Annotated in this window: 88 protein-coding genes and 6 pseudogenes (2 of these 94 cut by a window edge); 36 read left to right on the forward strand and 58 right to left on the reverse strand. The window is 36.8% G+C overall.

The genetic code is table 11. The features are described 5' to 3' along the window. The 8 genes from nuoH to M2306_RS13900 form a co-directional block, all read left to right on the forward strand. Window positions 1–166, forward strand: partial view of an NADH-quinone oxidoreductase subunit NuoH gene (gene nuoH, locus M2306_RS13865; protein WP_002989011.1) — the final stretch only. Its footprint begins 866 nt before the window's first position; only the last 166 of its 1,032 coding nucleotides appear in the window; its start codon lies beyond the left edge, outside the window; its stop codon occupies window positions 164–166. A gap of 6 nt (window positions 167–172) precedes the next feature. Beyond that, window positions 173–721: a NuoI/complex I 23 kDa subunit family protein gene (locus M2306_RS13870; RefSeq protein ID WP_002989009.1), complete on the forward strand. Its 549-nt coding sequence runs from the start codon at window positions 173–175 to the stop codon at window positions 719–721. A 2-nt stretch (window positions 722–723) separates the two neighbouring features. Further along, window positions 724–1,239, forward strand: coding sequence for an NADH-quinone oxidoreductase subunit J family protein (locus M2306_RS13875; RefSeq protein ID WP_002989007.1), 516 nt, complete (start codon window positions 724–726; stop codon window positions 1,237–1,239). 2 nt (window positions 1,240–1,241) lie between these two features. Next, window positions 1,242–1,562 (forward strand): NADH-quinone oxidoreductase subunit NuoK, encoded by a 321-nt coding sequence (gene nuoK, locus M2306_RS13880; protein ID WP_002989006.1) that lies wholly within the window; start codon window positions 1,242–1,244, stop codon window positions 1,560–1,562. A 6-nt stretch (window positions 1,563–1,568) separates the two neighbouring features. Beyond that, on the forward strand, window positions 1,569–3,455 hold the full coding sequence (gene nuoL, locus M2306_RS13885; RefSeq protein WP_115092201.1) for an NADH-quinone oxidoreductase subunit L: 1,887 nt from the start codon (window positions 1,569–1,571) through the stop codon (window positions 3,453–3,455). Between the two features lie 9 nt (window positions 3,456–3,464). Further along, entirely contained in the window at window positions 3,465–4,898 is a 1,434-nt protein-coding gene (locus M2306_RS13890) for a complex I subunit 4 family protein (protein ID WP_115092200.1), read from the forward strand. Window positions 4,899–4,946: 48 nt separating this feature from the next. Further along, on the forward strand, window positions 4,947–6,326 hold the full coding sequence (locus M2306_RS13895; protein WP_115092199.1) for an NADH-quinone oxidoreductase subunit N: 1,380 nt from the start codon (window positions 4,947–4,949) through the stop codon (window positions 6,324–6,326). Between the two features lie 493 nt (window positions 6,327–6,819). Continuing rightward, window positions 6,820–7,065 (forward strand): hypothetical protein, encoded by a 246-nt coding sequence (locus tag M2306_RS13900; protein WP_259187540.1) that lies wholly within the window; start codon window positions 6,820–6,822, stop codon window positions 7,063–7,065. Window positions 7,066–7,170: 105 nt separating this feature from the next. Here the strand turns inward: M2306_RS13900 and M2306_RS13905 are convergent, their stop codons facing one another. The 4 genes and pseudogenes from M2306_RS13905 to M2306_RS13920 all read right to left on the reverse strand — a co-directional run bounded on the left by M2306_RS13905 (window position 7,171) and on the right by M2306_RS13920 (window position 10,575). Further along, complete coding sequence (locus tag M2306_RS13905) at window positions 7,171–7,305, reverse strand: FeoB-associated Cys-rich membrane protein (protein ID WP_002988992.1); 135 nt, start codon at window positions 7,303–7,305, stop codon at window positions 7,171–7,173. A gap of 5 nt (window positions 7,306–7,310) precedes the next feature. Continuing rightward, window positions 7,311–9,419, reverse strand: a complete 2,109-nt coding sequence (gene feoB / locus M2306_RS13910; RefSeq protein ID WP_002988990.1) for a ferrous iron transport protein B — start codon at window positions 9,417–9,419, stop codon at window positions 7,311–7,313. A gap of 18 nt (window positions 9,420–9,437) precedes the next feature. Further along, window positions 9,438–9,678, reverse strand: a pseudogene (locus M2306_RS13915) (FeoA family protein). 189 nt (window positions 9,679–9,867) lie between these two features. Beyond that, window positions 9,868–10,575, reverse strand: a complete 708-nt coding sequence (locus M2306_RS13920; protein ID WP_115092193.1) for an SCO family protein — start codon at window positions 10,573–10,575, stop codon at window positions 9,868–9,870. Window positions 10,576–10,816: 241 nt separating this feature from the next. On the opposite strand from M2306_RS13920, the pseudogene M2306_RS13925 reads away from it, so the two are divergent. Further along, a pseudogene (locus M2306_RS13925) lies at window positions 10,817–12,884 on the forward strand (M13 family metallopeptidase). Window positions 12,885–13,100: 216 nt separating this feature from the next. On the opposite strand, the gene M2306_RS13930 reads toward M2306_RS13925, so the two are convergent. Both M2306_RS13930 and M2306_RS13935 read right to left on the reverse strand, forming a co-directional pair. Continuing rightward, the gene (locus M2306_RS13930; protein ID WP_259187525.1) at window positions 13,101–14,681 is read right to left on the reverse strand and encodes a S41 family peptidase; all 1,581 of its coding nucleotides are present in this window, start codon (window positions 14,679–14,681) and stop codon (window positions 13,101–13,103) included. Between the two features lie 10 nt (window positions 14,682–14,691). Further along, complete coding sequence (locus M2306_RS13935; RefSeq protein ID WP_060874585.1) at window positions 14,692–15,120, reverse strand: deoxycytidylate deaminase; 429 nt, start codon at window positions 15,118–15,120, stop codon at window positions 14,692–14,694. Window positions 15,121–15,375: 255 nt separating this feature from the next. Here M2306_RS13935 and M2306_RS13940 point away from each other — a divergent pair, with 255 nt between their 5' ends. Then, window positions 15,376–15,804, forward strand: coding sequence for a TerB family tellurite resistance protein (locus tag M2306_RS13940; RefSeq protein ID WP_002988976.1), 429 nt, complete (start codon window positions 15,376–15,378; stop codon window positions 15,802–15,804). Between the two features lie 51 nt (window positions 15,805–15,855). Here the strand turns inward: M2306_RS13940 and fbp are convergent, their stop codons facing one another. Beyond that, window positions 15,856–16,866, reverse strand: a complete 1,011-nt coding sequence (fbp, locus tag M2306_RS13945; RefSeq protein ID WP_115092799.1) for a class 1 fructose-bisphosphatase — start codon at window positions 16,864–16,866, stop codon at window positions 15,856–15,858. 94 nt (window positions 16,867–16,960) lie between these two features. Between fbp and M2306_RS13950 the strand changes: the two genes are divergently transcribed. The 5 genes from M2306_RS13950 to M2306_RS13970 all read left to right on the forward strand — a co-directional run bounded on the left by M2306_RS13950 (window position 16,961) and on the right by M2306_RS13970 (window position 23,464). Further along, window positions 16,961–17,431 (forward strand): GNAT family N-acetyltransferase, encoded by a 471-nt coding sequence (locus M2306_RS13950; protein WP_181816769.1) that lies wholly within the window; start codon window positions 16,961–16,963, stop codon window positions 17,429–17,431. A gap of 6 nt (window positions 17,432–17,437) precedes the next feature. Beyond that, window positions 17,438–18,691, forward strand: coding sequence for an aspartate kinase (locus M2306_RS13955; RefSeq protein WP_259187521.1), 1,254 nt, complete (start codon window positions 17,438–17,440; stop codon window positions 18,689–18,691). A 198-nt stretch (window positions 18,692–18,889) separates the two neighbouring features. Further along, entirely contained in the window at window positions 18,890–22,300 is a 3,411-nt protein-coding gene (locus M2306_RS13960) for a DUF8818 domain-containing protein (RefSeq protein ID WP_259187520.1), read from the forward strand. 165 nt (window positions 22,301–22,465) lie between these two features. Next, window positions 22,466–23,029, forward strand: a complete 564-nt coding sequence (locus M2306_RS13965; protein ID WP_259187518.1) for a 2'-5' RNA ligase family protein — start codon at window positions 22,466–22,468, stop codon at window positions 23,027–23,029. Between the two features lie 84 nt (window positions 23,030–23,113). Beyond that, window positions 23,114–23,464, forward strand: a complete 351-nt coding sequence (locus M2306_RS13970; RefSeq protein ID WP_002988966.1) for a tRNA-binding protein — start codon at window positions 23,114–23,116, stop codon at window positions 23,462–23,464. Between the two features lie 36 nt (window positions 23,465–23,500). Here the strand turns inward: M2306_RS13970 and M2306_RS13975 are convergent, their stop codons facing one another. Continuing rightward, window positions 23,501–24,607 (reverse strand): DUF2891 domain-containing protein, encoded by a 1,107-nt coding sequence (locus tag M2306_RS13975; RefSeq protein ID WP_259187514.1) that lies wholly within the window; start codon window positions 24,605–24,607, stop codon window positions 23,501–23,503. 187 nt (window positions 24,608–24,794) lie between these two features. On the opposite strand from M2306_RS13975, the gene M2306_RS13980 reads away from it, so the two are divergent. From M2306_RS13980 to M2306_RS14005, 6 genes are all read left to right on the forward strand, one after another. After that, complete coding sequence (locus M2306_RS13980) at window positions 24,795–25,361, forward strand: hypothetical protein (protein WP_115092185.1); 567 nt, start codon at window positions 24,795–24,797, stop codon at window positions 25,359–25,361. A gap of 3 nt (window positions 25,362–25,364) precedes the next feature. Next, on the forward strand, window positions 25,365–25,823 hold the full coding sequence (locus M2306_RS13985) for a cytochrome d ubiquinol oxidase subunit II (RefSeq protein WP_115092184.1): 459 nt from the start codon (window positions 25,365–25,367) through the stop codon (window positions 25,821–25,823). Between the two features lie 24 nt (window positions 25,824–25,847). Further along, on the forward strand, window positions 25,848–26,096 hold the full coding sequence (locus M2306_RS13990; protein WP_002988959.1) for a hypothetical protein: 249 nt from the start codon (window positions 25,848–25,850) through the stop codon (window positions 26,094–26,096). 71 nt (window positions 26,097–26,167) lie between these two features. After that, window positions 26,168–26,641: a hypothetical protein gene (locus tag M2306_RS13995; RefSeq protein ID WP_259187505.1), complete on the forward strand. Its 474-nt coding sequence runs from the start codon at window positions 26,168–26,170 to the stop codon at window positions 26,639–26,641. A gap of 173 nt (window positions 26,642–26,814) precedes the next feature. Continuing rightward, window positions 26,815–28,875, forward strand: a complete 2,061-nt coding sequence (gene metG, locus M2306_RS14000) for a methionine--tRNA ligase (protein ID WP_115092181.1) — start codon at window positions 26,815–26,817, stop codon at window positions 28,873–28,875. A 222-nt stretch (window positions 28,876–29,097) separates the two neighbouring features. Continuing rightward, complete coding sequence (locus tag M2306_RS14005) at window positions 29,098–30,489, forward strand: hypothetical protein (RefSeq protein WP_259187503.1); 1,392 nt, start codon at window positions 29,098–29,100, stop codon at window positions 30,487–30,489. Between the two features lie 100 nt (window positions 30,490–30,589). Here M2306_RS14005 and M2306_RS14010 read toward each other — a convergent pair whose 3' ends face one another. The 13 genes from M2306_RS14010 to M2306_RS14070 form a co-directional block, all read right to left on the reverse strand. Continuing rightward, window positions 30,590–36,901, reverse strand: coding sequence for an RHS repeat-associated core domain-containing protein (locus M2306_RS14010; RefSeq protein WP_259187502.1), 6,312 nt, complete (start codon window positions 36,899–36,901; stop codon window positions 30,590–30,592). 3 nt (window positions 36,902–36,904) lie between these two features. Next, complete coding sequence (locus M2306_RS14015) at window positions 36,905–37,354, reverse strand: T9SS type A sorting domain-containing protein (protein ID WP_115092179.1); 450 nt, start codon at window positions 37,352–37,354, stop codon at window positions 36,905–36,907. A 256-nt stretch (window positions 37,355–37,610) separates the two neighbouring features. After that, entirely contained in the window at window positions 37,611–38,561 is a 951-nt protein-coding gene (locus tag M2306_RS14020; RefSeq protein WP_115092178.1) for an aldo/keto reductase, read from the reverse strand. Between the two features lie 156 nt (window positions 38,562–38,717). Beyond that, complete coding sequence (locus M2306_RS14025; protein ID WP_115092177.1) at window positions 38,718–41,573, reverse strand: TonB-dependent receptor; 2,856 nt, start codon at window positions 41,571–41,573, stop codon at window positions 38,718–38,720. A 105-nt stretch (window positions 41,574–41,678) separates the two neighbouring features. Next, window positions 41,679–43,301, reverse strand: coding sequence for a glucose-6-phosphate isomerase (gene pgi / locus M2306_RS14030; RefSeq protein ID WP_115092176.1), 1,623 nt, complete (start codon window positions 43,299–43,301; stop codon window positions 41,679–41,681). Window positions 43,302–43,318: 17 nt separating this feature from the next. Continuing rightward, window positions 43,319–44,542 carry a M23 family metallopeptidase gene (locus tag M2306_RS14035; protein ID WP_374759761.1) on the reverse strand — a complete coding sequence of 408 codons (1,224 nt, stop codon included), beginning with the start codon at window positions 44,540–44,542 and terminating at the stop codon, window positions 43,319–43,321. 37 nt (window positions 44,543–44,579) lie between these two features. Continuing rightward, window positions 44,580–45,455, reverse strand: a complete 876-nt coding sequence (locus tag M2306_RS14040) for a tryptophan 2,3-dioxygenase family protein (RefSeq protein WP_236594204.1) — start codon at window positions 45,453–45,455, stop codon at window positions 44,580–44,582. 53 nt (window positions 45,456–45,508) lie between these two features. After that, window positions 45,509–46,288 carry a DUF3108 domain-containing protein gene (locus M2306_RS14045; protein ID WP_115092173.1) on the reverse strand — a complete coding sequence of 260 codons (780 nt, stop codon included), beginning with the start codon at window positions 46,286–46,288 and terminating at the stop codon, window positions 45,509–45,511. A 257-nt stretch (window positions 46,289–46,545) separates the two neighbouring features. After that, window positions 46,546–47,706: a 4-hydroxyphenylpyruvate dioxygenase gene (hppD, locus tag M2306_RS14050; protein WP_115092172.1), complete on the reverse strand. Its 1,161-nt coding sequence runs from the start codon at window positions 47,704–47,706 to the stop codon at window positions 46,546–46,548. A 49-nt stretch (window positions 47,707–47,755) separates the two neighbouring features. Beyond that, window positions 47,756–48,916: a homogentisate 1,2-dioxygenase gene (locus M2306_RS14055; protein ID WP_115092171.1), complete on the reverse strand. Its 1,161-nt coding sequence runs from the start codon at window positions 48,914–48,916 to the stop codon at window positions 47,756–47,758. A gap of 219 nt (window positions 48,917–49,135) precedes the next feature. Continuing rightward, complete coding sequence (locus M2306_RS14060; protein WP_259187494.1) at window positions 49,136–51,364, reverse strand: patatin-like phospholipase family protein; 2,229 nt, start codon at window positions 51,362–51,364, stop codon at window positions 49,136–49,138. Between the two features lie 25 nt (window positions 51,365–51,389). After that, window positions 51,390–53,180 (reverse strand): excinuclease ABC subunit UvrC, encoded by a 1,791-nt coding sequence (gene uvrC / locus M2306_RS14065; protein WP_259187492.1) that lies wholly within the window; start codon window positions 53,178–53,180, stop codon window positions 51,390–51,392. A 587-nt stretch (window positions 53,181–53,767) separates the two neighbouring features. Beyond that, window positions 53,768–54,361: a hypothetical protein gene (locus tag M2306_RS14070; RefSeq protein WP_259187488.1), complete on the reverse strand. Its 594-nt coding sequence runs from the start codon at window positions 54,359–54,361 to the stop codon at window positions 53,768–53,770. Window positions 54,362–54,671: 310 nt separating this feature from the next. Between M2306_RS14070 and M2306_RS14075 the strand changes: the two genes are divergently transcribed. After that, complete coding sequence (locus M2306_RS14075; protein ID WP_259187486.1) at window positions 54,672–56,450, forward strand: helix-turn-helix domain-containing protein; 1,779 nt, start codon at window positions 54,672–54,674, stop codon at window positions 56,448–56,450. A 73-nt stretch (window positions 56,451–56,523) separates the two neighbouring features. On the opposite strand, the gene M2306_RS14080 is transcribed toward M2306_RS14075, so the two are convergent. From M2306_RS14080 to porZ, 7 genes and pseudogenes are all read right to left on the reverse strand, one after another. After that, window positions 56,524–57,087 carry a 5-formyltetrahydrofolate cyclo-ligase gene (locus M2306_RS14080; protein WP_259187483.1) on the reverse strand — a complete coding sequence of 188 codons (564 nt, stop codon included), beginning with the start codon at window positions 57,085–57,087 and terminating at the stop codon, window positions 56,524–56,526. Continuing rightward, window positions 57,080–58,037, reverse strand: a pseudogene (locus tag M2306_RS14085) (succinylglutamate desuccinylase/aspartoacylase family protein). The gene M2306_RS14080 and the pseudogene M2306_RS14085 overlap by 8 nt, the downstream one beginning before the upstream one ends. A 229-nt stretch (window positions 58,038–58,266) precedes the next feature. Then, entirely contained in the window at window positions 58,267–58,860 is a 594-nt protein-coding gene (locus M2306_RS14090) for a lipoprotein signal peptidase (protein WP_115092164.1), read from the reverse strand. An 85-nt stretch (window positions 58,861–58,945) separates the two neighbouring features. After that, window positions 58,946–59,332 (reverse strand): TraR/DksA family transcriptional regulator, encoded by a 387-nt coding sequence (locus M2306_RS14095; protein ID WP_002988912.1) that lies wholly within the window; start codon window positions 59,330–59,332, stop codon window positions 58,946–58,948. Window positions 59,333–59,342: 10 nt separating this feature from the next. Then, entirely contained in the window at window positions 59,343–62,747 is a 3,405-nt protein-coding gene (gene ileS / locus M2306_RS14100) for an isoleucine--tRNA ligase (RefSeq protein ID WP_259187476.1), read from the reverse strand. Window positions 62,748–63,019: 272 nt separating this feature from the next. Then, window positions 63,020–63,733, reverse strand: a complete 714-nt coding sequence (recO, locus tag M2306_RS14105) for a DNA repair protein RecO (protein ID WP_002988910.1) — start codon at window positions 63,731–63,733, stop codon at window positions 63,020–63,022. After that, on the reverse strand, window positions 63,733–66,057 hold the full coding sequence (gene porZ / locus M2306_RS14110) for a type IX secretion system anionic LPS delivery protein PorZ (RefSeq protein WP_259187474.1): 2,325 nt from the start codon (window positions 66,055–66,057) through the stop codon (window positions 63,733–63,735). The genes recO and porZ overlap by 1 nt, the downstream gene beginning before the upstream one ends. A 267-nt stretch (window positions 66,058–66,324) precedes the next feature. Here porZ and M2306_RS14115 point away from each other — a divergent pair, with 267 nt between their 5' ends. The 4 genes from M2306_RS14115 to M2306_RS14130 all read left to right on the forward strand — a co-directional run bounded on the left by M2306_RS14115 (window position 66,325) and on the right by M2306_RS14130 (window position 70,423). Further along, complete coding sequence (locus M2306_RS14115; protein ID WP_115092161.1) at window positions 66,325–67,410, forward strand: PCMD domain-containing protein; 1,086 nt, start codon at window positions 66,325–66,327, stop codon at window positions 67,408–67,410. Next, window positions 67,397–68,218, forward strand: coding sequence for a porin family protein (locus M2306_RS14120; protein WP_115092160.1), 822 nt, complete (start codon window positions 67,397–67,399; stop codon window positions 68,216–68,218). The genes M2306_RS14115 and M2306_RS14120 overlap by 14 nt, the downstream gene beginning before the upstream one ends. 282 nt (window positions 68,219–68,500) lie before the next feature. Further along, the gene (locus tag M2306_RS14125; RefSeq protein WP_259187470.1) at window positions 68,501–69,628 is read left to right on the forward strand and encodes a PCMD domain-containing protein; all 1,128 of its coding nucleotides are present in this window, start codon (window positions 68,501–68,503) and stop codon (window positions 69,626–69,628) included. Between the two features lie 12 nt (window positions 69,629–69,640). After that, window positions 69,641–70,423 (forward strand): outer membrane beta-barrel protein, encoded by a 783-nt coding sequence (locus M2306_RS14130; RefSeq protein WP_259187468.1) that lies wholly within the window; start codon window positions 69,641–69,643, stop codon window positions 70,421–70,423. A gap of 66 nt (window positions 70,424–70,489) precedes the next feature. On the opposite strand, the gene M2306_RS14135 is transcribed toward M2306_RS14130, so the two are convergent. Beyond that, window positions 70,490–71,758 carry an alkaline phosphatase family protein gene (locus tag M2306_RS14135; RefSeq protein WP_259187467.1) on the reverse strand — a complete coding sequence of 423 codons (1,269 nt, stop codon included), beginning with the start codon at window positions 71,756–71,758 and terminating at the stop codon, window positions 70,490–70,492. 94 nt (window positions 71,759–71,852) lie between these two features. Here M2306_RS14135 and M2306_RS14140 point away from each other — a divergent pair, with 94 nt between their 5' ends. Continuing rightward, a complete protein-coding gene (locus M2306_RS14140) occupies window positions 71,853–72,647 on the forward strand; it encodes an NAD(P)H-binding protein (RefSeq protein ID WP_259187465.1) in 795 nt (264 codons plus the stop codon). A 30-nt stretch (window positions 72,648–72,677) separates the two neighbouring features. Here the strand turns inward: M2306_RS14140 and M2306_RS14145 are convergent, their stop codons facing one another. The 5 genes and pseudogenes from M2306_RS14145 to M2306_RS14165 all read right to left on the reverse strand — a co-directional run bounded on the left by M2306_RS14145 (window position 72,678) and on the right by M2306_RS14165 (window position 78,552). Then, complete coding sequence (locus M2306_RS14145; RefSeq protein ID WP_115092155.1) at window positions 72,678–73,334, reverse strand: CoA transferase subunit B; 657 nt, start codon at window positions 73,332–73,334, stop codon at window positions 72,678–72,680. A 25-nt stretch (window positions 73,335–73,359) separates the two neighbouring features. Continuing rightward, window positions 73,360–74,061, reverse strand: a complete 702-nt coding sequence (locus M2306_RS14150; protein WP_002988892.1) for a CoA transferase subunit A — start codon at window positions 74,059–74,061, stop codon at window positions 73,360–73,362. A 67-nt stretch (window positions 74,062–74,128) separates the two neighbouring features. Next, window positions 74,129–76,430 (reverse strand): annotated as a pseudogene (locus M2306_RS14155) (penicillin-binding protein 1A). Between the two features lie 15 nt (window positions 76,431–76,445). Next, window positions 76,446–76,940, reverse strand: coding sequence for a gliding motility lipoprotein GldH (locus M2306_RS14160; protein WP_002988887.1), 495 nt, complete (start codon window positions 76,938–76,940; stop codon window positions 76,446–76,448). Then, a complete protein-coding gene (locus M2306_RS14165) occupies window positions 76,927–78,552 on the reverse strand; it encodes a regulatory iron-sulfur-containing complex subunit RicT (RefSeq protein ID WP_259187455.1) in 1,626 nt (541 codons plus the stop codon). Before M2306_RS14165 ends, M2306_RS14160 begins: the two co-directional genes overlap by 14 nt. A gap of 302 nt (window positions 78,553–78,854) precedes the next feature. Here M2306_RS14165 and M2306_RS14170 point away from each other — a divergent pair, with 302 nt between their 5' ends. After that, window positions 78,855–79,613, forward strand: coding sequence for a 5'-methylthioadenosine/adenosylhomocysteine nucleosidase (locus M2306_RS14170; protein WP_259187453.1), 759 nt, complete (start codon window positions 78,855–78,857; stop codon window positions 79,611–79,613). A 37-nt stretch (window positions 79,614–79,650) separates the two neighbouring features. On the opposite strand, the gene M2306_RS14175 is transcribed toward M2306_RS14170, so the two are convergent. Further along, window positions 79,651–80,631, reverse strand: coding sequence for an endonuclease/exonuclease/phosphatase family protein (locus M2306_RS14175; protein ID WP_374759760.1), 981 nt, complete (start codon window positions 80,629–80,631; stop codon window positions 79,651–79,653). Between the two features lie 205 nt (window positions 80,632–80,836). Here M2306_RS14175 and M2306_RS14180 point away from each other — a divergent pair, with 205 nt between their 5' ends. The 3 genes from M2306_RS14180 (at window position 80,837) to M2306_RS14190 (ending at window position 85,148) form a co-directional block, all read left to right on the forward strand. Beyond that, on the forward strand, window positions 80,837–82,120 hold the full coding sequence (locus M2306_RS14180) for a carboxypeptidase-like regulatory domain-containing protein (protein ID WP_259187450.1): 1,284 nt from the start codon (window positions 80,837–80,839) through the stop codon (window positions 82,118–82,120). 183 nt (window positions 82,121–82,303) lie between these two features. Then, a complete protein-coding gene (locus M2306_RS14185) occupies window positions 82,304–83,656 on the forward strand; it encodes a TonB-dependent receptor (RefSeq protein ID WP_259187448.1) in 1,353 nt (450 codons plus the stop codon). A 10-nt stretch (window positions 83,657–83,666) separates the two neighbouring features. Continuing rightward, window positions 83,667–85,148: a DUF5689 domain-containing protein gene (locus M2306_RS14190; RefSeq protein WP_259187447.1), complete on the forward strand. Its 1,482-nt coding sequence runs from the start codon at window positions 83,667–83,669 to the stop codon at window positions 85,146–85,148. Between the two features lie 60 nt (window positions 85,149–85,208). On the opposite strand, the gene M2306_RS14195 is transcribed toward M2306_RS14190, so the two are convergent. Beyond that, a complete protein-coding gene (locus M2306_RS14195) occupies window positions 85,209–86,276 on the reverse strand; it encodes an endonuclease/exonuclease/phosphatase family protein (RefSeq protein WP_115092147.1) in 1,068 nt (355 codons plus the stop codon). A gap of 124 nt (window positions 86,277–86,400) precedes the next feature. Between M2306_RS14195 and M2306_RS14200 the strand changes: the two are divergent. Both M2306_RS14200 and M2306_RS14205 read left to right on the forward strand, forming a co-directional pair. After that, window positions 86,401–89,239 (forward strand): annotated as a pseudogene (locus M2306_RS14200) (TonB-dependent receptor). A 12-nt stretch (window positions 89,240–89,251) separates the two neighbouring features. Beyond that, the gene (locus M2306_RS14205; protein WP_259187444.1) at window positions 89,252–91,219 is read left to right on the forward strand and encodes a DUF5689 domain-containing protein; all 1,968 of its coding nucleotides are present in this window, start codon (window positions 89,252–89,254) and stop codon (window positions 91,217–91,219) included. Window positions 91,220–91,407: 188 nt separating this feature from the next. On the opposite strand, the gene atpG is transcribed toward M2306_RS14205, so the two are convergent. From atpG to M2306_RS14265, 12 genes are all read right to left on the reverse strand, one after another. Continuing rightward, window positions 91,408–92,271: an ATP synthase F1 subunit gamma gene (gene atpG / locus M2306_RS14210; RefSeq protein WP_115092144.1), complete on the reverse strand. Its 864-nt coding sequence runs from the start codon at window positions 92,269–92,271 to the stop codon at window positions 91,408–91,410. A 67-nt stretch (window positions 92,272–92,338) separates the two neighbouring features. Continuing rightward, complete coding sequence (gene atpA, locus M2306_RS14215; RefSeq protein ID WP_115092143.1) at window positions 92,339–93,913, reverse strand: F0F1 ATP synthase subunit alpha; 1,575 nt, start codon at window positions 93,911–93,913, stop codon at window positions 92,339–92,341. A 43-nt stretch (window positions 93,914–93,956) separates the two neighbouring features. Next, on the reverse strand, window positions 93,957–94,493 hold the full coding sequence (gene atpH / locus M2306_RS14220) for an ATP synthase F1 subunit delta (RefSeq protein ID WP_002988860.1): 537 nt from the start codon (window positions 94,491–94,493) through the stop codon (window positions 93,957–93,959). Window positions 94,494–94,500: 7 nt separating this feature from the next. Beyond that, on the reverse strand, window positions 94,501–95,001 hold the full coding sequence (locus tag M2306_RS14225) for a F0F1 ATP synthase subunit B (RefSeq protein ID WP_002988857.1): 501 nt from the start codon (window positions 94,999–95,001) through the stop codon (window positions 94,501–94,503). A gap of 100 nt (window positions 95,002–95,101) precedes the next feature. After that, window positions 95,102–95,296 (reverse strand): ATP synthase F0 subunit C, encoded by a 195-nt coding sequence (locus tag M2306_RS14230; RefSeq protein WP_060874638.1) that lies wholly within the window; start codon window positions 95,294–95,296, stop codon window positions 95,102–95,104. A 62-nt stretch (window positions 95,297–95,358) separates the two neighbouring features. After that, window positions 95,359–96,537 carry a F0F1 ATP synthase subunit A gene (gene atpB, locus M2306_RS14235; protein ID WP_115092142.1) on the reverse strand — a complete coding sequence of 393 codons (1,179 nt, stop codon included), beginning with the start codon at window positions 96,535–96,537 and terminating at the stop codon, window positions 95,359–95,361. Window positions 96,538–96,626: 89 nt separating this feature from the next. Continuing rightward, a complete protein-coding gene (locus tag M2306_RS14240; protein WP_115092141.1) occupies window positions 96,627–97,040 on the reverse strand; it encodes a DUF6168 family protein in 414 nt (137 codons plus the stop codon). A 4-nt stretch (window positions 97,041–97,044) separates the two neighbouring features. Next, window positions 97,045–97,257: an AtpZ/AtpI family protein gene (locus tag M2306_RS14245; protein WP_060874641.1), complete on the reverse strand. Its 213-nt coding sequence runs from the start codon at window positions 97,255–97,257 to the stop codon at window positions 97,045–97,047. Next, complete coding sequence (locus M2306_RS14250; protein ID WP_002988847.1) at window positions 97,257–97,637, reverse strand: bactofilin family protein; 381 nt, start codon at window positions 97,635–97,637, stop codon at window positions 97,257–97,259. Before M2306_RS14250 ends, M2306_RS14245 begins: the two co-directional genes overlap by 1 nt. A gap of 14 nt (window positions 97,638–97,651) precedes the next feature. Further along, window positions 97,652–100,324, reverse strand: a complete 2,673-nt coding sequence (gene porW / locus M2306_RS14255) for a type IX secretion system periplasmic lipoprotein PorW/SprE (protein WP_445482714.1) — start codon at window positions 100,322–100,324, stop codon at window positions 97,652–97,654. 343 nt (window positions 100,325–100,667) lie between these two features. Then, window positions 100,668–101,369, reverse strand: coding sequence for an ATP-binding cassette domain-containing protein (locus M2306_RS14260; RefSeq protein WP_115092139.1), 702 nt, complete (start codon window positions 101,367–101,369; stop codon window positions 100,668–100,670). An 8-nt stretch (window positions 101,370–101,377) separates the two neighbouring features. Beyond that, window positions 101,378–102,850, reverse strand: coding sequence for a DUF5687 family protein (locus M2306_RS14265; RefSeq protein ID WP_259187423.1), 1,473 nt, complete (start codon window positions 102,848–102,850; stop codon window positions 101,378–101,380). A gap of 236 nt (window positions 102,851–103,086) precedes the next feature. Between M2306_RS14265 and M2306_RS14270 the strand changes: the two genes are divergently transcribed. Both M2306_RS14270 and M2306_RS14275 read left to right on the forward strand, forming a co-directional pair. Further along, the gene (locus M2306_RS14270) at window positions 103,087–103,497 is read left to right on the forward strand and encodes a hypothetical protein (RefSeq protein WP_259187420.1); all 411 of its coding nucleotides are present in this window, start codon (window positions 103,087–103,089) and stop codon (window positions 103,495–103,497) included. An 89-nt stretch (window positions 103,498–103,586) separates the two neighbouring features. Then, window positions 103,587–104,000 carry a c-type cytochrome gene (locus M2306_RS14275; RefSeq protein WP_259187418.1) on the forward strand — a complete coding sequence of 138 codons (414 nt, stop codon included), beginning with the start codon at window positions 103,587–103,589 and terminating at the stop codon, window positions 103,998–104,000. A gap of 63 nt (window positions 104,001–104,063) precedes the next feature. Here M2306_RS14275 and M2306_RS14280 read toward each other — a convergent pair whose 3' ends face one another. The 10 genes and pseudogenes from M2306_RS14280 to M2306_RS14325 form a co-directional block, all read right to left on the reverse strand. Next, window positions 104,064–105,059, reverse strand: a complete 996-nt coding sequence (locus tag M2306_RS14280) for a TerC/Alx family metal homeostasis membrane protein (RefSeq protein ID WP_002988836.1) — start codon at window positions 105,057–105,059, stop codon at window positions 104,064–104,066. A 204-nt stretch (window positions 105,060–105,263) separates the two neighbouring features. Beyond that, entirely contained in the window at window positions 105,264–106,259 is a 996-nt protein-coding gene (locus M2306_RS14285) for an NAD(P)H-dependent glycerol-3-phosphate dehydrogenase (protein WP_115092135.1), read from the reverse strand. Between the two features lie 221 nt (window positions 106,260–106,480). Next, on the reverse strand, window positions 106,481–107,068 hold the full coding sequence (gene nadD, locus M2306_RS14290; RefSeq protein ID WP_259187412.1) for a nicotinate (nicotinamide) nucleotide adenylyltransferase: 588 nt from the start codon (window positions 107,066–107,068) through the stop codon (window positions 106,481–106,483). 6 nt (window positions 107,069–107,074) lie between these two features. After that, window positions 107,075–107,644, reverse strand: a complete 570-nt coding sequence (gene gmk / locus M2306_RS14295; protein ID WP_002988829.1) for a guanylate kinase — start codon at window positions 107,642–107,644, stop codon at window positions 107,075–107,077. 18 nt (window positions 107,645–107,662) lie between these two features. Continuing rightward, window positions 107,663–108,511, reverse strand: coding sequence for a YicC/YloC family endoribonuclease (locus M2306_RS14300; protein WP_115092133.1), 849 nt, complete (start codon window positions 108,509–108,511; stop codon window positions 107,663–107,665). Window positions 108,512–109,385: 874 nt separating this feature from the next. Next, a pseudogene (locus M2306_RS14305) lies at window positions 109,386–109,740 on the reverse strand (arsenate reductase family protein). Window positions 109,741–109,742: 2 nt separating this feature from the next. Continuing rightward, a complete protein-coding gene (locus tag M2306_RS14310) occupies window positions 109,743–109,973 on the reverse strand; it encodes a ferredoxin (protein ID WP_002988821.1) in 231 nt (76 codons plus the stop codon). Continuing rightward, on the reverse strand, window positions 109,970–111,214 hold the full coding sequence (locus tag M2306_RS14315) for a peptidase U32 family protein (RefSeq protein WP_259187409.1): 1,245 nt from the start codon (window positions 111,212–111,214) through the stop codon (window positions 109,970–109,972). Before M2306_RS14315 ends, M2306_RS14310 begins: the two co-directional genes overlap by 4 nt. Window positions 111,215–111,225: 11 nt before the next feature. Then, window positions 111,226–112,584 (reverse strand): oxygen-dependent tRNA uridine(34) hydroxylase TrhO, encoded by a 1,359-nt coding sequence (gene trhO, locus M2306_RS14320; protein ID WP_259187407.1) that lies wholly within the window; start codon window positions 112,582–112,584, stop codon window positions 111,226–111,228. 163 nt (window positions 112,585–112,747) lie between these two features. Continuing rightward, window positions 112,748–114,721 (reverse strand): KUP/HAK/KT family potassium transporter, encoded by a 1,974-nt coding sequence (locus tag M2306_RS14325; protein ID WP_259187406.1) that lies wholly within the window; start codon window positions 114,719–114,721, stop codon window positions 112,748–112,750. Between the two features lie 427 nt (window positions 114,722–115,148). Here M2306_RS14325 and recA point away from each other — a divergent pair, with 427 nt between their 5' ends. After that, window positions 115,149–115,343, forward strand: partial view of a recombinase RecA gene (gene recA, locus M2306_RS14330; RefSeq protein ID WP_002988814.1) — the 5' end (the start) only. Its footprint extends 810 nt past the window's final position; only the first 195 of its 1,005 coding nucleotides appear in the window; the start codon lies at window positions 115,149–115,151; its stop codon lies beyond the right edge, outside the window.

A 115,343-nucleotide genomic window follows, 5' to 3' on the forward strand; every position in this document is an offset into this window, starting at 1 on the left:
CCTATTTATAAAAATCTGTTTCTTCATCTTTGTATACATGTGGGTACGTTGGACTTTACCGCGTTTCCGTTATGACCAATTGATGAACTTAGGATGGAAATCATTAATCCCATTGGCATTATTGAACTTAATCGTTACAGCAGTTGTAATCTTACTATTAAACTAATTAAACATGTCATCAACTAATACATATTCTTTATCAGGAAGAAAGAAGATGGTTTCTAACAAGAAACTAACTTGGAGTGAGCGCATCTATTTGGTTGCGATTTTCAAAGGAATGATGGTTACCTTAAAACACATGTTTAAGAAAAAGGTGACAATCTCTTATCCTGAACAAACCCGTCCATTTAGCCCTGTATACCGTGGTAGACATACGCTAATGCGCGACGACGAAGGAAGAGAGCGCTGTACTGCTTGTGGTTTATGTGCTTTATCTTGTCCTGCAGAAGCAATCACGATGAAAGCTGCAGAACGTAAACCAGAAGAAAAACACTTATACCGCGAGGAAAAGTATGCTGAAATCTATGAGATCAACATGCTTCGTTGTATCTTCTGTGGTTTATGTGAAGAATCTTGTCCTAAACAAGCCATTTACTTGACTAAATCAGGAGAGATTACCAAAGCAGATATCACGCGTGAGAACTTTATCTACGGAAAAGATAAATTGGTTATGCCTTTAGAGGCGGCTATTGCTAATACGAACAAACAGAATCAAGCGTAATTATGATAGAAATTTTATTTTACATCCTTTCGACCATTACACTCGGAAGTGCAGCGTTAACGTTGTTGAGTAAAAACCCTATTCACAGCGCTTTGTGGTTGGTTGTTAGTTTCTTCTCAATAGCAGGTCATTACATCCTATTGAACTCACAGTTTTTAGGAATGATCCATATTATGGTATACTCAGGGGCCATTATGATTTTAATGTTATTTACCATCATGTTAATGAACTTAAATATCAGCCACGAAGTATCTAAACCTTTAGTGTCTAAAGTAGTTGCAACGATTGCCTTCTGTTTAGTAGGTTTATTGTTGTTATCAATCACTTTAAGAGGAAATCAAGCGTACGAATTACAATATGCTAGCCACGGACAAGACTTCCAGTCTGTTCACGTACTAGGAAAAGTATTATTGAATGAATACGTAGTTCCATTTGAAATGATTGCAGTATTATTATTACTAGCAATGATTGGAGCTGTATTGATTTCTAAAAAAGATAAATCTGAAAAAGCAGCATAATTATGGAAAATGTAATTGAAATCATCGGTATTGATAAATACATCTACTTATCGATTCTATTATTCTGCATCGGAGTATTTGGAATATTATATAGACGAAACGCAATTGTAATGTTTATGTGTATTGAGATTATGTTGAACTCAGCTAATATGCTATTAGTTGCTTTTTCAACTTATCACCAAGATGCACAAGGACAAGTTTTTGTTTTCTTTACTATGGCAGTGGCCGCAGCAGAAGTTGCTGTTGGATTAGCTATCCTAGTATCGATTTACAGAAATATTGGCGCAATTGATATTGATAAATTAAAGAACTTAAAAGGATAATTCCTTATGGATACAAACGTAATTTTACTTTTATTATTAGTCCCATTAATTGGGTCTTTGGTCAATGTTTTCTTCGGAAAAAAATTAGGTAATGGTTCAGGAATTATCGCAACTGTAGCAGTTTTAATTTCTTTTATCATTTCACTATTGGCATTCATCCAGGTGAACAGTACCAAACAACCTATTGAGATTGAACTATTCGAATGGATGGCCCTAGCTAACTTCAATGTTACTTTTGGCTTTTTACTGGATCAACTTTCTTTGTTGTGGTTGTTATTTGTTACTGGAATCGGAACATTGATTCACTGGTATTCGACCAACTACATGAAAAATGACGAAAACTACGGTAAGTTTTTCGCTTATTTAAATCTATTCATCTTCTTCATGATTGTGTTAGTTACAGGAAGTAACTTATTAATCACATTCATCGGGTGGGAAGGTGTAGGATTATGTTCTTACTTATTAATCGGATTTTGGCATAAAAACCAGTCGTATAACGATGCCGCTAAAAAAGCATTTATCATGAACCGCATCGGGGATTTAGGCTTTTTAGTTGGGGTATTTATCTTGGCTTTCTTATTCCAATCTTTGGATTATATGACGATCAAAGAAGCATTAATGCACGGAACAAACCACCAAATCAATACGTGGATTGGATGGGCTGCTTTAGCCTTATTCATTGGTGCAGTAGGAAAAAGTGCTCAAATTCCATTGTATACTTGGTTACCCGATGCGATGGCAGGACCAACACCTGTTTCTGCGTTAATTCACGCGGCAACAATGGTTACTGCAGGTATCTTCTTAATCACTAGATTAAACTTTGTTTTTGACTTAGCACCGCATATCCAAAATATCATCGCCATTGTAGGAGCTGTAACTTCTTTGTTTGCTGCTACTATTGGTTTGGTACAAACCGATATCAAAAAAGTATTGGCCTATTCAACCGTATCTCAATTGGGATTAATGTTTATGGCTGTTGGTTTTGGTGCTTATGAAATCGCGGTGTTCCACGTGGTAACACACGCTTTCTTCAAAGCTTGTTTATTCTTAGGATCAGGATCTGTTATCCATGCTATGGGTGGTGAACAAGACATGAGAAATATGGGAGGTTTAAAGAAATTTATGCCTGCAACTTATGCTACGTTCCTTTTAGCAACAATCGCTATTTCAGGATTCCCTCCTTTCTCTGGATTCTTCTCTAAAGACGAAATCTTATTAACAGCTTTCAGTCATAATCCAGTATTATACGTAATCGGATCTATCGCGTCTATCATGACGGCATTCTATATGTTCCGATTGTTATACTTGACTTTCTTCAAAAATTTCAGAGGAACGCAAGAACAAAAGAATCACTTACATGAAAGTCCAGCTGCCATTACCGTTCCTTTATGGATCTTAGGTATTTTATCTGTGGTAGGTGGAGCAATTAGCTTACCTGGAAACAGTTGGTTAAATAGCTATTTAGAGCCTATTATCGTGAACAGTGCTAACGCACATCCACACGTATTAGGTACGACAGAATACATCTTAATGGCTATCGCTGTTATTGGAGCATGTATTGGTTTATTTATTGCGTATAGCAAATACATCAAAAAAGGTGAACTTCCTCCTGCAGATGAACAAATGACAGGATTCCACAAGGTATTATACAACAAATACTATATCGACGAAATCTACATGAAAGTAATTGTAAAACCAATTTACGCGCTTGCAGTATTCTTTAGAGATGTAGTAGAAGTAGTATTGTCTGAAGCCATTTATGGATTAGGAAAAATAGCAGATGGATTATCACTACAAGGAAAAAAAGCACAAAACGGAAATATCGGATTGTACTTATTTGCCTTTGTATTTGGAATCTGTTTGATGTTGTATTATTTATTCATTGCAAGATAATTTAGAGAGATGAACGTAACTATATTATTATTAACGTTATTAGTTGGAGCATTTGCTACGTTTTTAGCAAATAAAACACTTGCCCCTAAAATTGCTTTGCTATTCGGGTTAGTCGCATTTGTAGAAACAATTGCCATCATTTGCCAACACAATTCAGGAGTAAATGCCGGTTTTACGACGCAATGGATTATGAATCCTAATATTCACATTGCCCTAAAAGCGGATGGATTAGCTTTAGCCCTTGTTTTATTAACAACGATGCTAACACCGCTAATCATTTTATCCTCTTTTGGAAATCACATTGAAAAATCAAATCTATTCTACGGGTTAGTGATGTTTATGTCATTCGCTATGACTGGAACATTCTTAGCTGCAGACGGATTTTTATACTATATTTTCTGGGAATTATCTTTAATTCCAATCTACTTCATTGCTTTACTATGGGGGAATGATACTTTCGAAGCGCGTAAAAAAGCTATTTTTAAATTCTTTATTTACACCTTTGCAGGATCTTTGTTCATGTTGGTTGGGTTCATTTACCTTTACCAAAAAGCAGGTAGCTTCTTATTAGCAGATTTATACAACGTAAGCTTAACAAGTCAAGAGCAATACTGGATTTTCCTAGCGTTCTTCTTAGCTTATGCAATTAAAATTCCTATTTTCCCTTTCCATACTTGGCAGGCATCAACCTACGAAAAAGCACCTACTGTTGGAACCATGCTTTTATCTGGGATTATGTTGAAAATGGGATTATACTCGATCATCCGTTGGCAATTACCTATCACTTCATCAGCAGCGAAAGAGTTGATGCCAACTATTTTAGTATTGTGTATCATCGGAGTAGTATATGGATCAATCGTAGCTCTAAAACAAGTGAATATCAAGCGTTTTTTCGCTTATTCTTCACTAGCTCACGTTGGTTTAATTGCAGCAGGTGCTTATACCCTAACATTAGATGGTTTACTAGGAGCAGTTTATCAAATGCTAGCCCACGGTTTTGTAATCGTTGGTTTATTCTACGTAGCTGAAATTATGTACAATCGCTTCGAAACAAGAGCAATTAATGAAATGGGAGGAATTCGCCAACAAGCGCCACAATTCGCTTCTTTATTCATGATCTTGTTATTTGCTTCGATTGGTTTACCAGGAACATTCAGTTTCATTGGTGAATTCAGCTTACTATACGGTCTATCGCAAATCAATATCTGGTACGCGATCATTGGAGGAACAAGTGTCATTTTCGGAGCTTTCTATATGTTGCGTATGTTCCAAAGATCTATGCTAGGGGAAACGAATACCAAAGTATTTAAAGAGGTGTCAGTAAACGAGAAAATTGTATTAGGCGTATTAGTAATCACCGTAATTTTCTTAGGTGTTTACCCTAAACCAATTACCGATTTAATTACACCAAGTTTGGTTGAAATCGTATCCTATATTAAATAACAATTGAGATTCAGCTTATTCTGAAGCCATAATTCCAAAATATAAAAGATGAATACATTAATAGCAGTTGGAGTATTAGCGGTTATCGTTCTACTAGCAGAGATCATTAATTTGAGAAAATTAATCATCCCGCTAACGATTGTAGGACTACTGGGAATTCTGGGTTACACGCTTTGTACAATTGATGTGGTGGAAGCCCATTACAACAATATGATTGTGACTACTAAGTTTTCTAGTGCCTTTACTTCTTTATTTATTGCATTAACTATTTTGTTAGTTGCTTTGAGTAAAGACTTTTATCAAACGCAATTTTCTAAAATATCAGACTATATTTCTTTAAAATTATTCTTGCTGATGGGAGCGATTTCTATGGTGAGTTTTGGAAATATGGCGATGTTTTTCGTGGGATTAGAAATTCTTTCTATCACCCTATACATTCTTTGTGGATCAGATCGTACCAACATCAAGAGTAACGAGTCTGCCATGAAATATTTCTTATTAGGATCTTTTGCTTCTGGGGTAGTTCTATTCGGAATTGCTTTGATTTACGGAGCAACAGGATCTTTTGATTTGGCTCAAATCACACAATTAACCACAAGTAATCCAATGCCTGTTTGGTATGCATTAGGAGTGACGATGGTTATTATCGGTATGCTTTTCAAAATCGCTGCTGTACCTTTCCACTTCTGGGCACCAGACGTATACCAAGGAGCACCAAACTTAACAACGGCGATGATGAGTACGTTGGTAAAAGTAACAGCGGTTGCTACTTTGTATAAAGTATCGATTAACTTGTTACACCAAATGCCTTCACACTACACCACTGCTATTGTTGTCATTGCAATCTTAACGATGACTGTGGGTAACATCATGGCGTTACGTCAAGATAATATGAAGCGTTTATTGGCGTACTCTGGTATTTCACATGCTGGTTTTATGATGATGGCTTTAACAGCATTAGGTAGTGCAACACCAAACCTATTCTACTACGCTACATCATACGCGTTCGCAGGTATTGCCGCTTTTACAGTATTAACCATTGTAACTAAAGGAAAAGATAACGAACACATCAATAACTTCAAAGGATTAGGCAAATCTAACCCCCTTTTAGCGGTTATCTTGTCTGTTGCGTTATTATCTATGGGAGGTATTCCAATCTTCGCTGGTTTCTTCGGAAAATTCTTCTTATTTACAGAAGCAGTGAAAAACGGATTCATCACTTTAGTCATCTTTGGGGTAATTAACTCTTTCATCAGTATTTACTACTACCTGAAAATTATCATCTTGATGTTTACAACACAAGAAGAGGAAGAAGGAACAACAACAATCCAAGTGCCTTTATCTTACAAAATCGTAGGTTTAATCGCTGTTGCTGCTGTTGTAGTATTTGGTTTATTCCCATCATTAGTATTGGGATTATTCAACTAAGAACAAATAAATAACAATTCAATAAATTACCGAAGACCAAGTATTCATCTGGATACTTGGTCTTTTTTTTGTTGACAGTTGACGGTGAACAGGGCCTCACCATTCTCAATTTTATCCAGTTACTTGGCAAATTGCCATTTGCCACTACGGGGTTCTACATCTCATCGCCTCATCTTCTCACCCCCTCATCGCCTCATCGCCTCACCATTCACACCCCCTCACCATTCTTACCTCCTCACCTTTCTCCCCCAAATCAACAATTCAAACAACAACTAAAAATCTCGTTCACAAAACAAATAAAACACAGATTTACAACAACTTAAGTTAATTTTTATAATAAAAAAAATCTATTTTAGTACTCTCAACATTAACTTTTTAACTTACTATAACACCAGTGACCTCTTTGGTACTTGTACACAAACCAACCAGCACAACACATGCATGGTACACAAGTTCCATCATGAGGATACCAGGGTTATTTAAATCACAACTTATGAGTACAAAACCCCAACATCGTGTCATTTCAGCCAATGATTGGCACAATCTTTCTCTTTTGCAACAATTGTATAACCACAATCCCAACTTTGCCTCTTATGCGAAAAGTATCAGGGCTCTATTCTTTTTCTACATGCACAATTGCACACAACAAAGTGATGACTTGGCACTAAACACAGAAGATGTACAAGGCGTGCTAGAGTTAGTCAATGCATTACAAAATCTAAAACACCCCAGAACTTAAGGGTTCAACTAAACTATTTTTCATAATTAAAAAAGCAGTAACAAACTTAGTTTGCTACTGCTTTTCTATTTTTATTTATTTACCTCTATAAGGTACTAAATTGCGTTACGAACATCCACAGTTTCCGCTCCCACAAGAGCCTCCACCTTTTTTGTTACTTTTCTTTCCAAAGCTTTTTTTAATAAAATAACCAATGGCAAAAAGCAATAAACCATAAACGATAATCTCTTGGTAATCCATCTACTTTACTTTAAGAGTTGATAGGCTATAAACGCTGCCACATAAGCGAGAACCGTCATAAAGACCAATTGATAAATGGTCCATTTCCAAGATTTTGTTTCTCTTCGTACAATCGCTACTGTAGCGGTACACTGCATGGCGAAAGCATAGAAAAACATCAAGGATACTCCACTTGCTAGGGTAAATACTTTTTCACCTGTATCTGGCCAAATCTCAGCAGCCATTTTTTGTTTGATTCGTCCATCTTCATCGTTTTCATCTCCCGATCCTACATTGTAGATCGTTCCTAAAACACCGACAAAAATCTCACGTCCTACAAAAGAAGACAATACTGCAATTCCCACTTTCCAATCATACCCCAACGGTTTGATTACAGGTTCAATCGATTTACCTAATATACCAATATACGAGTTTTCTAAGCGGTAACTTGCCACATATTCACTCATTTCCTCTTCTGATACTTCTTTATCTTGGTGCATTTGAGCCATGTGCTCTTCTGCATTTTCAAATTTATCTCCAGGACCATGTGCACCTAAGAACCATATAATGATTGACAATACGAAAATAATCTTTCCAGCTCCCACAACGAAAGCCTTTGTTTTTTCGTACATATTCGCCACTACGTTTTTGATAATAGGCGTACGGTAATTCGGCATTTCAATCACAAAATACGATTTGCGTTCGCTTTTGATGTACTTGCTCAGCGCCCAAGAAGACACAAGTGCTGCTAAGAATCCGATGAAATAGAACAACGTTAAGGTCAATCCTTGCAAGCTCAAGAACCCAAATAAACGCGTTTCTGGGATTACTAAAGCAATGATGATAATATACACCGGAATACGGGCAGAACACGTTGTAAATGGCGTTACTAAGATGGTAATCAATCGCTCTTTAGGATTCTCGATATTACGCGCAGACATAATCGCCGGAATAGCACAAGCATTTCCAGAGATCAAAGGCACTACTGATTTCCCACTCAATCCAAAGGGACGCATTAATTTATCCATCAAGAATACTACACGACTCATATAGCCTGTCTCTTCTAGAATAGAGATAAACATGAATAGGATAGCAATCTGCGGAATAAACGGCATTACTCCCCCAATCCCTGGCACAATACCATCGGCTATTAAATCCGTTAGTTTACCTGGTTCCATTACTTCATGTACCCATGAACCTAAATTAGAGAATTGCTCATCAATCCAATCCATTGGAATACTCGACCATTCAAAAATCGCTTGAAAAACCAACATCATGATTCCGAAGAAAATCAAATACCCATACACTTTATGCGTTAAGATTCGATCTACTTTCGTGCGAAGTCCCGTTGCTTTTGTTGTATCACGTGTATACGTTTCTTTCAGCGTATCATTAATAAACTGATAGCGCTTAATCGTCTTCTTATGTTGTAATTTTTTTATTTCATTATCTGACAAGTGAATGCCTTTAGCCTCGATGTCTTTCTTCCCAATATTTCCAATGGTAATATCTTGCGAATAAATCATCCATAACTTGAATACAGATAAATTCGAGAAAGTCAAGGCTAATTTTCCAAAGAATGCTGGATCAACATCTGTTGCATTCAGACAAGGTTCGATGGAATAATTTTTATAATCTAATACAGCTTGTTTTAATTCTTGAATACCCAATTTCTTCTTGGCACTCATCAAAACAATTTTAGTATTGAGTTTCTTTTCTAAGGCAGCAACTTGAATGCTAATTCCCTTTTCATCCATGTGATCCGCCATATTAATGGCTAAAACCGTAGGGAATCCCAATTCTTTCACTTGGGTAAATAGCAGTAAATTTCGCTTTAAGTTTTCGATTTCAGCAACGACAATCGCTACATCGGGATAGTCTTCATTGGTTGAATCAAACAATAAATCCAACACAATACGCTCATCTTCTGAGCTGGCATTGATACTATAGGTTCCAGGTAAGTCAATGATGGTAGCGGTTACCTCATCATTTAACTTTGTTGTACCTGATTTTTTATCAACGGTAATACCAGGATAGTTCCCGATTTTGTGATTTAAACCTGTTAAGGCATTGAATACAGAGGTTTTACCTACGTTAGGATTACCTATTAGGGCAACTTTAATATCTTTTTTCATCAATTGGTTCTACTAATCTTACTTCAAATCGCCTTCTAGGCTCACTACAATTTCTCTCGCTAATTCCTTGCGAATTGATAGATGTGTATCATTGATACAGAAATAAATTGGATCTCCTAATGGAGCAACTTCCAAAAGCTCAACAGCATTACCTGGTAAACATCCCCATTTCTAATAATTTTAAAGGAACTTTATGCATGTCAAAATCAGCAATTACGCCCTTTTCATTTCTTTTCAATAAGTCTAATGTTGTATTCACCTTATTTAGATTTAATTCACATTGCAAAAATAAGCAATAAAAAAAGAATTCGAACATAATTTAAGGATTAATTAGTCCAAATACTACTAAGTCAACGTCTTGAATCTGCGTTGTAGACTAGGATTTTGGTAAAAACGAAAAAGCCATGCTGTTTTCTCAGCATGGCTTTCTTCTATTCTTGTTATTCGTTTACTTCGTTTCCTTTTCATGTTGGTACAACCATTGGATATCTTCCCATAGTTCTTCCATATTTTTATTTTCAGGATCCTTGGTATTCAAATTCGTTCCGTCATAAAATCCTCGGATACGTCCTTCACTATCAACTAAAACGAAATTCTCCGTATGTACCATGTCGTACATCTCCTCTGGTGAACCTGTTTTTACAGCCAAGTACGAATTTCTGGCGATATAATAGATGTCGCGTTTATCTCCCGTGACTAAATTCCAAATGGAATCATCTACTCCGCGCTTCAAAGCGTATTCCTTCAAAACTGGAACGCTATCAATATCAGGCGTAACGGTATGGGAAAGTAACTTCACCCCCGGTAGTGTTTTGATTTTATCTTGTAACCACTCCATATTATCACCCATGATAGGGCAAATGGTTGGACAAGTAGTAAAGAAGAAATCGGCGATATAAATATGCCCTTCGTAATCTTTATTGGTAATGGTATCTCCATTTTGATTGATAAAAGTAAAAGGAGCAATACGGTGTCTTTGCTTATTCGCCTCGTGTTGAATTAAACTATCTACCATTTCTGGATTAACCATGGAAGGTGTATACACTGGCAAGCTCTTTCTATATTTCAATGCATTGTAAAACAAAACGAGAATTCCACAACTCATCAAAAAGAAAAATAGAAAGAAATATCTATAGCGTTTAAAAAATTGAAACATGATACTTTGAGTTTCCTACAAACTTACAAATTCCAACCTATAAATACGTTAAAGCTAGCTTAAAACCACACTCCTTTCCTCTATGCTTGCCTCCTTACTTTTTTGCATTTTAAAACCATAAATCACGCCAAAAAAGAAGATTTATTCCTAAAAATTCAATTTATAGCCTCAAAAGGAAATTACTCAAAAGATATTTTCTATTTTTGTTTAAACTAGAATTAAAGTAAAAACTTAAATACAAATGAAAAAAAGAGTATTATTAACCTCTGGTCTAGCTCTAGCTTCATTAGTTGCTTGTAAAGATGGCAAGAAAACAGAAGAAGTTGCAGATCAAGAAAATCACGGAATTAACTTAGAGTACATGGACCTAAGTGTTAATCCTGGTGACGACTTTTTCCGTTTTGTAAACGGTACGTGGTATGATAACACAGAAATTCCTAATGATAGAACACGTTGGGGAAGTTTTGATGAATTGAGACAGAATACAGATAAAGATGCCTTGGCTATTTTAAAGAAAGCAGCTGAAGCTCATGATTTGGATGCAAAATCAGATCAAGCGAAAGCGGTTGCTTTATTTGAAACGTATTTAGATGATGCTACGCGTAACAGTGTAGGTGTAACTCCTCTAAAACCTTACTTGGATCAAATCAACGCGATCCAAACTCCAGCTGATGTTACGAAGTTAATCAATGACTTAGCGGACGAAGGTGGTTTAGGGTTCTATTCTTCTTATGTATATGCGGATGCAAAAAACTCAAATGAAAACACGGTTTATTTAAGTACAGGTTCTTTAGGGTTACCTGATCGTGATTATTATGTGTTGCAAGATGCTGACATGAAAGAAAAACGCGAACAATACGTTGCACACGTAGCGCGTATGTTAGAGATGGCAGGTGAATCAAAAGAAGAAGCTACTGCAGATTCAAAACGCGTTTTAGCAATCGAAACAAAAATGGCTGAGCCTCGTTTAACAAGAGTAGAACGCAGAGATAGCCGTTTAACGTATAACCCAATGACAATTGCTGAGTTACAAAAAACAACGCCAGTAGTTGATTGGACTGCTTATTTTAATGCAACAGGTTTGAAAAACATCGATAAAGTTGTTGTTTCTCAACCAAGATATATGAAAGCATTAAATGACATTTTATCAGCTAAAAACATCGCAGATGCAAAAGCATATTTAAAATGGACATTAGTGAATGGATATGCTAGCACATTGTCTACAGACATGGAGACAGCAAACTGGGAGTTCTATTCTAAAACATTAGAAGGAGCTAAAGAACAAAGACCGGCTGAAGAAAGAGCACTTGCTGTTGTAAACAATACAATTGGTGAAGCTTTAGGTCAATTATACGTAGCTGAAAAATTCCCTGCTGAAGCGAAAGCAAAAGCTCAGGCGATGATTAAAAACGTATTAACAGCATTTGGTGAGCGTATCAAAAACTTACCTTGGATGGCTGAAGAGACTAAAAAAGGAGCGTTAGAGAAATTAGCGACTACTACAGTTAAAAATTGGTTACCCTGATAAATGGGAGGATTATTCTAAAATGGATATCAAAGCTCCTGCTGCTAAAGGAAACTACTTTGAGAACATGAGAAATGCTTCGAAATGGGAAGTAGCTAAAAACAGAGAAGATTTCGGTAAACCAGTAGATAAAACTAAATGGGGAATGTCACCGCAAACAGTAAATGCGTATTTCAACCCATTATACAACGAAATCGTATTCCCTGCAGCTATCTTACAACCTCCATTCTACGATTATAAAGCAGATGAGGCAATCAACTACGGTGGTATCGGTGCTGTTATTGGGCACGAAATCTCTCATAGTTTTGATGATTCGGGTGCTCGTTATGACAAGAATGGTAACTTAAACAACTGGTGGACAGATGCTGACTTAGAAAGATTTACAGTATTAGGTAATAAATTAGCAGATCAATACAGCGCATTAGAGCCTCTTCCAGGTGTATTTGTAGATGGTAAATTTACTTTAGGTGAAAACATCGGAGATTTAGGTGGTGTGAATGCTGCTTACGACGGATTAAAAATCTACTTGAAAGAGAATGGAGATCCAGGTCTAATCGATGGATATACACCAGAACAACGTTTCTTCATTTCATGGGGAACAATCTGGAGAACGAAAGCACGTGATGAAGCGGTTAAAAACCAAGTGAAAACAGATCCACACGCGCCAGGTTATTATAGAGCATTTGTTCCTTTGCAAAATGTTGATGCTTTCTACGAAGCATTTGATATCAAAGAAACAAACAAACTTTACATCAAACCAGAAGAACGAGTTAAGATTTGGTAACATAAAAAAAAAGGTATTTCGAATTGAAATACCTTTTTTTTTGGAGAGAAGAGAAATCGAAATACAGTGGAGAATCACTAAACACTTCTTAGTTTAACTTCTTAAATGAATTCCAATTTCTATAAAAAATAAGGCTGATGGAAAATAATTTCCATCAGCCTTATTTTTTTATCTATCAATGAATTTTCTCTCATCACCTCACCCTCTCACCATCTCTCATTTCCCTTCTCCCTTTTCTAATTTTAAAACCATTGGATCAATCTTCAACAACCATTCATAATAATCCTTTTGTCCTTTCAATTGATTCAAATATTCAGCTATTAGAAAATGCATGACTAATTCTTTATGGCGATCTAGTTTGAAAAACAACTTATTACTCTCTAGATGACGTTTAAAGGAGCTGTATTCTTTTTTATCTGCTTGTAGGTAGGCAATCAGTTCTGCTGTGGTCATGTTATTATACATTTGACGCGCTTGATCAATTTCTTGAAACACATAATAGCTCACCATTCCTGATTTCATCATCATGACAATCGCTTCTTCGCCGTGTTTTCTAGCAATAGGAACAAACAAGTCGGGAACGATTCCTCCACCTCCATACACAATTCGTCCTTTTAGTGTTTTAAACTGTAAGCTATCCGCCACTTTAATACTATCGGCAGCATACAACTCACCATGCTCATAACGCGAACGAAAATCGTTGTTGTAATCCTCTATACCATTCTTGTAATTCTTTTGAATAGAACGCCCAGAAGGTGTGTAATAACGTGCTGTTGTTAGTCGAATGGCAGAACCATCACCCAACATTAATTCACGTTGTACTAATCCTTTTCCAAAAGTACGTCTTCCAACAATCGTTCCTCGGTCATTATCCTGAATCGCTCCGGCAATAATCTCACTAGCTGAAGCACTATTTTCATTCACTAATACATAAAGCGGTTTCGTCGTAAAGAGATTCGTGCTCTTCGCTTTGGTTACTTTTTCTTGTCCGCCGCGATTAATCGTTTTAACGATGGTTTGATCCGTCAGCAATAAATCATTTAAGATCTTGCTCGCCTGATCCATATAGCCACCACTGTTATCGCGTAAATCAATAATCAACCCTTGAATACCTTCTTCAATAAGTTGTAACAATCCCGCTTGAAACTCTTCGTAGGTTGTGCTCGCAAAGCGATTGATTTTGATATAGCCATATTGGTTGTCCAACTTAATAGCGATATCGACACTTTTCAATGGGATAGGCTCTCGTTTTACCTTGATATTTTTTCTTTCTTTGGTGGTTTTACGGTACACTTCTAGGGTAATAGCAGTGCCTTCATCTCCCCTTAATACAGAAGAAATCGTATCGGAAGAGATTTCCTTTCCATATAATACTTCTTGATTTGCTTTGAGGATGCGGTCACCAGCCAGAATACCAGCTTGAATAGAAGGGCCTCCCTCTATTGGTTTAATCACAGCTAGGGAATCTTGATACAAATAATATTGCACCCCAATACCGACAAAACTTCCTTGCATCGATTCTGTCACCTCTTTCATGAGGTCTTTGCCAATATAAACCGAATGGGGATCGAGTTGTTCTAGGATGGTGGTTACTGTCCGATCCACGATTGAATCTGTATCCACTTGATCCACGTATTCCTGCTCAATGAAATCGAGCAAGCGATTTAGTTTTAGTTTATTGTGATTGGTAAAAAAGTTACCTTGTGAACGCTGAGAAGCGGACACTAAAAAACCACCCAACAAAACGCCAAGGGAAATAGAAATTGCAACAATAAAAGGCCAAAAAAACTTTTTCATAGCACACGCATTAATCTAGGTCCTCGATGTGGACCACCTCAACTCCGGCTTTATGTAGAAAATCAATTCCAGCCATATCTTTGTATCCTTCCACATACACCACGCGTTTTATACCCGCTTGATGAATTAATTTACTACAATCACGACAAGGAGACATGGTAATATATAAAGTTGCATCTTGACAGCTTTGGGTAGAACTTGCTACTTTAAGGATAGCATTGGCTTCGGCATGTAATACATACCAATGCGTTTGGTCATTCTCATCTTCACAACAATTATCGAATCCTGTAGGTGTTCCATTATATCCATCCGATATAATCATGCGATCTTTGACTATGATTGCACCAACTTTTTTGCGCTTACAGTAAGACAATTGGCCCCATTCACGTGCAATACGCAAATACGCCTTATCGTACTTAGTTACTTTAGGATTTGACATAAACCTCTATTTTATAACTCTTAATATACGACAAAAATACACATAAGTTTCACGTGACTCTCTATACTCGTTTGAAATAATGTAATTATCCTAGTAGAATTACTTATTTAAGACTCCCTAACTCCCGTTATCTCCATCATTAGCGTCTTTTTGACCTTCATTTTTTTTTGCTTCAAACACGCATTATTATAAAGATTTTTTGTACATTACTTCTAATTAACACCTTAAACCAATTAACAACAAAAAAGAACTCATATGGCTTATTTAGATTTATATAACAGTGATTTTAAAGAGCGTAACAAAGGGCACTTTGCTTCTATTGTACGCGTTGCCTTAGCGGATGGAGATATCAGTGAAGAAGAGCTTAAATTCTTAAATGAATTAGCAGATAAATTGGATATCTCAACAGATGATTATGATAAAATCATGGCCAGCCCCGAAAAATACCCCGTTAACCCTCCTTACTTAGAAATTAACAGAATTGAGCGTTTGTATGATTTGGCTCGTATGGTCTATGTGAATCACATCTTGGGACCTAAACAAAAGGATATCCTGCGCAAATTTGCTTCTGCTCTTGGATTTACAGGAGATATTGACTTGATTGTAAACAAATCTTTGTCACTCTTAGTCCTAGAAGTTGATATCGATACTTTTATAGCAGAAATTCAAAAAATAAAGCATTAAAAAAAGGGGGTTTTACGATGTAAAACCCCCTTTTTGGTGCTTGCTATTTTCTTATTGGTGCAAAGCCATAAATTCTTCCGCTTTTTCCACCATATTTTTACTTCCACAGAAGAACGGAACACGTTGGTGTAACTCCGTTGGTTCAATTTCCATGATACGGCTATATCCGTCTGATGCTCTTCCTCCCGCTTGTTCCATGATAAAAGCAATTGGATTACATTCATACAACAATCTCAATTTTCCTTTCGGTGCTTTTGTGCTTGTTGGATAAATATAGATTCCTCCTTTTAAAATATTACGGTGAATATCAGAAACTAAACTTCCGATATAACGAGCTGAATAAGGGCGGTTTCCTTGTTCTTCTTGGCAATATTTCAAGTAATCTTTCACCCCTTGTGGGAATTGGATATAGTTTCCTTCGTTGATGGAATAAATACTTCCGTCTTCTTTAATTTTCATATTTGGATGAGACAAGTAGAACGTTCCAATTGCTGGGTTCAACGTAAAACCATTTACTCCTGCCCCTGTTGTGTACACCAACATCGTTGATGAACCATACACAATATAACCCGCTGCTACTTGGTTTTCTCCTTTTTGTAAGAAGTCTTCCAATTGCACTGGAGTTCCAGTAGGCGTTACACGACGATAGATAGAGAAAATAGTCCCTACTGAAACGTTTACATCAATATTAGAAGATCCGTCTAATGGATCAATCAATACCACGTATTTACTGTCGTTATCTCCTTTTTTTCCTTGAATAGTAATAAAATCATCTTCTTCTTCAGAAGCAATTCCACATACAATTTCGCGATTAACTAACGTATTGATAAAAACCTCATTCGCGTAAACGTCCAATTTTTGTTGTTGTTCTCCTTGTACATTTTCAGTACCAAAAGCTCCTACGATATCAACTAAACCAGCTTGGTTTACTTGATGACTAACTACCTTCGCTGCAAGTCGTAAAGAGTTAATTAAGCGAGAAAGCTCTCCCGATGAGTATTTAAAATCCTCTTGTTTGTCAATAATAAACTCCCCTAGTGTTTGGTGTCTTTTTGTTGTCATGGAAAAATGATTCTTTAGTTGTGTATTTTGCTGTGCAAATATCGTTAATTTTGTCATTCAAATGAAGTTATTAACCATAAATCCAACAAAAGACATGAATGTTAGAGCCGCTACTCCAGCTGATATGCCAGCTGTACTACAATTAATTCAAGAATTAGCCACATTCGAGAAGCAACCCGATGCAGTTGTCCTAACGCCAGAGGACCTTATTCGAGATGGTTTTGGCGCCCATCCCCTTTTTCGCGTATTAGTTGCAGAGCACGAAGGTGAAATTATTGGTATGGCCCTATTCTACTATCGATATTCTACTTGGAAAGGCAAAACTATCCATTTAGAAGACCTCATCGTAACAGCAGAAGCAAGAGGAACAGGGGCGGGAATGGCTTTATATAAAAACGTGATTCAACTAGCCAAAGAAGAACAGGTAAGACGCGTAGAATGGGTGGTTTTAAATTGGAATCAACCCGCTATTGAATTTTATCAGAAATCAGGTGCACATGTTTTGGAAGATTGGTATACGGTGCAAATGGATGAACAAGGTATTCATGCCTTTATCAATAATTAGTGGACAATGAGAATATATAAATTTGGTGGAGCTTCGGTAAAAGATGCCGATAATGTAAAAAATGTAGGTCAAGTTTTGCGCACTGTCGGTTATTCAGATAGTTTACTGATTGCCTCTGCAATGGGTAAAACAACCAATGCCTTAGAAGTTGTGGTGCACAACTATTTTCAAAATCGTTTTGATTTGGCCGAATCGGTTCAAGTAGTGAAAGATTATCACCTTGCGATTCTACACGATTTATTCACCGATTCAACAGATGCCGTTTATCAAGCCGTCGATCATCTATTTGAATCGCTCACTTCATTTTTACTCAATAACAAATCGCCCAACTACAATTTCGTCTATGATCAGATTGTCAGCTATGGAGAGTTGCTGTCTACAACGATTTTACATCATTATTTGCTGTGTTGCAACATTGAAAATACGTGGATTGATGCGCGTAATCTAATTAAAACAGATACGACGTATCGCGATGCCAATGTGCAATGGGAGAGCACTGAATCTGCTATTACACAAGCAATAGACAAAAAAGAATTATATATTACCCAAGGTTTTATCGGATCAGACTACAATGGTTTTTCGACTACATTAGGTCGAGAAGGTTCGGATTATTCAGCTGCAATTTTTGCGTATGCACTGAATGCAAAAAGCGTAACCATTTGGAAGGATGTACCAGGCGTCCTCAATGCAGACCCACGTTACTTTGACGAGACTACATTATTGGAACAGATTTCCTATCAAGAAGCTATTGAATTAGCCTTTTATGGTGCTTCTGTCATCCACCCTAAAACCTTACAACCCCTGCGTCAAAAGGAAATTCCCCTATATGTAAAATCCTTTGTCAACCCAACGCTAGCAGGAACCTCTGTATCAAAAGGAGCTGATCTAAAACCAGCAATTCCTTGTTTCATCGTAAAGAAAAATCAATTGTTGATTTCTCTTTCTTCAAAAGATTTCTCTTTTATTATGGAACAAAACATCAGTGATATTTTCAAATTATTCTGTGAATACAACATCAAGGTGAATGTCATCCAAAACTCAGCGATTAGCTTTTCTGTTTGTGTGGAAGATAAATTCAATCACTTTGAAGAATTGCGTCAAAAACTAAATGATCAATATCGCGTCAGCTATAATGAAAATGTTTCGCTTTATACCATTCGCCATTTTGACGAAACCTCAGCGGACCGTATCCTACAAGATAAAACCCTGTTATTAAAACAAGTAAATAGAGAAACCATGCAAATGGTGACAAGAGAATAAAGAAAAAAGCTTCACGTCGTTGAGGCTTTTTTTATCTCTATTCATTCTTTTTGGTACCAAACTGATTTCATTACACTGCTTTTTTCATTCCCCTAAGGAAAGCGTCTGCACTTCCTTCGTTTCAAAATTTCATTGCCTGAGATTTCGTTAATTTTGGGTTAAATACACTACTTTTGGTATTTTGGAGTTTATACTTACATGAACCTACAGCGATTTCTTTTTCTTTTCCTTTTTTGGTATTCTTGTACTTATGCACAAGAAGGAAATTCGCTGTATCAACAACGGACATGGGAAGAGCAACAAACCACATTGCAACTTCCACTCACTCCTTTAAACAACAGTTATTTTGAAATCCTAGATGCCCAAGAAGTGGTTGTTCCAACATCGGCTTATCGCATCGATTTTGATACCAATACCGTTACCTTACTCCAAGCGAATCTCGCCTTTCCGTTAACGGTCTACTATTTAGAACTTCCGTCTTTCCTAACGACGCCGATTAGTTATTATGATACCTCGCGTATTGTTCCCAACGAAGCGGGGAGTTTTACCTATCAACATCAGACCAACAACCGCGCTGCTTTTGTTCCGTTTGAGGGTTTAAATACAATGGGAAGTTTATCTCGAGGGCTAACGATGGGAACCAATCAAAGTGCGGTTACTTCTTCTAATTTAGATTTACAAATCACGGGAAATTTATCGGATCGCGTCAAGATTCGCGCTTCCATACAAGATAATAATTTACCCTTACAATACGGCGGATATTCACAGAAAATTAATGAATTCGACCAGATTTTTATCGAGCTATTCTCCGATGATTGGTCGATTCGCGCAGGAGATATTTACTTAGAAAATCGAGCGAGACGCTTTTTAAATTTCAATAAAAAAGTACAGGGATTATCTACGCGTTTTGTCTTTGATCACGGCGAAAGTAAAACAACTGTTGAAGCAGCGGCAGCCTTAGCGAGAGGACAATATACCCGAAGTACGTTTAATGGACAAGAAGGCAATCAAGGGCCTTATAAATTAAAGGGGAGCAATGGAGAATTGTACATCCTCATTGTCTCTGGTTCAGAAAAAGTATACGTCAATGGTTTACTGCTCAAACGAGGAGAGGAAAATGACTATGTTATTGATTATAATTCGGGCGAATTGCGTTTTACCACGCGATATCCCATTACATCAGATATGCGAATTGCTGTGGAGTATCAATATACCGATCGCAATTACACGCGTTTTGTGGGGTATGGGAATATTCAACATGAGGCTGAAACCTGGCAATTGGGGTTGAGTGTATTTACAGAAACCGATTTAAAAAATCAATCCCTTCAACAGAATCTAACGGAAGAGCAAATCGACATCCTCAAACAAGCAGGAAACGACCCCAATCGCATGATTGCTCCTTCTGCTTATAGAGACACCTATTCCCAGAATAAAGTGTTGTATACTCGAGAACAAACCCCAGAAGGGCAGTATTATTTTGTATTTTCCACCGATCCTGAAGCAGAACTCTATCACGTTACTTTTACTGCGGTAGGGAACAATCAAGGAGATTACGTCATACAAAGTACACAGTCTATTGGGCGTATTTATGAATACCGAGCGCCTGTGGGAGGTATTCCGCAAGGGAACTATTCCCCTGTCGTAAAGCTTATTGCTCCCATACAAAATACCATCGCAACAATTAACGCCGCTTATCATCCTTCTGAAAAGACTGCTGTCGATTTGGAGCTTGCCTTTAGCAATCACGATGCAAACCTTTTCTCTTCTGTTGACCAAGAAGAAAACAAAGGTTGGGCTACTGCATTGAAAGGAAAACAACGTTTGTGGACGCACAATCAAGCGCAACTAAATGTGCTAACTGATATTCAATTCATCCATAAAAATTTCCATGCTTTAGAGAATTTATTCTCAATTGAATTTGATCGCGATTGGAATCTACAATATGCTGAAGGCAACCAGAGTTTAGTCACAGGAGGATTGGAATTTCTCCTCCCTGGTAAAGCAAGTGCTACTTACTTATTTGAGCAGCTCAATTTTGGTACAGATTACAAGGGAAATAGACAAAATTTAGCTGGGAAATGGCAAGCAGATCCTTGGTTGATCCAAACACAGAACAGCTTGATGCAAGCGGATGGATTAACCTCTAAAACGACCTTCATTCAAAGTCATTCTCAAGCAAAATACCACTGGCGTGCCAATTATATAGGGACGAAACTCGACTTTGAACAAAATAAAGAAACCAATCAAGAGACTCAACTACTCAATCCGTTGAGTCACCGTTATTCCTCCCTTGATTTATTTATCGGTAAAGGAGATTCTCTAGGACAAAATATCGAATTGGGGTATCAATTTCGCTTAAATGACAGCTTGCAAAACAATCAACTGCAACGTTTTTCGAAAGCTCATACCTTTTATCTCAAATCCCAATTGCTCAAGTCTGAAACAAGGGATTTGAATCTCTATGCGAATTATCGATCGGTTCGCCATGAAGACACCAATAAACCCACTGAAAATACAATCAACAGTGTCCTCACCTATCGCGACCAATTTTTCAAAGGATTTGTTCAATCCCACACGTTATATGAAATCAGTGCGGGAACAATTGCGCAACAAGAATACACCTATTTAGAGGTGGAACCTGGTCGTGGACAATACATGTGGATTGATTACAACAACAATGGCATTCAAGAATTGGAAGAATTTGAGCTTGCGCCCTACCCTGATTTAGGGAAATATGTCCGTTTGTACTTACCGAGTCAGGTGTTTTTACCGACCAACCAAAATAAGTTCACGCAGACCTTAACCTTGAACCCTGCAGCGCTTTGGCAAAATGAGACGGGTATCAAACGAATTTTAGCTTTCTTCTACAACCAAACGTCTTATAGTATAGACCGCAAAGATTTGAAGAAAGGCAACCAGATTCGACTTCATCCTTTTACTGCTGATGAGGAACAAATGGTGGGATTACTCGAGAACTTCAACAACTATTTGTATTACAATCGCGGAAAAAAACGCCATAGCGTAACCTATATGTATACCCAATCGAAGAGTAAAAATCTACTGTCTTTTGGTTCAACGGAAAACACCATTAAAACGCATCAATTGGGTTATAATCACTTGATCCGAAAAACTTGGTTGGTAGATCTTTTAGGAAAAACAACCCAACAAGAAACAAAGTCGCCTTCGTATGCTAGTAAGAATTACGAACTCCAAATTCAAGGTTTTGAGACGAAATTATCCTATTTATTTTCCTCTCAAGCACAAGTAGATATCTTTTATAATTTCCAGGAAAAGAAAAACCAAACGGCTGATTTTGAAACCTTAGAGCAACATCGTTTGGGTGTGTCTTTTGCTGTGAATCAGATTAAATTATTCACGATGAATGGTGAATTCTCCTTTTTTCAGAATACCTTTACGGGTAATGCCTTTTCGCCTATTGGTTATCAAATGTTGGAAGGATTACAACCCGGAAAGAATATGACTTGGCGATTGATGTTCCAGAAAAACCTAACGAATTACTTGGATTTAAGTTTGAATTATCAAGGAAGAAGCAATGAATCAACAGCAACTATTCACACGGGAAGCGTACAGTTGAGAGCGTTTTTTTAAGGGCGATAAGAAGTGAGGTGGTGAGAAGGTGAGGCGGTGTGATGTAAAACCCCGTAGTGGCAAAGGCAATTTACCCAGTAACTGTCACTTCTTATTTCTCACAAAAATTGAGATTAGAAACTAAACGGTACACTGTTCTCCGTAAACTGTAAACTATAAACCACCATGTATAGCGATAAATATTCTTTGTGTTTTCAGCCTGATGAAGTTTTGATTGAACAAGTCAAAATCATGAAGTTAGATTTAGCAGAAGTTATTGGGTGGTATCACAGTAAAAATTCGCTGGCTCATTTAACAATTGCGGAATTTCAGGCCAGTGAAAAAGATATTGCGCGCATGCATCAACAAATTACGCGTTGTTGTACGGGGTTTGCTCCTATTGAAACTCATCTAACTTCTTTCGGAACTTATCCCAACGGCACTTTTTTCCTTGAAGTGGACGGCATTGCTAAACCTCAATTAAAATCCTATGCACAAAAGCTCTTTCAAACCCTACAATTGAAAAATGCCTACAAATGCACAGATCCTCATCTTTCTATTGGGCGAAAATTAGAAGAAGCTAAGATCCAACAAGCCTATGCGACATTCAAACAACCGAACCTTTCCTTTTGTTGCAACCAAATTGTACTGCGTCGACTGAATATGGAGCGTAGACAATTCGATATTATCCAGTATTATCCTTTTCTATCCCAACCCACATCAGAAGAAACACAATTAACCTTATTTTAAACGAGTGGATTTGATCTTTTTCGCATTTGGCAAGTCGTCTTTTTTATTTTTTCTTTATTTTTGAGTTTACACAAAACTTAAATTATGGAAAACAGCAACAATAATACGCTAACGTGGGATGATTTTATGAAAGTAGAAATGCGCGTTGGTACGATTATTCAAGCCGAAGAATTCAAAGAAGTCCGCAATCCTGCTTATAAATTAGTTGTTGATTTTGGAGAAGAAATTGGAATGAGAAAAACATCTGCCCAAATCACAAAATTATACACCGCTGAAGAATTAATTGGTAAACAAGTGATTGCGGTTGTTAACTTTCCTCCAAAGCAAATTGCCAATATTATGAGTGAATGTTTGGTTATGGGTGCAGTGGAAGGCAAAGAAGTAACCCTAATGAGTTTAGACAAACCCGTTAAAAACGGATTGAGAATAGGATAATAAAAAAGGTTTCGCATGGCGAAACCTTTTTTTATATTATTGATGGAGTAAAGCGTATAAGGCAAAGGTTCCTAACCAATGACTTCCCATATAATCATCGTTTGTAATATTGCCAAAAGAAGATTCGAAATGATGCTTCCCAATGGCTTTTACATGGGCTAATTCTGGTAATTTCTTAGCCAAATCACTTAAACAAGTGGCTCTACTGAAATTCAATCCATCCAAATGAACTAAGTGTCCATCTGTTCGATCCGATACTTTTCCAACTTCCAATTGAAAATCCGATTCAAATATTTCTGGTAAAAATGCCGTCAACCACGTTTTAAAAGTAGCTGCATCTTGAATCTTGCTCATCAATCGAGCTTCTTCTAGACAAGGAGAAAGAAAATCATGCCCACTAGGCTCAAAGGCTAGATTGCAATTGGTATCCTTCGCATATAGACGATTTGCCGTTTCAACCAGTAGCTGTTCAAAAGCCGTTTCTTTCATTAATCGCGCATATTCCAAAGACAGCGATAAACCGTAAGCTGTATTATCATGTGTTCCCGTGCGAATAGGGTAATTCAATTTGGGTAAATAAGTTTCATAGCGCTCCATTAATACTTTGGCTAAAGGCTCTAGTAATTTCGCCCAACGCTGTGCATCCTCATCTTCCCAAGTTGCTAAAGCACCATGTAGTTGGAATAACCAAGCCCATCCATAGGTACGCTCAAACGTTTTATTATTGGGATCATCAAAAAAGGCCAATTCTACTTGCACATTTTTTGCTGTAATCAACGTATTCAGGTGTTTGCGAATTTGATGTGTTTCATTGAGTGCTGGAAAACGCTTCATCAATTCAATAATCGACCAATACCCATGAACAGATGAGTGCCAATCAAAACAACCATAAAAAATAGGACGTAATTGCTTCGGTGTTTTTAAGTCTGAATCAGCACCTAACACTTGACCCAATTTATTGGGGTATTCTTGTTCAATACAGTGTAAAGGCAACGCAATAATTTTTTCAGCTTCCTTGATAGTCAACGTCAAAGGAGTAACTTCCTCCACCATTTTCGTTCCTTCCTCGTCTGCTTTTTTCTCTTTGGGTGTACATCCCAATAACAACAATCCGGCAAGGGCACCTACACTAATTTTTCTCATGATTTTACTTTTATTGCCTAATGTAGGAATTATTTGAAAATAAAGACTTCAAAAATTCGAATATTCTTGTTCCCCTAGCACATCAATACCCACCTAACTATTTGATATTATATTTCTTACAAAAAAGAATCCAATCTAAAATTAATACGTTTTAGCCTGCTACTTTTTTGTACATTTGAAATAAAAAATGCAAAAATTCATCGTATCATTTGTAGGTTTATTTTTAGTGACCCTCACGGTTATTTCCTGTGATAATAAATCGCTAAATTCCTCCAAAGCCCTTAGTGCCATTGAATCATACATGGAAACGCAACCCATATATGAGAGCACAACATTTACGGTAGGCGACACCAAATTAAGACAAAAGAAAGATGCTGCACTGATTGAGCGCTATCAACAATTAGCGGATGAAGGGTATTTAAATCTTGCTGATTTCACCGCAAAGAAACGTTTTCTTTCTAAAGATAGCATTTGGCAAGGAACCATTAAGCTAACGGAAAAGGCACATCCGTATGTACTAGAGCAAAAAGGCAATAAAATCAAAATTAAAACCATCGAATACTTGGTGGACAAAGACAATGGTTTTCAATTGGATGCTAAAGGTAAAAAATCGGCAACAGCGACCGTTATGCTAAAGAAAAATCCAACGCCTTTTCATTTCTTAAAAGAAGATAAATCTCCAAATACGGAATTTATTACGAAAAAATTCAAAATGAAATACGCAGAAGAAACAGGTTGGAGAATTACAAATTAACAGATGGGAAAAAACATTTTCATTTTAGTTTTAATACAGGCACTTATGGCTGTATTAATGTCCTTTATGATTGCTAAGATGTCCTTTATGGGACGTATGGGCATTACCTTTTTATATCGCGAATACTTGGTGCTGAAATCTCCATGGAAAACAGCGGCACTTATTTTTGCTATTCAGCTTTTTCTCATTGTCATTTTAGCTTTCTTCAAGTATTTCACCCCTGCTAAAATTGCCAATGCGCTTTCCATCTTTACGATCTTACTTGGTATTGGTGCAGCCTATTTTACTTACCTAGATTTCACGACTACCTCACACAAATACATGAAGAGCAATTTTCATATTGGGGTCTATTTATTTTGGGTTGCTTGGGTCTTTTCTGCTATTTTCTTTTTATTTTTAAAGAAAAAGAAAGTGGCTTTGACGGATTTAGAGCCAACAACCGCTATTCCAGAAACGGAATAGTTCTTTAATTTTAAACGAATGACTATGAGATTATCAGCTATACTCCCTTTATTTGTTCTTGCTTTGGGATTGACCAATTGTACAGACAAAAGTAAAGAAACACAGGAGCCACAGTACATTAAACGCGAACAGACTACTTCTACATCTGGATCACAGCCTGTTCAAATTCCGATGCACGGAACGAAAGAAAACAGTTCTTCTGGTATGAGTTCTTTCAAAATGAAAGAAGACATGAAAGAAAATACAACAGAAAAAAATACAGCGGACGAATAAGGTTTAACACGCTACTATTTTTTTTCCAATAAAAATTAGTTAAGTTTACTTAACAAACCAATAGGCTAATCATGAAAAATTATTTATTTGCGTTATCCACGCTATTACTTTTAGGCTTAACTGCTTGTAAAGATACAGGAAAAGAACCTTCAAATATTTCTATTGATGGGACTACAACAGAACAACCTGCTACGCCAGCTGATGGAGAAGCAACGCCTGTTCAGAGTACTCCAGCAACAGCAAACGAAGGTGCTGCTGTAGCGAACAACAATATCAACCCTGCCCATGGACAACCAGGACACCGTTGTGATATTCCAGTAGGAGCTCCATTAGATACACCTCCAGGAGGTGGTAATGCGATGCAAACTTCTGCGCAACCAGCAACTAGTAACCAAGGACAGCCATTCTTAGTTAATGATGAGGCAAAAAACCGCATCATGCAAGAACAAGGACAACCTGCAACAGCGAATAGTGGAAAAATCAACCCTCCACATGGTCAACCAGGACACAGCTGTGAAATACCTGTAGGACAACCACTACCATAATGTAGTTATTTTATTATTTAATATCCGTAAAAAGGCGAAATCAAGTTGATTTCGCCTTTTTTATTGCTTTATTCGATTCAAAAGAACGCCAAAACACCACAAAATAATCCATTCAACTTCCAGCAATATTGCTTATTTTTGCATTCTTATTAATTTCATATAGAATATAGTTTATGATACAAGATCCGAAGAGATATACGCTAACTGCGGCATTGCCTTATACCAATGGGCCAATCCATATTGGACACCTAGCAGGTGTTTATGTTCCAGCTGATATTTATGCTCGATTCTTGCGAATGCAAGGCAAAGATGTTGCCTTCATCTGTGGAAGCGACGAACACGGGGTGGCTATTTCTATGAAAGCGAAAAAAGAAGGCATTACCCCTCAACAGGTAATTGATAAATACAACGGCATTATCAAACAATCTTTTGAAGATTTTGGTATTTCTTTTGACAACTATTCTCGTACCTCCTCTTCTATTCACCATCAAACAGCTTCTGAATTTTTCAAGAAATTGTACAACGAAGGGAAATTCATCGAAGAGGTAACGGAGCAATTATACGATGAACAAGCACAACAATTCTTAGCAGACCGTTTTGTAACGGGAACTTGCCCGAAATGTGGAAATGAAGAAGCGTATGGAGACCAATGTGAAAAATGTGGTACCTCTTTAAATGCAACGGATTTAATCAATCCTAAATCAACTATTTCTGGTAGTAAACCCATTTTAAAAGCAACAAAACACTGGTTTTTACCATTAGATCAATACGACGGGTTCTTGCGTCAGTGGATTTTAGAAGGACATAAAAACGATTGGAAACCCAATGTATATGGACAAGTAAAGTCTTGGTTAGATGATGGATTAAAACCGCGTGCAGTAACTCGCGATTTAGACTGGGGGATTCCTGTTCCTGTTGAAGGTGCAGACGGAAAAGTATTATACGTTTGGTTTGATGCACCTATTGGGTACATTTCATCAACGAAAGAATGGGCTGCCCGTGAAGGGAAAGATTGGGAACCGTATTGGAAATCAGAAGATACTAAATTGGTTCACTTCATCGGAAAAGATAATATTGTATTCCACTGTGTTATTTTCCCAGCAATGTTAAAAGCAGAAGGAAGCTATATCTTACCGGATAATGTACCTGCGAATGAGTTCTTAAACTTAGAAGGAAACAAACTTTCTACGTCGAAGAACTGGGCCGTTTGGTTGCATGAATACTTGGAAGATTTCCCAGGAAAACAAGATGTATTGCGTTATGCTTTAACTGCAAATGCACCAGAAACAAAAGACAATGACTTTACATGGAAAGATTTCCAAGCGAGAAATAACAACGAATTAGTGGCTATTTTTGGAAATTTCATCAACCGTGTAGTAGTATTGACGAATAAATATTACAACGGTGTAGTTCCGCAACCGCATGCCTTTTCTGATGTGGATATTGCTACGTTAGAAGAATTAAGAGCTTATCCAGCTGTCATCGAAAGTTCAATCGATCGTTACCGTTTCAGAGAAGCTTTGGGTGAAGTAATGAATGTGGCGCGTTTAGGAAATAAATACTTGGCGGATGAAGAGCCTTGGAAATTAATCAAGGAAGATGCGGATCGCGTTCAAACGCAAATGTATGTAGCTTTACAAATTGCTGCTGCCTTAAGTACATTAGCCGAGCCATTCTTACCCTTTACTGCAGCAAAATTAAAATCAATTTTGCGCATCGAAACACCAATTACATGGTCTGCTGTTGAAGTAGATCAACCGTTAATTCAACATGGGCACCAAATTGGAGAAGCGGAGTTATTGTTTGCTAAAATTGAAGATGAAGAGATTCAAAAACAATTGGATCGTTTAGAAGCATCTAAACAAGCAAATAAAGCAGCGAATGCTGTGGTAGAACCACAAAAAGAAACAGCTACCTATGACGATTTCACGAAACTAGATTTACGTGTAGGAACAATTGTAGAAGCGGAGAAAATGCCAAAAGCAAACAAGCTTTTAGTATTAAAAGTAGATACTGGAATGGATGTAAGAACGATTGTATCGGGAATTGCTGAGCATTTCAAACCGGAAGATATCATCGGGAAACGCGTAACGGTTTTAGCAAACTTAGCACCACGTGCTTTACGCGGTGTAGAAAGTCAAGGGATGATCTTAATGACAGAAGATGCCAACGGTAAATTGGTATTTGTCAACCCAGATGAAGAGGGTGTAAAAAACGGAGCAACGATTAATTAATCGAATCGCTATAGAAAAAAAGGGTGTCCCAAAAGGTCACCCTTTTTTTGTTATACTTCTTTATGTTTTCAACTTTCTTTCCGTTAAGTACTCCTATACTATCTAAATCAAAGCTGATATTCATTCGTAAATATTTCACCTAATCTTCAGCAATAGCAGTATACTCTTCCTCCCAATTATACCTAGATAAAGTCTATATTTGCGTAAAATTGAGTACAACTAATGAAATTTATTTCAACCTTACTCCTACTTTGTTTTGTAGGCATTTTACAAGCCCAAGTGAAAGAGGTAAAAATACCGACGAATTTGGGGAAAATTACCCAAGCGTATCACTATAACACCCAGCAAAAGAATTTCTTTTTCTTAAAATCTTATAATCAACTACAAGGGATGCAAATGACGGATAGCCTAACGGTAAAACAATCCTTGTTCACACTTGTACCTGATTATTTTGATGATACGGTTGTTGCCTTTACTGCGGCTGAAGAGAACAAAGCCACCATGTATATCGTGACAAAAAAAAATATTCTGACAAAAACCTTTGATTTTGAGCAAAATATAACAACTACAGCCGCTCCTTTTACCTGGGACCCACAAGAAGAGGATTCCTTTTTACATTTTTCACATGGAGACAAGTTTTATGCGCTTCATTCTAGAATCAGAAATAGTCAAATCCGTTTCTTACAATTGAATGCAGACTTAAAACCGCAAAAGGATACCATGATAAACTTTACAGGGCATAATTTTTATTTAGGCCCTCACAGTCAGGTATCTCTTAATCAAGCTTTACAAGATTCAGTGCCGATGACCTACATAGAAATGAATCAACCCACAGATTTACTAAAGGCAGCAGCACAAAGAAAGTACTATATTCACAACGATGTTCTTTATATCACCTTGGATACATCAAACCAGAGTACAGAAGTTTTGAGCATTGACCTAACGACGCAAGAAACTACCTACGCTAGTTATCCACAACCATTCAACAAACCCCGTTTAAACCATCCTGGTTCTAACTCCCTACTTTTCGATAATAAGCTTGTACAAGCCTATTTTGACAAACAATTTATTACAATTGTACTGCGAGATGAACAAGGGGAACCGATAAAAACGTACCAAATGACAAAGGATCATGCTGATTTTATAACCGGAGGCATGGTATCGATTAGCAATATCAGGGGTTTATATAAAGACAAGTATGCTCCCATAGAGAAACGAAGTAATTTTTTACTCCGAGCTAAGAATGCAAGTTTATATGGAGTCATTGCCTATCCTGTTGGAGACCATATTGTTCTACAATTTGGATCGGGAAATCGAACAAAACCATTCGCTCGTAACTTTTTCTTTGATGCTTTTATCAATGGACCTAGAACAAATAAGTTTAACCCCTATTTTAAATCAGTTGTTGCCCTTGCCTCTACAGCCTTAGATCAGCAATTAAATCCTGATTTTTCTTTTACAATACCCAGCGAAGATAAACTGAGAACATTGAGAACAAAACGAGGATTCAGAATAACAAGTAATAAGTATAAGCTTGTACTAAAAATTAACGATCAACACTACTACGGTAAACAAGAATCGAGAAGCAAAACATTTGATTTAGTACCGTTTTAAACTAAAAACCCGCTTGCATAAAATTGATGCAAGCGGGTTTTTTGTTTTAAATGCGGTTGATATAAACATCTATTTAAAATAGATGATTTTATTTATACAACTATTCTAATGGATAAGCACTGTGTCCATCTGTCTCTAAATGAAACTTCTTCTCTTTCCAATCTAAATTATAATATTTTTTAAGGTATTTTGCTGCAAAATTATTGGCGCGTCTCTCTGTCCATTCAGCACCTTGTGCACTTGAAATACCAATACTAACTAGATAAGATAATCCATGCTTACTACTATCAAAAGTATGTCCATATTCGTGTAATAACAAAGGATTAGTTAGAATATAGTCTTTAAAATCCCCTTTAACTTCGTCATACATACTTGCATAGATAAAATTCCCTAATGAAATTCCCCATTGATCACGTGAATTTTCTTTCATTGCAAACGTAGCACCTCCAAAATATTCTACGCGATCAACTTGATAAATCATATTCTTAAATTGGGAGAATGCATGCCCTGCGGTAGTTTGTGGTAATTCAAACGTAAAACGACTAATTCCTTGCCATACTTGTCCAAAAAAGCTTCGATTACCATCCAAATAAAAAATACCCTCTCCTAATCGTCTTGCGTTATTAAACCTACTCCAATCTCCCGTTCCTATTCCTGTTATTGCTCCTGCCAGCATTCCTACTGTGGCGTGGCCACCTTCCATTGCAGTAATATTAGGCCCTGCTATTGTTCCTACAATATATCCAGCTCCAAAAGCTTTTACTCCATCCCATAAATTTCTAATTTCACCATTTTTTGATTGTCTTATCAGATTTCTCAACCCAAATACTAATCCAACAATCTCTCCACTTTCATCCACATAAGTTAACGGATTATTCAGTACATACCCATAACGATTAAAATTTTGGGTATTTGAAAGGTCTTGAATAAAGTTATCTGGTGCTAAGAAACGTTTTACTATTGGATCATACAAACGTCCATTCATCTGAATTAATGAAACCCCTTCTAAGTGTTCATGTCCCGTATAGCCTCTATCCATAAACGTTAATTGGCTTAAATCATTATTTTGTCCATCTTTAACAAAAACTACATTACCCCAAGCATCAAAATGTCTTTTTTCTACAATAGTTCCTACATTATTTGTAATTGCCAAGATACTACCCAAATAATCACGGTGTAAATAGTAGTATTCAGGTGTATTTTCTCCTTTCGCTATTACGGTGGCAGAATAGGCATCTCCATCTAAATAAAAAACAAAATCCACCTTATTTGTTGTCTTATTGTAATTCACTTCAATATTCCCATCAGTTGAATAATAACGTTTCAGAGAACTTTGTTCTTTACTAGTCGCTAAATCGCCATAATGCATCACACTACGCTGATTATCTGAATTATAATCAAAATAAATATTTTCTTTCCCTGATTCTTTAATCCAAACAGGTTTTTTAAAGGCATTATACGCTATTTGCTGTTCTGGGCGCAATTGATAATGCGGTTGTGCAATTGCATTTAGCTCAATCGACTCCAATTGATAAGATGTTCCACTTGAATAGCCATAAGCTCCAATACTATTGCTTTCAATACGTCCTTTATCATCATATTCTTGCGTTTCTTGTACCCCTACTTTATTCGTAAATGAAGTTAATCGATCTAAATTATCATAAGTAAAAATTTCCCCTCGATTAAATAACCCATTCGTTCTACTTAATAGATTACTAGTCGCCGCATTAAATTGATTTGCCAGTGTAAAAAGTTCTGCTGTTCCTTTCTTTACTTTATTCGTTTGCAAATACCCATAAGTATCGTAAACATTTGTTACTTCTAACCCATTCCCTAAATTTGATTTAGTCAACTGCCCATACGCATTAACTTGCGCTTTGGAGGTTAATACCTGATTGGTCAAAGCGTCAATAGTCTGCCAATGATAACCATTTTTGTACTGGTGTTTAATCTTTTTCTCACCAGTTTTACCATGCGTTTGTACACCAAAAGTTTCTTCTAATGCTCTTCCAAAATCATCAAAAACTACTGCTTTAGAAAATCGAGCAACGGGAGTAATTTCTGTTGTCTTAATCAGGCGACGGTAAGTATCATACTCATAATTGTACGTATAGTTTGTTCCACTTACATCAGCAACAGAAGAAGTCAATTGTTTACTTTCATCATCGTACGTATAATTTATCTCAGTATTTGTATGATCACCGGTAATTTTTTTGTTTATTAACTTTCCAAAATTATCCAAAGTAAATAATGTAGTTCCTTTAGGAGATCCTTCTTTTATTAACTCTCCATAAGCATTATAAACATGGGTATAAACTCCTGCAGCAGGATCAATTAATTTTATTTTTCTTCCCCATCCATCTTGTTCTTGAGACACAACAACTCCATCATAATTTGCAGATTTCAAATTACCATTGGAGAAATAAACGTATTTAATCTCTCCTCCATCGTCCTTTTGAACAATGGTCTGACCTAGCGAATTTACTTTTGTTTCTTTTGTCATGACACCATCATTCTCCTTAATAGTAGCTAAAGTATACGTTTTAGTAATCTCCTTTCCTTTACTTGTCTTTACCTTGATCACACGACCTTTTTTATCGTATACCGTTTCATTCCATAAAGAGGGTGTACTTCCAAAATATCCTTCACTTTCTTTTACAACACGATTATAAGCATCATATTCGTAGGAGCGGCTCACTGTTTGACCTTGCAAATCTTTAGTTGCTGTCTGTATCTTATTTCCTTTTGCATTGAAAGTATTCCGATTCCAATTCCCTTCGTCATTCGTTGTGATCACTTCAAATCCTCGGCCTGTTTTTACATATTGTGTTTGCGTAACTTTACCTAGATAATCCGTAACACTCAAAGGCTCGCCCCAATTATTATAAGTATATTTCGTTACGTGTCCAAAAGCATTCTTTTTCTCCTTTAAAAGTCCTCTAGCTCCATTATAACTATAAGTTGTTTTTAATCCTTCAACATCCGTTTCTTCTGTTAAAAAACGTCCATAATACCCATATTTATACGTTTGTTTTCGTTCTGGTAAATTACCTGCCTTGAGACTCTTTTCTACAATATTTCCATATTGATCATACGTATTTTTTTCTGTTTTCGTTTCGGTTGTATTATTGCCTTTTTTAAGCACTTCTACTACTCGCCCTTTCTCATCGTATGTATAACTATCTTCCGTAGTGAAACTACTTTCTCCTGTAGCTGTTTCTATCTTCTTTGACTTCAACAATCGACTCATAAAATAGTTCGGATTTGCAGCTCCGTAAGCATACGTATTCTCAATGGTTTCCGTTTTCTCTAACGCAAAACTAGGTTGTCCAATCATCGATAATCCAAACTTTCGTTGATATTGAATCTGTTGTTGAGTAATATCATTGTATTCATTATAGGTATTCGTTGTTTCCTTTACAAACGAATCTGCAAACACTACTCCTCCAATATTATTTTCTGTTGTTTTTTTCAGTTGTGGTTTAAAAACTTTATTCGTTAAGACTTGGGTTTGATACTCATAGTTTGTTATACTTTCGTAAGCTTTATTTCTAAATCCTGTACCAGGTACAAATACTTCTATGAATTTATCCCATTGTGTTCCTAAGATTACACTTTCTTTTTTCAACAAACCTCTATTGAGAACATCAAACTCTTTGATGTTTTTAAACATATTTTCAGGTTTATCATACCAATTGGTACTAACATTTCCTTTAAAGCCTATAAATCCAAGGCCATGAAAATGAACAACAGGAGAAGCATAAGCAAATGATTGATATAAACTATTTGTCCCATCAAAAACCCGCACTCTTGATACAACTGATAGATTAGGCAAGAAATTAAGTTCTGCCATAGGGTACTGCAGTTTTTTTGTATCAAATTTTTGAAAATGAGGAAAATCTAAATTTTGTTTATCAATACCATATTGTCCATATTGTATTTCAGTAACCAATCCATCACTTTTTATTTCCTTAAGCAATTTATCTCGACCTGTATTATGTGACAATTCAAATTCGATAATCGAACCACTCGCAAAGAAACCAAGACGATAATTATTTTTTGAAAATGCAAAATTTCGATTGGGCGTCAAGTTAAACGGTATGGGAAAGTACATCTTGTCTCCATACATATACATTGTTATCCCCAGTGATTCTGCCCAATAATTATCTCCATCCCAACTAGAACTTTTAAATTCTCCGCCTCCCATATTTTTCATGACCAATACCCCAGCTATAGATCCTACATAAGTAGAATACGGAGTGTTCTTAGCAATTTGAGCATTCGTAGAAATTTGAATAATATCCGTTTTTCCATCATTATCGATATCATCACAAATAATAGTCTTATAATTTCGTAAACCAGTATTTTCTAATACTATATTATGATCATGATTATATCCCGTTGGTTCACAATAAAAGCCTCTATCCGCATTTTTTCTCTCGAAATTCGTTCCTGTGCTATAATAAAAATAAGAAGAATACTGATTAGCTATTAGCAAATCCAACTTACCATCTCCATTGAAATCTCCTAGCTGGATTTGGCTGTCTTTTGTGATAGAGTTATCCGAAAAATCGCAAACAACGTCCAATCTATTTGTAACAAAATTTAAAGTATACAAAATGATTCTTCCTGGTCTGACCACCAGAATATCTGCACGTCCATCTCCAGTAAAATCTTGTACTAACGTTGTGATAGCCTCATTGTTTGCAACAAAGCCAAAATTTATCTTCGCCTCAGTTTCATTTCTATTCATATTTAGAAAATAAGCATTTTGCTCCGAATAAATAGGATAGGTGCCTGCATATTGATCATAACGATCACAAAGTTGAACACGAGCACTTTCATATCTTTCAATAGCTAGAACATCCATATCGCCTGTTCCCTTAAAGTCCCCAACAAAAAAATCTTTCGTTGGTTCAGGAAAGACACCTCCACAAATTTGAGAATACATATCATCAGGTGCTTCCATATCTGGGAAACCAAATTCTTTAAAATAATCTTCGACAATAATATTGTTGTCAAATTTATTTACTGTAAACTTATTTCCCACAATTGTTAACCAACTATCCTTGGGTTGCACTTCATTATTTTGATTACGATTAATAAAACGAAAAAAACCTTTGAACTTAGAAGAACTATTACTCATTTTATACGTACCTGTTTTCTGATTATTAACAGACGTATTGAATACCCAATATTCTGCCTTTTTTTTGTCGTATAAAATATAATCTAAGTCCCCATCACCATCAAAATCACCTGTAACAATATCGTGAGTTTCCGCTGTAACATCCTTCTCTAAATTACTATTTGTAACTCGTGTATAGAGTTGTGTTGTACTTTTGACTTTTCCGTCTACTCTATCGTATACAAATTCAAGTGGCGCTAAGGATTTTTCGTCCATTCCATTAAACTCCTTTATACTCTTTAATTGTGAGTATCCTAGCAACAGCTTGTCATACTCTAATTGATATGATCTAAAAACTTGTCCTCCACTTATTGTTTCAATTTTCGATAAAATTTGATTATTACTGAATTTTTGTCCTCCTATGTATAATTCTTCCGTAACATCATTCCTTCTGTCATAATAAAACTTAACTTCATTATCATATAATCTAAATGGAGGTTTTACATCAATATTTACTTGTTGTGAACCCGTTACTTGGGCAGAATTAGGTCTAGGTGTAATTACAACGTCCCCAGGCACAGGCTCTGTTATTATGGAGGAAATTCTTGACACATATTGAATAGAAGAAATAAATAAAGTTCCTTCTTTTTCTTCATATTTATAAACAAGATAATTATTAGAAGTATCCTTCAAACTGTCAATACCAAATACTAACTTTGATCGAGAATTATCTGTATTTCCATAAGTAGCAACACTACCATCAGGGTACTGTACCTTAAAATACTTAGGACCATACTTCGCTCCATAAGGAGAAATTCCATGAGAGGTGATTTTAAGATTCGAATAGTTTTCTGTTTGGTATTCTGCACCATCTCCACCATAGGTTCCTGATTTTAAGAGTAGACGTTGGCCATCCAATGCAAATCGATCTGAAGCGGAGAAATCAACAGCGCTCTTTTTTCCATCGTGATATAAAGTAGAAGGGACTCTACTAATAGTAGAAATACCAGAAATTGACCATCCGAGTCCAACTATACCATTTGCTGCTTGACTATTATATGCTAAACTTATAGCGGGTTCTACTCCATTAACGCCTTTTGGCACTTGAATCGGAACAGTATAAATAGCTGCACCTGCTAAATTAACGTTTAAGCTTCCTTCTGTTTTTCCTATAGGTGTTTCATTGGAAGGAATTGGGTCTTGATCACCTGGCCAAACTACAACTTGACTATACGATACAATTGCAGTGAATACACTACAAAACAATAAAAAGTATTTATTTCTCATCGCTTATCGTTTAATGATTGTAATATTTTCTTTCGTTCCATCTTGATAAAAGACAACCATAAAATAAGATCCTTTTGGAAGTTGGTCAAAATGTACTTGTGTTTGGTTTTCAAACGCAAGATTGCCAATTTGCTGAAGGACTTGATGATTGGAAGTATATAAACTAATTGATACTACTTCTTTATATTTTCTATCCCATTCTACATAGAGTACATTTTGTACCGGGTTTGGATAATATTTGAGTTTTGAATCCTCATAACCAAACATTTTTTGTTCAGCTTGAGTATCTTCCTCATTTTCGAGTATTGACCTCGCAGCAGATGTCATGTCGATTTCTATGCCTCTATAAATTTGATTTCCTGCACTATCATACTCAAAAACAACCTTAGTAGGTAACTGTTGAGCTAAAGCAGCTAAAGGAAACAAAGCCATTAGTAAGACAACTTTATTCATTGTATAAAAAATTAAGTTAATTATTTCGCGAAATTAAGTTAATTTATCCTTTAAAAAATACAGTGTTTTATTTTTAAACATAAATAAAATAAACTTTCCTGTTATTTAATATTAAACATACAACATGTTAATATTGTATTAATAATCAACCAATAAGAAACAGAAAACTCCTAATATTTTTTATCAATGAAAAAAAGTCAAAAAAAAGTCCAGTTAAAAAACCAGACTTTTATATTTAACATAAACTATGTACTCCTTACTTCCATTGACTTGCTGTTTCCAATACAGCTAAATCATCAATATCTAGCTGAATAGCTGTTGAACGCACAAGACTTTGCAATTGGGTTGAATTAGTTGCACTAACAATTGGCGCCGTAATTACAGGTTGATGCAACAACCAAGCAATTGCTATTTCAGCACTTGTTGCTTGATGTTTTTGAGCCGTTTTCGCTAAAGCATCTAAAATAGCTAACCCGCGATCGTTTAGATAATGTTCGACCATCATTTTTCGAGCACTTCCTTCTAAATCTGCGGCTGTTTTATACTTCCCAGATAAGAAACCACTAGCTAAAGCAAAATAAGGCGCTACAGCCAGCTTTTCTTTTACAACAATGTCTTTGTACTCTGTTTCGAATTGCGCTCGATCATAGAGATTATATTGCGGTTGTAGGGCAATGTATTTCGTCCATCCTTTGGCTTCCGCTACTTGATTACTTTCAAGTAAGCGTGCTCCACTTAGATTAGACGCTCCAAGTGCACGAACTTTTCCTGCTTGAATTAGTTCCTGAAAGGTTCCCATGATTTCTTCTACTCCAACATTCACATCATCATGATGAGAATAGTATAAATCAATATAATCCGTACGCAAACGCTGTAAAGAAGCATCGACTCCATCGAGAATCTGTTGTCTGGTCAACCCTTTCTCTACGCCTTGCATGCCTCCACCTACTTTAGTAGCTAATACAATATCTTGTCTTTTTTTACTTTCTGCAAACCACTTTCCTAAAATACGTTCTGACTCTCCTCCGGTATTTCCTTCTACCCAATGGGAGTAGCTATTTGCTGTATCGATAAAATTAATGCCTTGATCGTGTAATTCATCTAACATGCGCAGCGATGCTTTTTCATCTAAAGTCCATCCAAATACATTTCCTCCAAAGCAAATTGGAGCAATACTCATTTCCGCATTTAAATTCTTTCTTTTCATGGTGTTTTGGTTTTGTTTTTTGTGTTCGTTATTCTTTTTACACCTGCTTCATACAAGCAAGTCAACCGATGAGAACACTTTTACGTTAGCTTACAAAATACAAAAAAAGGGCGATTATAAAAATAATCGCCCTTTTTAAATATGGTAAATAATTTACTAGAAATTATATCTCAATGTAACATTCCAAGTTCTACCTGTTCCAAACCATACTTGGTTAGAAGTATCAATTCCTTTCCAAATTGAATTTGCACGATATGCATTGTAATCTTCTACAGTTGCAAAATCACCTTTTTCTTTTGCATGTTTAGCAGAGTTCGATTCCGCAATGTAAATTTTGTCAAATACGTTATTTACGTTTGCTCTTACAACAACAGAATTTTGTTTTTCTTTTCCAACTTTCATTGTAAAAGTCATACCCAAATCAAATAGGTTAAAGCTTGGTAAACGCAAAGCTCCTTTGTTGTTTTCTTCAGCCATTGACATAATATCAATTTTTGAATACAATTTATCAACATAGCGGAACGTTGCATCAAATTTAAGACCTTCTACTACTTCGTAATCTGCACCTAAACTCGCCAATAATTGAGCTGAATCTCCCACTTTTGAATCTTTCAAATATAAGTCTTTCACAAATGGTTGTCCTGTACTTGGATCAATAACAGCTTCATTCGTATCGCGATCTAAGATTGTAGCATTTTTCACGTTCTTTGTATAGTTCCAATCTCCGAAAGAGAATGCCCCACTAATCGTCAATTTATCCAATGGACGCACGTTGAAATCTACCTCAACACCTTGGTGCAACTGAGCCAAACCATTCAACTGTACGTTAGCCGACTGTGATACGTCTTTACCATTTTCATCTTTGTATTCTAGATAAACCGTTTTTCTTTCGATACGATCATCCCAAGATGTTCTATATACGTTCACATTCGCATTGAAGATTGCAGAACGGTATCCATATCCTAACTCAACACCGAAGATTTTTTCATTCATCAAGTCTGGATTCAATCTATTTGTATTGTTGATGTACACCCCATTAAAGAATGGTTGTTTTGAATAATATCCAATATTACCAAATACGTTGTGATTCTCATCAATATTATAGTTTACTCCCCCCTTAACATTTCCTCCTAAGATACTTTCCCAAGATGTTTTTGCTTTTTGTTTCCATTCTGGTAAAGGTCTACCTGAATTATCAACTGTACGACCATCTTGAACAAAGTTGTCTACACGTTGGAAATCTTGATTCGAAATCGCTCCTTGAATAAAGGCAGTAAAATTGTCTTTTGAGTATTCCAATTGTGTAAATGCACCATACCAACGCGCATTTCCATCATTATTATATCCTACTACACCTGAGTCGTTTTTATCTGCCCAAGGGTTATAGCTTACTTTTGATCCGTGGCTATTTGTAACGATATAACCGTCTTTATCATAGTTAAGATTCAATGTTTCTTTATAACCTGTTGAACCTAAAAAGTCGGCAACATTTTGGAAGTGGTATCCTTTGTAAGTACGAGCATCAACACCAAAATCTAAGGTAAAACTCTCGCTTAATTTTTTATTCAAATTAATTACGGTACCATACCAGTTATGTGAGTTGATTGAATTAATTTTTGTAATACCTTTATTGTACACATTAATTCCATCTCCTTTATTAGGTCCACCAAATGCGTTACTATTTCCTTGGTTATACGCCACGATATCATCCATACGCAATTGTCCATTAGCGTCTAACGCATCGTGTGCATTCAAGTTAACATTTTTCCCTGTTTTAGGATCTTTCGGACCAACAATTTTTCCATTTAATCCTGATCCAGCTCCACGTCCCCAAGAACCGTAAACTACAGCACTTAATTTAGTTGTTTCGTTGATTAACCAATCATAGTTCAAGGACATTACAGGTTTGTGGTAATAGTTTTCTCTACCATTGTACACATTACCATTTAAATATCCCCAGTCTTTGTTGTAGCGAATATCTGGGTCACTACCTTCTCCATGATCAATATACTCTTGTAATGTTGTATAATTATAACGTTGAGAGTGCGTTTGAGGAGCTCCTGTAAATGTAAACTGAACATTGTGTTTTGCATCTTTTGATTGGTATCCTAACCCAACAAAATAATTACTTGCTTCAAAGTCAGTTCCACGTACGTAACCATCGCCAAAACTGTGGCTTAATAATACCGAAGCAGACAATCCATTGTCTAAAACCCCTGTATTATAAGAAGCAGTTCCTTTAAAGAAATTGTCATTTCCAATACCCGCAGAAAGAGACCCTCCTTGACGAGCATCAGCTGTACGAGTTAAGATGTTAATTGTACCTCCAATTGAAGAAATTGCTAATTTAGAAGAACCTAAACCGCGTTGTACTTGCATTGCAGAAGTTACATCTGATAAACCCGCCCAGTTTGACCAATACACAGAAGAGTTTTCCATGTCATTGATTGGCATACCGTTTACCATTACTGCAATATTCTTTTGGTCAAATCCACGGATATTAATCTTAGAATCACCAAAACCACCACTACCTTTAGTTGTATAAACTGAAGGAGTTGTGTTTAAAATTTCTGGGAACTCTTGAGAACCCAATTTTTCTTGAATTACAGCTGCTTTAATTGTAGAAACAGCAACTGGTGTTTTACGGTCTTTTGCAACGTCCGCAACTCCCATGATTACAATGTCATCTAACATGTTTTCATCAGGGTTAACCACAATGTTACCTAAGTTAGCAACTTTGTTTGCATCAACGGTAAAAGCAACCGTTTTTGATTGATAACCAATAAAAGAGATAACTACTTCTCCTTTATCGCTAGTAACGTTCAAGGTAAACGCTCCATTTGCATCTGTCGATACACCATTTTGCGTTCCTTTCACCAATACAGTCGCCCCTGGTAAGCTCATATTAAGCTCTCCATCGATAACCGTACCCTTTACTTTGTTTTGTGAAAATGCAGATGTTGACGTAATAACCATTACGATAAACAACATCCAGTTCTTCAAGTTTTTCATTTTGTAAGTGTAAGTGATAATTAATTTCACGGCAAATGTACAAAAAGAAAATCCTATAATGTTATCTAATTATTAAATTTTGTGTGTGTCCCAATTTATTGAATTCTAAATACTTCTGTTCGTTAGGTAGTAATTCAGCAAAAAGGCTGTAGAACTGTCGTGTTTCAATACATTATTCGAAATAATTTCACGCTGAATATTTTTTGCTAAAACCTTGCCATATTCCACGCCAAATTGGTCAAAACTATAAATATTCCATATCACTCCTTGCACAAAAGTCTTATGTTCATATAAGGCAACTAAGGCTCCTAATGTTTCTGGAGTAAGTTTATCAATCAACAACGTATTCGAAGGTTTGTTTCCTGCAAATTCTCTAAAGTTCTGAATTAATGCATCTTCTTCTTCTCCTTCACGTGTGGCTGCTTTACCATTCAACAAGGCTTCTGTCTGTCCAAAAAAGTTAGACATCAAAATCGTGTGATTGGTATCTTGATCCGAAAAAGGATTGACAAAACCAATAAAATCTACGGGAACTACTTTCGTTCCTTGGTGAAACAATTGGAAAAAGGCATGTTGAGCAGATACGCCTACCTCACCCCAGATTAATGTTCCAGTCTCATACGACAATTGTTCGCCTGTTCGATTCTTGTCTTTTCCATTACTTTCCATAATCATCTGTTGTAGATGGGCAGGAAATTTTTCTAGAAATTGGCTATATGGCACAACGGCTTCTGTCTGGTACCCATAAAAATTGTTATACCATACGCTTAATAAAGCACAAACAACAGGAATATTATCTTGAAAAGGAGCGGTTCTAAAATGCTGATCCATTTTATGTGCACCTTTTAATAATTGTTCAAAATTGGCATAGCCAATAGACAACGCGATCGACAATCCAACAGAGCTCCAAAGTGAAAATCGTCCTCCAATATAATCCCACATTGGAAAAATAGTCGATCGATCAATACCATAAGCAACCGCGCGTTCCACTTCGGCGGTAACTCCTACTAAATGTTTGGCTAAATCCTTTTGCTCTACCGTTGCTGAAAGCCATTGTACAACTTTATCAGCATTTAATACTGTTTCTTGCGTAGTAAATGTCTTAGAAACAATCAAGACTAACGTAGTTGCAGGGTTTAACTTATTTAATACGGCATACAGATAATCATCATCCACATTAGAGATGAAATGAGTCTTTAAGTGATTGCGATAATTTTCTAATCCATTTACAACCATCTTTGGTCCTAGATCAGATCCTCCAATACCAATATTGACAACATCTGTAAAAGGTTGTCCTGTACTTGAAAGATAACGTCCTTCAACCACTGCTTTGACAAAATGCTCAATACGCGTTCTTGTTTCTTGAATTTCTTCTAGTACATTGACACCTTCCACCATAATTGGTGACGCTTGAGTAAAATCACGTAAAGCCGTATGTAATACGGCTCTATTTTCTGTTTTATTTATTTTACCTCCTGTATATAAAGCTTCAATTGCTTGTTTCAATTGTACTTCTTCACCTAATTGAAGCAAATAAGACAGGGTTTCTTTTGTAATTTTATTCTTAGAATAATCGAGCAAAAATGCGTCAAACTGAATATTAAAAGAATTCCCTCTACTAGCATCCTCTCGGAAGAGGTCTTGCATTTGGATGGACTTCATTTGCTCAAAGTGCTCACGTAGCTTGGTCCATGCAGCAGTACTAGTAGGATTAATAGATTGTAACATTTTACTTGAAACAGAGGTTATTTATTAAATTTTTCTTTAATCACAGCATCTAACTCTGCTTTTAAAGGTTGAATATGCTCTTTAAAAGCGGGGATATCTTTTTTATCCATGGGTTCTGAGTTTGGTAAAACCTGTCCTAGAGGATCTACTTGTACTCCATTTTTCCAAAAGCGATAACACACGTGTGGACCTGTGGCCAATCCTGTACTTCCAACAAGTCCGATGGATTGCCCTTGTTCTACAAACTGTCCTTTTCTCACTAAGATCTTAGACATGTGCAAATACTGTGTAGAATAAGTGCCGTTGTGTTTTACCTTCACATAGTTTCCATTTCCTGCCGTATATCCCGTGCGTTCTACCACTCCAGAGGCAGTAGTCATAATTGGCGTTCCTGTTGGAGCAGCATAATCCGTTCCATTATGGGATTTCCATGTTTTCTGTACGGGGTGGAATCGGCTCTTGGTATATCTTGAAGTAATTCTAAAGAACTTCAATGGTGCTTTTAAGAACATACTCTTCATTGGGCGCCCCTCTTCATCATAATAATCCTTGCCCTTCGCTCCAGTTCTTTGGTACGGAAATGAATATAAATCTTTTCCTCTATAGTTGAAATACGCTGCTTCCACTTTTGAAATTCCAACATAAACGGTATCGTTAATGTATTTTTCTTCAATCGTTACGGCAAAGCGATCTTCTGGTTGTAATTTAAAGAAGTCAATCGACCAAGCGAAAATTTGTGACATACGCGTTGCTAGTGATTGATCCACTCCTTCTTTGCTCAAACTCATCGATAGCGATCCATCAATTGTAGAAGCAACTGTTCTTCTTTTAATCGTTACAGGATATGTTTTTGTATAAGCTGTAATCGTATCGCGAAGATCAATCACTTGATAACCTGAAATATTAGGATGATAAACAAAGGCAGCTAATTTATCCGGGTTATTTTTGTATTTAATCAACGTATACGGTTGTCCTGCTCGAATTCCTCGAACATTGATTGTATCTTTTACTTTGGTAACAATATTGTGTACATCTGAAGCATTGAGGTTATAATTGCCAAAAATCTTCCCGAGGTTATCTCCAGACCTAATCGTATCTTCTGATACCACATAGTCCTTCAAATTAAACCCATACAATTCAGCGACAATCTCCTCTACTGTTTCATTTTCCGTATCCGTACTCACTTCCATTTCTCCTTCTTTTTTACAAGAAGAAAAAAGAAGCAAGCCTGCTAACAACATAAAAATTTTATACTTCAAAACTTCCTTTTTTCTATTTTTAAATCAATCCTTTACCCCAATTTGCTAATTCCTCTTCTGACCATAAGCCCGGGAAAAATATTCTCTTTTGATATTCTGGCAACATATATTTTTTCCAATCACTACCTCCAGTAGCTTCCTTGGTAACTCCTGTACTTTCTAAATACTTCAGCGCTGTTTTGTAATGTCCAATCACCCAAGTAACATTAACGGTATAATCATAATGTTTCATGGCTTGAATTAATTCTGGACATGCTTGTGCTTCTTTAGGAAGTTCAACAAATTTCTGCCATAAATTTGTTTTTTCATAATCTTTCATTGCTTTAACAAAAGTTTGACTGTATTTTTTTTCAAACGCACCAAGCAAGTAGGACTTTTCGCCTGTCTTATAATTTTTACCCGCTGCTTGCCAGTATAGATATTCTAACGCTTCTTCTTCAGAAATATTCTCTGGCAAATCGCGAATAAATCGCTTATCAATTAAATTAATCCAATCTGTTGAAGCAAACTCGATTAAGCGGTACTGTGCACTTTGAAATCCGCTGGCAGGAGCTAGTGTATTTCTGAACTTATTATACTGTTCTACATCCATTCCATCACCCATAATGCTAAAAGAATTAGTCAACATATCAAAATATCGGCTAATTCTCATCAATTTATCGGTAAAGACATCTACTGCGATTGGTGCAGGTACGGCTAATTGCTCCATTTCCCATAAAATCATTTTAAACAATAATTCATTGACCTGGTGGTACATAATAAACACCATTTCATCTGGGTATAAGGTGCGCTGAATTTGCAATCCTAATAAGGCATCCGTTTGAATATAATCCCAATACGTCAAAGGCTTGCCATACAACAAACCTTCTAAATGTACATTGGGATTTTGTCCCATTTGGGTAAATTTTTCTTCTAAATTTTTTATATGTTGATTGGTGATATCATTCATTACTTTTCTGTTTTTAACGTTGAAACTAATCCTTTGTACTCTTCTAAATCTGCTTTTAGCGAACCAACGGCTAAACTTGCTTTGATTCGCAACGGAACTTTATTCGCATCAGCAGAAACCCAAACAGTCAAACTTTCTTTTTCTTTGAAAACGCGTCCTGCCATCACATAAGGTCTAAAACTCAAAGCTTTCACCTTTCCAAATTTAGTTTTCAATTCCGTTGTACCAAGGTATAACAATTTAAAACGAAACACTTCTCCATCGAAAAACATATCAATCTCAACGGCTTCGTTCTTTTTTAAATTATCTAATTTTGGGTGATTTCTCAGGTAATAAAAGGCAGATACAATATCCTGCACTTCTGCAACAATAGGATAGGTGCTTTCTTTCTTTTTCTCGTAATCTTTAACAAGAACATTTTTCTTGGTATAATCGAAGAAACCTTCTTGGTCTTTGGTATAACCGCCTTCATCAATTTTTCGGATAAAACGATGGGGTACGACTTGATCTTTATCGAAATAACTTTGATAATCGTCATACACTTTGAAGAAAACCTTAGAAAGCCCAGTAGTATAGCCAATACCTTTGGCATGATACATACTTTTTCCTTTGTAGGTTGTTTCAGATAAGGTCAGTTCTGCAATACCTGCATTCAAAATCCCATAGGACACTCTGAATTTCAAGTATTCTCCTGCTTTAAACGCTTGAGGTTTCGTTTGTGCAAAAGTAGTTAGTGCACATAATAGGACGGTATAAAAAACAAATAATACTTTTTTCATAGTTGGCTAATTTTATTCAAAAATAACAAACAAAAAAACCCAGTCAAATAATTGACTGAGTTTTTATGCTATTAACCAACCAAAAAACTATAAATTATGAAAAATTTATTACACTCAAATAAAGCTTATGACATCTTTATTTTTGCGAGTGCAAATGTACAGTTTTTTATTGATTATTTATATATCTCCTATCTTTTAACCCCACTTTAACTATAACACATTCAAAATGAAGGTTTTTAAGATATTCTTAACTCAGATTATAACGTTCCTCTCAACTCTTGCTCACGCTCAATTGATTCGAAAAGCGCCTTGAAGTTACCTGCACCGAATCCTCTTGCACCCATTCTTTGAATAATTTCGAAGAATAAAGTTGGACGATCCTCTACTGGTTTTGTAAAGATTTGTAATAAATATCCTTCTTCGTCAGCGTCAACTAAGATACTCAATTTTTGTAATTCTTTGATATCTTCTTTCATCATATCCATGTGAACACCTAAACGACCAGGAATTGCATCATAATAAGATTGTGGTGGAGCAGATAAAAACTCAACTCCTCTTGCTCTCATTTCTGCAACTGTTTTGATGATATCATCTGTTGCAACAGCAATATGCTGAACTCCAGGACCATTATAGAAATCCAAGTATTCTTCTACTTGTGATCTTTTCGCTCCTTCAGCAGGTTCGTTGATAGGGAATTTAATACGTCCATTACCGTTTGACATTACTTTACTCATCAAAGCAGAATATTCTGTATTAATTTGTTTATCGTCAAAAGATAAGAAGTTTACGAATCCCATTACATCTTCGTACCATTTTACCCACGTATTCATTTCATTCCATCCCACGTTTCCTACCATGTGATCCACGTATTTCAATCCAACAGGTTTTGGATTGTAGTCGCTTTCCCATTTAACGAAACCAGGTAAGAATACACCTGTGTAATTTTTTCTTTCTACAAACATGTGAACAGTTTCACCGTATGTATAGATCCCAGCGCGAACAGTTTCACCAAATTCGTCTTTTTCAACAACTGGTTCCATGTATGATTTAGCACCACGGCTTGTTGTTTCTTCGTATGCTTTACGTGCATCTTCTACCCAAAGTGCAACTACTTTAATTCCATCTCCGTGTTTTACGATATGGTCATTTAATTCAGACTCTGCAGTTAATGGTGTAGTTAAAACGATGCGGATTTTATCTTGTACTAATACGTAAGATGCTCTGTCTTTCACTCCTGTTTCTAATCCTGCATACGCTAATGATTGGAAACCAAACGCTGTTTTATAAAAGTGAGCCGCTTGTTTTGCGTTCCCAACGATAAATTCAACGTAATCTGTTCCTAATAAAGGCAAGAAATCTTGCGCTCCTTCAAATATTTTTTCTAAGCCAAATTCAACCGACTTTACTTCTTTACTCATAATATAGTTTTTGTTGTTGTTTATTTATTCTCTTTATTCTTGTTGTTTGTTATTCTTCTAACCACGATTGGTAGTACTGTTCATCGGCAATCTTCATTGCTTCTTCTGTCACCATTAACGGTTTAAAAGTATCCACCATTACGGCTAACTCTTCTGTAACGGTTTTTCCAATTGAACGCTCTGCAGCACCTGGATGTGGTCCGTGTGGAATACCTGCAGGGTGTAATGAAATATGACCTGGTGCGATATCATTACGACTCATAAAATCACCATCAACATAGTACAACACCTCATCACTGTCAATATTACTGTGATTGTAAGGAGCAGGAATAGCATCTGGGTGATAGTCGTATAATCTCGGTACAAAAGAACAAACGACGAAACCAGCGGTTTCAAATGTTTGATGTACAGGAGGTGGTTGGTGAATACGCCCGGTAATCGGTTCAAAATCGTGAATTGAAAAGGCATATGGATAATTATATCCATCATAGCCTACGACGTCAAAAGGATGCGTTGCATATACCATTTCGAAGATTTCATCTTGTTTTCTCAACTTGATTAAAAAATCTCCTTTTTCGTCATAGGTTTCTAGGTTTTCTGGTCGACGGATATCTCTTTCACAGAAAGGAGAGTGTTCCATCAATTGCCCAAACCAGTTTCTATAACGTTTAGGTGTATAAAACGGATGTTTAGATTCCACGATAAACAAACGGTTATCTTCGGTATCGAAATCCATTTTATAAATCATTCCTCTTGGAACAACTAAGTAATCGCCATACTTAAAGGTTAAGTTTCCTAAAAAAGTACGCAGAGTTCCTGATCCTTTATGGATAAAAATCAATTCATCAGAATCGGTATTCTTGTAGAAATAGTCCTCCATTGATTTCTTAGGAGCCGCTAATACAATGGTACAGTCACTATTGGTCAAAACTGCTTTTCGGCTTTCTAAAAAATCATTTTCGGGTTCTACCTGGAATCCTCTTAGTCGGTAAGATTGAATGTTATTTGCTTTCGCAATTTTAGGTGCAACTGAATACTGTTTACGTATTTCTTTCACCTGTGTCGGTCGGTGTACATGGTACATATTTGTTGACATTCCGTCAAAACCAACTGTACCAAACAATTGTTCATAGTATAAGTCACCGTTTTCCTTACGGAAAATCGTATGACGTTTAGGGGGAATACTCCCTAAGCGATGATATAAAGGCATAATTACTTATAGTTTTAAGGTTGGAAAAAAAATGATATAAGTAAAAGTTTCTCATTCAGGATTTCTCTTGATCAGAAACTTAATGTAAGCCAATAAACCGTCCCATTGTATTTTCATAATATCACAAATATCGAAATAAAAATGATATATCCAACTTGTTAACCAAATTTTATTTGCGTATTGCTAAAACACAAGGAGTTAAGTCGCTTTAATTCTTAACTAAAACCAAAAACCAACAGAGAAATAGGTATAGCTTCCTCCTGTATCTGGTGAATAGCTGTATTTCACTTCAATAGGTCCAATCATCGTTTGCATCCCATACCCTATTGCATACCCTGAATACTTTGATTTAAACAACCATTCAGAGCCAGAAAAGATATCTTCCCCTACATTCGCTAGGTTTGCAGAAAAGTTGATGTGATGCTTTTTAAAGATTTCGTAATCTAAGTTCAATGATCCTGTGATATACGAATTACCAGCTATGCTCAACAAATCATACCCATAAAAAGGAATAAGATTATCCCGATCAGCAAATCCATATCCTCCTAGAAAATACATGAAGCCCATAGAAGGTGTATTGCCAATGGTTGCCCCCACACGTGAACGCAAATCGACAAACAATTTATCTGCTAGGCGTGTTGCATACCCCACCTGCCCAGTAACCATCGAAAAGTTCTGGAAATTATCAAGGTAATCCGACGAGTAGAAGTAGTTTTTGTACTCTCCTTTGAACATGAATCCTTTGCGTGGAAAATACTTATTGTCATAGGTATCAAAAGTAAAATTTGCAAATGCGCCCAAATAGGTACTGCGATCAAAATTGCTTTCTTTTACATTCAGCGTATTGCTCTTAATATCGAAGTAACGATGCTCTAATCCTGCCGCTAATAGGAATTTCTGTTGATAAAAAGTTTGAAAAACCAAGCGATTTTCTAAGTCTTTGTAATCGACATTAAACTTCGCAGGCAAACTAGCAAGATCAATATCGGAAGGCAATTCAAAATGGTCATTTTTCAATAACATTTTAAAGCGTAAGTCATGACTAAATTGATTGTATTTTGAATTAATCCCTACACTCCAATAAAATCCATTATCCACGAAATAATTGAAATTGTAGCGTACATTATCACCAACGGCAACATCTAAAGAAGCCACATCACTTTTCATCAATAGATTCTTCTGCGTTACATTCAATAAAGCTGCTGATTTGTATAACCCATCGTAGTGAACACCTAATTTTAAATAGCGTTTCGTTGGGTTTTCAACTAAATCCAAGACCAATTCATCTCCCTCTCCATTTGAATCAAAGCGATAAGATATACTGCTAAAGTTGTCCGTTCCGTTCAGCTGATCTATTCCCTTTTCAAGTTCATCAAACGTCACCATACTGTTCGGTTTAAACCCTAACTTTCCGTGGACATAACGCTGTGTATATCGAGTTAATCCATTAATATCAATCGAATTTACATATATTTTATCGGTGTATTTCGGTACAAATTGCTTCTGCAATACATCCTTTTTCCCACCAATTTTCTTTATTTCATCCAATTTTGTTTCAGCCGCTGCAACCCCACGTTGAATAATTGCTTTCCCATCTTCAAAAGAGACTACGGTATAACCTGAGATATCGGGTTTGATGTAGATGTCCGTTTCTCCAATCTTATTCTTCATTTGATTGATGGTTGAATAATTGGAAATTTGCAACAACACATCAGCAGCACCACTGATGGCATCTATGTCTTTTAATCCATCTTGAACATCGACTCCAATCACAATATCTGCGCCTAATGCTTTTAACTCTTCTATCGGATAATTATTGACAATCCCACCATCGATCAAGTGTTTATCATCAATTAAGACAGGGGCAAATAAAGAGGGAAAAGCCCCACTCGCCAAGATGGCTTGCGGTAAATATCCCGAATCAATCAAAACAGGTTTTCCTGTTTCGATATTCGTTGCAATACATAAAAAAGGAATATTGAGATCATTAAAATCACGCACATGTCGAACATGCGCTAATAATCGATTCATCAAGTTGTAGTTGTACATGCCTCGCGAAAAAGCTTTTGGCAATCCAATCTTAAACTTGTCAAAGGGTAACGTTAAGGCGTAAATTTCATCGTTTTTCTTTTCGTAAAACGATTTAGAAATACGAGGAATATAGTCTCTAATTAGCGCTGTAGCATCAATACTGCTAAAGATGGAATCCAATTCTGAAGCGGTATATCCAGAGGCATATAATCCCCCTACAATAGCTCCCATACTAGTTCCTGTAATATAGTCTACTTGTACACCTTGCTCTTCTAACACTTTCAATACGCCGATATGTGCAAGACCTTTTGCACCACCACCACTCAGCACCACTCCTACTTTAGGACGATCCTCTTCTTGGGCAAAACTCGTACCTGCCGCTAATACTATTGCTAATAATGCTATAATTCTGCGCATAGTTATCCTTTTTTATCCTACTAATTTAGTTTAAATGTTCCAATAAAACTTTAGTTTTTGCTTTTCCGATTACACTTTCTATTTCTTCAATAGAAGCTTCTTTGATTCGCTTCACTGATTTAAAGTGATTCATCAACTTTGTTTTTGTTTTTTCTCCAATACCAGGTACCTCGTCTAATCGACTTGTAATCGCATTTTTACTGCGTTGATTGCGGTGAAACGTTAACCCAAAGCGATGGGCCTCATCTCGAAGGTGAATAATCACTTTCATCGTTTCCGATCGTTTATCCAAATAAAGCGGATAACTATCCCCTGGATAAAAAATTTCTTCTAAGCGTTCGGCCAAACTGATAATAGGAATTTTTCCTCTTAGCCCTAAATTTTCCAAACTCTTTAAGGCAACACCCAACTGTCCTTTTCCTCCATCAATAACGATAAGATCAGGAAGTGCTTCTTTTTCTTCGAGTAAACGCTTATATCTTCGGAAGACAATTTCTTCCATCGAAGCAAAATCATTTGGTCCTTCAACGGTCTTAACATTAAAATGACGGTAGTCTTTTTTACTTGGTTTACCATCTTTGAAGACGACACAAGCGGCCACCGGATTAGTTCCTTGAATATTGGAGTTATCAAAACACTCAATATGGCGTGGTTCTTTTGGCAAGCGCAGATCTTTCATCATCTGTTGCATGATGCGCTTTACGTGACGATCTGGATCCACAATTTTAATTTGTTTTAATTGATCCATGCGATAAAATTTGGCATTGCGTTCCGATAAATCCAACAGCGCTTTTTTATCGCCCATTTTGGGTACCGTCACTTTCATCTGCTCGCCCAAAGCTAAATCAAAAGGAACGAGAATTTCTTTGGTTAGCAATTCAAATCTACTGCGAATCTCTATAATAGCTAAGGCTAATAATTCTTCATCTGTTTCTTCTAGTTTCTTCTTTAGCTCTAAGTTATGCGAGCGAATAATGGCTCCGTATGAAACTTGTAAAAAGTTGACATAGGCATTGGTTTCATCAGAAATAATAGAGAAGACATCTACATTGCCAATTTTTGGGTTGACAATGGTTGATTTCGCCTGATAATTTTCAAGCAATTCTATTTTTTCTTTAATTTGTTGGGCTTCTTCAAAACGCATCGCTGTGGCCAATTCCAACATATACGCTTTAAATCCCTTCAGACTTTCTTTGAAGTTCCCTTTTAGGATATCGCGTATTTCGGTGATTTTCTTATCGTATTGTATGCTCGTTTCATAGGCTTCACAAGGTCCTCCACAATTGCCGATGTGATATTCTAAACAAACTTTAAACTTTTCACTTCGGATATTCTGCAAGGACAAATCATAACTACAGGTACGAATAGCGTAAAGTTCTTTGATAAGCTCCATGAGCGTATTCACTGTTTTGATACTTGTGTAGGGTCCATAGTATTCTGAACCATCTTTCACCATACGACGCGTAACAAATACTCGAGGGAAAGGTTCTTTCTTAATACAAATCCACGGATAGGATTTATCATCCTTTAATAGGACATTATAACGAGGCTGCAATTGTTTGATTAAATTGTTTTCCAACAGCAACGCATCCGTTTCCGTTGGTACAACGATGTGTTTAATCTTCACAATTTTTTTGACTAATACATTGGTCTTTGCATTATCGTGAATTTTATTAAAGTAAGAGCTCACCCTTTTTTTCAAGTTCTTCGCCTTACCAACATATAAAATCTTACCTTCTTTATCAAAATACTGATATACACCAGGTTGATCTGGTAAGGTTTGTATTTGTAACGCTAACTCTTCTTTTACTTGCATCTACTCTTTAATTTAGGAACAAAAATAAAGCTTAAAATTAGGACGGCAAAAGATGCTTTCCTAAAACGTAGTATTCTTGATTGAAATTACAACATTTACTTCTAGGAGAATCTCAATTGCAATCAATAAAAAAGGGTGTTCGATTGAACACCCTTTTTACCATCTAAATTAATCAATTATAATGGATATAATTCCTCTATTTTTTACCCGTCTAAAACGATAAAGCTAACTATTTTTTTGCCTCGCTTGTTGATTTACTGATTATCGTATTAAAAGTTAAGGCTTCGCCTTGAACAACTTAACACTGATCCCCAAAACCAGAATCATACAAACAATGGCAACCCAAAACCAGGCCGGTGGAAACACCCAAAAGTTCATCCCTGCCCATAGTAGCAATAACACTGCAAATATTTTAAACCGATAGGTAATTATAAGTTCCATTACTATTTTTACTTTCTAAGGATATTAGTATTTATTTCACTCTCATGTACCCTCTTCTTTGTTCATTTTCTCTTTTATATCAATTACTTTGTTTCTGACCAGCATTCCGGACTGCTAGCTCTATAGAAACAACACTTATTGATTTCTTAATTTACTTTTTCAATTTTTTCTGATTCTTTAACCACAACTGATAATATAATCGCTTTTGCCACACTATTTTCATATCCTTTTACAAAGGCTAATGGTCTCATTTTATCCCAATCCCAATCTTTATCTGGTCCCCAAGTATAGCTCAAAAATCCTAACAACTCCTTGTCTCTTTGTGAAACATTAGAATCAGATGCGGGATTAGTTGCCCATGGACCATTCACTACTAACATTTGATTTAGATAATAATTGGTCGCTGTAGAATAACCCATAGCGCTTAATGCATTTGCAGGATTAACAGTTAGCAAGTATTCTACCTCTACACTTCCTGGTGATTTATATTTTTTTTTATCTAAAGCTTGAAAGTCCTTATTTTCAAATGCAACACTTTCTACATAAGCAATCACTTCTTCTGTATCATTGTAACTTTGTTGAACACATGTATTTTCAATCTTTGTCATTATACTATTCCAACTTGCTTGTGTATCAACATTAACCGTTCTAAGATTTTGTATAGATTCTTTCGTCCCCTCTTCTGTACTACATGAAGCAAAGAATATCCCCATTGCAATACATATATAAATCTTTTTCATAATTTTGCTGTTTTTAAATTAAATGGTACTTTCTTTTACAGCTCACTTTTTTCTCATTGTGACTACGAAAGCAAACTTAGTTCGCTCAATACAAAAGCACAAGTTTTTTGCTTCTCAACAATGGATGGATTGTAAAATTTGTTTGGATATTTGCAAAAAACACTGATTTCAAACAAGTTAACAATGATATTTCAAGCAAATGGAAAAATTGTAATCAAGAAGGAAAAATTGTAAAAAATACTGACTATCAATATTTTATAAAACATAAAAAAAACTTACCTTTAAAGAAAAGCTTCTAAACCCTTACCAAATGTTTCTAAAAAAATTCTGGACTTTCTTATTTCTAACCCTATTTGGGTTTATTGTTTATGGATCTCCTACGCAAAACAATACGGATTATAAAAATTGGTCTATGCAAGAGTTACTCTTCAGTATCAATAATGACCTTCTTAGTCCTACTGATAAAGCCATCTGTATTGAATATTACCTTCAAAAAGCTAAAAAAGAAAATCTTTCTGGAGATATTATCAATGCATATCGCAAAAAGATAGCCCTTGTCGATGATTTTGAACAACAAAGTAAATATGCTGATAGTTTGCTTCAATTTACTCTACAGATAAATAATATTCGAGCCATTGGTCAAGCTTTTAATACCAAAAGTCATATTGAATATGTGAATAAAGATTTTAAAAAAGCACTCGAATATGGGCTACAAGCAGAGGACTATTTAAAGAAGACAGACGATGAATATACGCTCAATAAGGTAAAAAGTTCTATTGCTGGTATTTATTACCATTTGGAAGAATTTGACAAATCCAGTCAGGTCAGCAGAGAAGCAATGTTATATTACCAAAGTCAATTGAATGACAGCAGTAATGCGTACAATAATTTGCGTGGCTATCTCAGTAACATCTATTCTTTGAGTAAATCAAGTTTCCGTCAACAAAAAAATGATACGCTTAAATTATTGCTTCAAAACGGTTATAAAGCGACGAGCAAACTAATTGAAAAGGATAGAATACTCGATATTGCTTATTTTGATCTCATCAACGGGATGCACAATCATCAATTACAACAATATGCAGCATCTGATTCTTTATTATATAAAGCTCTCCCACCTATCCAAAGCAATGGGGATTATGCAAACGAACACCTTATTTATTTATATTTAGGGAAAAATGCTTGGGATAATGGGCAAAAAGAAAAAGCGCTGCCTTATTTTCAAAAAATTGAAACACTGTACAAGGAAACCAATTATGCTAATACCGAATTAAGTGAAGCCTTTAACTACTTAATCACCTATTACCAAGAGAAAAAAGATCTAGAAAAAGAGTTATACTATACCAAACTATTAATGACATTATCAGCTGAATTACATAAAAGTAACAGTCAACTCAGCTCGTATATCCATACACACTTAGATACGAAGAAATTAGAAGCGTCTAAACAAAAGCTAGAATATGAACTATCTAAAAGCCAATCTCAAATTAAAGGATTGTATGGACTTGTAACGGTTTTAATTCTGGTTGTGTTTCTAGGATTGGTTTACTACCAGAAAAAGCAACAAAAATTAAAACAGCAATACAAGCAGCTGATTCATGAATCACCGAAAGAAGCAGTACAATTATCACAGCGTTTACAACAAGAACAACAGCCAGATACTGCGTCCATTGTGAATTTAATAGAATCTCAACAGCCATTAAACACAACTCAGGTGCTCATCAAAAAATTAGAGGACTTTGAACGCAAAAAAGGATATTTACAGAAAATTACCCAAGATGAATTGGCTCGTCAATTTGGAACGAACCGCAATACCTTGTCCAAATTCTTTAATGAGGAAAAGAATATCAATTTTTCAGATTACCTTAAACGCCTTCGCATTCAACATGCGGTACGCGAATTGACGTACAACCCCAAACTTCACCTACTCAACCTGACGGGTTTGGCTGATGAATTTGGTTTTGGTAGTTCCAAGAGTTTTTCGAATTCTTTTAAAGAGATTACAAAAATATCAGTGACTGATTTTATTAAAATGCGTCAACAAGACGAAGATTTCAAAGAGATGGATCAAAGTAAAACTGCGCATTAACAACACTCGGTTACCGCAACGATAAAAAAGCCCCAAAAGGTTAACCTTTTGGGGCTTTTAGCTTTCATCTCTTTTAAAAAGCATATATTTTATCTGGTGTCACACAATAATCCAACGCAATATCAAGAGGCGAAACGTCCTCAATATGGGGTTCAGCCTCAAAGAAACTAAGTCCAACTTTAATTACATCGGGTTTGCATTTTTCCAAAAAGCGATCGTAAAATCCTTTTCCATACCCTACGCGATTGCCTTTTTCATCAAAAGCCAACAACGGAACGAAGACAACATCCAACTGATTTTCTTGAATTTGAATTCCGTCTTGTGGTTCAGGTATTCCATAGCTATTGACGCGTAATACTGTATTATCCGTCAATAAAAAATGCTGCATATCTCCAGTTTTAAAATCGGATTTAGACAGAATTATATTTTTATCCTTACCTGCCAAGACCTGCATCAGGAAATCAGTGTCAATTTCCTTTTTCTGTACAATGGACAAAAACAAATGGTAATTGACCTTATCCCAAATAGGCAAACGCAAACATTGATTGGCAATGGCTAAACTTCTTTCTTCAGCCTCCTCTTGTGTAAGTGCTTCTCTAGCTTGGATATACTTTTGACGTGCTGTAGTTTTATTCATGGGTACTATTTTTTGACAAGTGAAATATAGCATCTCCTTGATACACAATCGGTGAGTCATTAACATTAATGACATAGCCGCTATTAGGTGCTTTAATCATTACATTTTCTCTTCCATAAGGGTCTGAAATATAAGCAAGGGCTTCGCCCTTTCTCACAAAGGTTCCCACAGCTACTTGATCATGCATTAAACCGGACTGTTTTGCTCTAATCCAAACAGATTGACTAATAATCACCATTTTTTCTTGGCGATTTTCAACTTCAATCTCTTCGCGTAACATATCAAAATGACGGAGAACACGCTTGGTTCCCTCTACTCCCATTTTAGATACTTCTGCATTAATATCTAGCGATTTCCCTCCTTCAAACAACAACATTTTAACTCCGCGCTTCGCACAAGCACTGCGGAAAGATCCTGTAATTTGATTGGAATACAATAAGAAAGGGGGATGGAAAATTTTTGCCAAAGGTTCTAGTACAGCTTTATCATCCCATCGCAATGCGCAACTGAGGGGCATTGAATCGACTTTGACCTCCTGCGTGGAAATCTATTACAAAATCAACATGTGGAATAATATGCGTTAAGATATGGTACGCAAAACGCCCCGCTAATGAACCTGTTTTACTACCCGGAAAGACGCGATTTAAATCTCTACCATCTGGAAATTCACGCGTTTTATTAATAAACCCAAAGATATTAATCACCGGAATACAAATAATCGTTCCCCTTTTTGGGCGATTTAAACCCTGATGTACAATTTGGCGCACAATATCAACCCCATTAAGCTCATCTCCGTGTAAACCTGCCGAAAAGAGTATCGTAGGCCCGTCCTCTAAGGCACGCGAAATAATGACTGGAATTTTTAGTTTAGTTGCCGTATGTAATCTTGCAATTTCTAAGTGTAAGGTCTTGCTTTCACCGGGTAAAATCACTTCCTCTAATATCTTCATAGCTCGCTTTATTTTCGAGAAGTGAAGATAGTGAAAATTGTAAAGGTGTGAAGTTGTTTTTTGTGAAGTTGATGAGGTAATCAAGATGTACCAAGTAAACAGTAAACAAAAAACGGACGAATTTAAATTCGTCCGTTTTTTGTTATTTCTTCTATTTTTTTATCTTATTCGTGTTCAATGAAGATTCATTGCGTTTCGATCTCTCATTTCCCCTCACCATCCAAAGGAATTAATTTTTGAAAATGCGCTTATTCCAAACAATTAAAATACCTACCCCTACCGAAATAGCGGTATCTGCGAAATTGAAGATTGCATTAAAAAACGTGAAGTACTTTCCTCCCCAAATAGGTAACCATTCAGGTAATGTTCCTTTCCAAATAGGAAAATAAAGCATATCCACTACTTTTCCATGGAAAAGGGTTCCGTAAGGTTTATCCGTAAATATCGTTGCCAATTGATGCGTGCTATCGTCAAAAATAACACCATAGAAGATTGAATCTATAATATTACCCACTGCACCTGCTAAAATCAAAGAGATTGCAACAATTAGATAATTAGAGAGCTTTTTCTTTACTGAATCTTGCAACCACCAACCAATACCAAATACAGCGATGATGCGAAATAACGTTAAGGCCAACTTCCCATAGTCACCAGGAAGAGAAACTCCCCAAGCCATTCCCTCGTTTTCTATAAAGTGAATTCTAAACCAATCAAACACAAAAATTTCTTCATCTAATAAAAAATTCGTTTTGATGTAGATTTTAGACCATTGGTCGATAATTAAAATTATAGCAGCTAGTAAATAGGCTTTCTTTAATGACATTCTCTTCAGTTTTAGAAGCAAATGTAAACGATTTTACGAGATAAAAAAAGCGCTCTTTTATTAAAAAGAGCGCTTCGTTATTCATTTAACGTTGCATATTTTTAGCTTCGATGCTCATTGTAGCATGTGGCACTAATTTTAATCGTTCTTTATCGATTAATTTACCTGTCACTTTACATAAGCCATAGGTCTTATTTTCGATGCGGATTAAAGCGTTTTTTAAATCTCTAATGAACTTTTCTTGACGAATAGCCAATTGAGAATTCGCTTCTTTAGACATCGTTTCACTACCTTCCTCAAATGCTTTAAATGTAGGAGATGTATCATCAGTCCCATTATTTAAATCATTCATATATGCACTTTTGATTAATTCTAAATCAGCTTGTGCTTTTTCAATTTTAGCTTGAATCAACTCTTTGAATTCTGCCAGCTCTGCGTCAGAATAACGTACTAATTCGCCAGTCTCTTTCATAATTTTAATTTTATTTTAAAATTAATACTCGTGTTTTCAGCTCATCAAACTCTACATCCACTCCGTTTTCTAGCGTGTCTACAAATTCTAATGTATGAGTTAATGTTTCAGATTTTATATAATCCTCATTAGCTAAAACAGCTTCTCTTATTTCTACTACATCTTGCAATGTAACTTTTACTTTGTCTGTTACTTCGAATCCACAGTCTTTACGAATATTTTGGATACGGTTTACTAACTCTCTGGCAATTCCCTCTTTGCGCAATTGTTCTGTAATTGTAATATCAAGCGCAACGGTAATACCTCCTTCATTAGCCACTAACCATCCTTCGATATCCTGAGAAGTAATCTCTACATCCGAAAGTGTTAATATAATACTTTTTTCTGTTAATTTTAAAACTATTTCGCCATTTTTCTCAATTTCAGCAATATTCTCTTGGTTGAAATTTTGTATTTCCTTAGCAATCAAGCCCATATCCTTACCAAAACGCGGTCCTAATGTTTTAAAATTAGGTTTAATTTGTTTCACTAAGATCCCCGAAGCGTCATCTAACAGTTCAATTTCTTTTACGTTTACCTCCGCTTTGATCAAATCTTCAACAGCTTGAATCTCTAAACGTTGATTTTCATCCAAAATTGGAATCATAATGCGTTGTAGCGGTTGACGTACTTTAATCATTTCTTTCTTGCGAAGCGATAAAACTAAAGAAGAAATAATCTGCGCTTTGCGCATTCTGCTTTCTAACCCTGCATCGATAAATGAAGCATCAAATTTCGGGAAATCAGCCAAATGTACGGATTCAAAATTTTCTGAATTCGTGATTGATGTTAAGTCTCTGTAAAGTCTATCCATAAAGAATGGAGCAATAGGAGCACCTAATTTAGCTACTGTAATCAAACATGTATATAACGTTTGATACGCCGCAATTTTATCTTGTGCATATTCCCCTTTCCAGAATCTTCTACGACATAAACGCACGTACCAGTTACTCAAGTTTTCTGTTACAAACTCTGTAATTGCTCTTGCTGCACGTGTTGGTTCATATTCTGCATAGCACTCATCTACTTTTTGCACCAATGTATTTAATTCTGATAGAATCCAACGGTCAATTTCAGGTCTGTCCTGAACAGGAACTTCTGCTTCTGCGTATTTAAATCCATCAATATTAGCATACAACGCAAAGAAGTTATACGTATTATATAAGGTACCGAAGAACTTTCTTCGTACTTCTGTAATTCCTTCTAAATCGAATTTCAAGTTATCCCAAGGATTTGCATTCGATATCATATACCAACGTGTCGCATCAGGTCCGTGTTCAGCTAGCGTTTCAAATGGATCAATCGTATTGCCTAAACTCTTCGACATTTTCAATCCATTTTTATCCAATACTAGTCCGTTTGACACAACGTTTTTATACGCTTTTGTATCAAACACCAACGTTGCAATCGCATGAAGCGTATAGAACCAACCACGGGTTTGATCCACTCCTTCAGCGATGAAATCTGCTGGATATGCCCCATTTTGATCCACCAATTCTTTGTTTTCAAATGGATAATGCCATTGTGCATACGGCATTGCACCAGAATCAAACCAAACATCGATCAAATCAGATTCGCGATACATTGGTTTACCACTTGGAGAAACTAAAACGATACCATCCACTACATTTTTGTGTAAGTCGATTTTGTCGTAGTTTTCTTCAGACATATCACCAACAACAAATCCAGCATACGGATTATCTTTTTGGAATCCTGCTTGTTGAGATTTTTCAATCTCCGCCATCATTTGCTCTACTGAACCAATGATTAATTCCTCTGTTTTATCCTCTGTTCTCCAGATTGGCAATGGAATACCCCAATAGCGCGAACGAGATAAGTTCCAGTCGTTGGCATTTTTCAACCAATTTCCAAAACGTCCTTCTCCAGTTGCTTTTGGTTTCCAGTTTATCGTTTCATTCAATTCGAACATACGGTCTTTTACCTCTGTAATCTTAATAAACCAAGAATCTAAAGGATAGTACAATACCGGTTTGTTGGTTCTCCAACAATGTGGGTAACTGTGTACGTATTTTTCTACTTTGAATGCTTTATTCTCTTCTTTTAGTTTAATTGCGATTTCAACATCTACTGAACGTTCTGGTGCAGTTCCATCATCATAGTACTCATTCTTCACATATTTGCCACCTAACTCTTCACCTAGTTCTTTCACAAAACGGCCTTGTAAATCAACTAATGGCACAGGGTTTCCTTCTGCATCCAAGATTAACATGGCAGGTATTTCTGGAGTTGCTTCTTTTGCAACCTTCGCATCATCCGCTCCAAATGTTGGGGCAGTATGTACGATACCTGTACCGTCCTCTGTTGTTACGAAATCACCAGCAATTACTCTGAAGGCATTTTCAGGATTTTGATAAGGCAACGTATACGGCAATAATTGCTCGTATTTAATTCCAACTAAATCAGCTCCTTTAAAATCTTTCACAACCAAATAAGGAATTTTCTTATCTCCCTCTTTGTATGCGTTTAATTCTTCTTCTGTTTCTACTGCAGCAAATTTTCCAGCGAATTGTTTACCCACTAGAGGCTTCGCTAAAACAACTTGAATCACTTCACCTGTATATTGGTTGAATGATTTCACCAAAGCATAATCAATTTTTGGCCCCACTGTCAAAGCTGTATTAGAAGGCAACGTCCAAGGAGTTGTCGTCCACGCTAAGAAATGGATAGTTCCAAAACCTTGTAAAAAGGCAGGTAATGTAGCTTCTATCGCTTTAAACTGTGCAACAATAGTCGTATCTGTTACATCTTTGTATGCACCCGGTTGGTTAATCTCATGTGAAGACAAACCTGTACCAGCTTTTGGCGAGTACGGTTGGATGGTATATCCTTTGTACAATAAATTTTTATCGTAAATCTGTTTCAACAACCACCATACAGACTCCATGTACTTCGGCTTATAGGTTACATACGGGTCATTCATATCTACCCAGTATCCCATTTGTTGCGTCAGTTCATTCCATAAATCGGTATAACGCATTACTGTGCGCTTACATGCTTGATTATATTCTTCGATGGTAATCTTTACCCCGATATCTTCTTTCGTAATCCCTAATTCTTTCTCTGTCCCTAATTCAACAGGTAATCCATGCGTATCCCAACCTGCTTTACGCTTTACTTGGAATCCCTTTTGTGTTTTATATCGACAAAAAATATCTTTAATCGTACGAGCCATTACGTGGTGAATCCCAGGTTTACCATTAGCTGAAGGTGGTCCTTCAAAAAACACAAAAGGCTTGTTATCCTCTCTCGTACTAATACTTTTCTCGAATATGGATTGTTCCTTCCAAAACTCTAGCATCTCAGATGCTACCCCTGACATGTCAAGATTCTTATATTCTGTAAATTTAGTGCTCATCGTTATTATTCTACTATTTTTTAATCAATTGGGCGAATTTACGCATTTTCATTTAATTACATACCAAATAATTGCTACTAAAAAGAGCAAAAATTGACTGTTTTTTGTTTTTTGTGAGATTGGATGGTTGTTTTTTTGGGGAGAGGGTGAGGAGGTTATGAGGTATGGGTTATGAGATTACTATGAGTGAGGTATGATGAGATGATGAGATAGTTAAGAGGGTGCGGCGGTGAGCGAACCTCACAAAGAACAAACCTCACCTTCTCACCGCCTCACGAAAATACTTCCTTCAAAATCTCCAAAGATTTTGGTTTTCTGAAAGCCGTAAAATGTACTTCATAATATTTCATCAACAAGGCTAAAAGCGTTTTTCTATCTCGAGAAGAAAACACCTTTTGATCCGACTCAAATCCTAAGTCTAGCAAGCGTTTGAACAAAAATGTTTCTTCTGCATCAAAACAGTTTGCAACGTGAATATCGGTAAACACGCCTTCATACCAGTCGAAATAATGGCAATCCATCTCGGAGGAATCTGGATAAAATCCGAGGTATTTTGATAATTCAACCAAGAGTAACAAATGGAAATTTGCTGTTTCATCATGTGTATCTAGCCACAAGAGTGCCGTCTCGATAAACGAATAAAATTGTTCATCGCGTTCTTGTTCACTCACCACCATACTGAGAATCTCACTGACAAAGAGAGCAATGCTATTTTTAGAAAAGTCATAGTAGATGCTGTGATAGACTTGATCTACTTTAATTTCTTTGAAGTACTCCATACCGCCTTTATTCTTGAAAGCGAATGTAATGTCCAACAACATCAAAGGTTGAAAATATGCTATTTTCTGTGCGTTTTTTCCTTTAGCAAACGCATTGCGAACGAAAAAGGTTTGAATCCCCACTTCTTTCGTCAAGCATTTCACTATCAAACTCTTATCTTGGTATTTTATAGCCTGTAATACAATGGCTTTTGTCTGTATAACCATTAACGAATAATCATCAATTTTTTAACTTTGGTATTGCCGTGATCAGCCGATGATACCATAATCAAATACACGCCTGAAGCTACTCTTTTACCATTAAATGCGTGTGTATCCCAAACCACGGTTCCACCATTCGAGGTTGCTTCAAAAACTAAATTTCCTTCAATATCAGTAATCTTTACTACAGAGCGATCCATTAACCCAACAATACGCACTTCGCCAAGGTATTCTGGGCGAACAGGATTGGGATAAGCATAGAATGAACTATTCGTATCTTGTCCTTCAGAAGTATCCGCCATAAAGGAAACAACCCCTAAGTCAGTGGCAAAAAACACTTCTCCAGATACGGGATCTGTAGCAATATCATTGATGGTATTACTAGGCAAAGGCGAATTATCTTTGGTAAAATGATAGATGACATTCTTTCCTGTTGCAGCGACTAAGAATACCCCAGCATCTGCAATGGCCACCCATTTCTGATTGGCACCATCGACCTCTATTTTTGTGATATACTGCTGATAAAACAATTCTTCTGCAATTCCATTTTCTTCAATCACGATATTGGTTGGCTGTAAACTCGTCGTTTGCAGAAATTGATTGACGTTTTGAATCACGCGCAATCCTTTATTTGTACCAATCCACAATTGATTGTTTTTATCTAACGCTAAAGCACTTACATTATCCGAAGGCAGATTACCCAAATCGGTGTTCAATTTGGCTACACGGTTATTTTTTGTCTCATTAAATGCCGTTAATCCATCTTCTAGGGATGGGATCCACTTGGTTTCATTTTTATCCACCACTAAACGCCCATAATTTCCTCTTTTATAGTCAAACATACCATAAGTCGAATAGTACGATTGCCATTTTTGATTGGCATCCATAACCTTCAATGCACTAGACACAAAGTTATTCGTTACCCATAGTTTTCCTTGTTTATCAAACACAACCCCATTTATACGTACTGTTGCATAACCTGGAGGAAAAGAAGGGTCATTGGGATCAATTTCCATATTCTCCAAGCCCGTAGTACCCGTATTTTCGTGGTTAAACAAGACCACTTCACTATCTTGAATACTATTGTTCTTCCATTTTACTTGCAATAATCCCGAATGGTACGATCCGACATACAATTCCTTATCATTCTTCGGATTCAGCGCAGCATAGGTTAATGCACGTGCATCTTTCAATGCGCCAAATGGCAAAAACTCCCACCCCTTTTTCTTATTAAAGTAGCTCAATCCTTTGGCTGCTAAGGTAGGTACATAGGGGTTATATGTATTTTTATCATATCCTCCACTAATGAACCACGTTCCCTCTCTTGTTGACAACAGTGAAAATACACGATTCGATTCTGGTCCATCAGGCGATAACGATTCTTTCTGTCCGTTTTTCGCCATTTGAAATAATCCTGCTGAACTACTCGCAAAATAATACACCCCATTCACCTCAACAGCATCCACTAGGTTACCGTGTTGTATGGTTTCGATTAATTGATTTCCCCCTTGTAACGTCAGTACTTGTGTCGGTGTAATCAACAGCAATTGTCCTTGCTCGTTTTCATTAAAATTTACAATTGGCTGCTTGGCTTCCGCTACCGTTACGACTTGATTTGGTTGCGTTAATTCATAAAGGGTAGTCTCTTCTTTTGCACTCAAGAAAATCTTATCTCCTATTGCATATCCTTTTTCCCAATTTGATCCATTCTCCCAAGTAGTCCATTGTCTAAAATCAACCTTATTGGGATTTTGAAGTCCAATTTGTTTAATTCCATCTGCTGTGATAGCCAACAAATCTTGATTTGTCGCTATGATATCCTTCACGATGCTATTTTTTCCATTGGCTCCAATATAATAACTATCACCAAATGAATTGTCATTCATATTAAAGGCACTAATTCCGTAATTCGTCGCAATATACACTTGTCCCTTAACCTCTAAGAAAGCATTAATTCGACGTTCAAATACCTGTAAAGAGGGTTTATTTTTAATATCAGATAAGGTGCGTATACGGTCATTTCTCAAATCAAAAACGAGTAAGCTACCATCTTCATTTCCAATTAATAGCTTTTGGTGTACATCACTAAAATGCAAGGCTGTAATTTGATTGGTTTTTAATCCACTAATGGAATTGTACACTTCAATATTCTGTTGATTGACTGAAAAACGCAACAAAGCGGAAGGCGTTGCTCCAAAAACGACATCGCGTCCTTTAGCAAGAGCCACGACCTCCGTATAAGAGAAATAACTATTCCACTTGTGAGTATCTTGAGCCCAAAGGCTCGTAACCCCTAAAAGCAACAAATAAATTAAATGCTTGGTTTTCATACAGACTATTTACAATCAAACAAATATACTACTATCAAAAGAAATATAAACTCCTTCTTTTCATTTTGGTTTTCCCATGCCTTGAGGAGCTAATAGTAACTCTATCGACGCAAAATTTAAAGCTCTATTTTATAAAATAAAAAGTAAAAAATAAACGTTTTAACTAAACAAAAATACATTACCTTCCGTGTTAGAAAAAGCTTAACATAAAGCAATCAAATTTGGCAAGAAAATTGTAAATATGTCATTAATTAATACTATACCCCTATGAAACACGTCGTTTCTCTATATTTAGTAGGACTCAGCCTTTTGTGCAGCAGTTGCATCAAAGAGGAAGAATTAGACACCAATGCCGACATATTAGAAGCTTATATTCCAAGTGAATACCTCAAAATGGATCCGATTATCACGAATACATCGGTTGAATTTAGAGTAAAATCAAATGTAGATCTAGAGCATCAGTCGCCTTTTTTTATCATTTCTCCCAATTCAACGATGGATCCACCCAATGGGGTTACGCGTGATTTTTCAACTGCCCAAGAGGTCGTTATCACAGCCCAAGATAAACGCTGGCAAAAAAAATATCTGGTCAGCTTTACGAGTGATGAATTGAGTACCTATTACGATTTCAACAATGCCGAACTAACCGACCGAGATCGTTACTACCGCTTTTATGAAATTGGCTCTAATGGAGAGAAAATTTACGATTGGGATAGTGGAAACCAAGGATATGCTACGATTGCGGGTTCAACACCCGCAGAGGCCTATCCAACGACAGTAGCACCAGGTCGAAGAGGAGGATTAGCTGTTAAAATGCAAACCGTATATACATCCAATTTTGCAGCGGCAACTGGAAATCCGATTGCGGCAGGTAATTTATTTTTAGGGCAATTCAAACTCAACCCATTTAATACATTGAAATCCACTCGTTTTGGGCTTCCTTATAGTGGTGCTTTGCCTCAAACCTTACGAGGTGTCTATAAATACACGCCTGGAAAAGTAGTGACGGATGAGAATTATAATGAAGTACCTGGTGCACAAGATTCATTCGACATCTATGCCATTATTTTTGAACTACAGAAAAAAGACAACTACTTAACGGGGGATCATGCCTTTGCTGATCCTCGAAATGTAGCCATTGCACGCATCCCAGCAGAAGATCGTAAAGAAACAACAACGTGGAGTACCTTCTCCATTCCCTTTACTGTCATTCCAGGAAAAACCTATGATCCGAACAAAGATTATATGATTGCCATTGTCATGACTTCGAGTATTGATGGAGCTGAATTTAAAGGAGCCATTGGCAGTACACTTTTAGTTGATGAAATAGAATTAGTTTATGAAAAAGAATAATATACGCCCGTCCTTATATCTGCTGTTGGTTTGCCTACTTGCATTCCCCTACCGTTCATTTGCTCAATCACCAGACGCATTGGCGATAGAAGCAGCAACGCCCACTGCCTTTACAACATTCTTTACGAAGAATATGGACTATCAAGCCCGTGCACAATTCAGCATAGGTGGAAGTACGCCTTTGGGAATTCCAGCGCAAATTCGCGAAATCAACAGCTACAATCCTACCTTACAAATGGGATTAGAGGTTAATGCAACTAAATGGCTCACGGATGATCAAACATGGGGAATTCGAACAGGGCTTCGTTTTGAAGGACGTGGAATGAAGACAGATGCGCGAGTAAAAAACTACTACACGCAAATTGATGGCGAAGAAGGCAAACAAACCAAAGGGTATTTTACAGGAAATGTAAAAACAAAAATGAAGAACTCTTATATTACTTTTCCCGTACTCGCTGTATACAATGTCAATTCAAAATGGAATGTTTATGGTGGAGTTTATTTATCGGGACTCATTGATGGCGATTTTACAGGGTATGTATATGAAGGGGTATTACGGGAAGGCAATCCCATTGGAACGCCTATAGAATTTGAAGAAGATGCCAAAGGAGAATATGATTTCTCTTCCGATTTAAACCGCTTTCAATGGGGGGCAGAATTGGGATTTGAATATAAAGTGAATAGTCAGTTTCGCTTGTTTTCCGATTTAAATTGGGGGCTCAATGGTTTATTTAAAAAAGACTTTGAAGCCATTACATTCAACATGTACAGCATTTATTTAAATCTGGGATTTGGCTATCAATTTTAAGTAAACAACGATGTCTTGTTTAAAATAGAGACTATAATCGAAAGATTGTAGTTTTTTTTTATCCTAGGTCTGAAGCCTTTTTGACATAAAAAATAGTTTTTATCTTAATACTAATGAAAAAATTGAATATTTTTATTCATTTTAAGTATTGAAAATCACAATCTAACGAAGTAAAATGCAGAAAACGCGTATTCTCAACATTATAACGTAAATTTGTAGATTAAAGATTATGTAATCATTACGATTACATGATGTAAACATTAATAAATACTAATTTCAACGATGAGAGATAAATACATTTTTCTTCTAACCCTATTGGTAGGGTTATTTTTTTCATCTTGTATCAAAGATGAAGCGTTAAATACAGAAGCTGATATTGTAACAGCTAAAATTCCAGAGAACCTTATAAAACTACCCGTAGAAATTGAAAATGACTTCGTTACATTTTATGTAAACGGGTATGCAGATATCACGCAACTGGCTCCTGAATTCACATTGACTGAAGGCGCTACAATAAATCCTGCCAGTGGGACAATGCGAGATTTCACAAACCCACAATTTTATACTGTAACTTCACAGAATGGTGCCTACTCAAAAACATATAAAATTAGCGTTTATACAGCTGAAATATCTAGTACATTTTCATTTGAAAATACCCGCATATTTTCAAATGGTGGGTTTTATGAATGGATAGAAGTTGATGGTGAAAAAGAAGCTAAAATATGGGATAGCGGAAATTCTGGGTTTTATCTCAGTTTCTTGACAGATCCACAAAATAGACCTGACAAAGATCACATGATTACAACCATTGAGCCTCAAGGAAAAATAGGTCAAGGAGTTCGATTAGAAACACAAAAAACAGGAAAAATGGGACAAGCTTTTGCGGCTATAGCTGCAGGAAACCTTTTTACTGGAAAATTTGAGACTAATATTACAAAACCAGAAGAATCGCCACGTTTCGGAACCAATTGGGAAAAAGCACCAACCAAATTAACGGGGTATTTCAAATACAAAAAAGGAAAAAAATTCGAAATACACAGCAAAGACGGACAAAGTAATCTAACGGAAGATACCTTTGACATCTATGCTATCTACTTTAAAAAAGATTCACCTAATGATTATCTAAAGGCAACACATGATTTTAGATTCATAGACAATCCTCAAGATGATCCACGTATTCTATCTTATGCAAGAATCAAACCGGAAGATCGAATCGAGACAGAACAATGGACCTATTTTGAATTACCTTTTATCACTATCGCAGGTAGAGCATATAATCCTGATGATGAATATATGTTAGCCATCGTTCTAACCTCTAGTCTTGAAGGAGATAAATACAATGGAGCTATTGGAAGTCGTCTCTCAATAGATGAAATTGAAGTGTTAAGTGATCAAGAAATAAACAACTAATTAAAGAAACAAATGAATTTTAAATATATCCTTTCTGGGTGTTTGTTCTTTGTACTAGGAACAACCCTATATGCACAAGAAGCACAAGAAAACCCATCCTCTAAATTTCAAGCTTTTTTTACACAAAATATGGATTACCAAGTAAAAGCTCAATTTAGTATTGGAGGATCAGCTCCCTTGGGATTACCCCGTGAGATCCGCAGTGTAAAAAGTTACAACCCAGGTTTACAGACTGGTTTTGAAGCCAATGCAACAAAATGGGTGAACCAACAATGGGGAGTTCGACTAGGGGTTCGATTTGAAGAAAAAGGAATGAAAACGGATGCAAGAGTGAAAGATTACTTAATAGAAGTAAATTCTGCTAAAGGTCCAAGTAGAGGATACTTTACGGGAGATGTTTACACCAATGTAAGCAATACGTATCTAACCTTTCCTATTTCAGCCGTTTATAATTTATCTGAAAATTGGAACTTATATGGGGGAGTCTTTTTATCTGGTTTAATTGATCGAAATTTTACAGGAAATGTTTCTAACGGTTACTTACGTGAGAATGCTCCAACAGGTCTAAAAGTTGAATTTAATGATGATGCTTCAGCTGATTTTGACTACTCTGATGATTTAAATCGCTTTCAATGGGGCTTTCAAGCAGGTGGAGAATGGAATCTAAACAGTCATTTTAGACTTTTTAGCGATGTAAGCTACGGTGCAAATCGATTGTTTAAAAAAGACTTCGAAGATATTTCTTTTAGCATGCACAACATATACTTGAACCTCGGTTTTGGTTATCAATTCTAAAATAAAAAAAACTCGATCTAACGATCGAGTTTTTTTATGTCTTTATTCCGTGAAACAAAGGAGTTTTTATTTCAAAACCTCTTTAGCAACAGCTCTAGTTCCATCTACTTGCTTCTCATCTATAGTTAATCCTAAGATTTGTGCTATCATCGGATAGATGTGTACATTCTCAAACGATTTTACTGTATTCTTCTCTTTGATATTCGGGCCAACAGCCATAAATAATGCGTGCATTTCTTTCACTTTTGCTGGATCAAAACCATGACTTCCTGCCAAAGGTCTATTCGTAAAGTAATACGGTGCATGGGCAGTCAATACGATATCCCCTACTCGATTATAACGATCATCTTTTGATCCGAAGTGATACTCTTGAGGTAAATTGTCTTTTAGATGCACTTCCATTAATTTTGGATCAATGGATTTTTTTATCTTATCATACCACGTTTTAATCTTCTTCGAATCCTTGATAAATAAACTTACATACGTTCCGTTAGAAGCCACTGCCATTTCTTTTTCATCAACTTCGAAAGGCAATTTTAATAGCGTTTTTTGATCCAATTCTAACATTCCATGATCTGAAACAATCACTAAATTAATTGGCAATCCTGAATCTTTAACTAAGGTATACAACTTTTCCATGGCTTCATCTACGTACTGAACCGCTTTTGTAGTTTCCTCTGCGTCTGGACCAAACTGATGCCCTGCATGATCTACTTCAGGCATGTAAAACGTAATGAAATGTGGTCGTTTTTCAGCGGGTAAAGTCAACCAGTTTTTTACTTGCACTAAACGGCTATCAATATCTGATTTTTCTGAATATTTATAATAATAGGTAGGCAATACCTTCTGAATCGGTGCTTCAGATCCTGGCCAATAGTAACAAGCACTCAACATACCTTGTTGTTCAGCTAGTACCCATAGCGGAGTTCCACCATACCATTTCGCATCCGTAACAGCCTTTGCGTTACCCAATGAATAGCGCTCTTCTGTATTTCTATCATACATGGTATTTCCAACTAAACCGTGATGTCCTGGATACATCCCCGTTACAATAGAATAATGGTTTGGAAAAGTAACAGACGGATATGAAGGGATTAGCGATTCTGCCTTTGTTCCCAAACTTGCAAATTCAGCTAAAAACTTTGCGTTGTGTTTTTCTATATAATCATAGCGAAAACCATCCAAGGAAACTAATATAACATAAGGGCTTTCTTCCTTCTTTGCATCGTTTTTTCTTTCTTCTATAACCAGTTGCTTCTCTATTTCTTGTGCGTGTAAGGACAAACTTCCCCCTACGAGAAATAAAGTCATCAGGGATAATGCTAATTTTTTCATGTCTACTGAAATTTATAATTTCAAATATCACCAGATAAATTCACTCCCCCAAAGGAATTGTTTACTTTTAGCATTTAATTAAAAGATACGCCAAATGAAAACGATAGGAATACTAGGTTGTGGTTGGTTGGGTTTACACTTAAACCAATACCTTCAAGATAAACAATACACCATTAAAGGATCGACAACAAGTGAGGCTAAAATACCTGAATTACAGACGGCAAATATAGATCCTTATCTTGTGAATTTACAGGAGCCAGACGAAGAACAAATCCAACTATTTTTAAAAGATGTAGACGTATTAGTCATTACTATTCCTCCCATTCGAGGAGAAGAAAGTGATTTGTATGCCCGTAGTTTTGAGCGATTAATTCCTTATCTCAAACAACAAGGCGTACAACAAGTCATGATGATGAGCTCTGTTTCAGTATATAGCCCCCAAGAACATGAGGTAACAGAAGAGAGTGTAGACTACAGCAATGATCCTACAAGCAGGCAGATTTTAGCAGCTGAAGAGCTATTGCTGAATACGAGTGAAATTACAAGTTGTATTTTGCGTCTAGGAGGATTGTTTGGTCCAGATCGTAAACCGGTGCGCTATATTGTAAACCGTGGCGTTCTAGACAACCCCGATTTACCCGTGAACATGATTCACATTCGCGATATTGTAGCCTTTACAGCGGCTCTACTTGCCCAAGGACTAACCACCAATGCAATATACAATTTGGTATCTCCACATTACAAGAATCGCTTAGGTTATTACACGCAAGAAGCGGAGGAATTGGATTTAACCTTACCTCCACTAGGAGAAAACGATTGGAAAACTTATCGTAAAATTACAGGTGATAAAATTGTTCAACAAACGGGTATACCCTATCAAACGCTATAAAAAAAGGAGGTTTAAAACCTCCTTTTCTATTTAATCTATATTCATTTCTGGAATATCTCCTTCAATAATTAGCGTTACTTCTGTTGCTTTGATAATATCTTCAACGGAAACACCTGGTGCTCTTTCTAAAAGCTTCATTCCATTTGGTGTAACTTCCATTACGGCTAACTCCGTAACGATCTTTTTTACACATCCAACTCCGGTTAATGGCAAAGAACATTCTTTTAAGATTTTTGATTCACCTGCTTTATTCACGTGCATCATCGCCACGATGATATTCTCAGCAGATGCAACTAAATCCATTGCTCCTCCCATTCCTTTTACCATTTTACCTGGAATTTTCCAGTTTGCAATATCTCCCTTTTCAGAAACTTCCATCGCTCCTAAAATAGTCAAGTCTACGTGTTTTCCTCTGATCATTCCGAAGCTCGTTGACGAATCAAAGAAAGACGCCCCTGCTAAGGTAGTTATCGTTTGTTTTCCTGCGTTAATTAAGTCCGCATCTTCTTCTCCTTCATAAGGAAATGGTCCCATCCCTAAAACGCCGTTTTCACTTTGAAAATCAACATTCATTCCTTCTGGTACATAATTAGCCACAAGTGTTGGGATACCAATACCTAGGTTTACAAAATATCCATCTTGTAATTCTTTTGCAATTCGCTTTGCAATACCTACTTTATCTAACATAATTTCTCTTTAAACGGTTGGTGGGTTACTTTCTTTGACGTACAGTGCGTTGTTCGATTCTCTTTTCATATTTTTCACCTTGAAAAATACGTTTTACAAAAATACCAGGCACATGAATTTCGTTTGGATCTAGTGATCCAATTGGCACTAATTCTTCTACCTCAGCAACTGTAATTTTTCCAGCACCTGCCATACATTCATTAAAGTTTCTTGCTGTTCCCTTAAAGATTAAGTTCCCTGCTTCATCTCCTTTCCATGCTTTTACAATAGCAAAATCTGCATCGAAAGCTTCTTCTAAAATATGAGGTTTTCCATTGAAAACACGTACTTCTTTTCCTTCTGCTACTTCCGTTCCATAACCAGCTGGAGTGAAAAAAGCGGGAATTCCCATCTTAGCAGCTCTACATTTTTCTGCTAAAGTTCCTTGTGGAGTCAACTCAACATTAAGTTCTCCTGACAGCATTTGACGTTCAAACTCTGCATTTTCACCAACATAGGATGAAATCATCTTATCAATTTGGTGTTTTTGCAACAACAAACCTAGACCAAAATCATCTACACCTGCATTATTAGAAATACACGTTAAGCCTTTAGTATTCTTGCGAACAAGCTCTGCGATTGAGTTTTCAGGTATTCCACACAATCCAAAACCACCAAGCATTATCGTCATATTATCTTGAACATCAGCTAATGCTTCCTGAACATTGGCTACTTTTTTGTTTATCATAATCTTTGGTTTAATTAACTGCTCTAAAGTATAAAAAAAACGCCTTTAAAAAAAGGCGTTTTCAATATTAGAAGTCAAATTCATTTGTGTCTAGTCCTTCTTCTTCCGTCTCGGCTTCTTGTACAATTTTTGTACAATCTACGCGGATGGATAATCCTTCAGGAACTTCGAAAGCAGATTTAGAAACATGTAGTGTTTTATCTGCGTAACATTTATTCATAAACAAGCCCCAAACAGGTAGTGCCATCGTTGCTCCTTGTCCATATAGCATGGTTTTAAAGTGAGCAGCACGATCGTCATTACCAACCCAAACACCCGTTGCTAAATTCGGCACCATTCCAATAAACCAACCATCACTGTTATTCTGTGTAGTTCCGGTTTTACCTGCGATTGGATTCGTAAATTTATAAGGGTGACCTGTTACTCGTTTATATCCTGGGCCTTGCCAAGTCGTTCTCAAACGCACCCCAGAACCACTTTCTGTAACTCCTTCCAGTAGTTTCACTACCGTGTAAGCCACATCTTTGCTCAATACATCTTTTGTTTCTGGAACAGCATTAAATAAGATTACTCCATTTTTATCCTCAATTCGCGTTACGAAAACAGGTTTCACGTAAATTCCTTGGTTGGCAAACGTACTGTAAGCCGCCACCATATCACTTACTGTAATATCAACTGCACCAAGCGCAATAGCCGGACTTTGTGGGATATCTGCTGATACACCCAAATCTCTAGTCATGTTTACTACCGCTTTTGGTCCTACTTTATCCATCAACTTCGCTGTAACAGTATTCACAGATCCTGCTAACGCTTGCTTTAACGTCATGATTCCCTTGTAACTTCTATTCGAGTTCTGAGGAGACCAATCTTGGCTGATTCCATATCTACCTTTAGGCATTGTAAAAGGTGAATCGATAATAGAATCACAAGGAGAATAATGTAATTGCTCAATAGCTGTAGCATATACAAACGGCTTAAATACCGATCCTACTTGTCTTGCTCCTTGCCCTACGTGATCGTATTGGAAATGTTTATAGTTGATACCTCCAACCCAAGCCTTAATATGACCTGTTTGAGGTTCCATAGACATCAATCCTGTTTGCAAGAAGTGTTTGTAATAAATAATCGAATCTCGTGGTGTCATCACCGTATCGATTTCCCCTTTCCAAGAGAAAATACGCATCTCCGTTTTCACTTTGAAAGAATTCAAGATTTCCTCTTCCGATTTACCTTGTTCTTTCATTTGACGCCAACGTTCTGATGTTTTCATCGCACGATTGATAATCGCCTCTGTTTCTTTATCGTTAATATTAAAAAACGGTGCGTTTTTATTGTTCTTTTGCTGAATGAAGAACTCCTCTTGTAAATTACTGATGTGTTCTTGTACCGCTTCTTCCGCATATTTTTGCATGCGCGAATCGATAGAAACATAAATTTTTAGACCATCTCTATAGATATCATATGTTGTTCCGTCTTTTTTCGGGTTTTCTTTCACCCAACGACGCATATAATCCGCGTAAATACTCTCTAAAATAGGTAGCAATTCCCTCTCTGTGGCTTTCTGGTGTAAAGTGCAAAGACAAAGGAAGTTCTTGCATACGAAGACTTTCTTCTTTCGTAATGAATTCATTTTTTGCCATTTGATGCAAAACAACATTACGTCTTTTCTGTACTAATTCAGGTCGGCGCACAGGATTAAAATAAGCCGGGTTCTGAAGCATCCCTACTAACATAGCGGCTTCATCAATGGTTAAATCTTTCGGCTCTTTACCTAAATATACTTTCGCTGCTGAACGAATTCCAACCGCATTATTCACGAAATCTGCTTTGTTTAAATACATCGTCAAGATTTCTTCTTTGGTATATTGGCGCTCTAATTTAATCGCAATCACCCATTCTTTTGCTTTTTGTGCAATACGCTTTGCTAGGTTACGAGATCCTTCCCCGTGAAATAATAATTTCGCTAGCTGTTGTGTAATCGTACTTGCACCACCGCTACTCCCTACAGAAGTCACAGCGCGTAAAGTTCCTCTAGCATCAATCCCAGAGTGACCATAAAAACGTTCATCCTCTGTTGCAATTAACGCTTGCACCAAATGAGGAGGTAAATCATCATAGTTCACAGGAACGCGATTTTCTAGATAGAATTTTCCAATCGTCTTCCCGTCCGAAGAGATAATTTCGGTTGCCACATTACTTGATGGGTTTTCCAACTCATCAAACGTAGGCATCGCTCCAAAAACTCCCCAAGAAGCACAAAGGAAAAATAATACAATAGCCACCCCTAGTCCAAAAAAGGCAATCCAAAAAGCAGATACATACTTTTTGAAATTAGCGGCATTTTTATTCGTTTGTTTTTTGTTTTTCATACAACTTTAAAAAACTTATTCTGCTTTTTCGATTCTCAATCCAACTTCACTTATCCCTGGTAAGGCAGGGACACCTTCTACATCCCCTAGTGCTCTAACAGCTTGTTCTACTGTCATTTTGTATTTTCCAGTTTCGTTGAAGATGTAGTGTTCTTTCAACCACAATGTACTCTCCTTTACATCTGAAAATCCATTACCCAACAGTGCCCCATTAGGGTCAGCCATTTGAAATTGAATCGTATCAATCACAATAGCCGTACTAGGTTTGTAAATTTTGAAAATCACAAACATATTACTGTAAGGATAATCATTGTTTACTCTGACGTTCATAAACAAATCATGAGCCGTCAACGTATCTTGTACATCCCAAACAAAGGTCTTCACATCATTTTTCTCCCAGACCCCTTTAGTGGGTTGGTACTCATCAAAAACGACTTTGCTATCGTGTTTACAGCTGATAAACAAGCATAACAAAAGACTCAAAGCTAAATAAAGACTATTTATTTTCACCGTCTTGTTTATTTGTTGGGTTTGTATTTGGGTTCGTTGGTCGAGGTTTTCTCTGTTTCGGTTTATTGGATCTCGGTTTTTGATTCTTGCCTTTGTTTTCCTCAGCTCCTTGTTCATTCGCTGGTTTAGGCTCTCTATTACCTCCTTTTTTATCCGATCTACCCTCAGGTCTACCTTCCGATTTTTCATTTCGATCTGCCGGTTTACGCTCTGATCGACCTTCCGTTTTACGTTCTGGTCTACCTTCTGCTCTTTCCTTGCGATCTTCCGTTTTGCGCTCTGGTCTACCTTCTGTTTTACGTTCCGGTCTACCCTCCGTTTTGCGTTCTCCGTCCTTGCTTACTGGTCTATCGTTACCATCCGCATTTTTGGCTGGTCTATTCTTCGGTCTGCGTTTTCTATCCTCTCTTGCATTTGGTGTTTCTTTATCCTCGCTTCCTCTTGCTTCTGCCCCTCTAGGTGCATTGCCCTCGCGCTCTCCAGATTTACCTTTTGCCTTTGTATTTTTTCTTTTTCGTTTTGGTTGATCAAAACGCGTTACACTATCTTGCTCTATTGCATTTTGGAAGTGATCTTTATCCGAAGGAATATCCTCGCTATAACTTTCAAGTTCATTTCCTTTTTCATTCTGTGCATTTAACTCCAAGATTTCTTTTACGTGCTCCGTAGACAACACATACCAATTGGCAGAGTTATTCGCATAAGCAAACCACATTTGCCCTTTGAAAATATCTATTTTCTGGCAAAAAGCAATTCCCTTCACTGTCATTAGCTTCGTATCTGAATCGGGCATATCTTTCAATGCCTCTAAATACGTATCCAATTCAAAATTTAAACAACATTTTAATTTCCCACATTGTCCTGCTAATTTTTGCGGATTCAGTGATAATTGTTGGTAACGTGCTGCAGCCGTATTTACACTTCGGAAATCCGTCAACCAAGTTGAACAACACAATTCTCTTCCACAAGATCCAACCCCACCTAAGCGTGCTGCCTCTTGTCGGAAACCAACCTGTTTCATTTCGATTCGAATGCTAAATTCTCTAGCAAATTCTTTAATTAACTGTCTAAAATCAACACGCTCACTCGCCGTGTAATAAAACGTAGCTTTTGATCCATCCCCCTGAAACTCAACATCTGATATTTTCATTTCTAGGTTTAAATTGATGGCGATCTCTCTTGCTCGCATTCGCACAGGTTCTTCTTTTTCGCGAACTTCCTGCCAAATATCAATATCTTTTTGTGTTGCTTTACGATAGATTTTTAGGATTTCTCCGTCTGGATCTGCTTTCTTTTTTTTCATTTGAACCTTAACCAGTTCACCTACTAAAGAAACAATCCCCACATCGTGTCCTGGAGAACTTTCAGTTGCAACGATATCTCCCATTGCTACTGTCATTCCACTTGGATAACGATAAAAATCTTTTCTTCCGTTCTTAAATCGAACCTCAACTATATCAAAGATGCTGTCTGAATTTGGATAAACCATATTTGACAACCAATCAAAAACTGCTAATTTATTACAGCTGTCTGTTCCGCATGTTCCTTTACTCTGACACCCTCTGGGTACGCCATTACTATCTGTCTTCGTTGAACAATTTGTACAAGCCATTTATATATTTATGTATTTATATATTAATCCTTCTAAATTAAGAAGGAATTATTTTCTCACTTTTCGTTGTAAAGATACTATTTTTTTATAGGTTGATTGAAGATTTTTTTAGGACAAACAATTCTCTGTTTCCTTATAAAAAAAAGAAATAAGTCGCAGATCGTTATTTTATTAGCCAAAAAAAGCAGTTAAAACCAATTGTGCTATGCATTGGATTACAATCGTTCAACTATCAATCGGTGCATACCCCATGCATATTAAACATTTATTTCTACTTTTGGTGTCCAACTATACAATTCAACATGGAGGAACAGATTATAGGAATAATGGGAGCCATCCCTCAAGAAGTCGATGGTATTATCGCTATTTTACAAGATAAAACAGCTGTTACCCTTGGCAATCGCACCTATTACCAAGGCGTATTGGGCAAGCAAAAAGTGGTAGTCGTTTATTCGCGCATTGGCAAAGTTGCTGCTTCTGCAACAGCTTCAGCTTTACTGTTGCGTTTTAATGTGAATGAAATTATTTTTATCGGCGTTGCTGGTGGTATTGCTCCCCATATTGAAGTGGGAGATGTTATCGTTGCGCGAGATTTGATTCAATACGATATGGATGTATCTCCTTTGCGTCCAAAATACGAGATTCCCTTGCTCAACAAGACGTATTTTGAAACCAATGAAATGCGTTCCAATCAGGTAATCCAACATATTGAACATTTTCTATCCCCTGACATCCTTTCTACAAAGATTGCGGCTCAAGAATTAGATAAATTTGCAATCAAACAACCCCAAGTTTACTTTGGAACGATTGCTAGTGGTGATCAATTTTTCTCTACAAATCAGCAAAAAGAGAATTTGCAACAGGCCCTTCCAGAGGTGCTATGTGTAGAAATGGAAGGAGCAGCAGTTGCGCAAATTTGCTACGAGTATGGCATTCCTTGCACTGTGATTCGAACCATTTCTGACAAGGCCAATCAAGAAGCTAGTTTTAGCTTTGAATCTTTTGTACAACAAGTATCACAAGTATACGGACAGGAAATTATCAAACAACTGTTTCAATAAAATAACGAGGTAGCTTCAGGTTACCTCTTTTTTTTACTCATCGTTTACGCAGCAAGTAGATATACACCGGAAAATGATCACTAAAACCAGGTTCACTATTGCTATTTCTCAGTGGATATCCTTTGTATTGTCCTGTTCCTTGCACCATAAACGGTTTCTGAAAAATACGCGCTTTCCAATACGTCCAACTTTCTTGCTTCGCTTGCAAAAAAGATTGAGTAATCACGAGGTGGTCGAAAATATCCCAAGCATCTCGATAAGCGAGTGTACCATACCCTTGTTTCGCCATTTTATCCATTGGATTAAATAATCCCTGAACGGGAACTTTCTCCTTTACTCCTTCCGTTTGAAGCACCTTTTTCATACTCGAATTAAAGGGGCCATCATTCATATCTCCCATGGTAATAATTTTCGCTTGTGGGTTAATGTGTTGAAGGGAATCGATGATCTTTCTATTCAATGCCGCCGCCGCTTCTCTATTGGGGCGACTCAATTGTTCTCCTCCCACTCGTGAAGGCCAATGGTTGACAATCACATGTATTTCTTCTCCATCCAATAAACCCGAAACTAACAATTGATCGCGTGTAAAAATTCTCTTTTCCTTCTGTTCTTTCCGTTTCCTTGGAAATTGAGTGTAGATATACAACGGGTGTTTTGACGTATGAAGCACAGCGAAGTGCTGCTGATCATACAACAAGCCGACATCAATACCTCGTTTATCAGGAGAATCATAATGCACAATCCCATAATTTATTGTCTGTAAGGCTGGTGCTCGAACCAAATCTTCCAGCACTGCCCTATTTTCTACTTCCGCAACACCGATGATAGTAGCTGGCATGCTAGGATTGTCCTCTCGACCTACTTGAGACAAAACACGCGCTAAGTTAGTAATCTTCTTTTCGTACTTCTCCTTTGTCCACGCTCTTGCTCCATTTGGCGTCCAATCTTCATCGTAAATCTTTGGATCTCGCAGGGTATCAAACAGATTTTCACAATTGTAAAAAGCAATCGTTCGGATATGCTATTGCGCTTCTTGGGCCACTCCCACTTTCATCGACAAAAACGCAACAAAAATTATTATTTTCAAACATATATACTGAATTTCATTCATATTTATAACATTTATTCATTATTATCAATTGGAAATAATGAATAATTCAATAAAAAATTAACTTTATAGGAAATAAATCAATTTCAACCCTATTTTTTAATCGAATTAACTTATGAGAGAACTATTACTTCTTTTATTTCTAGCCCATTACTCGAATTTGGCTCACGCACAACATCGAGTAGAACTCAAGGGAAAAGTAGTTGACGCACGGTTTCACCGGCCTTTGCAAGAAGCCTTGGTGCAAGTTAGCGCCACCGATCAGTACACCTTAACGGATGCCTTAGGTGACTTTGTACTATCTATTGCTACCGAGAACACTTACATTCTTGAGATTTCTTATCCCTCTTATAGTACGAAGCGGTTTACCCTATCTCTTCTACCCCAGCAGCTTCTCGATATAGGTACCGTTGTGTTAGAAGAAGATTTCGCTACCGTAGAGCAATTTGGCTTAATCCACTTAGCTGACAATGACCTAGACGACGATGACTCAGCCACGGAGGGATCTGCGAGTTTGCTTCAAGCGACTAAAGATCCCTTTCAGCAAGCTGTAGCTTATGCCTGGAGTCCAGGTTTTTATCGCATGCGCGGACTAGACAATGCGTATGGCAAAACACTGTTGAACGGTTTAGTCATGAACAAATTACAGACAGGTCGTCCGCAATGGAACAATTGGGGAGGATTGAATGACGCTACACGCAATCAAATTTTTACTATAGGCATGCCGCCTTCTCCTGTCGCTTTTGGTGGTATTCTAGGTACGCAGCAGATTACGACTCGAGCATCGATGTTGCGCAAAGGAAAGCGCATCGGTTTCTCTGGATCTAACACTAGCTATCGTTGGCGCACCTTTGGGACTTATGCCTCAGGTTTGCGTAAAAATAACTGGGCATATGCAGTTTCTGGCTCGTATCGCGGAGCCAAAGAAGGGTATTGGCCTGGGAGTAATTACGATGCTACTTCTTTTTTTGTGGCTATAGAAAAAAAGCTCAATGCCGAACATAGTTTGAATCTTTCTGGCCTATATGCCAAAAATAAACGCGCTAAAAACTCGTCCAATACACAAGAACAAACGGACTTGAAAGGCCGAAATTACAATGCTTATTGGGGATGGCAACAAGGAGAAAAGCGCAATGCTCGGTATAAAGACCTTGCAGAGCCCTTGGTGATGCTGACTCATTATTGGGATATCAATGAGCATAGTACGTTAACAACGACCCTCGGGTATCAATGGGGATACAGTGCCAACAGTCGATTGGACTATCAAGACAACCTCAATCCCGATCCAACATACTATAAAAATTTACCAAGTTACTATCTCGCTCAAATTGATAGCGCGTATTGGCAACTCTCACCCGATGAATTTGAGGCATTATCGGATGATGATCCTTTTAAATAAGAAACATTAGCAGCTTTACAGCAAGCACAGGGTGCACAAACAGCCTTTATCCGCGAGGGACAACTAGATTGGGCAAGTATCTACCAAAAAAATCTACAGTTCAATGGACAGAGTAAAATCATCCTCTTTGAAGATAGACAAGAAGATCGAACGCTGGCTGCTACGACCAATCTTCACACCTTATTGACGGATCATCTTACCCTGGATGCAGGCATTTCCTATCGAAAACTAAACACTTCTAACTTTAAAAAGGCTGTCGATTTATTGGGAGGAACTTCCTACATGGATATTGATTCCTTTCAAGACATCGGGTTTCGCGATAGCGATATGAATCATCCCAATCGGCAGATTCGCCTTGGCGATACGTATGGCTACAACTACCGCATTTTGGGAGAGGAAGCAGAGGCCTTTACCTTATTTACGTTCAATTACAAACGCTTGAGCTTTTACTTTGCGGAACAGCTACACTATACTGCTTATCAAAGGGAGGGGCTATATAAGAATCCTCTTTTTGCCACCACTTCCTTTGGAAAAAGTGAGGTTGTTCTGTTTCATAATTTGGGGCTCAAAGGGGGGTTTACCTATTATCTTTCTGGAAAGCATATTTTCAGTGTCAACGGTGCTTGGTACAATCAACCCCCAACGGTACACAATACCTTCCCGATTATTCAAAGGAGCAACAGCATCATTCCGCATTTAAAACCAGAAACTGTGTTGGGAGTTGATGCTAGTTACAACCTGAGAACAGCCCAATTTCAGGCGAAACTTACGGGGTATATCGCGAACATCAGTCACAGTACGCAACTAACAACGTATTATACAGAAGGTTTAGGCCTTGGCGATACAAAAGGGGTACTGCTTTCTGAGATTCTCACGGACGTAAGCAAGCGCCATATTGGTTTTGAATTTGGAGCAGCCTATCAAATCACCCCAGCGTTGCGTATGACAACGGCAGCGGGTATGGGTCAATTTTTTTATACGCATGATCCACAATTGCAACTACAAACGCATCAGCTTGCCAAACCTATAGATTATGGAAAAGCCAAACTGACCAATTATCGCCTTGCCAATGGTCCACAAACAGCCTTGTCTTTGGGTATAGAGTACCGAGCGCCTTCCTTTTGGTTTATCAGTACTTCCTTTAATTATCTCGCGGATGCCTTTGTGCAGGTTGCATCTTTAAAACGGACGCAAAATTTTATTATGGATCCTGAAAAAGTGGGACAGGCCTTTGATGATCTAACCTCCGAAGAATTACATCGAATACTGCAGCAAGAGAAACTTCCTGCCTTTTCTTTGGTTGCTTTAACTGGAGGTAAATCATGGCGATTGTTGAATCGCACCATTCTCGGTTTCTTCGCTTCTGTCCAAAATCTCTTGAACACGACCTACCGAACAGGAGGATATGAACAAGCGAGAAATGCTACGTATGCAGAAGAGCTCGCCCGTTCCAAAGGAGATCATCCGATGTTTGGCACCAAATATTGGTCTGGCTATGGACGTAGTTTTTTTATTCAGGTTTACTATAACTTTTAATTTCCCACCCATGCAAATCCTACAAAAAACAATATTCACGCTCATTTTCACAGCTTTACTATTACTTGGCTGTGCTAAAAACGACAACTTTACACTCCCTACTCTTGATTGTGTTGCGCCAACCTTTGAGCCTAATACCGCCCTTGAGCAGTTGCAAGTACAAGCAGACGCAACCATTCAACAGTATCCTAGTCAGACTAATGACGTCTTGACTGGAGTTGTCATTTCCAGCGATCAAGGCGGAAATTTCTACAACAAATTACACCTTGTTGATGAAATTACACAAGTACCCGCAGTCCTCAATCTGGAAATGGGAGCTTCTTTTACCGCCTTTCCACCAGGTACAAAAATTGCCATTGCTTTACGTGGACTTTACTACAGCTATGCTTTTGGCAAACTCAATATTGGCGGTGGAATCTACACTTCTTCTGCGGGTAAAAAATACATTGGTAGCCTTACTAAAAATGCCATCAACACAACCATTCAAAAGTACTGCGAGCCTTTAAATCTCGATGTTTATACCACGAAACTCTCCTTAGCTACCTTAAAGCAAGAAATAGAAACCTATACGGGTCGCTTGGTTTTACTCGAAAATGTACAATTTGATCGCAAATTGGTTGGTAAAACACTATACGACCCTAAAGAAGTTGATGCACAAGGCTATACGTTGCGCAAAATTGTAGATCAAAAAGGGAACACCCTGTATATTCGCACAGGAAAATTAACGAAAGACTTTGCAGATTACGTTATTCCTGCACAAAGTGGTACTATTATCGGAATTGCGGATGTATTCAGTAAGCAAATTCAATTCTATCCTCGGGTATTGGAGGATTTCAACTTTGATCAATCCCCTTTTGAAACGGGAACGACAGATTCGGAAGATACAGAAGAGGAGGAAGATGTAGAAGAACCCGTACACATCGTCGTTGAACCGGGGCAATCGTTGGTCTTTCCTGGTGCAGACTTTGAAAATTGGGAACAGTTTCTTGGAGTACTCAAGCGCCCTGGGTTAAAATTCGCTACGCAAGCTATAGAGGAAGGGTGGAACAACTCAACGGGATTAGCTTTTCGAGGTTCCCCTACAAAAACAGAAAATGCCTTTACGATAACACAGGTTCAAGTCCCCCAAAATGCAACAGCTATTTCTTTCTTACTCAAAGGAACAGCGAATGCGAAATCCTTGTCTATTTATCTCTATCAAGCGGATGGTGCTTATGTTGCATTTAATTTGGAACATCTCACAACCAGTAAAATAATACAGCCTACCTCATTTACCAACCAACAGGGTAATGTCAATAAGTACAAAGGCACTATTGACACACAGGGTGAATGGATTAAAATCATCTTACCGTTACAAAACGTTAGGTACAACACAACGGGAGCAGGAGATTTTCTCACGTTTCGCTTTGGAGGCAAAACAGCGACAATACCCAGTGATTATAACCTAATCCTAGACGAAATTCGCTTTGAAGAAGAGCCCCTTTCAGAATAAAGCAACCTATCCTATCTATGAGTAAAAAACAAGAGCGGCTCAGGAGCCGCTCTTTCTTTATTATTGTTCCTTAATTAAATAAATATAAACAGGAAAGTGATCACTAAATCCAGGTTCACTGTGACTATTTCTCAAAGGATATCCTTTGTATTGCCCTGTTTCTTGTACCATAAATGGTTTTTTAAATATTTTAGCTTTCCAATACTTCCAAGACTCATATCCATCTTGTAAATAGGCTTCTGTTAGCAACATTTGATCAAAAATATCCCAAGCATCACGGTAGGCTAAAGTTCCTAAACCATCCTTAGACATTTTTTCCATTGGATTAAACAATCCTTGAGGTTGAACATTTTTACGCTCACCCTCTGCTTTCAATACTTTTTTAATACTCTTATTATAAGGACCGTCATTCATATCGCCCATTGTAATAATTTTAGCTTTGGGGTTGATGGTCTGCAAAGAGTCGATAATTTTCATATTTAGCGCTGCGGCAGCCTCGCGATTGGGGCTACTTGCTTTTTCACCTCCTACTCTTGAAGGCCAGTGATTAACGATAAAATGTACTTCTTCTCCATCCAATAATCCCGTTACTAACAATTGATCACGCGTATAAATACGCTTTTGAGAAGCGGGATCCTCTTTTTTTCCTTTCAGTTGGTCATAGATATACAACGTGTGTTTAGAGGTATGCGTAGGTACAAAATGCTTCGTATTATATAAAAACCCTACATCTATACCGCGTTTATCTGGCGAATCATAGTGTACAATATCATACGTGCCCGCTTGCATAGCTGGTGCGTGAATTAAATCATCTAATACGCCTCTATTTTCAACTTCAGCAACGCCAATAATGGTTGGCATTTTTGGATTTTCATCCGTGCCAATCTGGGACATAACGCGCGTCAGATTATCAATTTTCTTTTCGTATTTCTTCTTGGTCCATGCCTGAGCCCCATCAGGAGTCCACTCTTCATCGTAAATTTTAGGATCGCGAATGGTATCAAACAAATTCTCCACATTGTAAAATGCGATGGTGTGAATTTGAAACTTTTTTTCTTGTGCATGAAGGTTTATACCCAGTCCTACTAGAAATATCGATAAAATCAGTTTTTTTACCATAATCTTCATAAGTTAACGTAATTTACAAAAATACTTCCTACAAAAGTAGCAGTTTTTATCTTAAAAACTTAACTTTACTAGTATAAAAAGTATCGCACTTTTTAGATTAGCACTTTAATACATAATCGTACTTATGAGGAAACTTTTATTTGTTTTGCTTGGTGTAGTATCGACATTTACGTATGCACAAAGCAATCACGAGATTAGAGGAAAAGTACTTGATGCCAAATCTCAAACCCCTATCAATGCTGTAGTGGCACGAGTAGTTGGCTCAAACATTTCTACTCTAACCAATGGTGAAGGAATCTTTGTTCTTGAAAACAATCAGATGGGCAACCAAATTGTTGTGATATCCTATCCAGGATTTATTAGCAAACAGTTTCCCATAGACGCTCAAGCGGGTCAGTCCCTTGATTTAGGCGACATTTTCATTGAAGAAGATTTGGTGACACAAGCCCAAATAGGCTTTATCACCCTGACTGAAAATGATCTTAGCGATGACAACTCCGGTTCGGATACATCTTCGGGATTATTACAAGCAACGAAAGACCCATTCCAACAGGTTGCAGCATTCAACTGGGGACAAGCTTTCTTTCGAGTACGGGGACTTGACAACGAATATGGCAAGACGTTAATCAACGGAATTGAGATGAACAGAATGTTAGATGGTCGTCCACAATTCAGCAACTGGGGAGGATTAAATGACGTGATGCGCAATCAGGAGTTTTCTTCTGGTTCCACTCCTTCCGATTATACGTTTGGTAGTATTTTAGGAACACAAGCAATCTCTACCCGGGCTTCTCATATTCGAAAAGGGTCACGGGCTACATTCACCGGAACGAATACGAATTATAACTGGCGCCCAACCTTCACGCATTCTTCTGGGATGAATAAAAATGGATGGGCTTATGTTTTCTCTGGTTCTTATCGAGGTGCTAAAGAAGGCTATTGGGAAGGAAGTAATTACCATGCAGCTTCTTTATTTGCCGCAGTAGAAAAGAAATTCAACGACAACCATAGCTTAAATTTTTCTGCTATATATGCGAAAAATAAAAGAGGAAAAAATGCTCCTATTACCCAAGAACAAGCCGATATCAAAGACTTTAAATACAATTCGTATTGGGGATATCAAGAAGGAGATAAACGAAATTCGCGCTACAAAGACGTGGAGCAACCTATTTTCATGTTAACCCACTATTGGAATATCAATGAGAAAAGCAGCTTAACTACCACTGCTTCTTACCAATTCGGGCATATTGCGGATAGTCGTTTTGGTTATCAGAACAATCAAAATCCCGATCCGACGTATTACAAAAACTTACCGAGTTACTATTTAACTCAGATTGATCCGCGTTATTGGGCAATGTCCCCAGCGGAATTCGACGATATAGATGACAATGATCCCTTTAAAAAGGCGACTCTTTCTTATTTGGGGCAAGCGGATCAAAATAGAGAAGCTTTCCGTCAAGGAGGGCAAGTAGATTGGAATTCTATTTATCAACTTAATACAGGAAATGATAAAGGAAGTCAAGTTGTCCTATATGAAGATAGACAACAAGAAAATATCTTTTCATTTAATTCGACATTTCGCACGAAGCTCAATGCAAATACAACCTTAGATGCGGGTGTCAATTACCGCAAATTACACTCCAATAACTACCAAAAATTAACCGATTTATTAGGCGGAACCTTCTTTAGGGACATCGATACGTACCAAAAACCAGGGCTCCAAGATAAAGACATCAATCGTCCGAATCGTCTAGTGAAAGAAGGTGATCGTTTTGGTTACAACTACAAGCTTACGGCCTGATGTAATTAATGTTTTCACGCAAGTGGTCTTTGATTATGATTTCTTTGATTTTTACTTGGCTCAAAACATAGGGTATACCTCATATCAAAGAGAAGGGTTATATAAAAACCCTGTTTACATGAATGATTCTTATGGAAAAAGTGACAACAAAAGCTTTAATAATTTTGGATTTAAAGGAGGTGCAACCTTTCATATAACAGGTAAACATGCGCTTGATTTCAACATTGCTTACATCAGTCAGGCTCCATCCATTAAAAGTACTTTTGCCAATATCCGAGTGAATAATTACCTTGTTCCCAATTTGGATAATGAGGATATTTTTAGCGTAGATGGGAGTTATATTTTGCGAACACCACAAATAAAAGCTAGAGTAACGGGATATTTATCAGAAAGTAAAAATGGAACCAAAATCAACTATTACTATGGAGATGGTGTAGGATTAGTAGATGAAGAAGGCGCCTTATACAACAATGGAGGATCGTTTGTGTCCGAAATGATAACAGGCATCAACAAAAGACAATTAGGGTTGGAAATCGGTGCGGAATATCAAATTACACAAACTGTAAAAGCGACTGCAGCAGCAGCCTTAGGACAGGCATTCTACACCAATAATCCCAACGTTTACCTATCCTCTGATAATCTCGCTAGAACATTTGATTATGGAGAAACAAGTCTTAAAAAATACAAACTTTCCAACGGACCTCAAACGGCCTTATCCTTTGGATTAGAATACCGAGATCCTAAATTCTGGTTCATCGGAGCAAACATCAACTATTTAGCAGATGCTTATACTGATGTATCTGCTATTAGAAGAACGCAAAACTTTGTTATTGATAATAGCAATGCAGGGCATCCTTTCGAAGATTTATCAGATGAAACGCTACGCAGAGTCTTAAAGCAAGAAAAACTAAATGATTTTACCCTTGTGAATATCACAGGAGGAAAATCTTGGCGTATGCCTGATCGATCGATTATCGGATTCTTTGCTTCTATCAATAATGTCTTTGATAAAGAATATAAAACAGGAGGATTTGAACAAGCAAGAAACTCCAATTATAAGCAAGAAGTACAACGCAATAGCGGTCCCTACAACCTATTTGGCAACAAGTATTTCTATGGGTATGGCCGTAACTTCTCAGTCAACGTTTACTACAACTTCTAATTCTTTTACTCTATGAAAACAATTTTAAAATCCATATTTTTCACTGTACTTACGGCGCTATTCGTGTCGAGCTGTGCAAAGAATGATGACTTTTCGGTTCCTTCTCTAAAATGTGAGGAGCCTCAAGTTACGATAACGAAAACCATCGACGATCTTTATTCAACGATAAAAGGAAATGCCATTAGCCCTTATATGGGAGATTCCAAAGACATTCTTCGAGGAGTTGTCGTTTCTAGTAATAAAGGAGGGAATTTCCACAATAAGTTACATGTCCTAGATGAGAAAACACAATCGTTGCTTCTTGTCAACTTAGACAAATCAGATAGCTATGTGGCCTATCCTCCAGGAACAATTATTTATGTAAAATTGGGTGGATTATATCTCCAAAACAATGACAGTATCATCAATATAGGAGGAGGTATTAACGGTCAATACATCAGCAATATTTCCAAAAATGCTGTAAATGCTTATATTGGTAAATACTGTACAAAAGCCAAAATAGAAGACTATACTATCAAACTAACGGTAGCAGAATTACTAAAAGACAAAGGAAAATACAAAGGAAAATTAGTTACCGTAACAGATGTGCAATTCGACCCTTCCTTAGTTGGAAAAAAATTATATGACGCTAAAGAAGTTGATCCGCAAGGGCAAACCTTAAGAGCGGTAGTAGACAATAAGGATAATACTTTTAATATCAGAACTAGCACCTATGCAAATGATTTTCATTCTTATGAAATTCCAGCAAAAAGTGGTAATATCACAGGAATCTATGATATTTTCAATAAAAATGTTCAGTTTTATCCACGTGTCATTGAAGATCTTGACTTAACGAAAGACCCTCTTATACCAGACGACGGTGGGCCAGTTGAACCAGGTAAATTCTTAGCTTTCCCTGGCGCTGATTTCGAAAAATGGGATGATTTCCTTCGTGTGATTTTCAACAACCAATTGAGCGACCCTACAGGGCAAAAAGCAGAAGGTCAAGGTTGGAAAAACTCAACAGGTTTAGCCATTAAAGGAAGTAGAGAACAAAATGGTTATCTTTTCTCTGTACAAGGAGTAAAAATGCCGAAAGATGCAACGAAACTTTCTTTCCTTATGAAGGGAACTTCAGAACGATCTTTATCCATCAACATTCACAGAACTAATGGTATCAACTATAAAGCGTACAACCTAGAAAATGTAACACGCAGTAAGGTAGTAGTAGCCGATGAAACACCGATGGATAATAATCCAGACAATACAACCAATAAATACAATGGTAAAATTGACACGCAAGGTAAATGGGTAAAAATCACCTTGGATTTAACCTCTTTCAACGGGGCATACCATACGGAAGGAACGAGAACGTTTATCAGCTTCAAAAATGGAAACAAAGCTAATTATGACTTAGTCATTGATGAAATTCGATTTGAAGATGGAACACCTGTTGAAGATGATGGCGGTCCTGTTGACCCAGTAGACCCGGAGCCAACGGAAGCGGATATGTTGACTAACTTCAACAACTGGGATGAATTTACCAGTAAATTGAGTACACATGGTCTGAAATCGTATGCTACACAAGCACCAGGAGAAGGGCGAAATGGCAAAGCGGCGATGAAACTATCAGGAACTACAACGGCCAATGACTTCGTATTTACCATCAATGGAAAACAAGTTCCAGAAGGAAAAACGAAATTAGTTCTTTGGGTAAAAGGAACCTCTGATAAAAAATCGCTTTCATTCAACGTAAATAAACCTGCGGGTGGATATGATCCATTTAACGCAGGGTTTATCGCCTCAACAAATTTAGATCTAGCTAAGGCCACAGCGAACCAATACAATGGTACAATTGACACTGGTGGGCAATGGGTCAAACTAACCTTAGATTTGAGTGACACCGCTTACAACAGCACAGGTAGTGGCGATGTATTCTCTTTGAAAACAGGAAGTGGCTCAACCTATGAACTCTTAATCGACAGTATTTATTTTCAATAAATAGAAACAACAGTTAAAAAGCTCGGCTCGTCCGAGCTTTTTTTATTGCCATACCCAAAAGAAACCGTCCCCCTATACCCTTTTTTAACGCATCTAAGCAACAAACAAGTTGAAATGAAGCCACAACCCTATACAAACAAAAAAGGCGCTCCAAAGAGCGCCTTTTAAAAAGTATAATTATTTTTCGATTAGTTTTTCAATGCTTCTGCACCTCCAACAATCTCTAAAATTTCATTTGTAATCGCAGCCTGACGAGCTTTGTTGTAACTTAATTTCAACTCATTTCTCAATTCTTGTGCGTTATCTGTTGCTTTGTGCATCGCAGTCATACGAGCTCCGTGCTCAGACGCTACAGAGTCAGCAATTGCTTTGAACAATTGTGTTTTTAACGACAAAGGAATCAAGGTCTCTATGATATCCTCTTTTGAAGGCTCATAAATATAATCAGATGCTGCTGCAGTTGCTTCAGTTTCGATTGGCAATAATGGCAAAAATTGCTCTGTAACTACATTTTGAGTAGCTGCATTTTTAAACTGGTTATATACAATTTGAATAGAGTCGTATTTCTCATTCACAAACGCTTCCATTACATGCTCAGCAATAACTGCTGTATGCTCAAAATCAAAATGATCATATAATGAACTTTGATTGTCAACAACGTGGAATGTTTTTTTAAGGATATCATTTCCTTTTTTTCCAATTGTCAATAAATCAATGTTTGCTCCTTGGTACGCTGTATTCGCTAATACATTAATTTGTTTAATAATGTTAGCATTGAAACCACCACATAAACCTCTGTTTGAAGTTACCGTAATGAACAATACATTTTTTACCTCTCTAACTTGCGAATATACACTTGAATTCTCTCCTTCTAAAGTAGAACTAACATTTTGAATAATCTCAGTTAGCTTCTCTGAATAAGGACGCATAGCTGTAATTGTATCCGTAGCTTTTTTCAATTTTGCTGCAGATACCATTTTCATCGCAGATGTAATCTGCATTGTAGATCCAATAGAAGAAATCCTATTGCGTATTTCTTTAAGATTTGCCATTTGAAAACGTATATAATTCAGAAAGAGAATAAGCTTTTAGACAAGCTTAGACTCTTTCAAAAAATTCTTAATATTTTGAAGCTAATTCTTTAGCTACTTTCTCTAAAACACTAGTTTGTTCGTCACCGAATTTACCAGCTTTTAATTGATCTAAAATATCTCTGTGACGTGCGTTAAGAGCTTCTAAGAAATCCTTTTCAAACTCTTTTACTTTGTTTACAGGAACATTTCTCAATAAGTTTTTAGATCCAGCATAAATAATTGCTACTTGATCTTCCACTGTATAAGGATCGTTAACTGCTTGTTTCAAGATTTCAACGTTACGTTGACCTTTAGAGATAACGTTCATTGTAGCTGCATCTAAATCAGAACCGAATTTCGCGAAAGCTTCTAATTCACGGAATTGCGCTTGGTCTAATTTTAATGTACCTGCTACTTTTTTCATTGATTTAATTTGAGCAGAACCTCCAACACGAGATACAGAAATACCTACGTTGATTGCAGGACGTACCCCTGAGTTGAATAAATCAGACTCTAAGAAAATCTGTCCATCTGTAATCGAAATTACGTTTGTTGGAATATAAGCAGAAACGTCACCCGCTTGTGTTTCAATAATAGGTAAAGCTGTTAATGACCCACCACCTTTAACGAAAGGTTTGATTGACTCAGGTAAGTCGTTCATGTTTTTAGCGATTTCATCATCACCAATAACACGAGCAGCTCTTTCTAATAATCTTGAGTGAAGGTAGAAAACGTCTCCAGGGTAAGCCTCACGTCCCGGTGGTCTTCTTAAGATCAAAGACATCTCACGGTAAGCAACAGCTTGTTTAGATAAATCATCATAAATAATCAAAGCTGGACGACCAGTATCACGGAAGTATTCTCCGATTGCAGCACCTGCCATAGCAGAGTAAACTTGCATTGGAGCCGGATCTGATGCATTAGCCGCAACAATGATTGTATATGCCATTGCACCTTTTTCTTCTAATGTTTTAGCGATCGCTGCAACAGTTGAAGCTTTTTGTCCAATAGCAACATAGATACAGTAAACTGGTTGACCTGCATCATAGAATTCTCTTTGGTTAAGAATTGTATCGATACAAACCGTAGTTTTTCCAGTTTGACGGTCACCAATAACTAACTCACGTTGTCCACGTCCAACAGGGATCATTGCATCAATTGCTTTAATACCTGTTTGTAATGGTTCAGTTACTGGTTGACGGTAGATAACACCTGGTGCTTTACGCTCCAATGGCATTTCATATAAATCACCTTCGATAGGACCTTTACCATCGATTGGTTGTCCTAACGTATTTACAACACGTCCTACCATTTTCTCTCCTACGCGTAGAGAAGCGATACGACCTGTTCTTTTAACTGTAGCACCTTCGCTTACACCAACAGAAGAACCTAACAATACAATACCTACGTTATCTTCTTCTAAGTTTTGTACCATTGCCTCTAATCCGTTGTCAAATACAACTAGCTCTCCGTACTCCGCATTTGTTAACCCGTAAACACGAGCAACTCCATCTCCTACTTCTAGTACTGTACCAACTTCTTCTAAAGAAGCCTCAGAGCTAAATCCAGATAATTGTTTCTTTAAAATCGCTGAAATTTCAGCTGGTTTAATGTCCGCCATTTTTATCTATGTTTATACACGAAAATTCGTGCGGTGATTTTTTTTACTTAATTAATTCTCTTTTTAATACTTGTAATTGATTTGCTAAAGAAGCATTGTATTGGATATCTCCAATTTTCAAGATAAACCCTCCTAAGATTGATTCATCTACAATATTTGTAATTACCGCTTCTTTTCCAGGAGCTAAAGTTTTTACTTTCTCAAGTACCTTAGCCTCTATACTAGCATCAATAGGCATTGCTGTAGTAACAGTTACTTTCTCAATACCTTTATACAAATCGTATTGTTTTTGAAACGCTAAAGCCGTTGCTTCTAAAATTCCAAATCTACTATTTGCTTTTAAAACGTTGAATAGTTCTTTCGTTCCTTCATTAACTCCAGCGAATACTTCTAATAAAGCATTTAATTTCAACTGATCTTTAACAATCGGGTTTGTAAGAAACACCTTCAATTCACTGCTTTGAGCTATTGATTGAGAAATAAGGATCATATCCCCATTGATAGCATCAACATTTCCTTTTTCTAAAGAAACCTCAAGCATTGCTTTTGCATAACGTGCCGCAGCTCTTGTGCTTACCATAGTGATATTAGTTTAATTTTACATCATCTAACATTTTCTCAACCAATTTAGCTTGAGCTTCTTTGTTAGATAATTGATCTTTCAATAATTTTTCAGCGATTTCAATTGAAATAGATGAAACTTGCGTTTTTAAGTCAAGAATAGCCGCAGCTTTCTCGCTTTCAATTGTAGCTTTTGCTTGAGCGATTAATTTTTCACCCTGAGCTTCCGCTTCTGTCTTAGCATCTGCAATCAATTTTTCTTTGATCTCACGAGCTTCTTTTAGTAAAGTATCGCGCTCCGCACGAGCTTCAGCTAATAACTTCTCGTTATCTGCTTTTAAATTAGCCATTTCTCTTTTAGCGTTCTCTGCAGCTGCTAATGCATCAGTAATACCCTCTTCACGAGCTTCTAAAGCATTTACAATTGGTTTCCACGCGAATTTTCCTAAGATAACAACAATTACTATCATAATAATTAGTTGCCAGAAAAATAGTCCAAAACTGAAATCGTTAATTAACTTATCCATTATCTAAAATTATACTTTTTAATATCTGATTTTGTTTAATTAAAATAAGAAGTTTACCTGCAACCAACCGTTGCAGATAAACTCTTTGTACTGACTTGGATTATTTACCTAAGATTAAAGCACCGAATGCTAAACCTTCCAATAAAGCTCCAATGATAATCATTGCAGTTTGGATTTTTCCAGCAGCTTCTGGTTGACGAGCAATAGCGTCCATTGCAGAAGAACCAATTTTACCTAAACCGTAACCAGCTCCGATTACGATTAAACCTGCACCAATGATAGTTGGGATTGTCATAGTATTGAATTTAATATTAATTAAACAAATTTATTTATACTCTATTTTTATTTTCTCTTTGATTAATGTGCTTCTTCGTGATCATGCTCTGCTACAGCCATACCAATAAATAATGACGATAACATAGTAAAGATGAACGCTTGTAAGAAAGCAACTAAAATTTCTAATACAACTAAGAATGTAGATAAGAAGAATCCGATTCCGATTGCTCCTCCAGTTCCTAATGCTTCCTTCATAACGAAGATGATCGCAATTAATCCGAATACTACCGAGTGACCAGCTGTAATGTTAGCGAATAAACGCACCATTAATGAGAACGGTTTAATAATTGCACCTAAAATCTCAATTGGCATTAACATCAATTTCATTGGTACTGGAACTCCTGGCATCCAGAACATGTGCTTCCAGTAATCTTTGTTTGCAGAAAAATGAACGATAATGAACGTACAAATTGCCAAACATACTGTTACTGAAATATTACCTGTAACGTTAAATCCTAGTGGAGTTAATCCCAAGATATTCAAAATGAAAATCAAGAAGAAAACAGACAGCAAATACGGCATGAACTTTTTGTATTTTGCTTTACCAATATTTGGCACTGCCATTTCATCGCGAACATAAAGCACTAATGGCTCTAATCCTCTTGCGATTCCTTTTGGTAAATTGTTTGGTCCGTTTTTGTATGTTTTTGCTAACCCTAAGAAAAGGATAAACATTAAAATTGTAGTAAAAAGTAAAGAAGCTACGTTCTTTGTGATAGAGAAATCAAGTGGTTTCTCATTTGTAGGATGGTGTGCTTCATCATACGTAATTGTACCTTCAGCATCAGTTTTGTATATCTTACTGTGATATAACTTGTAGAATTGTCCGTCTTTCTCAACTACTTTCTTTCCAAAGTCAAATTCAGAAGACATAAAGATTTTAAGACCGTTGTCAATTAAGATGACTGGTAATGAAAAACCGTAATTTTCACCTGTTTCTTCATCAGAGAAGAAGATAAAAGAATAATCATCTGCCAAGTGATGCGTAATATGAGCTTGAACTTTCTCAGCTTGAGTCATTTCAGCAGGTTTTTCTATTTCATGCCCTTCAACGTGTTCAAGGGTTTCTTCAATAGATTTCTCAGCTTCTTGAATTGAGTTTTCAAGCTTTTGAGTAGTAGTTTGCGCGTACGAAAATACCGACGAGGCTGTAAATAAAACAGCTGCTAATAAATTCAGTGATTTCTTGAGAGTCACCATATCTTAACTTCTTGAATATTTTGGTTCCTAAAATTTTGTGCAAAAGTACAATAATTCTTGTATTATCATACCTTTATATCAAACTTTTTTTACTTAGTTTCGTTTGACGTAGTATTCTTATTTAAAATACTATAGGCGATAAATGCATCCCCGCCAAGGAAAACCAACACAATCACTAAAAAATTGTATTTAAATCCTTCGTCAATCATTTCGTGATCTAATCCATCTTTTGCGAATAAATAACTCGCAATTAATCGCATTGTGATGAATCCTAAGAAGACAAAACCCAAATTATTAGGCAGGCTATTTTTGATTCCGAACATGGCAAAAAAGATGATAATGGAAAAGATAAATTCAAATCCGTAGAACTTTTCTAAGCTATATCCGAGCTCGATTAGCGAATCTCCTGCATCGGTAAAAGCCACAACGGCATAATGCAAAGCAAATACTACGACTAAACCAATAAAAAGTTTCAATCCAATTTGTACGGTTTCTTTATCCATTCTTTTATTTATTTAACTGATTGACTTGTTTAATAACTTGGTACAAAGCTAATCCTACTCCCAATAACGTACAAATTTTATTTGCAATTCCTCCTTCCAACTCGTACTTTCCATCTAACCAGACACCTAAACGGTGTGATAAATAAATAATTATCCCCATCTGGATGGGGATATTAATTAAAGACAACCACTTATTGGGTGATTTCTTTTCTGTCATTAGGATAACTGCTCATTGCCAACCATCTGGCATTTTACATCAATCTTGGCACCCGGTTCAACCGCTAAGCGCCCTACTTTGATATCGCCTTTGATTCGAGCAGCAGATTTTACAGTAAGCAAATCATTCACGAGAATATTTCCTACTATTTCACCTTCAATCTCACTGTTTTCACAACTGATATTCCCCACAATTCTCGCTATAGGTCCCAGCACTAATCGTCCTTTAACCACAACATTCCCCTCAATGACCCCGTCAATTCGAATATCCGCTATTGCTTCAATATCGCCTTTGATCGTTGTCCCTTCAACAATACGATTTGTTTGTCCCAACAAATCTAATCCTGTTCCTTTTGCTTTCTTTTTCGATTTATCAAACATTGTAAACACATTTATTAGGGCTCCACAATTCCTGGAGCCTTGTATTCCTCTAAATTCTTTTTAATCTGAATGACGCTATAATCCTCTTGCATAATTGGGATATAAGCCGGATCATCGCCCAAACGACCAATCATTCGCTCTGCCTCTACTTTGGATTTAAAACCATGTAAGACATATATCTTCGCAGAAGTAGTATAATAATCTTCTGTAAATTTCAATCCTGTGCCCGACTCTACACCTGCCAAACGCTGCATATTGGCTTTTATCGTTGCAAAATCAGCTATTTTTTCTGTTGGTACAGCAACGATTATTTTCCAATTACTTGAATCTGTTGTTGCAAACTGTTTTCCTTCTAAAGCAGGTATTACGCGTTCCAACAATTGAGAAGCTTCTCTACCTTCTGCCGTTGAGCTATACGTCAAGGCTAAGTAATTCAAGGCTTCTTTGTATTTCTTCACTCCTTCTGTTCGGGCAATTATCATGGCATTCAATAGCTCAAACTTGCTGACATACGCATCGTCAATGCTTTCCAGTGCATGCTTCATCATCGCCTTGGCCTCTTCATAATTTTCTGCCTTGAATACTTGATAAATTCCCGTATATACTTGTTCTGGCGCTAAATCACCATCGCTGCCTACACTTAGGTTTTGCATCAATTTCGCATATCTCGATTCCGGATAAGTTGCAATAATCTGCGCTTTCATCTGGGCTGCTTTTGCTGGATCCTTTTCTTGATAAAGCTTATACAACTTGTACATCGTAGGTAAAATCAATCGCTCTTTAGGATCAAAGGTCAACAATCGTTCCAATCGATCGATTCCTTCATCAATCTTTCCAAAACGCTCGCTGTAAATCGCTCCTAATTCAAAATAAGCTAAATCCCTATCCTCTTTTAACTTGGCTATCTGGGTACTATCTGAAGGGATTTTACCCACATAAGTATCCAATTGATAACGTGGATCTACAAAATCGTCTTGTTTTTTCTCCTTCTTCTGATTTTCAGCTAACGCTTCTTCCTCCTCCTCTTCATTATTCATATTCATCGAAGACTGCATGGCGCTCCATCTCCAATTGTCCGTTAAGGTTCGATTTCCCCAACGGCGTTTAAAATCTTGTCGCCCACGGGTCAACGCTTGATTGGAATAAAAATAGAACGTTGTCTTTCCGCCCATGCTTCCGAAGTTGGTTTCTCCAAATGATTTCTCAATGGCTTCACCAAAATTGACTACATTAAAAAAGTCTGCGCCCGAATTGTTTTTTGTGCCCAAATTCGCTTGCATTTTTTTAAAGTCCTCCTTGCGCAATTCATCAATAAACGTCTGGAAATAAGCATCTTTCTCTTCTGGTGACATGGCAACTAAACGCAGGATACTGTCGTTTTTATGTGCGACCACCTCTAAGTCAACCACTTCGCGTAACGATTCTCTACGCTTGCTAATGCGAAAGGTTTCTTTTGCTTTCGGAGGCAATAATGCCAAAGCACTGTCATAATATTGCCCAGCTACTGCATATCCAGCAGAATTAAAATAAATATCCGCAATGCTCAAAAAGTTTCTCGCTTTCAGCTGTTTATCTTCTCTTCCTTCTTTAGCCGCCGTTTTCAAATATGCAAGTGCCTTTTCTTCTTTTCCGATATCGCGGTAAAAAAGTCCAACTTGACGATTCAACACATCAAGATATGGTCGATTATCGCGATCCTTCAACAAGCTGTTGTATTGTTTTAAAAAGGCCACAGAATCTGTTTGCTTTGCCCCTGTTAATTCAAAAATCTCTGCATACGCATGCACCGTATAGGTTCTCGGCGCCTTGCGATTCATCTCAATAATATTTTCAAAATGATGCGTAGCGTCTTCTTTTTTGCCTAAGCGCCCATTTAACTGGCCTAAAATATAGTTATATCTTGCTTTCTCTTCTTGATTGGATACCAACCCCACGGCTGATTTCAATGCTGTACTTGCACTGTCTAATTGCTCGAGATTGATATACCCTTGCGCTAACATCGCATAGGCATCCGATTCCACTTGTTTGTTTAATCGTCCTTTGCGTTCACGCAATAATTCTTTTAAGTTTTTAATCGCTAAGTCATCATAACGCAAGCGCAAATTTGTTTTCTCACGCCACACTTTTGCTTCTCCAATTAAATCACTATCTGGATATTTGTATAGAATATAGTTAAAGGCTTCTAGAGCAGGTACGAAACGTCCATCGTAATAACGCGATTTCCCCAAGAGTAAATACGCATTCGCCATTTGGCTGTTGCGCTCTCTCCCTTTGATATACATGGAGTGCTTCTGAATTGCTTTTACTGCTTTGTTTTCAGCTCGCGTGAATCCTTGGCCATCCGTGCTTTCTGGAGCCCCTAAGTCTGTTCCGGCTACCGCTAAATTGTCTAAGATACTCCCCTGTTTAGATTCGAGGGATACGCCTTTTTCAAATTCTCGTTCTGGGTCAACTTCAATTTGAATACGCTCTACCGGTAAGATTTCCCAATAGTCATCAAAATAACCTTCCTTCAAAGCGTCGAGTGCTTCCGTATAAGATTCATCACCGTGAAATAGAATATTGTACTTTGTTGTTAAAGCATGATATCCTCGATTCAACATCTTATCCTTTTTTACAGAACACGCTATAAAAGATATAATTAGCAGGATAATTCCTCCTATCCGAATGACAAAATTTGTTTTCAATATCTAGGTTAAACTTTATATAACAACTATTTTTTTACTCTAATATTATTCACAAGACAGTAAAAATACATCACTTTTTAATACTTTATGCAAATATTGTTAAAAATTAAGGGGTATCATCCACGAATACGGGAGGTAAATTACTCTTTACAGAGAATTAATCCACCTCAACGTTTTTACTTTCGCATCGAATGATTGCTTAAAGGCACAAAATAAATCTATGCAAAATACAAAAGAAAAGGCGATTATAAATCAATGTAAATCATAAAATTGCGTAACAAAACACAAAAAAAGCAGCGCCCCGTTTGGGAGCGCTGTTGTAGGATATTGTGCGGTCTATTTTTTAATTTACTGTACTAAAGAAGCCTTCTAGTTCTTGATATGTTAACGTTTCAGTCAATACATCGTGTTTTAGCACTCCTTTTTCAAGGGCGATAATACGATCGGATACTTCATAGGTATGTTGTAAATCATGGCTGGAAATGATGATTGTCATGGTACGAGTTGCTCGTTTTTGTTTCACCAATTCTTTCAATCGAATTTGCGTAGATGGATCGAGATTTGCAAAAGGTTCATCTAAGATGACCAATTCTGGATTTCCAATAAAAGCACCGATGATTCCAATCTTCTTTTGATTCCCTTTAGAAAAATCGCGAATGTATTTCTTTTGATTCAACACTTCTCCATTAAAGAACGCGCTGTGTTCTAAAACAAAAGCTTCAACATCTGCCTTAGACCAACCGCGTAAACTTCCTAAAAAGACGAAATATTCTTCTGCTGTTAAATAACCAATCAAAAACGTCTCATCTAAAAAAGCGGTGGTATAGTTTTTCCATTGTTCCGAAGAAGAAACCAACTGTCCTTTGGAATAAATATGTCCTGAACTGGGTTGAATCAAATCGAGTAACAAGCTAAAAAAGGTTGTTTTTCCAGCTCCGTTATTCCCAACCAAACCAATACTCTCACCTTGTCCAATGGTTAATGCCTCTAGCTGTAGAACCGTAGCTCCATTATATATTTTATGTAAATTATCTACTTGTATCATAACAGTTATTATTTTTTATAAGCAGCTAGTGCTGCGTATTTTTCACGGGTGTAAATTTTTTCAATAAATTGGAACGCTTGTTTGTGTAGGAACATTCCTGCTAATCCGATTAAAATCAACAAGACAAAACCTCCCCAAAACGGATAGATAAACGAACCGATAAAATAAAAGATAAGAGGTAGCAATACTTTAGGCATACTAATAAGCATCACGCGAAGATTAAATGCATTTTTATCTCCAAATACATTTTTTGCTGCGGTTAAATCCATTGGCGTTTTGAGGTATGCTCCTCCCCAAAGAACAAAATAACCGTTGATTCCTATATTAAAGATTCCCATAGCGAGAATCAAGTAGAACAACTTCATGTCCACAAAAATATAGAAGAAACACAGTATCGTCGAAACGAGCGTACCCAAAGCGATAATTAACCACTTAGACATGAGGTAATCGCGGTATAATACGTTTTGCGTCATCAGCAACGGATAGTAAGAAGAATCCCAACTTGGTACATATTGTCCAAATAGCATTAAGAATCCTCCTGTTGAGAAGAAAGCAAGAAACACAGCAAAAGTCATTGGCATCGCTTCCTTTCCTGATGTATTAAACATAAAGACCCCATAGAAAAGAAAAATAACACTCATCAATACCGTTACCCTAGCTCTTTTGTTTCTGACAATCAGACGAACATCGTTGCGCAAAAAGCTCGCATAGCGACCAAAGCGGTCTAGCCAACTCATCTCTAATGCAATCCCTTCTTTGATGCGTACTTTTTCTAAATCGTCCAAATACATTCGCTTAAGAAAGAAACGATAGGTACTCCAAACGAAGACTCCCAAAAGCAAGAAATACCCAATCACACTTAGTGGATATTGATAAGGTACAACATAAAAATACTGGGTATATAAAGTAGGATCGACAATATCGTAATACTGCAACCCAAAACAAAGCGCTACAAATCCGATTACCCCATAGAATACCGGTGCATAAGCACTCATTAGAATCGCGACGCAATGCATCATAAATACAATACTGTAGACCGCAAGTGTCCACGCTAAAACTGCAATTCCACTTTCTCCTTCCACAATCGCAACAATGGCAAATGGAATTAAGAAGAACAATTGTACGATATTAAATGCACTCAAAAACGTTTTTCCTACATAAAAGGATACAATCTTTGAACGCGGAATATTGAGAATCAGATAGGGTTTTATCGTTGCTACAGGTCCTTTTTGCAAGAAAAAGCGAAACATCAGTTCCACTGCAAAATAATAAATCAGGTAGCGACTTACCATTTCGATGGGAGTTGCTGTAGTGAAATATTCTTGAATGCCGTGATAAGTCGCAATTCCAGCAAGCAACATCATAGCGGCAAAATAAATAATAGCGAGCCACTTGAAAATGAGAATCACAATATCCATATTGCTCTTGTTTCCTCTAGCTAAACGCTTCCGCTCTAAAGTAAAGAACCAGTTGTACATCATACTTGTTTTTTAGTAGTTTACCTCATTAGTATGCCCCTTAAGTGAAACGTTACAGCTTTTTTAACTCTTTCCAAAAAAAAACCTTTCACGCGATGGCGTGAAAGGCTTTTTACAAAACTAAAACCAAAAAACTATCATTATTAGTTTCTATATACCAAACATCAGGCCAAACTTTGATTTCAAAACAAAAAGTAGAATCGCAGAAATAATTTTATCTTTGCCCAAATTTTATTCCCATGAAAAAAGACATAGAAATACCAGAAGTAAAAAATGTTGAAATTGCAGTTGTAAAGGAGTATAACGAAGATTTTTTACAAGATGCTTGGTATGCTTATCTATTTAACAATACACAAGAAATCATCGAAGCTATTTTAGTTGTTTCTAAAGCAGAAGGAGAACTGAATGGAGAAAAGAGAAATTCAAGTATTTTCAGACATGCTTTTCCCTCATTAGCAGCAGGTGAATGCATCAAAGTAGAGCTATTAGATGAAGCTATTTTTGATTTACACAATACCTTTATGCTTACGTACTTTCAGGGTAATAAGCTTTATGATAAAAATTTCGCGTTCCCTGCTAAAAGTATAACAGATGAAGCATTAGCCAAGCTTGCATACGCAGAAAAAAATGGAATTACTGCCTCAAAATAGGTAGAAACCAAGTCCTTGCATCCTTATTTATATTTATTCCGAATGTTAGTTTTCCTACCTTAGTTCACCAACTCAAATTGTGAAAAGATATGAAACTAAAAAACACTTGTATAGTATTAGGCTTTTTCGGCTTAATGATTAGCTTACTTTCCTTTACAAACACCACGGTGGTAACGGAAAGTACAGTAGACCCAACGGAATGGAAAAATCTAACCGTACTTCCGAAAGATATTTCGAAAGAAGAGTTGAAAAAAGTGATGAAAGAATATAGTGCTGCTTTAGGCGTGAAATGTAGTTATTGTCATGCTCCTGCAGCAGAAGGTGATGGTTTAGATTTTGCTTCTGACGCTAAAAAAGAAAAGGAATTTGCTCGTCATATGATTGTGATGACCCGCAAAATCAATGTAGAAAATTTCAATTGGAACAATGATCCCAATCCTGAAAATATTAATGCGGTCACTTGTAATATGTGCCACAAAGGAAAAGCTAGTCCTAAGAAATAACTAGCGCATCCTTAAAAACAAAAAAGCTGCCTAAACTAAGGCAGCTTTTTTTATGTATTTATATTAGATTTCTGAAACATCCTTTTTCTTGGGAGGGAACAGCAAAGAAAGTACCACAGATAGGGTCAATACACTTGCAATAACAGCCAAAGAAACGAGCGAATCAATATGTACAAAAGGAGAGATAATCATCTTCACTCCGATGAAAGACAAGATAATTGCCAAACCATATTTCAATTTCGAGAATTTATCCATGAAATTAGCTAGTAGGAAATAAAGCGAACGCAATCCTAAAATAGCAAAGATATTGGATGTATATAGAATGAATGGATCATCAGGTGCAATAGCGAAAATCGCTGGAATACTATCTACCGCAAAAACTAAATCGGTAAACTCAATCACCATCAACGCGACGAAAAGAGGGGTTACCATTTTTACTCCATTCTTAACGGTAAAGAATTTATCTCCGTCGTATTCATTGCTCACTTTAAAGAACTTATGCACCATGCGTACAGCGAAGTTCTTGGTTAAGTCTTGTTCTTCACTGTGATCTTCTTTGGCAAACCAAGATTTGATTCCCGATACCAATAAGAAAACCCCGAAAATAGTCAAGACAACGTTAATTTCAACTTGATGACCAAACAGTTCAAATGCTGGTAAATACGTATGGTTAATTAACTCAACTCCTGCAAAGATAAAGATAGCTCTAAAGACTAAAGCTCCAATAATCCCCCAGAACAATACGCGGTGATGTAATTCTTTCGGTACTTTAAAAAAGGTAAACACCAAAATGAATACAAAAAGATTATCGATGGACAAGGCCTTTTCTATCCAATAAGCCGATTGGAAGCGCGCAAAATTTTCGAAGTCCATGTAATAATAGATAACGCCACTAAATACCATGGCTAAACCGATCCATACTACCGTCCAAATTAACGCTTCTTTTGTGGAAACCACATGGCTATTTCGATTGAAAACACCTAAATCCAACAAAAGCATAACTAATACTACAATTCCAAAAACAGCCAACAGGCCAGGGTGATTAATTAAATGATCCATTTTATTTATTTTTTTTAACAGGACAAAACTAGTTGATATATTTTCCCCCTAGACAAAGCGTTATAACAAATTAGATATCAACAATTTACAACTATTTTTCAATACAGACTAAAAATAAAAAAAGCAACATAAAAAACTGTATATCAGCCAATTATATTGCTTTATATGATAAAAAAACCAATAACGGTCTTTTTTGAACTTTTTTTAATCTAATTTTTCAGTCAACTTTCGAAATGTTTTCTTCGGATCCTTGCCGTTGTACAAGATATCGTACACTGCATTGATAATAGGTGTTTTAGCACCGTATTTTGCATTGAGTTCATAGGCGCTTTTCGCCGCGTAATAGCCTTCTGCAACCATATTCATCTCCATCTGTGCTGATTTTACTGTATATCCCTTCCCAATCATATTACCGAACATGCGGTTACGAGAAAAGAGCGAATACCCCGTTACTAATAAATCCCCCAAATAGGCCGAGTTATTAATATTGCGCTTCATGTGGTGCACTTTCTTGATGAACTTCTTCATCTCTCGAATAGCATTACTCATCAATAGCGCTTGAAAATTATCACCATAGCCTAATCCATGTGCCATTCCACAAGCAATCGCATAAATATTTTTCAACACGGCAGCATATTCTGTTCCGATAATATCATCCGTTAGTTTTACTTTGATATAATGGCTGCTGATGCAACTTTCAATGACTTTCGCATGTTCTTCGTTACGACAAGCAATCGTAAGGTAAGACAAGCGCTCAAGAGCAACCTCTTCAGCATGACAAGGCCCTGTAATCACAGCGATATTATCATACGAAACATCATAAGTTTGATGGAAATGCTCTCCAACAATTAAGCTGGTTTCAGGGATAATTCCCTTAATGGCTGAAATCACCACTTTATTTTCTAAACTAACGTATAGTTGTTCCATTTCTTCGCTCAAAAAAGCGGAAGGAATAGCGAAGATTACGTAATCTGCAAAAGAAACAGCCTTATTAATATCATTCGTCAATAACAACTGGTCGATATCAAATTCGACAGAACTTAAATAATTAGGGTTATGATGGTTTACCTTAATTTCTTCTATCGCATTCTCATTTCTCATGTACCAGGCAATTTGCCCTAGATTTTCACTTAGCATTTTTACGATAGCTGTCGCCCAACTTCCCCCTCCAATTACTGCAAACTTTGGATAATCACTCATAATTTTAGCTTATAATACGTCAAAAGTAACTAAAAAACTTAATGCAAACAATTGTAAAATTGTAAAACAATACGCTATAGTTCTAAGACTTTTACTTCATTCTCTTGTGTACTAAGCAAGGATATACCGTATTCTTCTAGATACTAGCAATTCGTTTAGATCCTTCTCTCTTAGTCTATGATATAGAAAAAGAGCTGTTGAACAGCCCTTTTCCAATTTTCTTATTTTTTATAAAACAGATTGTGGTCGATATATTTCCACACCTCTTTATCTACTAGTGGTTGTACGTTTTTTCCTTCTTTGATGGCTGTTCGAATAAAAGTAGCGGAAATCTCCATCACGGGTGCATTTTCTACTCTCACAATGTGCGGGTGTTGCATCAGTGGGCTTTCTTCTACTCTATCGCTATCTAAACGCGGGTACACGTATATTTTATATTGCTCCAGCAATACTTCGTAATTCTTCCATTTTGGTAAAGAATCTAAATTGTCTTCTCCCATAATCAAGGCAAACTCGTGTTTGGGAAAACGCTCATGCAAATAGGCCATGGTATTGGTCGTATAATTGGGCTGAGGCAACGTAAATTCAATATCAGATGGGCGAATATGGTCGTAATCTGCCGTAGCTAGATTAACCATGTGCAAACGGTGAAAGTCTTCGAGTAATCCCTTCTTTTTCTTTAGGGGATTATGGGGCGTTACCACCATCCAAACCTCATCTAAATCCGTATATTGAACCAAGTGATTAGCAATCACTATATGTCCGATATGCACGGGATTAAAGGTTCCGAAATACAAACCAATTTTCATTTCCTCTTATTTTACAAAGTTACGCACCAATTGGTAAGCTTCTTCTTTCGCTGTGTCCAAGTCGTAGTTCTTAATAATGGTATCAAACTGAGGCGCAGTTGCTAATTCTACTGAAGCCTTAGCGATGCGCATATTGATTTTATCTTCACTTTCTGTTGAACGCTTTTTCAAGCGGATTTTCAACTCATCTATACTTGGTGGTTTCACAAAAACAGCAAGTGTTTCATCAGGAAATTTGCGTTTGATACGCAATCCTCCAGCCACATCAATGTCAAAAATAACATTTTTGCCCAAAGCCCAAATGCGTTCAACTTCCGCCTTTAGTGTACCATAAAAATTATCGCGATATACTTCTTCCCATTCTAAGAAATCATCATTTTTAATGTGTTTCTTAAAATCATCCAAAGAAATGAAGTAATAATCTTTTCCATTCTCCTCTCCTGTTCTCGCCTCACGTGAGGTACAAGAAATAGAGAAATCCAGATTTAAATCTCCTTGCTCTAATAAATGACGTACGATTGTCGTCTTCCCAGATCCCGAAGGAGCAGAAAAAACGATTAATTTCCCTTTATTCATCTTATGCTTGTGTTGTCTTTATAATACGTTTAATACCTGTTCTTTGATTTTTTCCAACTCGTCTTTCATCTTTACGACAATCTTTTGCATTTCTGCATGGTTGGATTTAGAACCCATGGTATTAATTTCCCTTCCCATTTCTTGTGCAATGAATCCTAATTTACGTCCATTTGCTTCAGTACCCCCAAGGGTTTCTAAGAAATATTCTAGGTGTTTGGATAAACGCACCTTTTCCTCAGTGATATCCAGTTTTTCTAAGTAATAAATTACCTCTTGTTCAAATCTATTTTCGTCAATGTTTAATTGCAATTCCAATAGATTTGTACGAAGGCGTTCTTTTACGCTTACGATGCGTTCTTTATCTAATAATGATACTTGATCCATATAAGTGAAAATATTCGCTATACGGGCTCTAAAATCATTCTCTAATGACTTTCCTTCACTTACGCGGAAGGCTTTCATGCTTTGAATCGCTTCTTGGATTACAACCTCAATCTCTTTCCATTCTGTTTCATCAAAATCACTGCGCTCTACCTTCAATGCATCGGGCATACGAACGGCCATTTTCATCAACTCTGTTGCATCGGCATTCGGTATAATCGCCTTCATTTGCTCAATGTACGCCAATACGATTGGAGCGTTGATTTTACTCGATGTTTCTTCTGCAGTAATCTCGCAGAACAAAGAGAAATCTACTTTTCCACGCTCTAGCTCTAAAGCAATTTGATTGCGCAAAGTCAACTCTTTTTCTCTATAGCTTAACGGCAAACGCACGTTTAAGTCTAGATTCTTACTATTAAGTGACTTCACTTCGATTGTGATTTTTTTTGTGGGTAATTGTAAGCATGCTTTACCAAACCCAGTCATTGAATGTATCATATTCTAAAAGATAATGACTGCAAAGGTAACAAAAACTCAAATAAATAGCTGATAACTACTTAAATTAAATGAATATATGGAAAATGGGGGTGAGTTATGGGTTATGGGTTGGGGGTTATGGGTTGGGAGTTATGGGTTGTGGGTTGGGGGTTATAAGTTAGGGGTTAAATAATAGATACCTATACCTTTCTTCGACCTTCCTTGGAGTATGCTTGGAGTTTCCTAGGAAAAAAGGTGGTTTTGTCGAAGGATTGTCCAAGCATACTTCAAAGAAACTCCAAGGTAACTCCAAGAAACCCCAAAGCAACCCCAAAGTAACTCTAAAGTAATACCAAGGAAGATTCATGCAGGACGCCACCTAGTCAAACTACAAGGTGATCCTTTTTCTTTCTATTAAAATGCAGGACAAGCCCAATGGCAGGGTATCACAGACGAAGCGAATACGCATAAAAAAAGGGAAGCATCTGCTTCCCTTTTTCAAAACCAACGTTGTACTTAACTGTAACTTTTAAAACAAACCAATCTTTAACTATGTTAAGTATTTACCAACTTTCCTACTATTATGAAATAAAAATGTTCTTTTTCAATAGCAATTTTTCCTTTTTAATAGAACTATACCGGCTCTTCTTTCTGATTGAACCCCTTAATAAACAATTAAAAATCCAAACCAGTATAGCGTAAATTTTCTTCTTATTAAAAACAGAAAAACTTCATAGCAATTATTCCCTTTTTCATTATTAAGACACTACAATACACATTTGGTCACTTATTTTTGAGAAAAAAATACAAATAAAAAATCAATACCTTAAATATCAATTGATTATAAATAAATAAAAATCGAAGCTCTCACTTCGATTTTTATTTATTTTGCTGCTTTCGCAATCGCTTCTTCTACTACTTTTTTGCTATTTCCGACAAAAACGGCTTCGTCAATCACTATGACAGGTCGATTCAAAAAGGTATACTGTTCTAGAATCAAATTTTTATAATCTTCCTCTTGTAGATTTTGATCTTTTAAGCCTCTTGCCTTATATAGCTGTGCGCGTTTATTTGAAGAGTTTTTCATAACTCCCTACCACAGCATAAAGCGCTTGTAGTTGCGCAGCGGTAACGGGTTCTTTTTTAATATCCTGCAATTCGAATGTTTCCAAATTTGGCATTTGTCCCAAAATTCGCTTACAAGTATCGCAAGAACTCAAATAATATATTTTTCTCATTTTTATACTTCTTTGACGTTAATAATATGTACAGGACATATTTTTTCTGCTTGTTCACAAGCTTCTAAAATGGTATAGTCTGGTGATTTCAAGGTGTGAAATCCTTTATTATTGACTGCTCTAAGCAACACTGTTTTACCGTCTTTCTTTGACATTTGAAATTGCTGTGGAGCTACTTCAACACAGTAATTGCATCCAATACATTTCTCGCGCTGTAAAGTAATTACAATCATTCTGTTGTTACAATTTTGTACATTTTATCAGACAAGCGAACGCGGAACGGTAACTTAATCGTGCAATCATCTCCTTTGATGGCTTTTTCTGTGGCTTGTTCATTCACAAATAATTCATCAATAGTCAATTCTTGTGCGCCAGTACTCGGTCCAGTAATCAAAATACGATCGCCAACTTTAATGTCATAGGCTTCGATTTTGAATTCACCAATAGCCGCTTTTTGAAAGTAATGTGCAGCCTTCCCTACATATACTTTTTTCTGTGTGGCATTACTTCCTGGATTATCACTCCACTCGCCTAACTGCTGTCCTAAATAGTATCCACTCCAGAACCCGCGATTATATACTGTTTCTAAAGCAGTCATCCATTCGGCAACTTTTTCTTTGCTATAGGTTCCTTCTGCAATCGCATCAATGGCTTCTCTATACGCGCGAATTACCGTTGCTACATATTCTGGAGCTCTACCTCTTCCTTCGATTTTCACCACTTTTATTCCCGTATCAATCACCTGATCCAAGAAATCAATCGTACATAAATCTTTCGGTGACATCATGTATTCATTGTCAATCTCGATTTCAAATCCACTTTCTTGATCGATAACGGTATATTTTTTACGGCAATTTTGTTTGCATGCTCCGCGATTGGCAGATGAATTATGCGAGTGTAAACTCAAATAACACTTTCCAGAAACGGCCATACACAAAGCTCCATGTCCAAAAATCTCAATCTCTACTAAATTTCCAGAAGGCCCTTTGACCTTCTCTCTTTCAATGGCTTCAGTAATTTTCTTCACTTGGCGCAAACTCAATTCACGCGACAATACAATGGTATCAGCAAATAAACTATAAAACTTAACAGTTTCAATATTGGTCACGTTCAATTGCGTAGAGATGTGTACCTCTAAACCAATCGCTCTAGCCGAAGCAATTACGGCTTGATCTGACGCAATTACAGCTGTCAAATCCGCTTCTTTTGCTTTGTTGAGTAAGGTTTTTACGACAGACAAATCATGATCATAAATAATCGTGTTTAATGTCAAGTACGTACGTATCTTTTTCTCTTTACAACGTCTGGCGATTTCGGGTAAATCATCTACTGAAAAATTCACCGTTGAACGTGCGCGCATATTCAATTGATCTACTCCAAAATACACTGAATCTGCTCCGTTATCAATTGCAGCTTGCAACGATTCGAAGTTTCCAGCGGGAGCCATCAATTCAACTCTTCCTGAAACTGTCATAGCTTATATATTTAATCTAGTATTTTAAAGATTTGGTCGTTTTTACGCACGCGGAAACCTAGTTCCATTGTCATACGATCACCTGCTTGAGCTACCGTAACCTCTTGTCCATTCACCAACATTTTCTCTAAAACCAAGCGCTCATCTCCTGTTGTTGGTCCTACAATGGCAATTTTATCCCCCAGCTGTACTGCTTTTTCAATCTCAAACTGACCTACACTTGCTTTCGTAAAATAGTGTTGAACAGTTCCAACTAACACTTTGCGCTCTACTTGCTTTTTGCGAATTTGAGTCACTGTGCTCACTTTTACCGGTTGAATTTCAGTCGCTCCTTCCACATTCTTCTTGAATTTTAGCGATTCAGAACGTCCTTTTTTGAAAATTAAATTTCCTTTTTGAACGCCTTTTCTCAAATTCTTTTGTTCCTCAACAGGCAGTTGAATAACATCCAAACATTCGGTTGAACAACAACCATGCATGTTTTCCGCACATTCATCACATTGAATGAACAACAAGTGACACGCTTCATTGGCACAGTTTACGTGTACATCACAAGGTTTTCCACATTGGTGGCAATTGGCAATTACATCATCTGTAATACGCTCGCCTAAACGGTGGTCAAATACGAAGTTTTTACCGATGAATTTACTTTCTAACCCCTCATCTTTTACCTGACGAGTATATTCAATAATACCGCCTTCTAGTTGGTAAACATTTTTGAATCCGTGGTGTTTGAAGTAAGCCGATGCTTTTTCACAGCGAATCCCCCCAGTACAATACATCAATAAGTTTTTTTCCTCTTTGATTTCTTCTAATTGATCTTTGATGATTGGTAATGATTCGCGGAAGGTATCCACATCAGGTGTAATAGCACCCACAAAATGACCGACTTCACTTTCATAGTGGTTACGGAAATCCACCACAACGGTGTTGGGATCCTCTAACAATTGATTAAATTCTTTGGCTCTTAAGTGAATCCCTTTATTGGTCACATCAAACGTATCGTCATTTAATCCGTCGGCAACGATTTTATTTCTAACCTTTACAGTTAGCTTTAAGAAAGACAAATCGTCTTGTTCTACCGCAACATTTAAGCGAATGCCCTTCATGAAATCATACGCTTCCAACGTTTGGCGGAACGCTTCAAATTTCGATGCTGGTACAGACATCTGTGCATTAATTCCTTCGTGAGCTACGTAAGTACGACCTAAGGCATCTAACGCATCCCATGCTAGGAATAAATCATCTCTAAATTGTTGTGGGTTTTCGATTTTGGCATACGCATAGAAAGACAAAGTCAAGCGGTTTTCTCCTGCTTGTTCAATAAGTTCTGCTCTTTCTTCTGCGCTTAATGTGTTATACAGTTGCATGCTATATAAATTTAAGTGTAGAATAAATAAAAAAACGAAGTGAAATTCTAAATGGAAGAATTTCAAAGGACAAAGATACGCTTTTGATTTAAAAAACAAATACTAAAATGCGAAAGGCTGATGTATATCGCTACACATCAGCCTTTTATAAAATCATACCTTTTTATTCTAAACGCTTCAAAGGTAGATCTTCAATCGGATTAATAATCAAAGGGAAACGCTCTACTTTCACGGCACTACTATCTAAACCGAATGCCTTTTCTTCTGATAACGATATCTTTTTCAAGAAGTCATAGAGATCGAGAATAATCTTCTCTTTCATTGGTAAATCATTGTCATAGGACAGCTCTTTTTCAATTAGAACGTACTCAAAATCGCCAATCGCATCAATTTTATGTAGAGATTCATAACGCGTAGTAATATCAATTTCGCCTTGCAGCATTAATTCCGTTACGACTTGTTTCATCAATACATTGATGCGTTGTTCATTTCGGAATCCCAAGTAAAAGTCAATACGCAGTATATTCTGATGTGCTCCATATTTAACGACTTTATATTCTGATTTATACGGTTCATCAACCACATTTACATGGACAAACCAATAGTTATCCGCACGTTTTGGACGGCGGTTAATAATGGAGAACATGGCTTTGTACTCAATTTTTGAAGGGTTATAAGCATTGGTTAAATATACCAAGTTTGTTACGTACTTTGGCATGGTTTGGTCCTGACTTAAATCGGTCAAAATATCTTGATAATCCACGATATTCACCAAATCCGTATAATTGCGTCTGATCTTTTTTCCTAGGTAATTCACGGTCATAACCGAAGCTAATACACCGGCGATAATCACCGTTACATAACCTCCATGCGAGAATTTTTGTACGTTGGAGATAAAGAACGAAACCTCAATGGACAAATAAATAATTTCCACCAAGATGATAATAATCAAAGGTACGCGTTTGAGCACCATGAAATACCCCAATAAGATGGTCGTCATAATCATACAAAGGGTAATCGCCAAACCGTACGCGGCCTCCATATTTCCAGACTCTTTAAAGTGAAGCACCACAAAGACACAACCAATAAATAAAAGGAAGTTAATGGATGGGATATAAAGTTGCCCTCTAATATTCGTAGGAAATTTCACGCGGACCTTCGGCCATAGGTTGAGTCGAATGGCTTCATTAATCAAGGTAAACGATCCACTAATTAAGGCTTGAGAGGCTATAACTGCTGCCAATGTTGCAATTCCAATTCCAAAAGGCAAAAACCAATCAGGCATCACCAAATAAAATGGATTTGCGGGTTGTGCTGAATTTGGAGATAAATCCATCAAGGTACTTCCGGCATGCTCAATAAGCAATGCTCCTTGTCCGAAATAGCTCAACACCAACATCGTTTTGACAAACATCCAGCTGATGCGGATATTCTTTATTCCACAATGACCTAAATCACTATATAATGCTTCGGCTCCAGTTGTACATAGGAATACAAATCCCAAAACCAAATAGCCTTCCGAGTGAATAGTCAATAAATGAAAAGCATAATACGGGTTCAACGCTCTAAGTACGCTTAGATTATCAATTAAATGGCTAAAACCTAAAATACCGAGCATCAAGAACCAAATCATCATCATTGGACCAAAGAATCGTCCAATTGTTTTGGTACCAAACTGTTGAATAAAAAAGATTCCAACTAATATTCCAATCACGATGGGTATAGTTGCTAATTCAGGTTGATAAATTTTAAGCCCTTCTACCGCAGAGGATATCGAAATCGGAGGTGTAATAATTCCGTCGGCAAGTAATGCACTTCCACCGATAATGGCAGGAACGATTAACCAAGGTTTCTTCAGCTTTTTGACTAACGTAAATAATGAGAAGATCCCTCCTTCTCCATTGTTATCCGCTTTTAGCGTCAAAAAAACATATTTAATTGTGGTTTGTAACGTTAAGGTCCAAAACACACAAGAGATAGCCCCTAAAACAACTTCTTCTTGAATAATGGCTTTCCCCATGATGGCTTTCATCACATACAGCGGAGAAGTTCCAATATCCCCATAGATAATTCCTAAAGTTACTAATAGTGTGCCTAGTGATACGCGATCTAGATGCGTCGATTTTGATTGTGACATCACAAAATAAGATTTTAAATAATTGAATCCCGTGAACTTGACGTATAATTTCCACAAAGGTATAAACTAAGCCGATACAAAAACCAAATTAAATATGAAATTTACAATCAAACCCAACTATGGTAAAGAATTCCTAAATTACACCCCAACATTTCTATTTATTTTTTACCCACATTATTGATTTACTAAAAAAATAACAGCGCTTAACTCTCAATACGAAGTAGGTTTAGCGACAAAAAATCGCCACTTGAAGGAAAAAACGACAAATTCTGAAGCCTTGTAGGCATCCCGAAGTAGTTGCTCATCAAAAACAGAGCAATCAAAAACACTTTTCTTGCTACAATTTGTAGCATAATTACATTTCACTCCATATCTCTAATATTTTTATCTTATTTTTACATCAGTTAAGAATCAATATTTCAAAAAAATGAGTGCAGATAAAGAAGCTAAATTAAAAGCCTTACAGCTTACGTTAGATAAGTTAGACAAAACCTACGGAAAAGGAACTGTAATGAAATTAGGAGATACAGCTGTGGAAGAAGTTGAAGTCATCTCTTCGGGTTCATTAGGTGTAGACTTAGCTTTAGGTGTGAATGGATATCCGAGAGGAAGAATAATTGAG

Origin of the sequence: Myroides gitamensis (assembly GCF_029894455.1) — a bacterium.
Classification (GTDB): Bacteria; Bacteroidota; Bacteroidia; order Flavobacteriales; family Flavobacteriaceae; genus Flavobacterium; species Flavobacterium odoratum.

Coding starts and splice junctions, on each gene's coding strand:
- M2306_RS14280 (WP_002988836.1), bottom strand. CDS start 105,059: ATGGATCATTTAATTAATCACCCTGGCCTGTTGGCTGTTTTTGGAATT.
- porZ (WP_259187474.1), bottom strand. CDS start 66,057: ATGAAAACCAAGCATTTAATTTATTTGTTGCTTTTAGGGGTTACGAGC.
- M2306_RS13920 (WP_115092193.1), bottom strand. CDS start 10,575: ATGTTTCAATTTTTTAAACGCTATAGATATTTCTTTCTATTTTTCTTT.
- fbp (WP_115092799.1), bottom strand. CDS start 16,866: ATGACAACAAAAAGACACCAAACACTAGGGGAGTTTATTATTGACAAA.
- M2306_RS14135 (WP_259187467.1), bottom strand. CDS start 71,758: ATGAAAAAATTAGCATTATCCCTGATGACTTTATTTCTCGTAGGGGGA.
- M2306_RS14260 (WP_115092139.1), bottom strand. CDS start 101,369: ATGATACAAGTAGATAATTTACATAAAATATATAATGGAGCTACGGTT.
- recO (WP_002988910.1), bottom strand. CDS start 63,733: ATGGTTATACAGACAAAAGCCATTGTATTACAGGCTATAAAATACCAA.
- M2306_RS14055 (WP_115092171.1), bottom strand. CDS start 48,916: ATGCCTTTATATCATCGCTTAGGGAGTATTCCCCCTAAACGTCATACG.
- M2306_RS14010 (WP_259187502.1), bottom strand. CDS start 36,901: ATGAGAAATAAATACTTTTTATTGTTTTGTAGTGTATTCACTGCAATT.
- M2306_RS14140 (WP_259187465.1), top strand. CDS start 71,853: ATGAAAACGATAGGAATACTAGGTTGTGGTTGGTTGGGTTTACACTTA.
- atpG (WP_115092144.1), bottom strand. CDS start 92,271: ATGGCAAATCTTAAAGAAATACGCAATAGGATTTCTTCTATTGGATCT.
- M2306_RS14115 (WP_115092161.1), top strand. CDS start 66,325: ATGAAACACGTCGTTTCTCTATATTTAGTAGGACTCAGCCTTTTGTGC.
- M2306_RS13970 (WP_002988966.1), top strand. CDS start 23,114: ATGGAAAACAGCAACAATAATACGCTAACGTGGGATGATTTTATGAAA.
- M2306_RS13950 (WP_181816769.1), top strand. CDS start 16,961: ATGAATGTTAGAGCCGCTACTCCAGCTGATATGCCAGCTGTACTACAA.
- M2306_RS14265 (WP_259187423.1), bottom strand. CDS start 102,850: ATGATGTACAACTGGTTCTTTACTTTAGAGCGGAAGCGTTTAGCTAGA.
- atpB (WP_115092142.1), bottom strand. CDS start 96,537: ATGGTGACTCTCAAGAAATCACTGAATTTATTAGCAGCTGTTTTATTT.
- M2306_RS14095 (WP_002988912.1), bottom strand. CDS start 59,332: ATGAAAGAGACTGGCGAATTAGTACGTTATTCTGACGCAGAGCTGGCA.
- M2306_RS13975 (WP_259187514.1), bottom strand. CDS start 24,607: ATGAGAAAAATTAGTGTAGGTGCCCTTGCCGGATTGTTGTTATTGGGA.
- M2306_RS14070 (WP_259187488.1), bottom strand. CDS start 54,361: ATGAAAAAGATTTATATATGTATTGCAATGGGGATATTCTTTGCTTCA.
- M2306_RS14125 (WP_259187470.1), top strand. CDS start 68,501: ATGAGAGATAAATACATTTTTCTTCTAACCCTATTGGTAGGGTTATTT.
- M2306_RS14240 (WP_115092141.1), bottom strand. CDS start 97,040: ATGGATAAAGAAACCGTACAAATTGGATTGAAACTTTTTATTGGTTTA.
- M2306_RS14080 (WP_259187483.1), bottom strand. CDS start 57,087: ATGAATAAAACTACAGCACGTCAAAAGTATATCCAAGCTAGAGAAGCA.
- M2306_RS13905 (WP_002988992.1), bottom strand. CDS start 7,305: ATGGATTACCAAGAGATTATCGTTTATGGTTTATTGCTTTTTGCCATT.
- M2306_RS13985 (WP_115092184.1), top strand. CDS start 25,365: ATGGGAAAAAACATTTTCATTTTAGTTTTAATACAGGCACTTATGGCT.
- nuoK (WP_002989006.1), top strand. CDS start 1,242: ATGGAAAATGTAATTGAAATCATCGGTATTGATAAATACATCTACTTA.
- nuoL (WP_115092201.1), top strand. CDS start 1,569: ATGGATACAAACGTAATTTTACTTTTATTATTAGTCCCATTAATTGGG.
- M2306_RS14250 (WP_002988847.1), bottom strand. CDS start 97,637: ATGTTTGATAAATCGAAAAAGAAAGCAAAAGGAACAGGATTAGATTTG.
- M2306_RS13900 (WP_259187540.1), top strand. CDS start 6,820: ATGAGTACAAAACCCCAACATCGTGTCATTTCAGCCAATGATTGGCAC.
- feoB (WP_002988990.1), bottom strand. CDS start 9,419: ATGAAAAAAGATATTAAAGTTGCCCTAATAGGTAATCCTAACGTAGGT.
- M2306_RS14145 (WP_115092155.1), bottom strand. CDS start 73,334: ATGTTAGATAAAGTAGGTATTGCAAAGCGAATTGCAAAAGAATTACAA.
- M2306_RS13940 (WP_002988976.1), top strand. CDS start 15,376: ATGGCTTATTTAGATTTATATAACAGTGATTTTAAAGAGCGTAACAAA.
- M2306_RS14225 (WP_002988857.1), bottom strand. CDS start 95,001: ATGGATAAGTTAATTAACGATTTCAGTTTTGGACTATTTTTCTGGCAA.
- M2306_RS13930 (WP_259187525.1), bottom strand. CDS start 14,681: ATGAAAAAGTTTTTTTGGCCTTTTATTGTTGCAATTTCTATTTCCCTT.
- nadD (WP_259187412.1), bottom strand. CDS start 107,068: ATGAAAATTGGTTTGTATTTCGGAACCTTTAATCCCGTGCATATCGGA.
- M2306_RS14245 (WP_060874641.1), bottom strand. CDS start 97,257: ATGACAGAAAAGAAATCACCCAATAAGTGGTTGTCTTTAATTAATATC.
- M2306_RS14120 (WP_115092160.1), top strand. CDS start 67,397: ATGAAAAAGAATAATATACGCCCGTCCTTATATCTGCTGTTGGTTTGC.
- M2306_RS13955 (WP_259187521.1), top strand. CDS start 17,438: ATGAGAATATATAAATTTGGTGGAGCTTCGGTAAAAGATGCCGATAAT.
- M2306_RS14230 (WP_060874638.1), bottom strand. CDS start 95,296: ATGACAATCCCAACTATCATTGGTGCAGGTTTAATCGTAATCGGAGCT.
- M2306_RS14075 (WP_259187486.1), top strand. CDS start 54,672: ATGTTTCTAAAAAAATTCTGGACTTTCTTATTTCTAACCCTATTTGGG.
- M2306_RS14300 (WP_115092133.1), bottom strand. CDS start 108,511: ATGACTGGGTTTGGTAAAGCATGCTTACAATTACCCACAAAAAAAATC.
- M2306_RS14130 (WP_259187468.1), top strand. CDS start 69,641: ATGAATTTTAAATATATCCTTTCTGGGTGTTTGTTCTTTGTACTAGGA.
- M2306_RS13960 (WP_259187520.1), top strand. CDS start 18,890: ATGAACCTACAGCGATTTCTTTTTCTTTTCCTTTTTTGGTATTCTTGT.
- M2306_RS13995 (WP_259187505.1), top strand. CDS start 26,168: ATGAAAAATTATTTATTTGCGTTATCCACGCTATTACTTTTAGGCTTA.
- M2306_RS14040 (WP_236594204.1), bottom strand. CDS start 45,455: ATGGGACAAAATCCCAATGTACATTTAGAAGGTTTGTTGTATGGCAAG.
- M2306_RS13875 (WP_002989007.1), top strand. CDS start 724: ATGATAGAAATTTTATTTTACATCCTTTCGACCATTACACTCGGAAGT.
- M2306_RS14165 (WP_259187455.1), bottom strand. CDS start 78,552: ATGGCTTGTACAAATTGTTCAACGAAGACAGATAGTAATGGCGTACCC.
- M2306_RS14180 (WP_259187450.1), top strand. CDS start 80,837: ATGAGAGAACTATTACTTCTTTTATTTCTAGCCCATTACTCGAATTTG.
- M2306_RS14310 (WP_002988821.1), bottom strand. CDS start 109,973: ATGATTGTAATTACTTTACAGCGCGAGAAATGTATTGGATGCAATTAC.
- M2306_RS14035 (WP_374759761.1), bottom strand. CDS start 44,542: ATGTTGTTAGCAGGCTTGCTTCTTTTTTCTTCTTGTAAAAAAGAAGGA.
- atpA (WP_115092143.1), bottom strand. CDS start 93,913: ATGGCGGACATTAAACCAGCTGAAATTTCAGCGATTTTAAAGAAACAA.
- M2306_RS13980 (WP_115092185.1), top strand. CDS start 24,795: ATGCAAAAATTCATCGTATCATTTGTAGGTTTATTTTTAGTGACCCTC.
- M2306_RS13990 (WP_002988959.1), top strand. CDS start 25,848: ATGAGATTATCAGCTATACTCCCTTTATTTGTTCTTGCTTTGGGATTG.
- M2306_RS13895 (WP_115092199.1), top strand. CDS start 4,947: ATGAATACATTAATAGCAGTTGGAGTATTAGCGGTTATCGTTCTACTA.
- M2306_RS14150 (WP_002988892.1), bottom strand. CDS start 74,061: ATGATAAACAAAAAAGTAGCCAATGTTCAGGAAGCATTAGCTGATGTT.
- M2306_RS14060 (WP_259187494.1), bottom strand. CDS start 51,364: ATGCGCAGAATTATAGCATTATTAGCAATAGTATTAGCGGCAGGTACG.
- M2306_RS13965 (WP_259187518.1), top strand. CDS start 22,466: ATGTATAGCGATAAATATTCTTTGTGTTTTCAGCCTGATGAAGTTTTG.
- M2306_RS14275 (WP_259187418.1), top strand. CDS start 103,587: ATGAAACTAAAAAACACTTGTATAGTATTAGGCTTTTTCGGCTTAATG.
- M2306_RS14025 (WP_115092177.1), bottom strand. CDS start 41,573: ATGAAAAACTTGAAGAACTGGATGTTGTTTATCGTAATGGTTATTACG.
- M2306_RS14325 (WP_259187406.1), bottom strand. CDS start 114,721: ATGTCACAATCAAAATCGACGCATCTAGATCGCGTATCACTAGGCACA.
- gmk (WP_002988829.1), bottom strand. CDS start 107,644: ATGAATAAAGGGAAATTAATCGTTTTTTCTGCTCCTTCGGGATCTGGG.
- M2306_RS14205 (WP_259187444.1), top strand. CDS start 89,252: ATGAAAACAATTTTAAAATCCATATTTTTCACTGTACTTACGGCGCTA.
- M2306_RS14005 (WP_259187503.1), top strand. CDS start 29,098: ATGAAATTTATTTCAACCTTACTCCTACTTTGTTTTGTAGGCATTTTA.
- M2306_RS14015 (WP_115092179.1), bottom strand. CDS start 37,354: ATGAATAAAGTTGTCTTACTAATGGCTTTGTTTCCTTTAGCTGCTTTA.
- M2306_RS14020 (WP_115092178.1), bottom strand. CDS start 38,561: ATGAAAAGAAAGAATTTAAATGCGGAAATGAGTATTGCTCCAATTTGC.
- M2306_RS14285 (WP_115092135.1), bottom strand. CDS start 106,259: ATGAGTGATTATCCAAAGTTTGCAGTAATTGGAGGGGGAAGTTGGGCG.
- M2306_RS13870 (WP_002989009.1), top strand. CDS start 173: ATGTCATCAACTAATACATATTCTTTATCAGGAAGAAAGAAGATGGTT.
- hppD (WP_115092172.1), bottom strand. CDS start 47,706: ATGAGTAAAGAAGTAAAGTCGGTTGAATTTGGCTTAGAAAAAATATTT.
- M2306_RS14270 (WP_259187420.1), top strand. CDS start 103,087: ATGAAAAAAGACATAGAAATACCAGAAGTAAAAAATGTTGAAATTGCA.
- M2306_RS14090 (WP_115092164.1), bottom strand. CDS start 58,860: ATGTCATTAAAGAAAGCCTATTTACTAGCTGCTATAATTTTAATTATC.
- trhO (WP_259187407.1), bottom strand. CDS start 112,584: ATGCAACTGTATAACACATTAAGCGCAGAAGAAAGAGCAGAACTTATT.
- M2306_RS14045 (WP_115092173.1), bottom strand. CDS start 46,288: ATGAAAAAAGTATTATTTGTTTTTTATACCGTCCTATTATGTGCACTA.
- ileS (WP_259187476.1), bottom strand. CDS start 62,747: ATGAGCACTAAATTTACAGAATATAAGAATCTTGACATGTCAGGGGTA.
- M2306_RS14190 (WP_259187447.1), top strand. CDS start 83,667: ATGCAAATCCTACAAAAAACAATATTCACGCTCATTTTCACAGCTTTA.
- M2306_RS13890 (WP_115092200.1), top strand. CDS start 3,465: ATGAACGTAACTATATTATTATTAACGTTATTAGTTGGAGCATTTGCT.
- atpH (WP_002988860.1), bottom strand. CDS start 94,493: ATGGTAAGCACAAGAGCTGCGGCACGTTATGCAAAAGCAATGCTTGAG.
- uvrC (WP_259187492.1), bottom strand. CDS start 53,180: ATGCAAGTAAAAGAAGAGTTAGCGTTACAAATACAAACCTTACCAGAT.
- M2306_RS13935 (WP_060874585.1), bottom strand. CDS start 15,120: ATGTCAAATCCTAAAGTAACTAAGTACGATAAGGCGTATTTGCGTATT.
- M2306_RS14315 (WP_259187409.1), bottom strand. CDS start 111,214: ATGACAGTTTCAGGAAGAGTTGAATTGATGGCTCCCGCTGGAAACTTC.
- M2306_RS14170 (WP_259187453.1), top strand. CDS start 78,855: ATGGAGGAACAGATTATAGGAATAATGGGAGCCATCCCTCAAGAAGTC.
- pgi (WP_115092176.1), bottom strand. CDS start 43,301: ATGTTACAATCTATTAATCCTACTAGTACTGCTGCATGGACCAAGCTA.
- M2306_RS14195 (WP_115092147.1), bottom strand. CDS start 86,276: ATGAAGATTATGGTAAAAAAACTGATTTTATCGATATTTCTAGTAGGA.
- metG (WP_115092181.1), top strand. CDS start 26,815: ATGATACAAGATCCGAAGAGATATACGCTAACTGCGGCATTGCCTTAT.